Here is a 115,343-nt window from a genome sequence, read left to right on the forward strand (position 1 = left end):
GGTAAAAAGAACAAAATAGCAGTTTAAAAAATAGACAAAATAGCAGTTTAAAAAATAGAAACGGCAAAATTCTGCAGGTCTGTCCATTTTTAGAATGGAGCCACCATATAAGCTTGATCCTTATTGGATCCTGTTGTCTTTACGTCAATTTTCGAATTATGCAAAATGCTCAAATAGATAGTCCCTCCAATCTAGTTGATATTCTAACATATCTCAATATGTTATTAATGCCCTTTTAGGGCCTACTCCAAATCAAACATTAACACTAATTGGTCCTGTATGTTTTTAATACAGATAGTCGCTCTCTTGTAACGGGTGAGGACAAAACTTTTGAATATTTGAATCCGACAATCCGACAATCCGGGGGCGGTTAAATTTTGAAAATGGACGACGTCAGGGATGTTTCGGACGATATTTAATAAAATATAAAGACAGTTGTTCTACTGCTTGAAGTATAATTGTCTTAAATAAGAGGTGACTACTGATGAAAAAAGCAATACTTCGATGGGTTATGGTTCTTTCGGCTTTATACTGTATGGGGCATATCTTATTTGATTTCAAAGAAACACATTTAATGCGGATTTTTACTGGTGCAGTTGAAATATCTTTCTTTGGGAGCATTCTTCTCTATATAAATTTGAAAACGAAAGAGGGAAAAAGCAATCATTCAACGGCGCCAAAGAAATGACCCTTAGGTTAAAAGTATTTTTTTAACGATAGAAAGGGTGTCATTTTCGCAGCATTCCTTAGTATTCAAGAACACCTTACTTAAGTGCTATTCTTGGATTTGGAGATAGAGCAGGGATCAACTCATCACTGTTACTTAGGAACACCAAATTTCGGTAACGCTGCTTTAAGTGGAAAAGTCATTTTAATCTCTGGATCCTGTGGATAAATAGCTGCCGTTAGCAAATGCGTTAGCAAATCAAAGTTCCCTACTTCTTCACCATAGTTTTTCATGCAACTAAACAGCCCTATAAACAGCAAAAAACCCTTGCATCGCAAGGGTTTTCGATAAAGTGGGCCCTGAGGGACTCGAACCCCCGACCAGTCGGTTATGAGCCGACCGCTCTAACCAACTGAGCTAAGGGCCCTGAACATACATGTACACATAAACATAAGGACGTCATACATACATCGTTTAAAAATTGGTTGCGGGGGCAGGATTTGAACCTGCGGCCTTCGGGTTATGAGCCCGACGAGCTACCGAACTGCTCCACCCCGCGTCAATGCTGTATCAAACAGCGACAAGAATAAATATACACCATAACCCTACATCAAGTCAAGTACTGTTTTAATGGAATTTCCTCAAGGCATAAACCGCACGCCATAACGGCCCTTTTTGGAACGGTAAACCTCCACCATCCGCGGATCATGATACCCGAACAGCCAGCCATCCTGCTCCAAACGTTTAGCAAAGCACCCTGCCTGAAATTTGCTTGTATACAGCTTTCCGTAATATACCCAATTCATCCTATGCGACTCCTTACCCGAATGATAATGTAATGCTGTCATATTATGTCCATTCTTCCACAAAAAAAACACAGATCAATAAACTTCTTCACGATCTCCCGATAAAAAAACAATCAGCCATACCCTTACCACATCGTGATACGGATACGATTGATTGTCACCTTAGGTAAACCGCGCCTATTGGCCGTCAGCCTCCGCAAACCGGGCGGCAATGCTCATAAGCTCCTGCTCCATCGAATTCATCATCTGGATGAAATTCATCAGCTGCGCCTTTGTCTCCTCGGCCTCCGTACGAAACCGCTGCTGGGAAACGCCCTCCCATTCGGCATTCAACGTTTCAATGACCTGGGACAATCGGGCGACCAATTCTCCGCCGTAGTCACTCCCGCTTCGAATGTCTGCCGCAGCGCGGCGCAGCTCCTCGGGGGATACCTCTATGCGTCCTGACATGGATCTACCTCACTCCTCCCTTTATAGGTATCTTCTCGTTTGTTATGTAGGCTTCGTCTCAGCCAGTACGATCTGAAACTGTTCTTCCTCTTCGTCCTGGTAACCGGTAAATATAATCTCCTGGATATCCTCATGATTAAAGACGTAGGCAAACTCCGGGCTGACATAACCTTCCGGATATGGACAAGCTAAATAGTCGAACATTTGCGGCTGATCAAGCGCCAGAATTTGCTTTCGACCATAGATCACGAGCTTCTTCTCGCCTTCTTTCAAAATGACAATCGATCCGTTTGGCAGCAGCTGCTGCGTCATAACTACCCTCTCCTTTTCTTGCTCTTCCGGTGCGGTGCCGCAGGCGTACGTCCCTGATTCATTTTATTCAGAAACGCGGCGTTCCGCTGCTCCTTCGGCAATCCCAATACGGGATAATGAGCTTTTAGCTTATCCATGTTGTTCTGGATGAACATATACCGATGAATGAAAACAACGGCCATGTACAGACCGAGAATCAACAACACGGAAAAAGCCGCCATGCCCATTACAAATCCGCCGAGATCGCCGGTTACCTCCACCACGACGTAATAAGCCGTATAACCTATAGCCGCAAACAGTAAGGCCGCTTTGCCCGCTTTACCGACGCTGCCATTGCGCTCCATAGACTGGTAGGTGCCTTGCTGCAGCGCTCTAAAATGCAGCACATAAAACACAAGGAGAAGCAGAAGCATCACCGCTGCCGAACTAAGCCCATATAGAATCGATTCAACTCCGGCCATGTCATACATCATTTTGAGGATAGCGATCTGACAAGTGACCGCCAGAGCCAGTCCGTAAATTCCCAAATACAGCACAAAACCGACCTCAGACCGGTACGGATTTGCACTCAGGCCAATTCCCCATAGCAGCATAACCACCCACACCGCCGCAGCCACATACATATATACCGACATCACCGGCGCTGCCAGCGTGACCAGCGCAGGGATCAGCATAATGAATAAAAAACAAACGATGCCGCCCCGTATCTGCTCGGCGGGGATCAGCCGGAAATGAAACTGTTCTTCCTCTGAAATCTTTGCGCTCATCCATGACACTCCCTTTATTTGAACCATCCGGCAATCGTTGAACCTATCTTCTCCGCCCCCATTTTCAATCCTTCGGTTACGGTATCTTTCTTCCCGTCCCCGTCAAAATCCGTAAACTTGATGCCGTCCATAACATAGGAAGCACCCACCGATACGCCGAAACCGATGGCCGCACCCGCAAGGGTGCCAATCGGACCGCCCACTGCTGTCCCAATCAGCGCGCCTGCCTTAGCGCCAGCCGCAGCGGATGCCACGACGGTACCCACACCGACACCCACATCAACTACAGCATCTCCGGCTATCTTTGCCCCGCTCTTGTTCTCGTTGATATTCGTCACCAGATTTCCCACCGTTTGCATGGCGATGCCTGCATAACCAAGTTTACCGCCCTTCCAGCTTAGCGAGTCTTTAACAGCCGCGCCGGGTAGGACGTATTTCGGGATTCGGGGGTGATTCCGCCAGTTGTATTCGGCATAGGATTTTTTGCGGATATTAGCCAGCATCCCGTTCGTCACATTGGCTCGCATATTGCCGAGCTTGTCTTTCTCAAGCCACACGCCAAAGCCGTTCCGGTACATATCCCAGTATTTGTACATCGTACCCGATGCCGTTGCCGTTCCGAACAATACCCCTGCGGCCGCTAGCGGATTACTCTTCCATTGATCCGCCGTTCCGCCGAAAGGCGCAAGCGCATTGAATTCAACCCCCGCTGCCGTCACGGGCGGGTGCGTGTTCTTGTTCCCGTTCTGTGCCAGACTCGCCTGAAGCAGCAGATGCGGACTAACCTGGGCAACCGATTGCTTGCCGAAGTTGAGATTGCTGCCGAGCGATTGATCCGTCTGCGAAAAATCACCCGCCTTTTTCACCAGCTGCCCTCGATTTTGCTCCAGACGGCTAACCACCGACTGGCAAGCGGCCCTGCATTGGGCCAGGCGCTGTTCGACCTGGGCACGATGACGCGTCTCCCAGGACATGCTCTGGATACGCTGCTGCATGCGCTCCTGAAGCTGCTGAACTTCTCGTGCAATATCAGATAACGCTGCTCCTTGCTGGTTCAGCATGTCAGGTACCACACGTATTTTAGTCATAACTAATCCTCCATATCGTTGATCGAGAAGGTATAACTTGAAAGTACAGGATCATGATGCAGCCCTTTCTCACTTAATGCGCTCAATGACCGCGCCAAGCTCCCGAAAAATTTCCGTTACCGTGGCGCCCCAAATTTGATCCTCTTCGCCTTCATTGCGAATCAGCCAGTTGGAATGCTGTCCTCTCAACAGTTCGATTCCCTGTATTCTACAGTTCAGATCCGGGCAATAGTACGCTGTGAAGGTTGCATATCTCTCTGGATGGCTGACGCTTTCGGCCAAGGCGGAAACGACCGATTCCGGGTAGCCTTGTGCAAGCAAATACTTCCGAGGCTCCTGCTCCCCTTGCTCGGCACTCATCCATTGCTGGAACCAGCCTTTAGGCATAGCCAATGGAGCTGTATCCCGGTTCTTCCTATCCTCCAGCTGCAGGTGACTGATGATTTTAAGCCAAGCCTCCGAAGGGGTTCCCAGCGCTTCCAGCACATAGACTCTCGCTCCGTCAGGCCCGCTTTCAATATCGGCCCTTACAACCAGACTTGAGCTGTAATAAATGAAACACTCCTTCTGCGCTTCGTCGGAACCGGACACCCTCATATGTATCGTTAACAGGGTCCGGCTGCATACTTCTATGTATTCCAGCAGTTCCTGCACAAGAACCGGCTCGTTACCCGCCGTATCGATCAATCCTTTCTCCTGCAGCTCCTGCTCAATCTTGGCCACCTCTACAGGCATCTCCTCGGCCAGCGTTCCGCGAAAAGGGTCCTCTAACCCAATGACAGCCCGCGCACCGACGATGCCGGTTAGTACAAAGAATTGTTTGCCGGTCAGTTTGATCCTGGATGAAACTTCCAAAGATCTCTCCTCCTTACGGTCAGTCCCGCCTATTTTGTGTTTAAATCTGAGGTTATCATTACTATTATAGGTGAGACGTCTCCTTCCCCTCTACCAAGTCGTGGCCCTAAATTTATAGGAACATATACCCAAATCAGCCGATCTTCAAACGATTCATCAATAAAATTATAAAAAAAACATTCCCGGATCGAAATCACCTCTGGAATGTTCTTATACTCATATTAGATTAGTCGGATCTTCCTGCTGGATAATTCCGTGATATAGAATCGTCATCAGCTGTTCACTGACCGCGTTCAAGCTTCCCAAACCATGGTACCATTCGGTCCGTGCCGTAAATTCCTTGATGAAAGTCAGGAAGGCGACCAGTACCTGGGGAGAGATATCTTTCCGTATCTGTCCAAGCTGCTGGCCTTTAAAGATCAGCATTTCGAATTCCGGAACAACGAATTTCTGGTTGAATTGAAGCAGCTTGTCCATCTGCTCCGGGAATTTGGCCAGATCCGCCACAAATTTCTGGGATACCAACGCCGAAAATTTGTCCTGATCCCTGTAAAAGACCTTTAACGCCTCAAGCGGATCTTTTGCCTGATCCATAATATCACGGTATAGCGCCATGAGCTCCTCGACCATCCGGTCCACCACATGCTCCAATAAGCCCTCTTTGCTCTGATAGTAGTTATAAATCGTCATTTTGGAAACGGGGACCGCTTCGGCAATCTGCTCCATGCTCGTCTGCAAAATCCCCTGCTCCATGAACAACCGCTTCCCGGCTTCAAGCACTGCTTCTTTCTTTGCATTCATCTGTTAGACTAAATCCCTTCTATATAAGCATAAGGACACCGATAGCTGGCTGCAGCCGCGTACAGTCCTAATGTAACGATCCAGCCATCCGCTGTCAACCCGGCATCCTCCGGGGATTATCTTTGGCTTTGGAATATAAAAAAGCTGCCGCTCTGCGATAACTCACAAAGGCGACAGCCGGATTATCCTAGCTTGTATACGTTGTTTACACACCAAAGGAAGCAGGATTCGATCTCCAGGATTGAAGAAGCTCCACATCCTGTTCCTGAATCCGATTCTCGGATAGCGCAACTTCAATCAGCGCTCCGTAGTTGGACAAGCTCTGCAGCGGAATCCCAGCTTCGGCGAAGGCTTGCACTGCTTTATCCAGCTGGTAGCTGAAAATAGCCAATACCGCCAGCGGCTCCGCACCTGCATCCTTGACCGCTTGCGCCGCTTTTAGCGAGCTGCCGCCCGTGGAGATCAGATCCTCGATCACAACCACCTTTTGACCGGGCTTGATCAAGCCTTCGATCAGGTTTTCCTTGCCATGGCCCTTTGCTTTGTCCCGAATATAAGACATTGGCAGATTCATCTTCTGGGATACAAAGGCCGCATGCGGAATCCCGGCTGTGGCCGTACCGGCAATGGCCTCGGCCTCCGGATATTGCTCCCGGATGACGGCTGCGAACGATTCAGCAATGTAGTCGCGAATCTCGGGAAAAGACATCGTCAAGCGATTATCACAGTAGATCGGGGACTTAATTCCCGACGTCCATGTAAACGGCTGATGGGGCCTAAGGGAAACGGCCTCAATCTTCAGCAAGTAAGATGCGATCTGATGTGGAATATTCGCGAGTGTACTCATGCTTGAATCATCTCCTCAATAATCTGTTCTGCTGCTTGTCTCGGGTTCGGGGATTCCGTAATCGGGCGGCCGACAACCAGATAATGACTGCCCTTGCGGATGGCTTCCCCTGGTGTAAGAACCCGTGCCTGGTCTCCGATATCCGCACCGGCCGGACGAATACCTGGTATAACGGTCTTAAACGCTTGTCCGCATGCGGATGTTATGGCCTCCACTTCAAGCGATGAAGCGACGACGCCATGCAGCCCGGCTTGCTGAGCCAGCTTCGCATATCGTACGACCGCATCTTCTACCGAGCCCGGGATACCGATTTCGTTATTCATGACATCCTGACTCGTACTAGTCAACTGGGTTACCGCAATGATGGTAGGCATGGCAAGACCCGGGGTGTCCGCCACTGCGGCCTCCGCCCCGGCTTTTGCCGCCTGCATCATGAGAGCCCCGCCGCCGGCATGGACATTAAACATGTCCACACCCAGCCGCGTTACGCTGTTCGCCCCGCCTTTTACCGTGTTCGGAATATCATGCATCTTCACATCCAAAAATACAGAATAACCTTTTGCTTTCAATTCCTTGACAAAATCCGGACCGGCTGCGTAGAACAGCTGCATGCCGACCTTCATATAACACGGGATGCCCTCCAGCTGCTGCACCAATGCTTTTGCGCGCTGGGCATCCGGGTAATCCAGGGCCACCATCAGGCGGCCCGCCATTTCATTGTAGCTGGCGCTCATCTATACCCCTCCTTCTCGATTAAACAACCGGCATTGCTTCAGAGGAGAAGTTGATGGTCTCCAGCATCGTCAGAAGCTCACGAACCGTATCGAGCGAGGTCATACATACCACACCGTTTTCAACCGCTTCACGGCGAATTCGGAATCCGTCACGCTGCGGCGTTTTACCTTTGGTCAATGTGTTAAAGACGAAGTTGGCTTCACCTGTGCGGATCATATCCAGAATGTTCGGCGTTCCCTCGGACAGCTTATGAATGGTGGTCACATCAAGGCCCGCTTCCTTCAATGCTGCTGCCGTGCCGCCTGTTGCGATGATTTTATAGCCAAGCTTATGGAAGCCTTTCAGCAGTGCTGCAGCTTCGGCTTTATCCTTATCTGCGATGGTAGCGATGATCGCTCCTGTTGAAGGAATTTTCATGCCTGCACCGATCAGACCTTTGTACAGCGCTTTGGCATACTTCACGTCTCGGCCCATAACCTCACCGGTAGACTTCATTTCCGGTCCAAGGGTAGGCTCAACGCGGCGAAGTTTAGCAAAGGAGAACACCGGTACTTTAACCGATACATGTTCGCTTTCCGGCCACATGCCTTCCTCGTATCCAAGCTCCTTCAGCTTGCCGCCCATGATCGCCTGTGTTGCCAGGTTGGCCATCGGGATGCCTGTGACCTTGCTCAGGAACGGAACCGTCCGGGAAGAACGCGGATTTACTTCGATTACGTACACTTCATTTTTATAGATAACGAACTGGATGTTAACAAGTCCGCGTGTATTCAGCTCTTTGGCAATCTTGATCGTAATTTCCGCAATCTTGTCCTTCAGATCCTGGGACAAGTACTGAGGAGGATATACCGCAATCGAGTCGCCGGAGTGAACGCCTGCGCGTTCTACATGCTCCATGATGCCTGGAATCAGCACCGTCTCGCCATCACAGATCGCGTCTACTTCCACTTCTTTACCCATCATGTAACGGTCGATCAGAACCGGATGATCCGGGTTGATCTTAACCGCCTCTTTCATGTAACTCAGCAGTTCGCTGTCGGAGTATACAATCTCCATGGCGCGTCCACCGAGTACATAAGATGGTCTTACCAAAACAGGATATCCCAGCGATTGCGCGGTTTCTACAGCATCATCAACCGAAGTTACCGTTTTTCCTTTCGGTTGAGCAATCTCCAGTCTGGACAGAAGCGCTTCGAATTTTTTACGGTCCTCGGCTTCGTCAATGCTTTCCAAGCTGGTACCCAGAATCTTCACGCCCGCCTTGCTCAGCGGCTCAGCGAGGTTAATAGCTGTCTGCCCGCCAAACTGTACGATGACACCGATCGGTTTCTCCTGCTCAATGACGTTCATGACATCTTCGAGGAAAAGCGGTTCGAAGTAGAGTCGGTCCGACGTATTAAAGTCAGTGGAGACGGTCTCCGGGTTGTTGTTAATGATAACTGCTTCGTATCCCGCCTTCTGGATCGCCCATACAGCGTGCACCGTGGAGTAGTCGAACTCGATTCCCTGACCGATCCGGATCGGTCCGGAGCCCAGTACGATGACCTTCTCCTTGGCGGATTCGATCACTTCATTCTCGGTTTCGTACGTCGAGTAGTAGTACGGTGTCGTTGCTTCAAACTCCGCCGCGCAAGTATCGACCATTTTGTAAACCGGGCGCAATCCATGCTCGCGACGCAGGAATCCGATCGACTCCTCGGTTGTGTGCGTGCTGGCATTGCCTTCCGCGCGCAGCTCAGCTATAGCGCGATCCGTAAAACCGAGCCGCTTCGCTTCGTACAGCGTTTCGTATGTCAGTGCCGCTTCGCTGCGAATGTGCTCTTCATACTTAATCAGGCGTTCGATTTTGTCCAGGAACCACCAGTCGATCTTCGTCAGGTCCTGAATCTGCTGAAGTCCATACCCCCGGCGGAATGCTTCCGCGATCAAGAACATCCGCTCATCGTCGGCTTTAATCAGACGCTGCTGGAGCACTTCATCACTCAGCTCGTTCGCGCCTTTCAAGTAGAGTCGGTGCACGCCGATCTCCAGAGAGCGAACCGCTTTATGGATCGATTCTTCGAAAGTACGGCCAATCGCCATCACCTCGCCTGTGGCCTTCATCTGAGTTCCCAGCTTCCGGTTAGCATGGATGAACTTGTCGAATGGCCAGCGTGGAATTTTGCTGACGATATAGTCCAGCGTAGGCTCAAAACAAGCATAGGTCTGTCCCGTTACCGGGTTGACGATCTCGTCCAGGGTGTAACCCATCGCGATTTTTGCTGCCATCTTCGCGATCGGGTAACCCGTTGCCTTGGAAGCAAGGGCAGAAGAGCGGCTGACGCGAGGGTTTACCTCGATGACATAATATTGATAGCTGTTTGGATCCAGCGCGAATTGCACGTTACATCCGCCCTCGATGTTCAGGGCACGGATGATTTTCAGCGATGCCGATCTGAGCATTTGATACTCGCGATCGGACAGCGTTTGGCTTGGCGCCACGACGATGCTGTCGCCGGTATGAACGCCGACCGGATCAAAGTTCTCCATGTTACATACCACGATGCAGTTATCGTTTGCGTCGCGCATAACCTCATACTCGACTTCTTTCATTCCCGCGATGCTCTTCTCGATCAAACATTGTGTGATCGGGCTGTAGCGAAGTCCGGAGCTCACCGTTTCGCGCAGTTCCTCTTCGGTTGCGCAAATACCGCCGCCGGTGCCTCCGAGCGTGTATGCCGGACGCACGATCACCGGATAACCGATCTCATTCGCGAAATCAAGCGCTTCTTCCAGAGTCGTTACGATGGTGCTTTCCGGTACGGGCTGATCGAGTTCGCGCATCAGATCACGGAACAGATCGCGGTCTTCGGCTTTCTCGATGGACTCCAGCTGCGTTCCGAGCAGCTTCACATTCTCCTGCTCCAGAATACCGGCGCGTGCAAGCTCAACTGCCATGTTCAGGCCCGTTTGCCCTCCAAGCGTCGGGAGCAAACCGTCCGGACGCTCTTGACGGATGATCTGTGTAACAAAGTCGAGCGTAATCGGCTCGATATATACTTTATCCGCCATGTTTGTGTCGGTCATGATGGTCGCCGGGTTGCTGTTGATCAGCACAACCTCGATACCTTCTTCTTTTAATGCTTGGCAAGCCTGTGTTCCAGCGTAGTCGAATTCCGCTGCTTGCCCGATGACAATCGGACCGGAGCCGATGACGAGAATTTTTTTCAATGTATCATTTTTAGGCATATTAATGAGCTCCTTTCACGGCTGCGGCCAGAACCGCCTGGCGCGGTTTCCGGATTTCATTCTGTTTATGGTCTCTTATCATCTCAAGGAATTGATCGAACAGATAGCTGCTGTCGTGCGGACCAGGCGCAGCTTCAGGATGATATTGCACGGAGAAGGCCGGGAATTTCGTGTGCTTCAAGCCTTCGATCGTTTTATCGTTATTGTTAATATGCGTAACTTCCAGATCCGTCCCTTTGATGGATTCTTCGTTTACGGTATATCCATGATTTTGGGAAGTGATGTAGCAGCGTCCGCTGGCAAGCTCTTTTACCGGATGGTTCCCGCCGCGGTGGCCGAATTTCAGCTTCTCGGTATCGGCGCCCGCAGCCAGTGCAAACAATTGGTGGCCAAGGCAGATGCCGAAGATCGGATATTCGCCAAGCAGTTCTTTAACCATGTCGACCGCGTACGGAACGTCTTTCGGGTCCCCAGGGCCGTTGGACAACTGAATGCCGTCCGGGTGAAGTCTGCGGATTTCATCAGCCGTCGTGTCATGCGGAACCACCATCACATCGCAGCCGCGGGAAGTCAGTTCGCGCAGAATTCCGCTTTTTGCACCGAAGTCAACCAGAACGATCCGCTCCTTGGAGCCCGGACTTGTAAACATTTGCGGCGTAGAGGTTTTTGCCACCTGGTTGCGGAGTTCAGCGATCGTCGTATCGCCGAGCATTTCCTTGAGCTCTTCCACCGGTTTGTTTGAAGTGGTCAGAATCCCTTTCATCGTACCGTAGTGACGAATAATTCGGGTCAGCATCCGCGTATCAATCTCGCTGATCCCTGGGATACCGTATTCCTTTAATAAACTGTCAACACTGTACTCTGCACGCCAGTTGCTAGGAACAGGCTCATGACGACGAACAACGAATCCGTGGACAAATGGTCGAATGGATTCAAAGTCATCCCGCGTGATGCCGTAGTTCCCGATCAAAGGGTACGTCATGGTCACGATCTGTCCACAGTAAGACGGGTCGCTCAGCACCTCTTGATATCCTGTAATCCCTGTATTGAAAACAACCTCTCCGGTCATTTCAGCATCCGCGCCGAAGGATTTTCCGCTGAACAGCGTTCCGTCCTCCAGTAACAATCTTGCCTGCATCCCGATCACTCCTGTCATCTATGTGTAATTTATTTTATTAGTCAATTGCCTAAGTGTTACTTAGAACCCGCTCTTTTCAGACCATTTCACTTCGCCATCCACCCAAGTCATCACGGGCCAGCCTTTCAGCTTCCAGCCAGTAAACGGCGTGTTGCGGCCTTTCGTTGCGAACTCTTCCGGGTTCACTTCTTTCTCGGCTTCGAGATCAATCATCGTCAGGTCCGCGGCTTTACCGGCTTCCAGCACGCCAGATTCAAGACCGAATACTCTTGCCGGATCGCTTGTCATCCGCTTCACCAGCAAGCTAAGATCCCATTTTCCTGTGACAACGAACTGGGTATACAGCAGCGGGAATGCTGTTTCGAATCCCACGATACCGAATGGTGCAAGCTCCATGCCTTTCGCTTTCTCTTCCGCGCTGTGCGGCGCATGATCCGTTACGATCATATCGAGCGTTCCATCCAGCAGACCTTCTATACAAGCCTCCACATCACGCGGGGTGCGCAGCGGCGGGTTCATCTTCCAGTTGGCATCCAGGCCGGGAATATCCTCGTCAGAGAGAACCAGATGGTGCGGACATACCTCGGCCGTTACCGAGATGCCAATCGCTTTTGCCTGGCGGATCAAGCGTACGGACTGCTCTGTGCTCACATGGCATACATGGTAATGTACGCCGGTGGCTTCTGTCAGCAGTATGTCCCGTCCGACATGGATTGCTTCCGACTCGTTGGGTATTCCTTTCAGGCCGTGCTTCTGAGCGAACTTGCCTTCAGTCACGCAAGCCCCTTTGACCAGCGAGTCATCCTCGCAATGTGCAATGACCGGCATGCCCAGCTCTTTTGCTTGGTTCATGGCATCTTTCATCATCTGTGCGTTCTGCACACCAACGCCGTCATCCGTAAACCCGATCGCACCTGCTGCCTTCAAGGCCTCAAAATCCGTCAGTTCTCGGCCCAGCTCGTTTTTCGTAATGGCAGCGTAAGGCAGCACCTTGGCCAGCCCCGCTTCGCTAGCCTTATCCAGCACAAGCTTCACGGTTTCCGGCGAATCGGTCACCGGTCTTGTGTTCGGCATGCAGGCGATGGTTGTAAATCCGCCTTTCACTGCCGAGCGGCTGCCGCTCTCGATCGTTTCCTTGTGCTCATAACCCGGCTCTCTCAAGTGCACATGCATATCGATGAATCCCGGTGTGACCAGTTTGCCCTCGGCATCGATGATCTGAACGTTCTCGCCAAGTTCCGGCAAAGCTGCGAGATCACTCGTAACCGACTGAATCAATCCGTCTGCAATGACGATATGTTTATCTTCGAGCTGTCCTTGTTCATTGATCACTTTGGCATTCTTTATCACTTGCATTTGCATCTTGGTCCCCTCCGCAGTAGAAGCACCGTTCGCTTCTTTGTATATTGTATAATAAAAATTCATATTTGTGTATAAATATTAATATTCATTCATCCTGTACACCGTATTTCGCATTTCGAATCAGCCCATCGCCCGTTCCATAACCGCCATGCGAATCGGCACACCGTTTGCCATCTGCTTGAATATCATCGATTTGGGACTTTCCACGACCGCATCGTCGATTTCAACGTTCCGGTTCACCGGTGCCGGGTGCATAATCATCGTATGCCCGGGCAGCTTGGCCGCCCGTTCTTCCGTCAAACCATACTGCTGCCGGTATTCCGCGCTGGATTTGAATACACCTTCGTTATGGCGTTCCAGCTGAACCCTCAGCATCATCACCACATCTGCCTTCAGTGCCTTCTCCATCGAGACATAGGGTGCATACTGGGCTAGCTCTGGTGCCTGCATCGATTCAGGTGCGCAGAATTGCACATGAGCTCCGAACTTCTGCAGTGCCCACAGGTCTGATCGTGCAACCCGACTATGCTTGATGTCCCCGATAATGGATACCGTCAATCCTTTAAGCTCTCCGAAGCATTTCTTCATCGTGTACAGATCCAGCAGCGCCTGGGTAGGATGTTCGTTGTTGCCGTCCCCCGCATTGACCAGCGGGATCGAGATCCGCTTGGCCAGCTCCTGCAGTACTCCGGAGGGTTTCAGCCGGATGACGCCCGCATCGATCCCCATGGATTCCAGTGTCCTCACGGTATCGTAGATGGACTCGCCCTTCTCAACGCTGGAGGCTGCCGCTGCAAAGTTCATCACCTCGGCGCCGAGTCTTTTCTCAGCCATTTCAAACGAAAATCTCGTTCTGGTGCTGTTCTCGAAGAACATATTAACCGCAAATTTCGATTTAAGTACCGGCACCACTTTCTCGGACTGTGCTTCCCAATATGACGCCCGACTCAGGATCGATCCAATCTCTTCTCTGCTAATATCCTTCAAACCTAAGAGGCTACGTTCTTTCAATGAAATGGCTGTCGTCATGGTTATCGTTCCTCTCTTTGGCTAATGGTCACTTCATCCTTGCCGTCGATTTCGGTTAGTGCAACCGTAATTTCCTCATGTTTGGAGGTAGGAACGTTCTTGCCGATATAATCCGGCCGGATCGGCAGTTCGCGATGTCCGCGGTCTGCCAGAACCGCCAGCTGTATCATTCTAGGCCGTCCACAGTCCATCAGGGCATCCATCGCAGCCCGAATCGTCCGTCCGGTGTACAGCACGTCATCGAACAAAATAACCTTCTTGTCATGAATGTTCAGATGTTCCAGGCTGAGCTTCGCTCCTGCTCCCCGTTCTGCAGCGGCTTCTTTGCTGTCTCGGTCATCGCGGTAGGAAGTCACATCGATCTCTCCCCATGGAATCGGCGTGCCTTCAATCTCATTCATTCGCTCAGCGATTCTCTGAGCCAGGAACACGCCGCGTGTGCGAATGCCGACCAGGACGCAGTCCTCAATCCCCTTATTCTTTTCCAATATTTCATGGGCAATTCTCGTTAGGGCGCGGCGGATGGCCGTCTCGTCCATAATCACATGCTGTTCGTTGCTCATCCTTAAGTCCTCCTTCTAAACGTTTGATTAGCCCTTTGTAGTTCAGACGATCCGTGAGTTCATTACACACAAAAAAACTCCTTGCCCGGCTGGACAAGGAGTTGATCTCATAGAGATAGTGTGGAAAGCGCAGTTTCTATCCGCAGACAGAGCTATGCCTTCTGTTAATGAACCTCGGTTCACGTTACCTTGCCAGCCTCACGGGACTGATTTAAAGGTGCTATTCGATTGAATTCATTATGACAGACCCTACAGGAGATGTCAACAGTATTCAAGTCGTATGATGTCGCGTACCAAGCGGAGTTATAACATATCACTAAAATTCAAATTCAACATCGCTAAGTCTTCTGCGAATTTCGGAAATGACGCGTTTCTCTTCTTCCTCACCGTCAGCAATAAAGGTAACGGAGAAGCGCACGAAATGTCCCGCATCATCCCAAGGTACGGTGGAGATCAATTTCTCGCGTATCAGATACTGGGAGAAATCCTCGCCGGACTCAAAACGGCGCCCGCCTTTAACGCCTTTTGGAGCTTCAACGTAGAGGAAGAAGGAGCCCTTCGGCTTCTCGGCTGTAAAACCAAGCCCGTTCAACACGTCCACCAGCATATTGTGGCGGCGGGAATACTTCTCAGCGATCTTCTCCGTAATTTGCGGATTGTCCAGACCGTATGCGGCAGCCTTTTGAATGGCGATGAATTGTCCTGAATCGTTGTTGTCCTTCACATCGCCAAACGCTTTAACCACTAGCGGATTACCGGCGATGAAACCAATGCGCCATCCCGTCATGTTGTAAGATTTGGACAGAGAATGAAGCTCCACGCCAACATCCTTCGCGCCGGGGACGGAGAGAAAGCTGAGCGGCTTCAAGCCGTCGTAAGTCAGCGCCGCATAAGGAGCGTCATGGACAACTACAACACCATACTTGCGGGCCCACTCAACGACCTCGGTGAAAAACTCGACCGTTGCGCTGGCACCCGTCGGGTTGTTCGGATAGTTCAGGTAGAGCAGTTTGGCACGACGGGCAATGTCCTCAGGGATCGAGCTGAGATCCGGCAAAAATCCGTTCTCTTTTTTCAGTTCCACATTGTAAACTTCACCGCCCAAATACTTGGTATGCGTACCGAGTACAGGATATCCGGGAACCGTCATGATAGTGATGTCCCCAGGATTAATGAAGCAGGATGGCAGCATCGCCAATGCAGGCTTGGAACCGATGGAATGAAGAACCTCTGTAGCGGCATCAATGCCTTCTACGCCAAATACATTCTTCAAGTAGCGAACGGCTGCTTCCTTGAACTCGGGAATTCCGTTATCCGCATAGCCGCGATTTTCCCGCTTCCCTGCTTCTTCTGCCAGCTTCGCCACGATGCCTGCATCCGCCATCTCATCCGGCTCGCCAACCCCCATATCGATCAGCTCCGTGCCAGGATGCTCCTGCTTCGCCGCTGCCTTGGCTCTTTTGATCTTCTCGAATTTATAAATGGCTGTATCTTTGCCATAATTAGCACCACCGATCCGGATGGCAAAGTTCTGTTGAATGTACGTTTCCTGATATTTATCCATGCTCATGATTTGTATTCATCTCCTACTCTAGCTTTCATACTCATCCTAAATATGCAGGAAAATCATAACTGGAGCCATGCATTATATATCAAATGATTTGTACTTTTCCGGCTGGTCGGAGCTGGTAAATCATATGGTGTTCATATTCGAATTCGTACTTTAAGTCAGATCCAGCCATTCCGCAAGGAGCTCGTCACGACTCGCGGATAACAGCTCTCGGTCGTTCCAGCGCTGCTCGAGCAGCGACAGATCCGTATCCTCGTGTAAATCGCCGCCTTCACTCTCAAGCCAGACGTCAAGCTGCCGAATGCGGGTCTCAATACGTGCAATTTCCTCCTCCAACCATTTGGCCCTTTCGGCGGAAGAACGATCCGCATTTACGTTCTTGGCAAGCAGAGCAGGGCTATCCTTCGCTTGGGGCTGCGGCTCCGCCTTCTGTTTCGAGACACCCTCTCTCCCTGCTGATAAATCCTTTGCCTGTAGTTCAGCTTCAAGCCGTTCTTTCTTATCCCGGAAATCATCATAATTTCCATGATAGACCGTCAGCTTCCCTTGATTTAAATCCCACACTTTGCGAGACACTTGATTCACGAAATAACGGTCATGGGAAATGGCAAGAATGGTCCCCGTATAACCCTGCAATGCATCCTCCAACGCTTCACGGGAGGCAATATCCAGATGGTTCGTGGGTTCATCCAGAAGCAGCAGGTTCGGCTTCTGATGGATGAGCAGCGCGAGTCTCAATCGTGTCCATTCCCCTCCGGACAGCTGCCCCACCGATCTGAATACGGACGCGCCATAGAACAGATACCTTGCCAATATCCCTCGGGCTTCTCCCTCTTCGACTCCGGCCTTCTCCCGGAAATATTGGAGCACCGTTGCCTTCGGATTGTCCGGTTCCTCCTGCTGAGCCAAGTAACCGACATCGACACGCGAACCCCGTTCAAGCGAACCGGAATCGGGTGTCAGCTCGCCCAACAGCACTTTAAAAAGCGTTGTTTTCCCGCTGCCGTTCGAGCCCATCAGCGCGATTTTCTCGCCGAATTCGATTAGACCGGATGCCCCCCTCAGCACCGCCTGATTCCCATAGGAAACCTCAACTTGTTCAAAGTATGCCACGCGGCGGCCGGAACGATCCTGAGGATTCAGGTCAAACTCAGCCTGTCTTCGTTCCAGCACGGGGCGCTTGACCCGCTCCATCCGCTCTAATGCCCGTCTCATGGAGGCCGCGCGCTTGAAAAACTTCTCATTGCCGCCAATCCGGCCGAATTCTTCAAGCTGCTTGATGGATTCCTTCATCTTCTTGATAACTTTCTGCTGCTCTTGATATTCGGCGAACTGCTGCAGCAATCGCTCTTCCTTATCTTTCATGAACGCAGTATAGCCGCCATGAGCAGTGAAAACCTCGCCATCTTCAATCTCTATCGTTTTGGACACCACCCGGTCCAGAAAATATCGGTCGTGAGAGATAATGACGCAAGTTCCCGAATATTCGCGCAAGAATTCCTCCAACCATTCCGTGCGTGCTAAATCCAGATGGTTGGTTGGTTCATCGAGCAGGAGCAAATCCGGCTGTACAATCAGCTGCGATGCCAGCACGACACGTGTCTGTTCTCCACCCGACAACGAACCAAAAGCCGATCCGTACTCACTCTTGGGTATTTGCAGCCCGGTAGCGATTTTATCGATGCTTGCTTCCAGCTCATAGCCGCCCTCTGTTTCAAACCGTTCCTGAAGCGCTGAGTATTTCCGCAGCACTCGATCGAGCAGCTCAGAATCTCCGGCGATGTCCGGGTCACTCATTTTTTCCTCAAGCTCCGTCATTTCCGCTCGGTAATCCTTTAAGTGACGCAACCCCTGTGCCAGTACATCCTGCACCGTCCAGGTATCCATATGGCTCGGGATTTGCTCCAAATATCCGATTTTTGCCCCCTTCTTGATGGCCAGCAGCCCTTCGTTGGGCTGATCCAGACCCGCTAGCAGGCGCATCAGCGTCGACTTTCCGCTGCCGTTCCTTCCGATAAGCGCGACCTTCTCGCCTTCCTGTATTTCAAACGAGATCTGGTCCAGTACCAGATGAGCACCGTGGTATTGCGTCAGTTTCTGTACATTGATCATATTCATTCTAGGTTTCCTCCTGTTTGCTGCAAACAATTCAACTCGTTCGCAAAGCGTATAAATTAAGGAGAAGACCGGACTGCAAACGCAAAAAGGGCCCACAGAGCAAGCTCCGCAGACCCTTAAGAATAGTAAGCCTTAAATAGGCTTAATCCGTGTAGGCAGGCAGGTGACTTCTCGCGATGGTACAAACCGTATCATTAAAATTGGACAGACCTCTCCCGTTGTAGAGAAATGCATGAACAATGCCAGCCATAGCTATAGGCAGCTGGCTAATACGGTTGTTAACCATCACGATATTCATCCTGCTCACCTCCTTCATTAAAGTTATCGTCACTATAACATATCCATGGTTTGGATGGCAAGAGAAATAGCCCCACAAAGTGGAGCCTATGCTTCGATGCTTATTCCAAATGCTTTGCGGGGACCCCAAAACCTATAAATGCAAAAAGGGACCGCTAGCGGCCCCTTAAAATCGTCAACAGTTCTTCCATATCATCCGGCATCGGTGCCGAAAACTCCATGTACTCCCCCGTAGAGGGATGGACAAAACCCAAAATGGCGGCGTGAAGCGCCTGACCGTTTAATTTAATCCCCTTGCTCTTGCCGTATACAGGATCACCTACGAGAGGATGGCCGATATACTTCATATGCACGCGGATTTGATGCGTACGTCCCGTCTCCAGCTTCAGCTCGAGAAGACTGTAATCCCCGAACCGTTCCACTACGGTAAAATGAGTCACCGCATGTTTGCTGTTCCGGTCTGTGACGGTATACAGTTTACGATCCTGCGCGTCGCGGCCGATCGGAGCGTCAATAGTGCCTTGATCATGACTGATGTTGCCGTGCACCAAGGCCAAGTAACGGCGGTTCACGCTGTGATCCTTCAGCTGGGCGGCAAGAGAAGCATGAGCTTTATCATTCTTCGCTGCCATAATCAGACCGGTCGTATCCTTGTCAATCCGATGGACGATGCCGGGGCGAAGCTCCCCATTAATGCCCGATAAGTCGTTGCAGTGAAACATCAACGCATTCACAAGCGTCCCTGACGAATGTCCCGGAGCCGGATGGACCACCATCCCTCGAGGTTTATTCACAACAATGACATCCGCATCTTCATACGCGATCTCAAGCGGGATATCTTCCGGAATAATCTCTACTGCCGATGGCTCAGGAATTTTCAGCAGGATGCGGTCACCCTGACTCACCTTGTAATTGGACTTAACCGGACCTTCATTCACGAAAACATGTCCATCCGTAATCCATAACTGTACCTGGGAGCGCGAAACATCCTCACCGAGGCTCTCCGTTATGTATTTATCGATACGGGTTTTGGCAGATTCGGCATCCACTAACCATTCGAAAGCTTCCGATTCGTGCCCCGTTTCACCTGTCCATTCCGAACCTGTATCCATACCGTCTTGCAACATTATTCATTCCCTTCTGTGCCAGAAACTTCACTTGTTGTCTTTATCTTCTCGCGTCTTCCTTCCAGAAGCGTGTCCAATATGATCAATCCCACACCGATGACGATACAAGAATCGGCAATATTAAAAATCGGGAATGTGTAGCTGCCAAAATTAAATTGCAGGAAATCGACAACCTCCCCCGTCAACAAGCGATCGATGAAGTTTCCGAGTGCCCCGCCAAGCACGAGCGCAAGAGCGGTAGGCAGCAGCTTCCGTCCTTCCTTCGATACCTTCCGCAGATACCAGACAATTCCGCCCACAACGATTAGCGTCACAATAATGAAGAACCATAATTGATCCTGCAGTATGCCAAACGCGGCTCCCCGGTTTCGGCTGGACGTAATCAGGAAGAAGTCCCCAATCACAGGGATCTGTTCATACATCTCAAGGTTCGAAGCAATCAAGTACTTGGTTCCCTGATCGATAAGAAATAAAACAAATGCAATCAAATAATACACCACTTGTTTATGTCACTCCGTTCTTGTCTTCTCCAATCAGACGATCACCTCGCTGATCGGTCCGTAACTCGTCTTATTGTAGCACAGCGGCTCAGAAATCGTCCATTCCTGTCCAATCACGAGAACATTTTCCGTCAGTAAAACCATCTCAATGGGTGCACTCTATACACATGAACCAGAAGGTCAACTTCGGACCATGAAAGGAGCCTGACATGTCGCATCTAACTCAGGAGCAACTCAATAATTTACAACAAAAGCTGATGGATCGAAAGGTTGAGCTTGAACGGCGCATGGTATATAACGACCAGCATGGGCTGGGGGAATCAGAGCGAGATATGACCGGCGAGCTGTCCCATATTGATAACCATCCCGGGGACTTGGCAAGTGAGATGTTTGAACGAGAAAAAGATCTTGCACTCCAGGATAGGGTGGATCAGGAGCTGCAGCGGGTTATTTTTTCACTTGAAGCGATTCATCACGGCCGTTACGGCGTGTGTCTTACCTGCGGCCAGCCAATTCCATACGAACGGTTGGAGGTTCTCCCGGACACACAATATTGTGTAAAGGACACGCCTCGCGAACGAGTCTCCCGCGATCGTCCGGTTGAGGAGGAAGTCCTTGCCCCCGCTTTTGGAAAATCCAGTATGGATGAGCACGATTATGCTGCGTTTGATGGCGAGGACGCCTGGCAGATCGTTGAAAGCTGGGGGAACTCCAACTCCCCTGCGCTGGCGGAAGGCAACGAAATTGACAGTTATAACGAGATGGATATCGAGAATGGCGATGATCAAGGCGGATTTGTTGAAGTGTATGAAAATTTCGTTGCAACCAATATCGATGGCTCCGAGGTGTTTATCGTACGAAGCCCGCAATATGTCGATTACCTAAACCGGGGCGAAGGAAGCTACCTGCTTGATCCCCATGGCGATCCTGATGATGATAATGAATCCTTCAGTTAAATAAGCGTTTACGACCGGCAGCGTATTATGAAATCTCAGCGGCTGCCGGGCATTACATATTCATATAGATCACTCACGTCAGCTCAAGCTGACGCTGAACGATCCGGACAATATCTGCAATGTAGTCGCCGATAATAGGCAAATTCAATGCACCAAGTGCCTGAAGGACATAGATAATGGTCGCCGCAAAAAAGGTAAAGCCAATCGCGATTCCCACACCGCGGGCCGACCCGGCCAGCAAATTGGTCCAAATCAACTTCCATGGGCGGTTCAGCAGCTGGGTATACTCCGCGATCCGAGCCTTCTCCAGCTGCTGTGCTATGTCCGTGGTCATGCGGTGTATGGCGCTCAATTGGTCCCGCTCTTCCTCAAGTGATTTTTTTTGTTGAGTTGGCACCCCAGCATCCGGCTTCTCCGCCATTTCTACCGCCCCTTTGCCTAAACTAATCGACTTCAAATTATAGACCCAGAGCAGCTACATTACCTTGTATGCTCGTAATCTGCTTACCATTACATATCAATTCGCTGATTATTATGCATCTATGGGAAGCATCTCATTCGTTTGTGAGAACACCCTTAAGTATTCGATATTTTTTATGAATACAAAAAAACACTGCCCCTGTAGATAAGGGCAGTGTTTTATAACCAATTTATAACTTAGGCGATGTGGATGCCGATGGTTTTGCCGCCAAGCTCAACCCGCTCCATGTCTTCGCTTTGTCCAAATTGCAAATCGTTCACTAGGACATTCTCGCGCAGCACATCTTCAAATGCGGCGATCGCAACTTGAAGCTCTTCATCCGTATCGAGGGTCAAGTTCACCCGCTTCTCGATCGGCAGGTCCAGCTTCTTCCGCGTATCCTGTACGGCACGCACCACTTCGCGAACCCAGCCTTCCTGCTCGAGCTCCGGCGTGATATCCGTATTAAGCGCAACGGTTAAACCATAACCTGAAGCGGATGCGAAGCCTTCCTTCGCCTTCTTCTCCACCAGCAGCTCTTCAGATGTGATCTGTAATTCTTCACCTTCCGGCGATGTCACGTTCACGCCGCCCGTTTGGACCACCTTGCGGGTCTCGTCACTGCTCATGCCTTTCAGGAACCCTTGCAGGAAGCCGATATTTTTGCCGTATTTCTTGCCTGCAATCTTTAGGTTCATTTTCAGCGTGAAATCAACGAAACCACTGTCGCTGGTCTCCACCTCAATCGCTTTGACGTTGATCTCATCCTTGATGATGTCTTCATATCCCGCAAGGTCAAACTCGCGATCCATGGATACGATGAGCTCAGACAGCGGCTGGCGCGTTTTGATCCCGGTCTCGTTGCGGACATTGCGCGCAAGCTCTACGATCTGTCTAGCCGTCTCCATGTCCTGCTCGAGCGCCTTGTCGATCAACGCCTCGTCGGCTTGCGGGAAGTCGGCCAGATGCACGCTCTCACCGCCGCCCAAGTTGACGAAGATATCTTCGGACAGCATCGGCGTGAATGGTGCCATCAGCTTGGAGAGAGTCAGCAGCACGTGTGTAAGCGTCCCGTATGCGGCCAGCTTATCTTCCCCGAGTCCGCTGCCCCAGAAACGGTCGCGCGAGCGGCGGATATACCAGTTGCTCAGCTCATCCACGTAAGCTTCGATTGCTTTGGCCGCATTCAGGAAATCATTCACGGCCAGTCCCTTGTCAACCACTTGAATCAAGCTGTTCAGTCGGGACAGAATCCAGCGGTCCAGCTTGTGGTTCGATCCCTTGAAGTCATGCTCCTTCGGATCATAGCCATCGATGCCGGCATACAATGTCAGGAACGCATGGGTGTTCACCAGCGTATCGACAACCTTGGATTTGGCTTCGCCGACGATTCCTTTCGAAAAGCGTTTGCTGTTCCATGGTGCACTGTCAGCGAGCAGCGCCCAACGGAACGCATCCGTACCGTACTCTTCGATGATTTCCCAAGGATCGATGACGTTGCCCTTGGATTTGGACATCTTCTGTCCGTTTTCATCAAGAATATGTCCTGTGGCCATAACTGCTTTATAAGGCGCTTTACCCGTGAAGAGGGTCGATACGGCAAGCAAGCTGTAGAACCATCCACGCGTCTGGTCGATCCCTTCGCAGATCATATCGGCAGGATACTGCTGTTCGAATTTCTCCTTGTCCTCGAATGGATAATGGTATTGTGCATACGGCATCGATCCGCTGTCAAACCATACGTCGATGACTTCCGAGGTCCGTTCCATGACGCCGCCTTCACAGTGAGAGCATTTCACTTTCACTTCATCCACATACGGCTTATGCAGCTCCAGATCCTCCGCTACCTCGCCTACGGCGTTAGCCCGAAGCTCCGCAATGCTGTGCGGCGAGAATTGCCCTTCACAAGAATCGCAGACCCATACGTTAAGCGGTGTTCCCCAATAACGGTTCCGGCTAATATTCCAATCGACCAGATCTTCAAGGAACTTGCCGAAGCGGCCTTCGCGCACATGGCCCGGATACCAGGTGACCTCATTGTTGTTCGCGATCAACTGATCCTTAACCGCTGTCGTTTCGATAAACCAGCTCTCCATCGCATAATAGAGCAGCGGGGATTTACAGCGCCAGCAGAATGGATAGCTGTGCTCGTATTTCTCCTTGCTGTACAGAAGTCCTTTTTCAGACAAAGCCTTCACGATGTCCAGATCGCAATCCTTCACGAAGCGTCCGGCAAAATCCGTCACTTCATCGGTATAACGGCCTTGGCCGTTCACGACACTCACGAAGCTGATGCCATTCTCACGGCATACGCGATAGTCGTCTTCACCGTGCGCAGGAGCCATATGCACAATCCCCGTACCGCTTGCATCGGTAACAAAGGAAGCGCCGACGATGAGATTCGTTTTTTCCGCTTTTACATACGGGAACGGAGGATCGTAAGTCTTGCCGACCAGCTCGGAACCTTTCAGCGTGGACAGAACGGTAAAGTCGCCCTTCATGACATCCTCTACCAGATTCTTAGCCACGATATAGATGCCGTCCTCCTGCTCGACGCGGGCGTAATCCATATCCGGATTCACAGCCAGTGCCACGTGGGATGGAAGCGTCCAAGGCGTCGTTGTCCATGCCAGTACATACTCTCCGCTGTCATGCAGCTTAAATTTAGCCGTTGCGCTAAGGTCTTTAACATCCTCATAACCTTGCGCCACCTCGTGGGAGCTGAGCGTGGTCTGACAGCAAGGACAGTATGGGCTCACGCGATGACCGCGGTACAGAAGGCCTTTATCATGAATCGTCGCCAAAATGTTCCATACACTCTCGATATAGTTGTTCTCAAGTGTGATGTACGGATGATCCAGATCGGTCCAATAAGCAATCGCCTCAGTCAGCTCGCGCCACTTGTGCTCATATTCAAATACGCTGGCTCTGCATTTTTTGATAAAAGCTTCAACGCCATAATTCTCGATCTCCTGCTTGCCGGAGATGCCAAGCTGCTTCTCTACGCCAAGCTCAACCGGAAGCCCGTGCGTATCCCAGCCCGCTTTCCGAACGACATGGTAGCCCTTCATCGTCTGATAACGGCCCACAAAATCCTTGATGACGCGGCCAAGCACGTGACCGATGTGCGGTGCACCGTTAGCGGTCGGCGGACCTTCGTAGAATACATAATTCGGCTTGCCGGCCCGCAGCTCGATTGATTTCTTGAACGTGTTCTCCTCGTTCCATTTGTTCAAGATGCGCAGCTCTCTGGCCCGCGCCTTCTCCTTGACGTCTACTCTGTTCATACAGATCTCCCTTTCACTTCGTAAAAATTCTGTGAAAATAAAAAAAGGCCTCATCCCCCAAGGGACGAGAACCTGTTCTCGCGATACCACCCTAATTTCGCACGGCCGACTCCAAATGGAAGTCTGCCCAAGCGACACCTCAATGTCCATGCCTGTTCGTAATAGGCAAGGTCCGATATAACGTTCGGCTGACGGTTCAGCTTACACACGCGGTTAAACGCTTCAGCTTCACTTCTCCGGGATGATCTTCTGCTTGGTCTGAACGCCGGGCTTTCAGCAACTGCCGGCTCTCTGAGGGACAGATCCTTCGCGTACTATTCCCATCAACGAATGGTTGTATGAATCAACAATATGTTATTAGTTATAGACTCTTTCGCGGAAAAAGTCAACCGGATACCCGCCTAGTATACTTCTTTTGGTTCAAGACTCGGTTCCCGGTTCTCGAGCGTCTCCCAGCCTTCTTGTTTCAACAGCTCCAGCTGCGCCTCAACCAGGGAGCGGAAACGGGTGCGGTAGATGGAAGCCTGCTTCTTCAGTTCTTCAACCTCAAGCGCGATTTTGCGGGATTTACCGAGCGCATCATTAATGATCCGATCCGCATTCTTCTCGGATTCCTTAATGATCAGCTGGGCTTCCTTCTTCGCGTTGTTCTTCAGCTCATCCGCCGCCTCCTGAGCGACAATGATGGTCTTAGACAAGGTTTCCTCAATATTCGAAAAATGATCCAGTCTTTCTTGCATCGCAATAAGCTGGTTGCCCAACTCTTTGTTCTCCCGGATCACACTTTCATAATCCTTAATAATCTGATCCAAAAACTCGTTGACCTCGTCCTCATCATAACCCCGAATTCGACGAGCAAATTCCTTGTTATGTATATCAAGCGGCGTCAATGGCATGGTGTGCACCTCCTAAATATATGGGCCTTACAGGACGGTTCATCCGCTGTGTAAGCCAAACCACCCGTCCGTGAAGACAATAGCGGTCATTTACGATTTATCGGTAAATCCATTGTTATTTTGAATGACACTTTGTACTCATTCGACAAAAAAACGGCAATTCCTTCAAAGGTCAGGCATATTTCCCAACCTTGATACGGTACCGCCCTTTTTTCGTCAGGCTTCCTGTCTCCAAAACTTTAAACCGTCCAAAGCCTTGGATGGAAACGACATCGCCTTCTTTTAAATTCGTTGAGGGGTCCTCTTCCACTTTCCAGTTCACGCGGCATCGGCCAGCCTTGATCGGCACCACGATTTTCGTACGGCTGATTCGATATGCATCGCTGGCGATTCCGTCCAGTCTCATGGAAGATACCGTAATATCCATCGTTTCGAAATTCGTGCGGGCAACCTCAAGCTTGTCCATTGGCAGCAGTTCCGTCATCACATGCACCCGGTGGACCTGGCTGAGATTCAGATGGAGAAACGCGCTGATATCGTCGGCTACGACCGCATGGCAGCCGTCCGCGAGCACATGGATGTCACCAATCTTCGATCTCTTAATGCCAAGACCCAGAATCGAACCCATGTAGTCGCCATGCTCCAGCTCCAGAAACTTCTGATCTCCGGAAGAAATGCTGAGCACCTTCATCTTGAAATCCTCGCCTTCAAGCGCTCGGTAATCCGGAGCGATCCACGCCCGAACGCGTTCTGCATCAGCATGTCCACCATCAAACATGGCATGCACATCCGGATGACGATTCACGAGCGATTCCAGAATGAACCGCTGGCGAGGATCCAGAAAATCCGTCAGTTTCGCTTCATGATATTGTCCGGCATTGACAACCCACTCCCAAGCCCGGTCCACAAACTCCCGTTCATCCTTGTGAAAATGATCGTAGATGTCCAGTTTCATCGCTCATTCACCTGCTATAGGAAATATCCGAGAATTGCGTACACACCACGCTGTGCCAGCTGCAGCACGAACAATGCGACAATGGGGGAAATATCGATCATGCCCATGATCGGCGGAATAAACCGGCGAAATGGTGCAAGATAGGGCTCTACAAGCTTGCCAAGCAGCTCGCCGATAAAGCTTTCTCGTACATTAGGAAGCCATGACATTAAGACGTAGACCAAGATCATGTAAAAATAAATTTGGAACAGCGTTCCAACGATACTGTAAATTTCGTAGGTCAAAGCCTAAATCACCTCATTCTGTTATATTCATGCTCGTCTGCTAGAATCTCCGAGATCGAACCTTGGATCTCCACGGTATCCGGCGTGCATAGGAAGATGTTCCCGCCCACCTTCGAGATTCCGCCGCTAAGCGCATACACGGTTCCGCTGAGAAAATCGATAATGCGCAGCGCCTGATCATTCCTCACACGCTGCAGGTTGACCACAACCGTTCGGAATGACCGCAGATGATCTGCAATCTCCTGTGCTTCATCATATGAACGAGGCTCCACTAATACAACCTTCACGTTCTTCTGTGAATGAATGCTTACGATATTGCCGCTTTTTTGGTTCTTCCGATGATCAAACGGCGTTGCCTCCACCGGCTCTTCCTGCGAGGCCAGTACCTCGCGTTCCACAACTTCTTCTTCCTCTTGCAGTCCCAAGAAATTCATAAACCGGTTCATCACGCCCATCGTCAATCCTCCTCTTTCCCTACTAAAGTCGAGCCGAGACGCACCCAGGTCGCCCCTTCCTCTATGGCTACTTCAAAGTCATTGGACATGCCCATGGACAATTCGGTCAATGGCTCCGCCGTAAGCGCCTGCTTGTTCAGCTCATCTCTTAGTTGTCTTAAACCACGAAATACAGGACGCGTCTGCTCCGCCGACGATTCATATGGAGCCATGGTCATGAGTCCGGTCACCTTTACGTGTGAAAGACTGTTGATTTCCTTCAAAAACTCGGCTGCTTTCTCAGGAGGCAAACCATACTTGGATTCCTCGCCCGAGATATTGACCTGCATAAAGGCGGATACCTGCAGATCCAGCGCAGCAGCCCTCTTCTCCAGCTCATGGGCCAGAGACAAGCGGTCAAGCGAATGAATATATTGAAATTTATCAATGACATCCCGAACCTTATTGGTCTGAAGATGGCCGATGAAATGCCATGTGCCGCGGCTTCCAAGAGCGTTCCATTTCGCCTGGGCATCCTGCCAGCGGTTCTCGCCGATATGCTGCAGTCCCTGATCCAGTACCGAAGCTGTCATATCCAAGGAGACATATTTAGTAACCGCAATGATATTTACATCATTCCGGTTCCTGCCGCTTCTTGCGCAAGCCTCCGTGATTCGCTGTTCCACTCGATCGATACGTTCCTTCAAACTCAAGGGACGACTCACCTCTTTCTCATCCCGATCCAACTTGCCATACGACCCGTTGTCCCCCCATCTTTACGATAAGAGAAGAACAGATCATGATTGCAGCTTGTACACCATGATGTACATTCGATATGTTCCGCCAATATTCCTGCTTTAATCATAATGTGTCTGTTTATTTCTTTCAAGTTCAGCATGTATTTCCCTTGTCCCTTGTCGATATAAAAAGCTGAATTTGTAACTTTCTCGGATGTGTTTCCCTCGATTCCGATATCGCGGACACGATCCATGACCCGATCATCCACCTCGTAACAGCACTCGCTTATGGATGGACCAATCGCAGCGTGAATGTGCTGAGGCAGGCTTCCGTATTCCACAACCATCCTGTCGACAAATAAAGCGGCACGCAGTCCGCGTAGAAGGACGTCAATAAAACGCCGGGAACATCGGTTACAAGTCCATCCGTATTTTGAAAAGCCGAGGCTCGGTCCAAACTCCCTCTGCCCCTGTCCTTATCATGAACCACGCCAATCTGAACATCATGGACCTGTTCACCGCAAGTCCAGTCTTCCAGAGAAAAACCCAATGCCGCAGCGGTTCGTTTCCGGTTCTCTACAATGTCACCCGGCTCGTCTCCGACATGAAAGGCCAAATTCAAACTATCATAGGGGGCTCGGCTTACGCCGCCATGCCGGCCTGTGAAGCCGGCCGTGAGTGCGGCGCTTCCTGATCCCCCACTCCATTTTTCAAGCACAAACAGACTCGGTGTCTGCTGATCTTGTCTAACAAACGGTTCCATGCGCATCCCACCTCTATGACCAGTGTAACAGAAAACCCACGCCGGAGACACATTAACCGGATCCTCTGTTTAGAAGGATCGCCGGTCCGGCCGGTCCAGGTATTCCACCGATTCCTGATCATCGGGCGTTCTTCGCAATTCCTCCATTTTGACAAGGACGACATCCGAACCAATCTTGACGATATTCCGCCACGGAATGATCAGGTCGCTCCCGCCGCCGAACAGCCCCATAAATTTACCGTAACTTGGCACCACAATCGCTTCAATCCGGCCCTGCCGCAAGTCCAGCTCCAGATCGCTGATCTGTCCGAGCCGTTTGCCATCAATGATATTAATAACGTCCTTCGTTTGAAAATCGGAAATTTTCATCTTTTTCCCCACCATTTGATTATCAGGTATCATGAGCATCACACCTTAGATGTATTTGAAGGTCAGCCGTCCGTCCATCCATCTTCAATCCATATCCCTCTGTTCAATATATGAGCCGCTTAGATAAAATAGCTTATCTAAAATTAAAAAAACGATCCCATAAACGGGATCGTTATCTGTTCGTTTGATTGCTGGTCTTCTTACGTTTTGACGTGCTTCTGCATCTGCTTGATCGCTGACTTCTCCAGGCGGGACACTTGAGCTTGGGAGATGCCGATTTCATCCGCAACCTCCATCTGGGTCTTGCCTTCATAAAACCGCATGGATAAAATCATTTTCTCGCGTTGTCCGAGCTTGTGCATCGCTTCCCGAAGCGCAATTTCCTCAATCCAGGACACATCTTTGTTCTTATCATCACTGATTTGATCCATCACATAAATCGGATCGCCACCGTCATGATAAATCGGCTCAAACAGCGAAACGGGATCTTGAATAGCATCTAGTGCAAAAACAACGTCTTCCTTGGGCACGTTCAGCGCTTCGGAAATTTCAAAAATCGTCGGTTCACGCGAGTTCGCATTTGTCAGCTGATCCCTGACCTGAAGTGCTTTGTAAGCAATATCACGCAGTGATCGGGAGACGCGAATCGGGTTATTGTCCCTTAAGTATCGACGTATTTCTCCGATAATCATCGGTACGGCATAAGTGGAAAATTTAACATTTTGCGATAAATCAAAATTGTCGATGGCTTTCATCAATCCGATGCAGCCCACCTGAAACAGATCATCAACAAACTCTCCCCGATTGTTAAACCTTTGGATGACGCTGAGCACCAGTCTCAGGTTGCCGTTCACCAGTTTTTCTCGAGCCGATCGTTCATTGTTCTGCTGCAGATTATGAAACAGTTCCCTCATTTCCACATTCGTCAGAACAGGCAGTTTTGACGTATCCACACCACAAATTTCAACTTTGTTTCGCGTCATGATGACTAACCTCCCAAGGAGAAACATTACTGTACATTATCTCCGAGGGGGGCTATTTTATTCCTTGCGATTTCCAGTTACACCATCTTGTTGAATTCTTTGCGGAGCCTCTTTATAATTCTCTTCTCCAATCGGGAAATGTAGGATTGTGAGATTCCAAGCAGATCTGCCACGTCTTTTTGCGTCTTTTCCTCACCGTCCTGAAGACCAAAACGAAGCTCCATAATCATGCGTTCCCGGTCGCTTAATTTATCCAGCGCTTTTTGCAGCAGCTTCCGGTCGACCTGCTCCTCGATATTACGGTAGATGGTGTCATTCTCAGTACCCAATACGTCGGACAAGAGCAATTCATTGCCGTCCCAATCGATATTCAGCGGTTCGTCAAAAGAAACCTCGCTGCGGGTTTTGTTATTCCGACGCAAATACATCAAAATTTCGTTCTCAATACAGCGCGAGGCGTATGTAGCCAGCTTGATTTTTTTCTCCGGGTCAAACGTATTCACCGCCTTAATCAAACCGATGGCACCAATCGATACCAAATCCTCGATGTTAATGCCGGTGTTCTCGAATTTGCGGGCAATGTAAACCACCAGACGCAGGTTACGTTCGATAAGCATGGCACGGGTGGCTGCATCCCCGGTAGGCAGCTTCTTGAGCAAGAACTCCTCTTCCTCTTTCGTAAGCGGCGGCGGGAGCGCCTCGCTTCCTCCGATATAGTAGATTTCCTGACTCTTCAGGCCTAGCAAAAAAAGTACGCGATAATACTGCAGCTGCAATGCTAATCTCCATTTAACGGGCATCTCTTATCCTCCTAAACGTTTTCCCGTAGGGATAACTGGCTTCATAAACGTAATTTCAATTCTTCTAGTCCGGCATGCTCTGGAAATGTCATAAAGGTTTTCAAAGACTTATTCATGAGTCCGCCGTATTAATGGCAAACTCGAACACTATGAAAATGGCTTCATGGTTATCATCCTGCGTTCTTGGCTGCACCTGATTCCGGTCCGGTTCCCCCATTGAGGGATGAAGCGTCCATCTCGGATTTGCAGCTTCCATCGGATACCGGCTTGTTTGAATTGGCATTCATCTTCGGCGTACCTTCTCCTTCCGTTAATGCCGGATGGATAATGGCCCTGTATGCCCTGTCACCCGAGAGCGTCCCGCCATCAAGACCAATCAACACCTTGGATGCCGAATATTCAAATCCTCCCAGTTCGATCCGTACCATGTCGGGCTTTAACGCAAGCATGAAAGCAGCCCCCCGGTTGACACCGCGATAGGGAACAAGCCGCAGACGGTCTTGCCATTCAAATTCCTCTGCCGCGAGCCCCATGATTAATTTGTCCGGTTCCCCCTCCATCAACTGTTTGCTCCATCCCTGAGGCAGGTGGGCTTCCCACAGTGCTGCTTCCATCACCATAACCGGCGTGCGGGTTAAGGGATCACTCAATTGGTTACCTGTATCGAGCAGCCCCACACAGGATATTTTGGCGCTGCCGATCCATACCGACACCTCTCCCAATAAGGCCTCCCGGTTCTCGGTTTTACGTTTCGTGGTCTGAACGGCTTTAAATCCGAATACAACTACAAAAAAGGTAATGCACGCAAACCAGAATCCCACCTTCAATTCAAACGATAGCCCTCCCGATGACGTATACCATATCCCGCTAAACAGTTCTCCCGAATTTTGGACCAGGTAATGAACACCGATAATGCCTCCGGCTGCCGCAAAATTCACCATATAAAATGCTCCCAAATTTCGCAGATAACTCTGTAAGCTTGCAAAGCCGAATGCAATCCATAACATGATCAACGAAAGTCCAAATTTGATGAGAAAAGTAAACAAAAATGAGAGTTGCGGGACAAACATCATGACGACATACAGTGCGCCTACCACAGAGGATAATACAAGTCTCCACCACCTTGGCTTGACCCTGCGCATCCAGGCGGTCAAAGCCAGCAACATGCCGTCAATGACGAGGTTTGCCAAAAATATGAGATCAATATAAACAACCAGGTTGTTCACCTGCCTAGTCGAAGAATCACTTCGGTTATCCTTCTGTTGTTTTCTGGGCAACGGGAGATGTTACTAGTATAAGAAGAATAGAATTCAAAGTCTGTCTAAACCTGTGGGCGGATTACAGACTTTTTTTGTCGATGAAGGGCAGTTTTTAGAGACCTGTACCAGGAGCAGCCTCTTAGCGTTATCGGCGATCTCTATCTTGGCAGGAAGGCTCGGGGAATATCCTTAATTTCCACAGTAATTGCTGATTGGACTTTCATTCGTGAAAGTGTGACAGCATCAGCTGTTGGCCTTGTAAATGAAATAAAAGGAAGATGACGAGGCGTGGATATAAAAATAAGCCTGTCTTCATCATGATGACGAAGCACAGGCTTACCGTTATTAATCATTATTGCGGGAACGATTGCGAAGGAAAGTAGGAATATCAAGCTGATCATTGCTGTTCTGATTGCCAAACGGCTTCAGATTCACATTACTCTTGTCCGTTGCCGACTGCTGTTGTTGTTGCTGCTGTTCCCCTTGAGGCACAGGACGACGTCCAGGAGGGATTGGAGCAGGCTTGCCTTCAAAGCCGGTAGCGATAACCGTTACTTTGATTTCATCCTTCATGTTTTCCTCAATAATCGCACCGAAAATCATGTTCACTTCCGGATCGGAAGCTGAAGTTACGATCTCGGCCGCTTCATTCACTTCATACAAGGAGAGATTGGTTCCTCCCGTAATGTTCATGATCACACCGCGCGCACCTTCGATAGAGGTTTCAAGCAGCGGGCTCATGATCGCCTTGCGGGCAGCCTCGGAGGCACGATTCTCACCCGTTGCCAGTCCAATACCCATCAGGGCCGAACCGCGTTCTGTCATGATCGTTTTCACGTCGGCAAAGTCAAGGTTGATCAGACCCGGTACAGCAATCAGATCAGAGATGCCTTGGACTGCCTGGCGAAGAACATTATCCGCTTCACGGAAAGCTTCCAGCATTGGTGTCTTCTTGTCGACAATTTCGAGAAGTCGATCATTCGGGATGACGATCAGCGTATCGACCTTTTCCTTCAGAGCTTCAATGCCCAGCTCTGCTTGAGAAGAGCGCTTGCGTCCCTCAAAGGTAAATGGCCGAGTCACCACGCCTACGGTCAGTGCGCCGCATTCCTTGGCGATTTCAGCAATGACAGGAGCAGCACCCGTTCCGGTTCCGCCACCCATACCGGCCGTAACGAATACCATATCGGCACCCTTCAGGGTGTTCATGATCAAATCGCGGGATTCTTCCGCAGCCTTCTTGCCTACGTCAGGATTGGCGCCGGCACCAAGACCGCGAGTCAGCTTGTCCCCGATTTGCAGTTTATGTTCGGATTTGGCAAGGTGGAGTGCCTGAGCATCCGTATTGACTGTAATAAATTCAACACCCTGCACACCATTCTCAATCATTCGGTTAACGGCGTTGCTTCCGCCGCCACCTACTCCGATTACTTTTATTTGAGCTAAGCTCTCCATTTCAAAATCAAATTCCAACATCTAATCCATCTCCCCCTCAATGTGCGTGGATGGCACGTCCACAGTCGAATGAATCCGCTATATAAACTCGCTGAACATCTTTTTCAAGCGTTCAATAAATCCCGGCTTCTGGCTGGTCTCCTGAGTTGCTGCGACAGGACTTTGCTGCTTAGCGCGGTTCACCGGTTTCTTGCTATTTCCGCTGCTGTTGTTGCTTCCTCCTGTATTGCGTACACGTACGTTCCGGATTGCATTATGGAGGATGCCGACTCCGCTGCAGTATCCCGGATCACGAACACCGATGAAATCGGGAACCGCAATCCGTACGGAAGTCGCCAGCTCATTTTGTGCCACCTGCAGCACACCAGGCATGGACATAGTGCCCCCAGCAAGTATATAACCACCAGGAAGCTCGCTGTAACCCAAGCGCTTAATTTCTTGGCGCACCAATTGGAAAATTTCCTGAACGCGAGGTTCTATGATAGCTGCCAGATCTTCCTGAGTGAACTCCTTGTCCACATTGCTTCCAATTCTTGTTACCTTAAACGTTACTTCGTGTGCGGCACTCTCGATCAGCGCGCATCCGTACTTCAGTTTAACCTTCTCTGCTTGATCCGTCAGCGTTCGCAGGCCATATGCAATGTCATTCGTCACGAAATCTCCACCAACCGGAAGCGTCGAAGTTGCGGCAATGCTACCTCCCTCGAACACAGCCAACGTGGTTGAGCCCGCCCCGACGTCAACCAGCACCGAACCCATCGTTTTCTCATCCTTGGACAAGGCCAGCTGTCCGGCACCAAGCGGAATCAGCACCAGATCCTTCACTTTCAGACCTGATTTCTCCACACAACGTAACAGGTTATGTATTGCCGTTTTGGCGCCAGTAATAATCGTCGCTTCAACTTCTAGTCTTACGCCGATCATTCCTCGCGGATCAGAGATTCCTTCCAAACCGTCAACTACAAACTGTTTAGCAACCACATCGATAATTTCACGATCCGGAGGAAGCGCCACGACTTCCGCTGCTTTCAGCACGCGGTCGATGTCCTCTTCACCAATTTCGCGATCCTCGTTCGATACTGCCACAACTCCATGGCTGGATTGAAGTCCGATATGATTTCCAGAAATGCCGACATATACTTCGGATATTTGAATACCGACCATACGCTCCGCATGATCAACAGCGCTGCGAATGGATTGTACGGTCTGGTCGATATCTACAATTGCACCTTTGCGAATTCCCTCCGAGTCGGCAGATCCAACTCCAATAATATTAAAGGTTCCATTATTAACTTCCCCAATAATAGCACGAACTTTGGATGTACCGATGTCCAAACTAACAATGATGTCATTGTTGCTCAAGCCCTGGCACCTCCTGTTTTTAGCAAATTAATTTTGATTATAAAGAATACATTTCTACTTATTCAACACTCGCGGGTCTTTCCCTCTTTTTTCAACATTTTTTTTACTGCCAACATTTGCTATAACAGGCCGTAAAAGTCATTCAAAAAAGAAGAGCCGAAACAAGTTGTCAATACTTTCAATTGTACCATTTATTCCAATCCCTGAGTAGGGGGTTATTGCCCTTCTTCCGCGTCTTCTCCAACTTCTTCTACAAACGGCACGTAAGAATCTGCTTCCAGCATCGTAATCACACCCGGCCGCTCCATTTCGGTAACCTGATTCAGATATTCTACTTTGTCACGGAGCAAGGAGACCGAAGTGATGACTTCGAATTTGGAACGTGTATACATCTTGATCCGATCCGGAAAAGATAGCGTCGGCGACGGCATGATTTCCGAGATATCGGAGGTCAGGCTGCCCGAAATCTCCGCAAGCACTTCGCTAAGGACAGCCTTGTTGGGGTCGTTCGGATCCCAATTGGTCAAAATTGGCTTCTCAACGGCAATACCGCTCGCTGTAACGGGAACCGAGGTACCGCTGGCCAGTATGGCTTGAAGTTCCCCGCTGTCGGACAGCTCGTAGGCCACCGTAGGATGTTCCGTCACCACGATGCTGACTTCGCCCGGAAAGTTCTTGACCACTTCAGCCGACTCAATCGTTCCCAGCTTCATCAGGCGTTCCTGCACATCTTTCGGCTCAACGCCAAAGTACTGGTCTCCGATGTGGAGTCCGCTTTGCTTGATAAGCTGCTCATTGGTATTAAACGTATTGCCTGTAAAATGAATCTCGGTAACTTGGCTGACTGACGACCGGAAAAACAGAATCGTCAGCAGGGCTACGAACAGCAGCAAAAGTATCCATATGATTTTTTTGGCTGTTTTCGGTTTAGGCTTGTCCTGCTTCAGGACAGGCATATGTGTCTTGGACATATCCACTCTCTCCATAAAGACCTGTTATCCCCTCCTTGTTCGGAGGGGAAGCCCAGGACCTCAATTGGCTAAATCAAGCGGTTTTGGCACCGGAGATTGACGATAGATCCGGGCGCCTAAACCTTGGAACATGTTTTCAATACGATCATAACCGCGATCAATATGGTGAACTTGCTCCACCACGGTCGTTCCCTGCGCGGCCAAACCGGCAATGACGAGCGCCGCTCCAGCCCGAAGATCGGTTGCCTCCACCGTAGCTCCATAAATTCTCTGAACACCGCGTATAAACGCGTAGTTCAGATCCGTGGAAATGTCCGCCCCCATACGGGAGAGTTCCTCCACATGTTTGAACCGTCCTTCGAATACCGTCTCTTTCATCACGCTAAATCCGTCCGCCAAGGACAGCAGGACCATAACCTGAGATTGCAAATCAGTCGGGAACGAAGGATACGGTGAAGTCACGATACGTTCCACCGCTTTAGGACGGCTCATACAGCTTATGTTTATTATATCATTGCATATACTGGTTTGAACACCGGCGCGCTTTAGCACATGTATAAGGGAAGTTAAATGAGATGGATTGGTCTTTGTAAGCGTTACACTACCGCGGGTGACGGCTGCTGCGATCATGACGGTGCCGGCTACGATCCGGTCCGGTATAATTTCGTACTCGCAAGGCTCCAGACGCTCCACGCCATGGATCGTGATGGTATCCGTTCCTGCGCCGATAATGTTCGCTCCCATCTTGTTCAGGAAATGCTGAAGGTCCTGAATTTCAGGCTCTCTGGCGGCATTGGTGAGCACCGTTGTGCCAAGCGCCGTTGCTGCTGCCATCATGATATTCTCCGTTGCCCCTACGCTGGCAAAATCCAGATGAATATCCGTTCCGACCAGCCGGCTTGCCCTGCAATGGATCTTATCGTTACTCTCCTCGATTTCCGCACCAAGCGCCTGCAATCCCTGAAGATGGAGGTCGATCTTGCGTTCTCCGATCGCGCAGCCCCCTGGCTGATAGATCGTCACTTCACCAAAACGGGCCAGCAGAGGTCCCATCAAAAAGATGGAGGATCGCATCTGCTTCATTAAATCTTCCGGGACATGAAACGAATTGGCAGACGAGGTATCCACGGTTACCGTCTCCAGCTCATGCTTGCATTTGGAGCCAAGACGGCTGAGAATGCTGAGCATCACTTCAATATCCAGCAGGTGCGGGACATTGCTTAATCTTACAGTCCCTTCTGCCAGAAGACTAGCTGCTAGAATAGGTAAAGCTGCATTTTTTGCTCCATGGATACGAATGGTTCCAGATAGGGGCCTTCCACCCTCAATCACCAATTTGTCCAATGTATCACCTCCGAGTTTACCGCTCGCCCAGAACGTACACCTCAGGCACCATATGAATTCCGTTCTTTTCCGAGATGGTTTCCTTAATACGTTCCATCAAAGCGAGCACGTCCTCTGCTGTCGCTTGACCGGTATTCTCAATGAAATTGGCATGCTGTAAAGAAACTTCTGCGCCCCCGATCCGTAGGCCCTTAAGACCGGCAGCCTCGATCAACCTCGCGGCATGATCACCGGGCGGGTTGCGAAAAACACTGCCTGCCGTTGCGGATTGGAGCGGCTGTGTACGCCGGCGACGGTCCTTGTAGGAGGCCATAACAGCTGAAATTTCTTTGCGGTCTCCTTGACGGAGCCCAAATACCGCTTCAGTCACAATCCCTTTTTGTTCATGCAGAATGGAGTGTCGGTAATCAAACGCCATATCTTTCGCAGCATACGTAACCAATTCCCCTGTTTCCAGTACAATGTCAGCGGACTTGAATATGCGTGACACATCAGACCCATGGGCACCTGCATTCATGTAGACGGCCCCTCCGACCGATCCAGGAATGCCTCCGGCAAATTCAAGACCGGATAATCCTTCTTTTCCGGCCAGAACACTGAGCTTGACAAAAGACAGACTGCCGCCTGCAGTTATCGTCTCTCCGTCAAAATGAAGCCCCTCAAATCCCTGGCCCAGCTTGATGACCGCTCCCCGAATGCCTTTATCGGCAACCAACATGTTTGAACCGCGGCCCAATTGTGTCCAAGGTATGTGATGGGCATGGAGAAGGGTGACCAGTTCCCTGAGCTGTTCCTTGTTCTCAGGTATAATCAGGCAATCGGCTGGTCCGCCTATTTTCCACGTCGTATATTTTGCCAGCGGTTCATTCCATAACACTGTTCCGATATTGGCCTCTGATAGTAGCGATTTCCACTGCTGCATTTTAAATAAACCTCCCCTTGACTTTCAAAACCAAAAGGCCATTCCTTCAACTGGATGAAGAGATGGCCGCTGTCAGTAATGCCGGCCTCATGGGTGTGTCACGATTATAGAGTATCTTATGTCAGGCTCCATAGGTGTGTGACAATCGCCCAGCCGATTTAGCGTTTGCCGGTTAACCGGCGGATTTCTTGAACCATGACGGATGCCGAATCCGGTTTGCCGAGCTTTTTCGCAGCCGCGGACATCGCCTCTCTGGAATTATGACTGGTCATGATCTCCTCAAGCTTTGCGAACAGCGATTCCGCCGTCAAATCCTTTTCAAGAATCATGCTGGACGCACCCGCTTCCTCCAATTGCCTCGCATTCGCCTCCTGATGGTTATTGGTGACGTTAGGTGAAGGGATAAGTACGGATGGAATGCCAAGCGATGTAATTTCCGCCAGGAATGAAGCTCCCGCACGGTTTACAATCAGCGAAGTAGCCGCAAGCACTTCCGGCATATTATGAACGTATGGCACGATATGAAGTTGATTCGGCATGGTACCGAGCTGGGACAGAATGGATTCCCGCGTGTTCTCAAAATAAGTTTCGCCCGTAACAAACACGAAATGTACGCCCGGCAGTTTCTGTATGAACGGCGCCATCCCGATCATCGCGTTATTGATCGCCTTGGCACCCCGGCTTCCGCCGACGATCAGTACGACCTGGCTGTCCACCGGAATGCCGAGCGTAGCAAATCCACGTTCACGATTGGCGGATAATACCGTTGTCGCACGTGGATTTCCTGTATATACCGTTCTTTTGGCTTTAGGAAAGGAAGACTCCGATCCCTCAAAGCTGACCGCCACCGTATCCGCATAGCGGCTGAGGAACTGGTTGGTTAGGCCGGGAATCGCATTCTGCTCATGAATCATGGTTGGTATCCCGAGCTTGGCCGCTGCATAAACCACCGGACCGCACACATAACCTCCGGTACCGATCACGACATCGGGTTTAAATTCCTTCAGAAGGGCCTTCGATCGCTTCACGCCTTTGAAAAAACGCATGATCGTCTTCACGTTATCCAGCGACAGCTTGCGCCGGAACCCCGTGATATCGATGCTCTCAAACGGCAGCTTCTCCTGGGGCACCAGCTTGCTTTCGAGACCCCGCGTACCTCCGATATATAAAAACTCCGTTTTCGGATCTTCCTTCTCACATTGTCTTGCAATGGCAACGGCGGGGTAAATATGCCCCCCCGTTCCGCCGCCGGTCAATACGACACGCATACCCTTCACCTCGCATAACGGGAAATATTTAATAGAATGCCCAGCGCCGTCAGCATCAGCGTCAATGAGCTGCCTCCGTAACTGATGAGCGGCAGCGTAATCCCTGTCACCGGCATTAAACCGATAACGACACCGATATTGATAACGACCTGTATGGCGACCATGCCCACGATCCCAACAGCCAGCAGACTTCCAAAGCCGTCGGATACCGTCATGGCCACTCTCATGCCCCGCCACACCAAGGCAGCGAACAAGAGCAGTACAATCAAACCGCCAATGAATCCAAGCTCTTCGGCCAAGATCGAAAAAATAAAATCAGTCTGCGGCTCAGGTACATAGGCGTACTTCTGGCGACTCATGCCAAGCCCGAGCCCGCCGAGTCCACCCGGCCCTATGGCATAGAGGGATTGGATGATCTGATAGCCTGCGCCAAGCGGATCGGACCATGGATCGAGAAACCCGGTTATCCGCTTCAGCCGGTAGGGGGCTGTCAGAATCAAGCCAATGAAACCGGCAACCCCGCCTAATGCGAGAAAGCCCAGATGCTTCATCTGTGCCCCTGCGGTAAAAACAATCATCATCGCAGCTCCAAGCATAACGGCACCCGTACCCAAATCAGGCTGCAGCATAATCAATCCGAATGCCAGTCCGATTAAACCAAGCGGCGGCAAAAGCCCCCTAGTAAAAGACGTAATATCATAATCTTGCTTACTGAGCCAGCGTGATAGAAACAGAATCATGCCCAGCTTCATAAACTCGGAGGGTTGAATTCCGAACGAGCTAATGCCGAGCCAGCTTCTGGCTCCACCGCGAACAACGCCGACCCCTGGAATAAGTACGATAATCAGCATAAAAAAGCAGACCAGCAATGCAAGCTTGCTGTATTTCTTCCAAACCCGATAGTCGGTCCTCGATGTGAAGTACATGGCAGCAAGCCCCAAACAGGCAAAAAACAGCTGACGCTTCACAAAATAAAACTTATCGCCATAGTCATGAAATGCGAGGACGGATCCTGCGCTGTATACCATGACGATTCCGATGGCCAGCAGGGCCAAAATACAGATAAGCAGCCACAGATCGGGCGCCTGGCGGTTCTTGTTCATGGAAAGGCCACCTCGTACATCCTTAGTAGGGGCTTATCCACCCCCCTACTTAAAGGTTATGCACCGCCTCTTTAAAAATGCGTCCTCGATCCTCGAAGGAAGGAAACATGTCCCAGCTCGCACATGCGGGAGATAGTAGAACAATATCCCCGCTCTCTGCGAGCCCGGCAGCCTTCTGGACAGCCGAGGTCAAAGTCGCGGCGGCGTCCTTCCCATTATCGACGAGGAAGATGTCCTTTAATCCGGCTTTGGCAGCAGCCTTCGCGATTTTCTCCTTCGTTTCGCCAAGAAGCACGACGGCTTTCACCCTTCCTTGCAAGGAAGGAATCAATTCCTCATAATCCGACCCGCGGTCAAGCCCGCCCGCGATTAATATGATAGGCTCCTTGAACGAAGTCAATGCCATGTGCGTCGCCTTGGAGTTCGTTGCCTTCGAGTTATTGTAATAGGATACGCCCTGAAGCTCGGCAACGTATTCCAGGCGATGCTCAACACCGCGGAAGCTGGATAAAGCTTCTTCCAGCTTATCGGGAGCAACGCCGGCCGCTATGGCGATCGCACAGGCAGCCAATGCATTCCCTACATTAAATCTTCCGGGCAGTCCGATGTTCTCCACACGGATGATCTCATGCGTAAACCCTTCGCCATCTGTATAAATCAGCGTACGCCCCTGATCGTCGTCGTCCGAGTCCGGGGTACCGGCAACATATGGCGGCATTACGTGAACCCCTTCACGAAGGCTCTCACTCATCGAAAAAGGCACAATGCGCGCCTTGATATACGGAACAAGGTTTCTGCACACGGGATCATCCCAATTGAGCACAGCGGTATCATCTGCAGTCTGGTTGGCGAACAGCTTGGCTTTGGATGCAACATAATCATCCATTCCGCCATGGTAATCAAGATGCGTTTCCGCAATGTTGAGAAGGCAGGCAATACGCGGCCTGAACTCCTCTGTTCCTTTTAATTGAAAGCTGCTCAGCTCAACGACCATCCAATTGTTTTCAGTTGCTTCTGCTGCAGCCTCGGATAGTGGCGTGCCGATATTACCGGCTACAATCGGGGAAAGACCCGCGTTTTCCAGCAGCTTGCCTACCCAGGTTGTCGTCGTTGTTTTGCCATTCGAGCCTGTGATGCCGATGATCGGTGCTTCACACAGGTGATAGGCGATTTCAACTTCGGTCACGACAGGAATCTTAAGCTCCAGCGCCTTTTGAACAGGCGGGGCGGAATACGGAATTCCGGGATTTTTGACAAGAAGCGTTACACCGGGATGAATAAGATCATCGGGATGTCCACCGCAAATAACAGAAATACCCAAAGCCTCGAGCTCCGAAGCTTCAGGACACTGTTCTCTTTCCTTTCTGTCGTTCACAATGACGGAGGCTCCGGCTTGATGCAGCACTTTAGCTACCTGTACTCCGCTTTTGGCCAGTCCCAGTACGACGATATGCTTATCCCGATAATCTTCTAGCTGCTTCATATGTTACAACCCCTTGTTGATATAAAGTCCGAGTCCCGCAAGTATCAGTCCCACGGCCCAAAATGTAAAGACGACGCGCCACTCCGACCACCCGGATAATTCATAATGGTGATGGATCGGGCTCATTTTGAATATTCGCTTGCCTCTGGTTTTGAAGGAAACCACCTGAAGCACAACGGATAACATTTCTATGACGAATACCCCGCCAATAATGAGGAACAGCAGCTCGCTCTTGGTTACGATCGCTATGGCGCCAATAGCGCCCCCGATTCCTAAAGACCCTGTATCTCCCATGAACACTTTAGCAGGGTGAGCGTTAAATACCAGAAAACCGAGTACCGCACCGATCATCGCCGCTGCGCAGAATGCCGCCGCAAACGACGTAGACTGGATCGCCACAATGGCATAAGCGCCAAAGGCAATCGCACTGACACCGGACAGAAGACCATCCACTCCATCGGTGAAATTCACCGCGTTGCTGATGGCAAGCATCATGACCACGATGAACGGATAATAGAACCACGGCCCCCAATCAAAGGACCAATCCATTCCTGGAACGCTTATCGCCGTGCTATGGCCGTTGGAGATCAACAGCCAGCACATAATGCCGGAAAACAGAAGCTGTCCAAACAGCTTCTGCCTGGCCGTGAGTCCTAATGATCTGCGAAATACGATCTTAATATAGTCGTCAAGAAAGCCGATCAAACCGAAGCCGAGCGTCGCTACGATCATCACATAGAAATCAGTATCGACTGGAGAAAATTTAATATAAGTCAGTGTAAAAGCAAGCAGAATCACAACGCCGCCCATCGTTGGCGTTCCGGCTTTTTTCAAGTGGCTCTGCGGACCGTCGTTCCTAACCTGCTGGCCGAACTTCATCCGCCGCAGCAGCGGAATGAGCAGCGGAGCCGATATCACCGCAAGCACAAACGCTACACCGATTGTTAATAACAGCAATTGAAAGTCCATCAGCTCACCCCCTCACTCCGTTGTTGCCGCCAGGCAGCGCCTTTAACGCGTCAACTACGTGTTCCAGCCTCATGCCGCGCGAGGCTTTCACCAATACGATATCCTTCTCCGTTACCCGCTCCAGCAAGGCTTCGATCAGTTTTTCTTTATCCGTAAACGGAAGCACTGCTCCTTCAGGAAAGCGGTCTTTCGCTTTCATAGCCGTGTGAAGAGACAATGGGCCGAAGGTGAACACAAGATCCGTGTTGTCCGGAGATAAGTAATCTCCAATCTCGGCATGGAATTCCTCTTCACGCTGACCAAGTTCCAGCATGTCCCCGAGAACGGCAATTCGCCGGTGGTAGCCTTTCATATCACCAAGCACGTCCAATGCCGCCTTGACCGCGGTAGGACTCGAATTATAAGCATCGTTCAGCACGGTGACCCCGAAAGCAGTCTCCACGGCTTCGATCCGCATGCTCGACAGTTTCAGATTGGCAAACCCGCTGCGAATAGCTTCATCGCCGATTCCCAAATGGGCTGCTACAGCCATCGCCGCAAGCGCGTTGACTACGTTATGACGCCCGAGAAGCGGCAAGCTAAAGCCTTCGCCCGCATGCCGGTTCGAAGTGAAGATGATTCCTCTTGCATGGAACATAAGTCCCGTCGGATAATCGTCATTGGTTTCTTGATTGCCAAACGTAAATGTTCGAAGCCCTTCTGGCTTCACCGTAGTTTCTTCAGCAAGCACCTGGCGGATCAACGGTTCGTCCCCATGGTAGATCAGCAAGCCGCCCGGCTTCATGCCGCTAATAATTTCAAGCTTGGCGCGGGCGATTTCTTCGCGCGAACCGAGCTGAAGCAGATGCGCTTCCCCCACGTTGGTAATCACCGTCATATCCGGATGAGCAATGTTCGAAAGGAGTTCAATCTCGTGACGTCCGCTCATGCCCATCTCAAGCACGATAATATCGGTGTCTTCCTTCATCGCGAGGACGGTTAACGGAAGACCGATATGATTGTTGTAATTGCCTTGCGTCTTGTGAACGTTAAACGTGGTTTCAAGCAGTGCGGACACCATGTCCTTCACGGTGGTTTTCCCGTTGCTGCCGGTTATGCCCACCACCTTGGCGCTGCTCTCGGACAAATAGGCCGCCGCAAGCGTCTGGAGCGCCGTTAACGTATCCTCCACGAGAATGAGCGGCAGGTCGGGAATCGGTTGATGATCTCTCTGCCAGAGCACTGCGCCGGCTCCGCTGGCGAGCACACTCTCCACGAACGCATGCCCGTCAAATTTCTCGCCAACAATCGGAACAAACAAATTTCCCGGCTGTATGGTTCGGGAGTCGGTACCGACCCCTTGAATGATAATATTGTCATCTTGGTTACGTGAGAGCGTCCCGCCGCACATGTCGGCGATGCTCTTTAATGATTTATGGATCACTATTGTCTGCCCCTTATCGCGTCTTTGGCTACGATGCGGTCGTCAAAATCTAGCACTTCGCCCGCAATCAGCTGGTAGGTCTCGTGACCTTTCCCCGCAATCAATACTACATCGCCCGGGCTTGCCATTTCAATAGCCTTTTCAATCGCTTTCCGGCGATCAACGATGAGTTTGTAGCTTTCTGTTGACACCCCGTCCTCAATCAAGCCGGCTTCGATATCCTTCAGGATCAAATCCGGATCTTCCGTGCGGGGATTATCGGAAGTCACCAATACAACATCGCTATATTTCGCAGCAATTTTACCCATGATCGGCCGTTTGGTCCGATCCCGGTCGCCGCCGCAGCCGAATACCGTAAGCACTCGGCCCTCAGCGAATTCATTAACGGTACGCAGTACATTTTCGAGTCCGTCCGGCGTGTGCGCATAATCAACGATCACGGCGTACGGCTGACCTTCATCCACGACCTCAACGCGGCCGTCAACGCCGGGCACGGACTCCAGGCTGTTCTTGATATCCTCGAGAGGGATTCCCTCAAGAAGCGCGGCAGCGATCGCGGCCATGGCATTATACACGTTGAATTTCCCTACCATTCGAATCGCAATATCCGCACTGCCGCGGAAGGTATCCACATGGAACGAGGTGCCTTGAGCGGTGATTGAGATGTTGCTTGCCCGTATATCCGCATCTTCTCCCAAACCATAGGTAATCACTTCCGCCGCCGTCTGCTTGGCAAAATAAGCCGAAGCCTCATCATCCGCATTCAGGACGGCATATTTGCGTGATGGTTCATCCTTGGCAAAAGCGTTGCCCAGCCGGGAGAAAAATAACCCTTTTGCCCCGCGGTATTCTTCCATCGTATGATGGTAGTCCAGATGATCCTGCGTCAGGTTTGTGAATATAGCCGTTCGGAAGTCCGTTCCCTTTACCCGCCCCTGTTCGAGCGCATGCGAGGATACCTCCATCACGCAGCACTCGGTGCCTGCGTTCGCCATATCGTTCAAGTAACGCTGGAGCTCCAGCGCCTCTGGCGTCGTTCTTGGCATCGGGAAGGACTGACCATCGTATTTCATCTGAATCGTGCCGATCAATCCGGTCTTCAAACCGTAATCATTCATGATCGTCTCGATCAAATACGTTGTCGTAGTCTTGCCGTTCGTTCCGGTTACGCCAATCATCTTCATGCGGGAGCTCGGCTGATTATAAAAGGCGTTCGCCAAACCCGCCATCGCAAAGCGGCTGTCCCTCACGATGACTTGCGGAAGGTCGACCTCAAGCTTTCGCTCAACAACCAATGCCGCAGCGCCTTGGTCAGCGGCCTGGGCAGCAAACTGGTGTCCATCTACCGTATGGCCCGGCAGACAAATGAACAAATCCCCCGCTTTCACTTGTCTTGAGTCTGTTTCAATCCCCGTGATTTCAACTTCTCCGGATCCTTCGATAACAGCAGCCGCCAATACGGATGATAATTGCTTCAATTTCATTGTTATCCCTCTCTCTATATATCTGCATCATCCGCCCTCGCTCCCGAATCGGATGATGCCTTAATGTTCGTGCTTGGTTCCCTCGGGGTCTTCACCCATATAGATCCGAATGGTAGACCCTCGCTCTACCCGACTTCCCGGCTTCGGCGCCTGGGAAATCACTGTGTTGCCGGTCCCGGACTTGGCCAGCATGAAATTCATATTCAGATCCTCATACAGATCCTGAACCGTAGCTCCGACCAGGTTCGGTACAGTCACGGTTGGTGTCTCACCATACTTGTATTCACGGGCAAGCTGGTCTTTACGCGGCGGAACATTCATATAATGCAGCGCATCCTCCAGGATATTCTGCACGATCGGAGCAGCCACGACGCCACCGAATTGAATGCCCTTCGGATTATCTACCGCCGTGTACACCACAATTTCAGGATCATCGGCAGGCGCGAATCCGATGAACGATACGATATGCTCGGTCGATGAGTACCGGCCGTTAATAACCTTCTGGGCGGTTCCCGTCTTCCCTCCGACTCGATAGCCGTCGATGAAGGCAGGGCGCCCGGTCCCCTTAGCAACGACGCTCTCGAGTGCCTCGCGGACTTGCTTGGATGTTTCCTCCGAGATCACTTGTCTGACAAGCTCCGGCTTGATTTCCTCGACCGTCTCTCCCGTTTCTGGATTGACCCACGCCTTGGCCACATGCGGCTTAAACAATTTGCCGCCGTTAATGGCGGCAGACACTGCAGCAACCTGCTGGATCGGCGTAACCGATACTCCTTGCCCAAATGCCGTTGTCGCCAGCTCAACAGGACCGACATTGTCGAGTTTGAACAGGATCCCATTCTCTTCCCCATTCAAATCGATGCCCGTCTTTGCCCCGAAGCCAAAATCGCGGATATACTGAAACAGGCTTTCCTTGCCCAGCTTCTGACCTAACGCGACGAAGCCCGGGTTGCAGGAGTTCTGGACAACCTCCATGAAGGTCTGACTGCCATGGCCGCCTTTTTTCCAGCAGCGCAGTCTCGCTCCACCGACCTCTACCGCCCCACTGTCAAAGAAGTGGTCGTTCTTCAGGTCAACCTTGTCCTCTTCAAGGGCAGCGGCAAGCGTTATAATCTTGAATGTCGAGCCTGGTTCATAGGTCATCCAGATCGGCAGGTTACGGTTGTACGTCTCGGCTGAAAACTCCTGGTAATTGGCAGGAGAATACCCTGGCCTGCTGGCCATTGCCAAAATCTCACCCGTCTTGGGATTCATGGCGATCGACCAAGCCCCATTCGCCTGATACTTCACCATGGCTTGATCAAGCTCCCGCTCCATTATGGACTGAATCGATTTATCGATCGTCAGCTCCAGATTCAGACCGTCGCGGGGCTCTACGTATTTCTCCGAGGAGCCCGGCATGATTCTTCCGCCCGCATCGGACAGATAGGATATTCCGCCTTCGAATCCCTTCAGCTTGTCGTCATGCATGGCTTCCAGCCCGGTGAGTCCCTGGCTGTAGGCTCCCGTGAACCCCAAAATATGGGCTGCGAGATCGCCATAGGGATAATACCGTTTGTTATCCTCAGCAACAACGATACCCGGCAGCTTCAAATCACGAATTTCCTGAGCCAGCTCCATCGTAATTTTTCGTCCACCGGGATTTATCCGTTCCAACCTCGAACGTTTCGTAATGATTTTCTTGATATCGGCTTTGTCCATGTTGATAAGCCCGGCCAAGGTTTCGGCCGTATGGTCCGGATCTTTGATTTGTACAGGAATCGCCCAAATGGTCGGTGTCGTTATATTCGTAACCAATGCGGTTCCGTTGCGATCCAAAATTTCACCACGCTGTGCCGCAAACGGAATGTCGCGGCGCCAGAGATCCTCCGCCTTCGCCGACAGCTCCGCGCCTTTCCCAATCTGTACATAAGCCAGTCTGATAATCAGTGCTGAGAACAGCAGGAGCAGCAGCAGCAGGCTCCAGAGCAGCCTTCTCCGCTGCGATACCTTGGATACTTTCACCTAAGCTTCCCTCCCTGTTTGAACCCGAAAGCTCATGATATGCGTTCTTCACATGAGTATTCGGGACAAACCCGGGTTAGAACAAGCTATTCCCCTTCTGTCTTGCCTGTTGCTTCTGTTTCTTCATCGGTGGATTCTTTATCGCTGGATTCCTCGCTGCCATCGGACGATGTTTCATCAGAGCTGCTGCTTCCCGTGATCAACTCTTGAGCCGACTTCAGCGTTAACTGCACGATTCGCTGGCCGTTCTCCTTGGCTTCCAACTGCGAAACAACGTAGCCTTCACCCTGAACATTAACCTTTACTTTCATCAAGGTGAGCACTTCCATGGCGTCCCTAAGCGATTCACCCTCTAAATTCGGGATTTTCATCGTTGGACTATCCTCTGTAAGAAGATAAATCCGTTGTCCTGCACTAATGATCGCATTGGCGGGCGGGTATTGCTCCTTCACCGTGTTTCCGTTGCCCAAGGTCTCAAATGCCACTCCATCCTTCAACAGCTTGGCTTTTACGTCACTCAGCTTCAACCCCGTAAAATCCGGTGCTTTCAGGGAATCCTTCAGCGATGTTCCTGAATTCGTTTTTTCTTTATCCTGCTTTACATTCGATTTGGGAACGCCCCAATAATTCAATGTCTTGGATACGATCTCTTTAAATATAGGCGCTGCCAGCTTACCGCCGCCTTGTTCATCGTTCGCTTCGTCAATGATGACCAATACGGCTATCTTTGGATTCTCAACTGGTGCATAGCCAATAAACGAAACGATTTGTTTGGAACGATCCGCATATCCTCCATTGGATTTAATCGCCGTACCAGTTTTTCCCGCAACACGGTAGCCGTCGATATATGCAAGCCTTCCTGTACCATTTACTTGGTCAGCTACAACTTGCTCAAGGTAAGTCCCTGTCTCTCTTGCAGCCTCAGGAGATATGACCTGGCGCACGACTTTCGGCTCGATTTTCTCAACCTTGCCCGTGTTAGGGTCCTCGATCTGCTTAACCATATGAGGCTGCATGAGCTTGCCTCCGTTGGCAACGGCTGAAATGGCAGCAATCTGCTGAATAGGCGTTACGGATACGGCGTAACCATAAGTCATGGTAGAAATATCGGAATCATAAGTCATGTTCAAGGTACCGAGAATTTCGCCCGGAAGATCGATTTTCGTTTTCTCCGTAAACCCAAACTCCCGAATATAGTTAGTAAATCGCTCCTTGCCGAGCATTTCGTATCCCAACTTTACAAATGCCACGTTACTCGACCTTTTCACGCCTTCCAGGTAGGTAATGGGGCCCCAACCTACGCTGTTAATGTCCCGGTGGGTTCTTCCACCCGCTCTTATGGATCCGGATTGATAAATAGCACCCGGGTTAAACAGCTTCTCATGAACTGCACTGGCCAGCGTCACGATTTTAAAGGTGGATCCAGGCTCATATCTTGAACTTACTGCATGATTGATAAAATTCTTTTGATTCCATTCCGAATATGTATTGGGATCAAAAGTCGGCATATTGGCCATCCCCAGTATTTCCATCGTGTTCGGATCCGCTGCGATTACCGTCATACTGATTGGTTTATATTGGTTATACGTGTCGCGCATCGCTTCCTCGATATAATACTGGATTGTGTCGTCAGTCGTCAGTACTAAATTTTTCCCATTTATTGCGGGCTGGTATAAATCGTCTTCACTCGGGAGCTTGACCCCTTTTTTATCACTTTTGTACGAAGCGAATCCGTCGGTTCCCTTAAGGAACTCGTCATATCGCTGCTCAATGCCTCCGATACCCTTACCCTGGCGATCAGTATACCCTAGTATATGTGCAGCCCTTGTTTCTTTTGTATAGAAGCGTTTTTGCTCTCTCTGAAAGCCGATGCCCGAATCGGGGACTTTGCCGGCAGCCTTTAATTTTTGATTTAAGCTTTCACTATATTCTTCAACCTCGTCCTTCTTCTCCTTGTCAATCTTCCATCCTTCGCTGCGGACTTCCACACCTTTGAGGTATTCCCCATCCTTGTTTTTAGCTCTGACCAGTTCACGTAGCTCGTCCTCATCCTTGTCAAGAATTTCGTGCAGTCCTTTAACGACCTCATTCTCCATGCCGTTCGCCTGAATGACCGCAGGATTCACAATGACCGTAAAGGCTGGAGCGTCCATGGCTAGGATATTGCCATTCCGATCCATAATAGTCCCTCGAGAAGAAGGCAGTGGTTGAGTACGAGACCACTTCTTTAAAGCTTCGGCCTTCCAGAAGTCGTTATCGATCACCTGCAGCCAAAATACCCGACCAATCAATAAAGCAAAAAAGAGGGTTATACATCCCCCTATTAGCACGGTACGCAGTTTGATTTTTTTTATCATCGGTCAAAACCTCACACTTCAATCATTTTGTCCCGAGTCCGAATTCTGTGTCTCGGATGACCCCGAGACCGGTGATAGATGGATCGTATTATTGTTATCAATAGGGACATAGCCCAGCTCTTTCGCCTTGTCCAATATTTGCGTCTCCAGTGTTTGCTTCTCAACCTGTAGCTGATTAATATCTCGTTTCGCTTGGAGTATGTCGTTCTCCGTCGACTGGATCTGCCGGTTCAAGTCATAGGAATGAACATGACTCATGCCAATGACGCCCATGACGGCAACCACAAATACCACGGATAACAAATACAGCAGCTTTTCTTTTTGCGGAAGCTGGGAACGGCGTTTGACGACTTTTGTCTTCTCGAGATAAGCGGACTGCTGCGTTTCCTTCTGTCTCTCCTGTACGGCTAAATTGCCGCGCGTGTAAGCCATGGCTGATTCTCCTTCTTCAGGGATTTTATGTTTCTACAGTTTCTCCGCAATCCGCAGCTTCGCCGAACGCGCCCTTGGATTACTCTCAATCTCTTCCGCAGAGGGGATAAGCGGTTTGCGGTTCACCAACTTCAGCTCACCTTGGCCGCCTCCGCATACACACATCGGAAAATCTGGAGGGCATGTGCACTTGGGAATGTAACTGTTAAAAATCTGTTTGCATATCCGGTCTTCGAGCGAGTGAAACGTGATGACCGACACTCTTCCTCCCGGTGCAAGACATCGCACGGCTTGGTGAAGCGCGTCTTTGAATGCGCCAAGCTCATCATTTACCGCTATACGAAACGCTTGAAAGCTTCGTTTGGCCGGGTGGCCGCCCGTTCTCCGAGCTGCGGCCGGAATCCCTTCCTTAATCATCTCGACAAGCTCGCCGGTTGTCTGAATAGGGCTCTGTGCCCTTCTTTCAACAATGACCTTGGCAATCCGCCTTGAAAATTTCTCTTCGCCGTATTCATACAATATTCGCGCGATTTCCTGTTCCGGCCATTCGTTTACAATCTTGGCTGCGGTAAGCTCGGCGGATTGATCCATCCGCATATCCAGCGGGGCATCATGATTGTAACTAAACCCTCTCTCCCCTTCATCGAACTGCGGAGAAGATACGCCCAAATCGAACAGTATACCGTCAACTTGCGGCTGCCCGTTCTCGTCAACCTCCACTTCGTTACGGAGCACTTCCTCCAAATCACGAAAATTGGTTTTGACGAGCGTGATCCGGTCCACATACGGCTTCATGACTTCCCGGGCGTTATTCAAAGCCCAATCGTCCTGATCCAATGCGATTAACCGACCATTCGAACTTAGTTGGGAAGCAATCAGCGAGCTGTGCCCTGCTCCCCCGAGCGTACAGTCAACATATATACCGTCTGGTTTGATGCGCAGCCCTTCTGTCGCTTCTTGCTTAAGCACTGTGATGTGATGGAACAAAGCTGCAGCCCTCCATTGTGTCTCATTCATGATTTTAAGTGTAAATTGTCCATTTCAATACGATGTTCCTAGCTGGTTATAAATCAAAATCAAAATCTACCAGCTTCTCAGCAATGTCATTGAATGCTTCCTCCGACTGCTGATAGTAATTCTGCCACTGCTCCTTGCTCCAGATCTCCACTCGGCTCGATACGCCGATGACGACGCATTCCTTCTCGAGCTTGGCGAACTCGCGCAAATTGCCCGGCAAATTTACCCTTCCCTGTTTATCCCATTCACATTCCGTCGCCCCGGAGAAAAAAAACCGGGTGAATGCGCGTGCATCCGACTTCATGAGCGGCAGGGATTTGAGCTTCTGTTCCATGATGGCCCATTCATCTTTGGGGTATACAAAGAGGCAATTGTCCAATCCGCGGGTTACGATAAACGAGGTGCCCAGGAGGTCGCGAAACTTAGCAGGGATAATGATTCTCCCCTTATCGTCGATGCTATGTTGAAACTCCCCCATGAACATCAGGCACTCCACCCCTTAACCCCGATTCCCCACTTTGCACCACTTTCCACCACTTTAGGATAATAGATTCGGCGTCAAGAATCAAATACCTTCTATCGAGCATTTGTTTTTTTGGAACTTTCTCTCAGAACATTCGCACAAAAAACCTCCTTTCATCCCGCATGGGGATGGAAAGGAGGTTTGCAAATGATCTAAAGCTGCTGCTGTTTAGTGCTKAGCCCAGCTGTCCAAGTAAGACTTCTGCTCAGCGCTCAGGCTGTCGATTGTAATACCTAGACTTTCCAGTTTATACAAGGCAACCTGTTTATCCAATTCGTAAGGAACATTTACAACGCGGTTACCGATGTTCTTGTAGTGATCATTCACATGTTTGAGCGACAGTGCCTGGAGCGCAAACGTCATATCCATAATTTCCGCCGGATGTCCGTCACCTGCCGCCAGATTCACCAAACGGCCTTCGGCAAGCAAATAAATCTTACGGCCATCTTTCAGGTGATATTCTTCGATATTGCGCCGAACCGTCCGAACCGATTGAGACCGTTCTGACAAATCCGGTTTATTGACTTCCACATCGAAGTGACCGGCATTGGATAAAATGGCACCGTCCTTCATGACATCAAAGTCTTCCCCGCTGATGACATCGCGGTTACCCGTGACGGTTACAAAGAAGTCTCCCAATTTGGCCGCTTCGCGCATTGGCATGACGCGGAAGCCGTCCATATAAGCCTCAACGGCCTTAATCGCATCAATCTCGGTCACAATAACGTTGGCACCAAGACCTTTGGCACGCATGGCCACGCCCTTGCCGCACCAGCCATATCCTACGACAACAACCGTCTTGCCTGCAACCACCAGGTTGGTCGTCCGGTTAATTCCGTCCCAAACCGATTGTCCGGTACCGTAACGGTTATCAAACAAGTATTTGCAGTATGCATCATTCACGGCAACCATCGGAAATTTCAGAGAGCCTTCTTTCTCCAAAGACTTCAGCCGCAGGATGCCTGTCGTTGTCTCTTCCGCTCCGCCCCGAATTCCTTCAAGCAGATCGGTACGCTCGGAGTGCAGGATCGTAACGAGATCCCCGCCATCGTCGATGATCAGATCCGGTCTGGTCTCCAGTGTTGAAATGAGATGCTGCTTGTATTCCTTAGGATCCGGGTTATACTTGGCAAACACCGTGATCCCGTCTTCTACCAATGCGGCACATACATCATCTTGAGTTGACAGCGGATTACTGCCCGTAATCGTCACTTCAGCGCCGCCGGCCTGAATGACTTTCGCCAGATAAGCGGTCTTGGCTTCCAGATGCAAGGAGATAGCGACTTTCAACCCTTTGAATGGCTGTTCTTTCTCGAATTGTTCACGCACCCGGTTCAATACCGGCATATGCGCCTTCACCCAATCGATTTTCAAATGACCTTCCGGTGCCAGTTTCAAGTCGGTAATATTGCTGGTTTGTATGGATGATGAGCTCATTTAACGGCCTCCTATGATCTGATGTTTGAATTCCTGATCGTTATACGTAAACGACCCTGTGAATGCCCGAAGCAGCGTATGGGATTTCCATCAGGCGATCCACCAGATTCAATCCATAACGATTCATGTATTCCAGGATGTTGTATACCCTTTCCTGAGGTTTCCCTTCCGGCAACAACGTCTGTTCAATGCGCCTCCATTGTGCCAGCGCGGCCTCATGCTGCTGTTCCAAGGCATTCCGGGATTTACTTAACAGGTAATCCATCTGCTCCAATATTTTATCTTTATTGGTTAGACCTAATTTTAACAGTCCACTTTGCATTTTGCCAAGATCTTCTATTAGAGGCCGATATAATGCTTCAAATTGTTCCCGGGTTTGTCTGAATCGTGCTTCCAAATTCAGCTCGTCCTTACTGGCAAGCCAAGCCTCACGCTTCTCGGACAATCGAAGCTGGACATCCTCGAAGGACAATCCGTATTTCTCCATCAGCTTATGGACAGTTCCATCTACGATGGAGAATGACATTCTTGGGATAATCAGCGGCATCTGCAAACCCAAGTCGGAGAATGCATAACGCGTAATCGCCCAATAGGAAATCTCGCCTGGACCGAGTATCGTCCCGAGCACGGGCAGCAGTGAATCCTGCATGATTGGACGGGTCAACACATTGTTGCTGAAGCGTTCAGGGTGCTGATGCAAATCCCGAAGCAGTTCATCTTCCGTCAGCGAAACGATGCCTTTCCGGTCTGAGAATACACGTCCTTCTCGGTAAAGCAACAAGCGTCTGCCTTCATGCAAGTAGAACAAGTTAGCCCCATTCTCGGATACATCAGCCTGGACTTCATAACCCTGACCCGCGATATCCCTCGCAGCCTGCTGGTACGAAAGTCCCATTTGTTCGTTGCGGGTAATCAATGATTCGAATATGGGTACTTCCAACGCCCGAAGTCCCGGGTCTGCCGAATCCAGGAGGATCAGCCCATATTTGCCGAACAGATAGCTGATCAGTTTAGCGAATGCCTCGCTGAGCCCGGCCGAACCGTTCAGCGATTCCCTCGCCATCTTCAGCAGATCTGCCTTATATTCGCTGTCTGCCAATTGAGTCTGAAGCTCTGCCAGCATCGAATTCCAATCTTCCTCAGCAACGTCAGTATAACTAACTGACGTCCTGAGTCCGTCCTTGGCATCAAGCTTGATCTTGGAAAGCTGCAGATCCTGATTCAGGAAGTACGTATGATTCACTTCATCCCAATCATGATCCTCCCCGGCGATCCAAAATACAGGCACGACAGGACGTTTCAAGCGCTCTTCCGCCTCGCGGGCCGCTTGAATAACGGTAATTGCTTTATATATGACAAGCAGAGGTCCAGTGAACAAACCGCTTTGTTGTCCACCAACCATCGTAACCGTTCCTGGCCGCTCCAGAAGTTGGAGTGATTTATGTACAGCGGGATGATCATTGTGTTTCTTATTGTACGTCCGAAGACAATCCACCAGCGCTTTACGCTGAATTCGCTTGTCTTCAGAAAGATCCAGCCATTGTACCCGCTCTGCAAAGCTGTGCTCGCCGCGGTAATCTTCACCGTAGAACCCGCTTACCCGGTCGAAATGATGAATATAATCCTGAGCGAGACGCGAAGCGAGGGATAATGGTTCCGGAACGATATTCATGAGGTATGCCTCCTATTCTACGTCGTAACCAAATCTAGATTGTGCTTAAATTTAATTTCTTCTATATTATTTTGCCTTTCTTGATTGTACCGAATGTTGGCATTCTGCGTCAAAGGAAAAGAATAAGCCGCCGGCACGATGCCAGCGGCTATTCTTGAAGCTGCTTCCTCATACTGAGGTCCGTTTATTCAAGCGTAGGCTTTTGCAACCCAGTGTCCTTTGGACACTTCAACCAATTCCGAATCCTTCACGTCCAGTTGAACCGTTCCGTCTTCGCCTTTGGCAGCTGAAATCGGCCCCTGCATATCGTCTTCCAGCTTGAGCCGCTTTTTGTTTGCCTCAATTTCCGGATCCGGAATCGGAATCGCGGACAACAAGGTTTTGGTATATGGATGGATCGGATTTGCATACAGCTCTTCACTGTCTGCCAGCTCCACCATTTTACCCAAATACATAACCGCTACCCGGTCACTGATATGCTTAACCATGGACAGGTCATGCGCAATGAAGAGATAGGTCAGGCCAAGTCGGTCCTGCAAATCTTTAAGCAGGTTAACAACCTGCGCCTGAATCGAAACGTCGAGCGCCGAGATCGGCTCATCACAGATGATAAATTTAGGGTTCACCGCGAGAGCACGGGCAATCCCGATCCGTTGACGCTGACCGCCCGAGAATTCATGAGGGTAGCGCGTCGAGTGGTCACTATTCAAGCCGACCATATCCAGCAGCTCCTCAATCCGCTTCTTGCGTTCGGCGCGGCTGCCGGCCATACCGTGAATATCCAGAGCTTCCCCGATAATATCCGACACTGTGAATCTTGGGTTCAGCGAGGCATACGGATCCTGGAAGATCATCTGCATATCGCGGCGCATCGCCTTCATTTTGCCCGGAGACAGCTTGTAAATATCCGTTCCGTTAAAATTAACGCTGCCGGCCGTAGGCTCATAAAGGCGGAGAATCGTCCGTCCTGCAGTGGATTTACCGCAACCCGACTCTCCCACCATACCAAGCGTTTCGCCTTCACGAATAAAGAAATTCAGATCGTCAACCGCTTTAAGAACCTGGCCTTTGCCCACGTTAAAATACTTCTTCAGGCCTTTTACCTCAATCAAGTGGTTATCCTTCATGAACCTTGGGCCTCCTTCGCCATCGGATGCAGATTCCAGCAGCGCGCCGTGTGCGTGTCGCTGAATTCCGTTGCGCCTGGATCCACCCGTTCACAAATTCGCATAGCTTCGTCACAGCGAGCAGCGAACGGACAGCCTACAGGTGGTTTAATCAGATCCGGCGGTGTTCCGATAATCGGAATGAGCGGTTCGTCTTTCTTCTGATCCAGACGCGGCATGGAACGAAGCAACCCTTTGGTGTAAGGATGCTGCGGATTTTTGAAAATCTCCCATTTCGTTCCCGTTTCCACCACTTCACCTGCATACATGACGATGACACGGTCACACATACCGGCAACAACGCCGAGGTCATGCGTGATCAGAATGATCGATGTGCCCAAACGTTCCTGCATTTCCTTCATAACGTCCATAATCTGTGCCTGAATGGTCACGTCAAGTGCCGTTGTCGGTTCGTCCGCAATCAGCAGGGTCGGCTTACATGCAAGCGCAATGGCGATCATTGCACGCTGACGCATACCGCCGGAGAACTCATGCGGATACTGATTGAAGCGCTCCTCCGCATTTTTGATGCCCACCAGCTTCAGCATTTCTATAGCGTGTTTTTTGGCTTCGGCGAAAGACATTCCCTGGTGCTTGATCAGCACCTCTGTGATTTGTTTGCCTATTCTAATGGTCGGATTCAGCGATGTCATCGGATCCTGAAAGATCATTCCAATATCCTTGCCGCGAATCGCTTCCATTTGTTTATTCGTTTTTTTGAGAAGGTCCTGTCCTTGGAAAATGACCTCACCCTTTTTTATTTCTGAGGGCGGGGACGGAATCAATCGCATAATGGTCTGGGCGGTAACACTTTTACCGCTTCCGGACTCACCGACGATGGCAACCGTCTCCCCCTTGCCGACTTCAAAATTCATGCCGCGGACTGCCTTTACTTCACCGCCGCGAACACGAAACGATACGTTGAGGTCCTTTACCTGCAAGATCGGTTCCATACCTTCCCACCTCCTATTTTTTCAATTTCGGATCAAGCGCATCACGCAATCCATCACCGAAAATGTTAAATGCTAACATCGTCAAGCTGATAAATAGAGCAGGGAACAACATCCGCCATGGATAGTACATCCATCCGGACAGGGCATCATTAATCATGGAGCCCCATGAAGCAACCGGTGCTTGAACGCCAAGACCCAGGAAGCTCAGGAATGCCTCGGCAAAGATCGCGCTTGGAACCGACAGGGTCAAGGTAACGATAATCGGACCCATCGCATTCGGAATCAAATGCCGGAACAACAGGCGCGCGGTTCCAGCTCCCATCGAACGTGAGGCGAGGACATATTCTCTGCTCTTAAGCTGCATAATCTCGCCCCGCACAATCCAGGACATGTTAATCCACCCGGTGATGGTTAAGGCGAGTATGATCGTTCCTAAACTTGGTTCGAATACAACCAGCAGCAAAATCGTAACGAGCAGATACGGAATGGAATACAAAATTTCTGCAAACTTATTCATGAACTCATCGACACGGCCACCGAAATAACCCATGATGCCGCCATATATTACACCAATCATCAAGTCAATCGCAGCAGCTGCAAGACCAACGGTCAAGGATATCCGAGCTCCCATCCAGGTACGAACAAAAACGTCGCGGCCCAGATCGTCGGTTCCAAACCAATGTTCTGATGAAGGCGGCATATTCGTATTCATCAAATCATTCGTTTCATAATCATAGTTCGAGATCATCGGGCCGATAATGGCCATGATGACAATCAAGATCATAATAACCAAGCCCGTCATAGCAAGCTTGTTCTTGCGCAATCTTTCCCAGGAATCTCTCCAGGAGGACAAACTTTCACGCTGTATTACCTCGGATTGTTTCTCATCAGGACCAATTTTCTGAAAATCTTCAGGCTTTAAGTTTAGTGCCGCAGGATGAGGCATACTTTGTTCTTTCTCCATGTCTACCTCTCCTTTCCGCCGGTCAATTTAATGCGTGGATCCACAAATACATATACGATATCTGTAACGAAACGCGCCAGCATCAGCAAGATGCCGTAGAATATGGTAATCCCCATAATGACTGTATAATCGCGGTTTGTGATACTTTCAACAAACTGTTTGCCAATGCCGCCAATGCCGAAGATCTGTTCAATAACGACCGAACCGGTAATGATGTTCGCTGTCATTGGCCCGACGTACGTTACGACTGGCAAGATGCCGTTACGGATGACGTGACGGAACATAATGACTAACCAGTTGAGACCCTTGGCCTTCGCCGTCTTGATATAATCCGAATGCAGCACTTCCAGCATGCTGGATCGCGTTAATCGTGCGATAAACGCAATCGGTTGAGCTGACAGGGCCATAACAGGGAGCACGTAGTCGAGCGGACCTTCAAAGCCCATAACATTGAAAATGCCCGCTTTCTCTGCGAGAACGTATTGCAACAATGACGCAAGCACGAAACTCGGTACTGCGATGCCGAGAACCGAGATGATCATGGCGATGTTGTCAATCAGCTTGCGGTGATACAGAGCTGCAAGCATCCCTAGCAGGACACCCACGATAACGGATACTACGATCGCGATAAGACCCAACCGGAGTGAAGGGCCAAATGTGTCAACAATAATATCCGTGACGGACTGTCCCTGTTTCTTCATAGACAAACCAAAGTCACCTTGAACGATATTGCCCAAGTATTTCGTATATTGCTGAAATACCGGTTTATCTAAATCATACTGCTCCATCAGCCTCGCCAAAATTTCAGGCGATGGCTTTTTCTCTCCCATAAACGGATCGCCCGGTATGGCTTTCATAAGAAAAAAAGTGGCTGAGATCAGTATGAACAACGATACAAGCATATAAAAAAACTTACTCGCCACATACCTCAGCATTTCGCTAGCCTCCTGATCAGTTGTTCTAAACCAAGCCGTCTATATAATTGTATTATTCTAGAACGGAACTGGCATCCCTTAACTTTCACCAACGGACACAAGATTTGGAAACCTTGCGCTCATACAAAAAAATCGGGATATATATGAGGTTTAAATGCCCCACATATATATCCCGAACGGTAACCTTTTATAAATGGTTTTACAAAAGACTACTCAATATATGCACGTGTGAAATCGATATCACCCTTATAATCCAGATGCAGATTCTTCACCCATGGTTTAACCAGGGACACGCTGGAGTAATAGTAGATCGGCATTACAACTTGGTTTTCTTCAACGAGAATTTTCTCAGCTTTGGACATCAGCTCCATGCGTTTAGCGTTATCGCTAGTTGCATAAGCATCCTTCACAAGTTTGTCATATTCTTCGTTCTTGAAGCCCGTATCGTTGTTACCACCGTTGGATGTCCACATATCGATATAAGTCATCGGGTCGTTATAATCTGCTCCCCAACCGGAACGGGCAACTTGATAGTTCAAATCCGTACGGTTCTTCAGGAATACGCCCCACTCTTGGTTTTGTACCTTCACAGTAACACCGAGGTTATTCTTCCACATATCTGCGATAGCAAGCGCAATTTTCTTGTGGTTGTCATCGGAGTTATGGATCAGAGTAACTTCCGGCAATGTGGTATAGCCTTTTTCCTTCATACCTTGCTCGAGCAGTTTCTTAGCTTCTTCAAGATTTTCATCGAAGTAAGTATCCGGCACCTCTTTACGGTACTCGTCGGACTCACCTTTGATACCAGGAGGAACAAAACCGTGTGCAGGAAGTTGTCCACCTTGCGTGATTTTCTCTACGATCGCCTGACGATCAATCGCCATGGCAAATGCTTTCCGGATGTTCACGTTGTCAAATGGTTCTTCTGTTGTGTTAAAGATATAGAAATACGTTGATGAAATCCCTTTGATCATCAGTTCATCGCCCAATTCCTTCTTGATCGCATTGAGCTGATCCGTCGGAATATTTCCTGTTGGATGTCCTGCATAATCCAATTCATCGTTACGATAGCTTGAAAGTTCAGTTGCCGAGCTGTTCACGATACTCATTTGAACTTTTTCAAGTTTGATTCCATCCTTGTCCCAATATTGGTCGTTCTTCACAAGCTCGATCTTTTGACCTTTGGTCATTTGTGAAACTTTGAACGGACCATTACCGATCAATGTTTCCGGTTTCGTTGCCCAAGAAGCATTACCTTCAACAGAGCTGTGAATCGGGAAGTAGGTTTGGAATGACATCAAGCTGAGGAAGTATGGCGTTGGGTTTGCCAGCGTAACTTCGAGCGTATAGTCATCGGTTGCTTTTACGCCGACTTCATTGGCGTCTTTGATCTCTCCAAGATTGTAAGCTTCAGCGTTTTTGATGTAATAGAGCTGATACGCATATGGTGATGCAGGAGTAAAGTTCGGATCAAGTACGCGTTTCCATGCATACTCAAAATCTTTAGCTGTTACTGAATCGCCGTTACTCCATTTGGCATCTTTGCGAAGGGTGAAGACATATTTCAATCCATCTTCAGAAATATCCCATTTTTCGGCTACGCCAGGCTCTTCAGAGCCATCTGCACCCTTCCGAACCAAACCTTCAAATACAGCACTGATTACCGTATTCGACGTGTTATCCTGAGCCAAGCCCGGATCCAATGTAGGAGGGTCGGAAGCAAGGTTCATACGGAAGACTTGCTCTTTAGGCTTGTCCGCCGTTCCGCCGTTATTAGCGCCTTCGTTCTTGTCAGCTCCACACGCTGCCAAAACCGAGCTGAAAGCAAGAATTAGCGTCATGAGAAGCAGTAATTTCTTTTGTTTCTTCATCTTGCGGTATCCCCCTCATAGATTTTAGGTATATGCTTATCGATTATACAACCAGTGGTCAAAAAAATCCAGAAATCAATAAATTGAAAAATCTGCCTGACCCAGAGATCAAACAGATTTATCATATAATACTAGTTATTAGATTGTACTTACATCATCTTAATTATGTAGGAGAGGAGACCAAAAAATGTAAAAACTATATAACCAAAACTCATGCTGACAAAACCCAGACGCCACACGGCGCGCAGCAGCCTCTTACCGTTAACCTTGCCTTTCCAGCGGTTCTGCGCACTGCCGATCAGCCCCGCTGCAATGAGCAGCATGAGGAGAATGAGATAGAACCCGAATTTGGACTGGAATGTATTATTAAACAAGGCGGAGACGGAAAATAGCATGAAAAATGTGGTTACATCCATGGCCAGCTCCAGCGCTTGCTTTCGATTTTTATTTCTTTGCAAGACAATGAAATACACCAGTAAAAACGGAATGAACGGAAAAAGACTTAATGTGTGAAACAGCCCCTGCAAAAAACCCATGCTAAAGACCCCCTATGTATTCATCCCCTCGATGAGCTGTGTGATCAGCTCGTGTTTTGGCACAGAAATGCCATATTTTTGACCCAAACGGACAATGCTACCGTTAATCCAGGCAACCTCCGTCGTTCTGCCGTCCATTACATCCTTAAGCATGGAAGACGTGTTACCTGAAGTCGATTGGCAGACGGATAGGATCCATTCCCAAAGCCCGCTTCCATAAGGAATTCCAGCCGCTTCATATACGGCGATCCCTTCATTATATAACTGCTCCATAAGCCTGACTCGTTCTGGGGAAGTTAACAGCTCTCCATTAGGAATCCGCCACAATGCTGTCAAAGGATTAATGACCGCGTTGATCAGCAGTTTACGATTAATCATCTCATCCATTTCATTCGACAAAAAAGCTTCAAATCCTGCTCTATTCAGCTGTTTAACAAGCTTAATTTCATGATCATCCTGAGAGAAGGCATCTAATGAGCTCCCGGCAGATTTCATTTTGCCGATTGTCGTCGTTCCGTGACCGGCGTGCAAAACGGAGAGGCTGCTTGTACGCTTGGCCCCTTCCGTCGTAATGGCGGCGTAGAGCGTCCACATCGGCAGCAGGTCCTGAAGCCGCTCCAAATGGCCTGTACCGTTTTGAAAACATAGGAGTCTGCGGTGATCTTGCCCAAATAGAGCCAGCATCTCCGTTGCCATCTCTTCGATCCCTTGCTGCTTCAGCATGAGGAAAAGATAATCCGCATCGGCCCCGCCACCCGACTCGGCAAAGGATGACCATGAGCTGACCGAGAAAGCATGGGCGTCAACGACCTGGTGCCGGCCCGGCTCCTCGATGGTTATGCCGGAAGCCCGAAGCTTGTCCGCCTGCTCCTCGCTTCGACACCATAGCGTGACACGGCAGCCTGAATCCGCAAGTTTTCCCGCATATAACAGCCCCAATGAGCCGGCTCCGATAATATGGATATTCATGATAATCCCCCATTATTGTAATCAACCACAAAGTACTAGTCCTAGTATATATCAGAATAATCTCCTATACGCACAAATAACCCGCCAAGCGCATGAAATGCACTAATGCGGGTTACGGCTGGAGCAAGCTAATCTTTACCTATTCAATTCGTTCTAGGTTACCATTTGCGTCCATTTTAAAGCGTGTCTTAAGTTCCTCGTCTTCTTCATTTAAGAAAGCAAGTCTGCGTGCCCGATCCATAATCTGAATCAGTGCCTTATAATCGTCATTGACCACATGATAGTCCGTTTTCACTTCGCTGACTTCCTTCAATAACCTTTGATTCTCACTGCGGAGTCTTGAAAGCTCTTCCTCTTTTTCACGCAAGTTCTTCTCAAGCAATTTATACTGACGTGAACTTTCCTGAAGCCCGCCCTTCCACTGACGAAGGAAACGGATAACGGCATCGATGGACAGTGTTTCTTCGCTTGCACCATCATTCTTATAGACATCGTGCTCCAGTTCCGGAGCAGCCAAACCGGCAACCTGCGGTCCGCTTACCGAAGGCTGTTTTTTATAATAACTTCTCTTTTGACGCTGAGATTTCGCCAAGCTGATAGCATCCTCATATTTCTTGCGAACGCAGCTGTTCCAACGAAATCCACAAGCCGCCGATGTCCGGCCGATTCTTTCTCCCACTTCCTCAAAGGCAGCCAATTGGGTGCTGCCCTCACGAATATGACGAAGGGTCACCTCCGCCAATATTAGGTCGTCCTCTGCACTCCATGCATCCTGTCTCACTGCTGACATACCATAAAACCCTCCTAACGACATCCTAAAATAACCGTCTTCAATACCGTAAATCGGCTGCTGAATAGGGTATAAAAACTGCTTAATTCATTTCTATGCCTCTCATAGAGTTCATAGAATCTATTTGATACTAAAATGTATTTCCATTTTGATTACAGATCATACTCTTACGAAGGCAAAAGGGAAGATTCGTCCAAATTATTCACGAATTCAACGTCCTGCTTCTGGTTAATAATAAAAAATAAAGGGTTTTCTTGAGTTAGGCGTTTACACGTTTTTCCCATAACGCTATAATGTTCATAGCAGCATTATGTGCGTACATACGAGAGGAGGATATAATCGTGGCACGGATGTTTCGAGTCCTTGGCTTTTTCACCCTGACTATCGGGTTGATGGCCTTTGCCGGAGATCATATTGAAATGGCACTGCTTTTCTTCCTGCAGACTGCATTTTTCGTGATCCTGGGATATTTGAAATTCACGGAGAGAACCTATATTCTTCTCTTCTGGGCTTATATGATCGTGACCTTCACAGGCTTTAGCTATTGGACGGTCTTCATTATGGGCAAACCACTCTAATAGGTAAACCATGCAAGCGATGTTTGTAATCCGCCGGCGCTCAACCTGGACAAACTGGGGCACGCTGGTGGATTTTCCTTGCGATTAGAGAATGAGAGTACTTAAAAGAGCGATCAGGTGCTTTAGCTGCCGGATCGCTTTTTTAATGCCCAAAGGTTGATAATTGAGTCGTATACGTCATATATTGGTTAAAATGAAGGGACAAACAGCGGTTGGATTCCTTTCGACTAACAACCATTCAAGGAGGACTCCCGTTTGAATGTACGAATAAAACAACCTCTCCTCCCGGTCATGCTGTGTATAACCCTGTTGTTCTGCTTCATAGGAGCTCCCGCTTCCGTATATTCCGAGCAGGATGCAAGCCCGGTTATGCCTGATTCGGAAGAGGCGCGCAAACTTCTGGAGGACAGCCTCTCCATTGTGGAGATCGATCATGAAATCGAACGGATAACCAAACGTATTGCCGAATTGCAGCAGCTCCAGAGCGAACTGCAAATTAAAATTCAGGATATGGGCTTGCGAATCGAAAACCGGCGAGATCGGGCGGCTGCCATCCTTCGGTCATATTACATGGGTGAGCGGGATAACTTATTCTTCATGCTGTTGTCTGCAAAAGACTTAGCCGGTTTTTTCCGGATCATGGACTTTTACGATATGATTATTCAAAATGATCGGGATACACTTGCGGAATATAACCTTCAGTACCGCTCCCTTGCCTCCGCCCAGGCTGAAGCCGCACGCAATGCTTCTCAGCTCGTCGATGTAAAGGACAGCCTTGTCAAGCAGCGTGAACGGGTGGTGGCGCTTGAACAGCAGGTTGACGGAGCACTGACAGCCAGCGGCAACCCGGATGCCATGAAGAAATTGATTGAGGAGTTCACCCTTTATTGGGAGAACGTGGGCCTGTATGAGGTAAAGCGTCACTTCCAGGCTTTAGCCAGCGCCATGGAGAATTTGCCCCAATTTGTTCAGGGAAGCAAGAATATGTTGAAAACAAACGGCAAGGAGTACACCATCGATATCCATGAGGATGATCTCAACGCATTTTTAAGATCCGAAGATGAAATCTTTAACAGCTTTGCTTTCCATTTTGACGATGGAAAAGTAATTGCTTCGGGTGAGAGCGGAAATCTCTCGCTTCTGATTGAAGGAAAATACACCGTGATTAACAAACCGGAGAATGCCATCATGTTCCAAGTCGACAAACTTGTGTTCAATCGGCTGGAATTGCCTGACACCACGCGCAAAGCGCTGCAGGAAGAATTCGACATGAACTTTTATCCCAAGCAGCTGGTGTCTTTCTTAAAAGCAACGCAGGTATCCAGCCAAGATCAAAGATTAGTGGTCACAATGGAGCTGGATTTATAGAAAAAAGCTGCCCTTCGCTGAACTGCACCTCCAACTGTTAGATATGTCTAACAATGGGGGTGCAGTTCACGCTTGGGCAGCTTTTTCTTTTATGGTTGAGCAGGCGTGTACATTTTCATATATTCTTCTATCGTGATTTCGCCAAGCAGCAGTCGATTGGCTGCTTCGCTATACGTTTGGAAATCTTCCGACTCCCCAAAATCCAAAGCAGCCGGCTCATTCCTGGAGAGCAGCACCTGGGCTGGAACGGCCGCCTTTTGCCAAATGCCCCGATCACTTAGGTTTGTACCCGTGACATACAGCTCCGAAATAACGGGGAGCGTTCCCGCCGCTTTGCTCCATTCACGCTGCATCTCTTTGCCGGTCATATACGTAATCCATTTCATGGCAAGTGCCGATGATTCCGTGTGTGCGGCTACAGCAAAACTTCGGGTTCGGACAACCGGCGTATCCAGACGGGCCTTCCCCATTGCCAATGCATGCGACATTCCGTTGTCATCTTGATCTGATAAGCTCGAATACGGCCTGATGACCACGGCTGCTTCCGTCATAGCGGTGGTGGTCAACGCTTGGTCATTAACCTCTGCTTCCAAGGCGCCTTGCTCTGATTCTGCCCATCTTCCCTGATTGCGAATCAGCATATGAAGAACCTCTTGATCCGGCATGGAGGGATCACCTTCGAGCAAATGAACCGCCGCACCGAAAGCGTAAGGATCATTCGAATCAAATAAGAGGATAGGACTTACTTTATGCAGCTCCGAATATTCCTGCCATGCCTGACGGCTCTGTGGCATTTTAAAAGGTTCTCCGTCCTTCCCCTTGGTCTGCCAGGTCATAATATAGGGGTCTATATCAAACGGCATTCCCCATTGATACCCGTTCCACTGCAGCGGTGGCAGAAGGCCATTCAAGATGTCTTCACCCGGCAGCGTGCCCTGAGAAGCATCAACAGGCAGTAGGCATCCACTCATTGCAAGCGCTTTAATAAAGTGTGAATCCGTTAATACAATATCAGGTCCTTCACCAAGGGACATCTCGAGCAGAAACGACTCTTTGCTTGTTTCACTCGTTTCCAAGGGCAAGATTTCAACCTCAGCACCGGTCTCTTCCATAAAACGCTCATTAAGAGCTTTTAGTTGTCTCAGTTCATCCGGCTTTACCTGAACACCGACCTTGATCGGACCCATATCGGTCTCCGGTACTTCCGGTCTTTGCTGCGGAGGATTAGGCTCATCCCCCGGGGGCTCCCGTCTAGTGTGATGAGTGAAGTCAAAGCTGGGAGATAAACTGGATAAAGACAACAGTAAAATGGCAAATAAGAACCAATATTTCTTCCGCTTCATATCCCATCTTCACTCCTTCAATAGTCGCATGCCCTTATTTTACCAAACTTCTAGTACTCTTGTCCTATCTTTTTTGTTAATTATTCAGTCCAGATTTTACTAGTTACGATGGAAAGGAAAAAAGACTGTCCTATGAATCTGGAACAGTCTTAAACCTACAAGTTATTTTAAGGAATCATTTCTCGGGAAATATAAGGTTATAACAAGTCGGCAGCCAGCTGAGCCAGCTTGGAGCGTTCCCCTTTAGTCAGCGTAATATGCCCGCTCAGATTTTCTTGCTTGAATCGTTCAACCACATAGGTCAACCCATTACTCACAGCATCCAAGTAGGGATGATCAATCTGCTCCGGATCTCCCATGAGGATCACCTTACTTCCTTCTCCCGCCCGGGAAACAATCGTTTTGACTTCATGACGGGATAAGTTTTGGGCTTCATCCACAATGATGAACTGGCCTGGTATCGAGCGACCCCGGATATAAGTCAGTGCTTCCACCTGGATGCTGCCGAGCCCCATCAATATTTTATCGATATCACCCGATTTCTTGGTGTCGAACAAATATTCCAGATTGTCATATATCGGCTGCATCCATGGTCTTAGTTTCTCTTCTTTTTCGCCAGGCAAATAACCGATATCCTTCCCCATCGGAACGACCGGACGCGCAATGAGCAGTTTTTTGTATTTATGCTCATCCTCCACCTTGGATAGGCCTGCTGCCAATGCCAACAAGGTTTTTCCCGTTCCGGCTTTCCCGGTAATGGTGACTAGCGGAATATCGTCGTTTAGAAGAAGCTCAATCGCCATACGCTGTTGGGCGTTGCGGGCGCTGATGCCCCATACAGGTTCGTTGCTTAAATGGAGCGGCTCCAATCTGGTTCCATCCTCATTCACATGAAGGAGAGCTGACTTTCCAGTCCCCATCTCATCCTTCAGAATAACAAATTCATGAGGATAAAGCGGATAAGACAATTGAAGAGGTTTAATCGGCAAATAACGATAGCTGTAGAATTCATCGATCACCGAAGGATGTACCTTTAAGGTAGAGAATCCAGGATACAATTCACTTGGATCGGCTGTACGGTCCGATAAATAATCCTGGGTCGTGAGTCCGAGGACATCCGCTTTAATTCGAACAAGCACATCCTTGCTGACCAGAACGACGGGTCTTCCGTCCTCCTTCGGCTCCTCCTCCAATTTATAATTTAACGCGACAGCCAAAATTCGGTTGTCGTTGGATGCTTCGCTAAATAACTCCTGTACCTTGACGAAGCTGCGATGATTCAGCTCAACCTTCAACGTCCCGCCGTTCTCCAGAAGAACTCCGTCATGAAGATGACCTTGCTCTCTTAGCCCATCGAGCAATCGGGAGACCGTGCGGGCATTTCGGCCAATTTCATCCGCGTTTCGCTTCTTCGAATCAATCTCTTCAAGAACCACCGCAGGAATGATGACTTCATGCTCCTCGAATGCATAGATCGACTGAGGATCATGCAGCAATACGTTCGTATCCAGCACAAATATTTTTTTCATCTTATCCCTCCACTGCTTCTTCATCAGGTACACACATAAACCTTTCCGTCCCGGACATAATAAGCGTAGCGACTGGTGTAATTTAGCGAACTCTACTACGAAAGGACAGATCAATCCATGAGAGCTGCTCTATCCATCATGCTAGCGGTGTTGTTGCTCGCAGGCTGCGGGACCGCCAATAACAATGCATCACCCTCTCCTCGTAATCAAACCAATGGAACCACTGCTAACAATGTTCAGAATATGAATGAAAACAGAGGTTATACCACTAACAATGTAGACGGCTGGACTCCGGATAACACGAATACGGGACAGGTTGGCAACGCAACTGATAACAACGGACAAGTTGACGCTACAACCGCAAATCACCTCAAATCACTGGCAGAGAGTGTGCCCGGCGTTAAAAACGCAAACTGTGTTGTCATGGGAAATACGGCTGTTGTTGGACTTAATGTAGATGGAAATTTAGATCGGGCAGAAGTCGGAACCATTAAATACACAGTCGCGGAAGCCCTTCAATCCGATCCGGCAGGTGCCAATGCACTTGTTACGGCTGATTTAGACGTTACAAACCGGATTGCCGATCTTGGCCGGCATATTCAGGAGGGAAATCCGGTTTCAGGACTTGCCAGTGAACTCGCTGACATCGTAGGCCGCATCATTCCTCAGCTGCCTAAAGATGTAACACCTCGTGATCGTAATGCACAAGATAACGGTGCACAAACGGTAAATCCGAATAATCGGGGTAATGCACCAGCCAACCCGAACCGTAATAAATAGGCAAGAAGACAAATCCTGTCATAACCCGAGTTTGTCCATCACCTGTCTCCAAATTTCATACAAAAAAGCCCAGTGAAGCTCACTGGGCTTTTTTTAAGGTCATAACAACGCCTTTAGCGAGCATTTCTGCTTCGCCAGAGGCGTCGTGACCCGTATCATATTCAGAGTTTTGCAGCCTGTTCGGTGTGGAATTGACACCCATGTCGAATGAACACGCCTGAGAAGACATGGAATCAGAAGGATGACATTTGAAAGGCTCCCATCCCCACATGGAATCTGCTACCACAAATCCATGGGCAGGGTAATCCGTCTGCCGAGTACAGATCAATGGGTGTGTCGTATGCATCATAAGGTAGGACATGCCTTCGGCCTCCTGTACAATGATCTCCATCTGATACATTGTATTATAGCATACAATAAAACTTGCCTTCAATTGTCACGGAGTTGTTGCAGAATCCGCTTCTGTCCCCTGCTCGCCAGCGTTATGCTTGCCGGCAAGCTCGTCTTGCAGCGCTTGTCTGGCTGCATCCAGCTCGCTTGCATTAATGTAAACGTTCGGACTTCTCCACTCACCCGTAATCGGCATAAATTTAACGTCTTCTTTTCCAATATCATAGTAGGTTTTTAACACATTACGGATCTGTTCCTGTTCAAAGTCAGTTGTCATGTTATCACTTACGGCATCCAGTGCACTACCCACTTTCGTTACGCCGCCAAATGACTTCATTTTATCGAGCAACGAATGTAAAACCTCACTCTGACGTGCATTACGATCAAAATCATTGGACTCCTTGGTCTTCGGACTACAATTCATCGATTTGCGGTAACGTACATAGTCCAACGCCTTCTTGCCATCCAGCTTCTGAGGGCCGGCCGTCAGATTGATGTCGGTTCCATCTACGGAGTCCCGGTGACACATATTATACTGAACGTTAACATCCACTCCGCCGAAGGTGTCCACCACGTCACGGAATCCCTGGAAATCGATAACAGCCACATAGTCGATATCTACGCCAAGATATTTACTCATCATGACTTTCATTTCTTCTTCAGCCGGAATGCCGCTGCCCGGTTCCTTTTTCTCGGCAGCATTGTAAGCCGCTTTAAACCTTGGGTAATAAGCGTTCAGTTTCGTCGCTTTATATCCATCGAGTTCAATGAGCGTGTCCCGCGGCAAAGATACGAGCGTCGACGTATTGGTTTCCGGATGCATGGAGGCGACCATGACCACATCCGTCAGATAAGTCCCCGTCTCCGGGCGATGATCCGTTCCCAAGAGAAGCACCGTAATCGGTTTTTCCTTAGCGGATTGCCCTGGAGCTACAGGTTTGTCGACCCCGCTTTTTTCAATGATCTCATTGCCCTTGATGTACAAATATCCGGCATAACCTGCTGCAGCCAGAACTGCAATTAACAAGACGATAAGAATGAGTTTAAAAAATGATTTCCATGCGCTTTTTTTCTTTTTTGGAACTGGCTGTTTCTTGCCCTTCCCCCCACTTTTGGCTCTCGGAGGGAGATTGGTATGAGTAGGATTCATATCATAACACCTGATTTCATTCAAATTAGATGAATGTCCGATAAACGCTTCAAATTACGAAGCATTTACCGGACCTTGGTTAACTTCTCTCTCTTATAAACGAAGGGGATTGACAAAAAGTTGCCGGATTCAAAATACAGGCACTTTTTTTAAAAATCTACATCAACTTATGATTTTGGTTCGGTCTGAGCCTTCTTCTTCTGACGATCTTCAACAAAATATCGAATACGCACCATCAGCATCAATGCCACTGCTACTAACAAGCACTGGATAATCGGCAGCTTATCAATCTGAAACACAAGCAGTATCGCCGAACCCAAGGCCATCAAGATATACAGGAGAATCTCCTTTAACAGAGGGAGCTTCTGCTTCACCCGGAATACCTTGTTGTAAACGTAGGTGATCAGCACAAAAATCACGATATAAGAGATGAGTGGGTGCGAGGCAAACCATTCTTGCATGATAGGTTCACTCCTTTTGGACAAGTCGATCTCTATCTATTATAGATTTGCTTGCGCCATTTTACGATGTTTTTCTGCACGTTCGCGCTCACTCTTGTTCAAAATCTTCTTGCGAAGACGAACGGACTTCGGCGTAATCTCGCAATACTCGTCGTCGTTCAAGTATTCAAGGGCCTGCTCCAGTGAGAAAATAACCGGTGTTTTCAATTTAACCGTGTCATCCTTCGTTGCCGAACGAACGTTGGTCAATTGCTTCTCTTTACAAATATTAACGACGATATCGTTATCGCGGGTATGCTCCCCGACGATCATACCTTCATAAATCTCAGTCCCCGGTTCCAGGAACAGGGTACCGCGATCTTCGACCGACATCATGCCGTAGAACGTTGAAGATCCGTTCTCCGTGGAAACCAGAACACCTTGGTGACGTCCACCCACTTGACCGCCGATAAGCGGACCGTAGCTGTCGAATGCGTGGTTCATAATGCCATAACCGCGTGTGAGGGTCAGGAAATGGGTACGGTAACCGATAAGTCCGCGAGCAGGAATCAAGAATTCCAGACGCACTTGGCCATTTCCGTTATTCACCATGTTCACCATTTCAGCCTTGCGTGTTCCAAGGCTTTCCATAACGGAACCCATGCTTTCTTCTGGTACATCAATCATCAAACGTTCAATCGGCTCCATTTTGACGCCATCAATTTCTCTAACGATAACTTCAGGCTTGGAAACTTGAAGCTCATAACCTTCACGGCGCATATTCTCAATCAAAATACTGAGGTGAAGCTCACCGCGTCCCGATACGATATATGCATCAGGGCTGTCTGTCTCATCCACTCGCAAACTTACGTCCGTTTCCAGTTCTTTAAAGAGACGGTCACGAAGCTTACGGGATGTTACCCATTTGCCTTCGCGTCCGGCAAAAGGACTGTTGTTAACAAGGAATGTCATTTGCAGGGTTGGTTCATCAATTTTAAGGACAGGCAGTGCCTCCGGATGCTGTGGATCTGCAATGGTCTCTCCGATGTTAATGTCTTTGATCCCTGCAATCGCCACGATATCGCCTGCGCCTGCTTCGGCAACCTCGATCCGCTTCAATCCCTGGAAGCCGAACAGCTTCTCGATACGAGCATTCTTGGTCGAGCCGTCACGAAGCATAACGGTAACCGGTTGGCCTTGCTTAATAACACCGCGGTTCACGCGTCCGACGGCGATACGTCCAAGATATTCATTGTAATCCATCAAGGTAACGAGGAACTGAAGAGGCTCGTCCACTTTCTCTGTAGGGGAAGGGATATGGTCAATAATGGTCTCGTAAAGAGCAAGCATGTTATCATCTTGCTTCTCAGGATCCATACTGGAAGTACCGTTTAAGGCAGATGCATATACAACGGGGAAGTCCAATTGGTCGTCATTCGCACCAAGCTCAATGAACAGATCCAGCACTTCATCGATCACTTCAGCTGGGCGGGCGGCCGGACGGTCAATCTTGTTCACAACGACGATTGGAGTCAAGTTGTGTGCAAGAGCTTTACCTAACACAAACTTGGTCTGAGGCATACATCCTTCATAAGCGTCAACAACGAGCAGAACGCCGTCAACCATTTTCATAATACGCTCAACTTCACCACCGAAATCGGCGTGTCCAGGTGTATCCACGATGTTAATCAAGAAATCTTTATACGTAATAGCCGTATTCTTGGCTAGGATGGTAATTCCGCGTTCGCGCTCCAAATCATTGGAATCCATCGCGCGTTCCTGCAGCGTCTCATGCTCCCGGAAAATACCGGACTGCTGCAGCAGTTGGTCTACAAGTGTTGTTTTGCCATGGTCAACGTGAGCAATAATGGCAATGTTGCGAATCTGATCTCTTGATTGCATAAATATATCTCAAATCCCTTCTGTTCGAATGAGCCACAAAGAAAGCGCCGGACGACATGCCGACGCTTCAACATACATCCTATAATATAGGTAAACGAGCGGGAAAATCAAGTCTTTTCAGAAAACTTCCAGCAACTTTTACCTCTTACCAATTACCAGCCTCTGCTCCATTTATTATTGCGCCCGGAACGATTGCGCCCGAAGATCATCCAAACGCCCGCTGCAATCAGGATCAGGGCAATGATGTAGAACGCTCCAGTCTCAAGCCAGGTGAAGAAGAAAATCAAAACAGAAAGCACCGTCAGTCCAAGCGCAACCGGCAGCGCAGCGCCTGGTCGCGGGCTCTCGTACAGATAATATTCATACAAGCCGACAGCCACGCCGAGAATTAACACAGGCCATAATGAAGCCATCAGTCCCCATCCCCCAATAATACATATGAAGAACAGAAGGCCATATACCGTCAGAATACCGCCCGGAATCAGAACCGCGGCAGTGGCACGGCGACCAAAAAACATGATATGCAAAAAAATACCCGGCAGCAGCAGGACGAGCGGCCATAACGTTCTTCCCAAAAATCCAAATACACCAAGCTTGCCGAGCAAAATAACGACTCCAGCAACAACGATGAAAATACCCAGCGCCAAATCTTTTCTGGAGGACATTTGATCACCCTCTCTTCAATATATGTATCACCAAAAATAGCGGTTTCTAAAAGAAGCAGTTACGTTAATTTTAGCCCAAACCGACAAAAAAAACCATATCCCGAGCTTGTTCCACTTGAAATATCCTTTCCCCGTCCCATATACCTGTATTGACCCAACAAAAAATGGACGACTGCACGAGACAGTCATCCATTTTCCTATGCTTTCCTCTTATGCCGCCAAAGGGTTGTTAAAATAAACTCCCGTTATAAGGGCCGTCTCACCGTCTGTAATCCGCCAATGAGAACGACGGCACCTGCAATGACAATCGGCAGCAGATTGTGGGCATAAGGCATCCAGTAAGCCAGTAGCAGCCCTACGCGGGAATCCTGTATGAGCATTTCGCCTGCTGTAAAAGCTAGAATACCGGCACCTATGTAAAGCAGCACGGGAAACTTGTGAAGCAGGCTTGAGATCATCCCGCTTCCCCATACAACGATGGGAATGCTTAATAATATTCCGATGACAATCAAGGAGAGATCGCCTTTTGCAAGCCCCGCAATGGCCAAGACATTATCCAGGCTCATCACGAAATCGGCAATCAATATCGTATTGACTGCAGCCCATATCGTTGAAGCTTTGGCCAAGTTTGCATGGTCATGCTCCTTTTGCATCATGAGTTTGACTGCGATCCAGATCAACAATAAGGCGCCGCCAGCCTGCAAAAATGGAATTTTCAGCAGCAAAACCGCCAAAAAAGTCAGAATACACCGTAAGAGAACAGCCCCTGCAGTCCCGATCCAGACCGCCCGTCTGCGGTGTATTTCGGGAAGGTCTTTGCTGGCCATCGCGATGACCAGTGCATTGTCGCCACTGAGTACAAGATTGATCATCAATATCTGTCCCAACAAAAAAATCGTCTCCACTAAAACAACACCCCCCACTTTACACATATGTGGAAATTGTCCAGGCTATGCTTGCACATCGGGAAAAATAGGCCTATAATAAATCCACTTTTGTTTAATGGTGGAACCGTATTCTAAGAGGAGTGACATTCATGGAAACCACAGCCGCTGAATTTTTTCTTGCATTAATCAACATCGTATTTTTGGATCTGATCTTGGCCGGGGACAATGCCATTGTGATCGGTCTTGCAGCACGCAATCTTCCGAAGGAAACCCAGAAAAAAGCAATTATCTACGGCACGGCCGGAGCTGTTATTCTTCGTATCATTGCCACCATCCTCGTTGTCTGGCTGCTTAACATCCCTTGGTTACTGCTTGTGGGAGGCGTGCTCCTGATTGGCATTGCCTACAAGCTGATGACCGACGACAATAATGACCATGGCAATATCAAAGCCGGGAAAAGCCTTGGCGCTGCTATTCGTACGATCATTGTAGCGGATGCCGCTATGGGCCTGGACAATGTCATTGCCGTTGCCGGCGCAGCCAAACACAATATGATCCTTGTAACACTGGGCCTGCTCATCAGCGTACCTATCGTGGTATGGGGCAGCACGCTGTTTATCAAACTGATCAACCGTTTCCCATGGATTATCTATGTAGGTTCTGCGGTACTTGCGTACACGGCGTCCTCCATGATTACCGAAGAGAAGCATTTTCTGGGATATTTCGAAGCGCACCAGATTATTAAATATCTCTTCATTGCTGCCATCATTGTCGGTGTGCTGACTGCAGGACATCTGAAAAAAAGATCTGCCGGACGCCGTCAGTCATCCAGCCAGTCATAATTAAAGGTCCATACGCATACAAAAAAACAACACCCCAAGGCTTTCTAAAAAGCTTTGGGGTGTTGTTTATGTTTAAAGCGGCGCACACTCGTCCGGTTTACTAACCCGTTGTTACCTTCGCTTGGTACTCGATTAAAACCAGTCTTCGTTTATCACGGGCTCCGCATGCTTTTCTTCAAGCTCGCCGATGTTACTGTCCGGGGTAATAACCACCGTCTCCGTACCTTCAATGGCTGCTTGAATCCGTGCAGGCAGCTCGGGAATGGAAGCCTCCACCTTCTCGATGATCTTCAAATTCGGATTGGTGGTGGGCGATTTAGGCACAAACAACGTACAGCAATCCTCATACGGCAATATCGATGTCTCGAATGTACCAATGTCCATTGCGATGTTGATGATATCGTTCTTATCCATCATAACGAGCGGCCGCAACAGCGGCAGCTCGGTGGCTCTGCCGATCACATTCATGCTAGGCAGCGTCTGACTGGCAACTTGTCCGAGACTGTCACCCGTCACGATCGCCAATGCCCCTTCCTTCTCAGCAAGCGAGGAAGCAATCCGCAGCATCGCTCTGCGCATAAACGTAATGATCAGATTATCCTGGCCGATGCCGACAAATGAAGTCTGAACATCGGTGAACGGAACGAGGTGCAGCTTGATTTTCCCGGTGTAGCCCGATAACAGCCTTGTTAGCTCCATTACCTTTTCCTTCGCAAGTTGGCTGGTGTAGGGAAAACTGTAGAAGTGTACGCACTCAATTTCAAGTCCTCTGCGCATGGCTGACCAGCCCGCTACAGGACTGTCGATCCCCCCCGAAAGAAGCAGCATGGCCTTCCCATTCGTACCAATCGGATATCCGCCGGCGCCTGGAATCACTTCATAATACAGATACGTCTCGTTCTCCCGAATTTCCACACGAAGCTCCATATCGGGCTGCTTTACCTTTACTTTAAGCTGTGGATAGGTTCGCAGCAAGGGCGATCCGACTAAATGATTCATCTCTTGCGAGGAATGAGGGAATTGTTTCCACACCCTTCTCGCATTGACTTTGAAGGTCGACGGGTCAGCCAGTTCCTTCTGCCCCACAAAATCAATCGCGGTTTCGATAATACGGTCAAGCTCGGAAGGACATACACGAACTGGACTGATGGATACAAGGCCAAATACTTTTTTAAGGACATGGATCAAGGCTTCGGGAGATTCTCCGTTAAGCTCGACGTACAAGCGGCCGTATTCCTTAACGATCTTCGCTCCAGGAAACGGTTTGAGCACGCTTCGAATATGATTCAAGACCGATCTCTCGAATCGGTTGCGGTTTTTGCCTTTTAAAGTAAATTCGCCAAAGCGAAGCAGCAGTTTATCGTAAGTCATCTCCGGTTACCCTCTCTTTCTATAACGGGACGCAGGTCCCCGCAAACTTTTGCCAAGACTTCGACAAGCCGCGCTGCATCGCCGAGCTGATGCTCTTTGCCGAGACTGATACGAATTCCGGAGGAAGCAGCGTCCATGTCCTTCCCCATCGCTAACAGGACCCGGCTGGGCTCGCTTAATTTAGAGGAGCAAGCGGATTTGGTCGAGACGAGCATGCCCATCTCTTCCAGAGCATGGACCATCACCTCGGGTTTTAGTCCCGGATACGAAAAATGAATGATATGAGGCGCATTTTGCTCGTTACTGTTTAACACCAATCCCGGGATTTTGCGGATGCCCTGAAACAGAAGCTCCCTTATTTCCGTCATCCTTGCATAAAACTCAGGCTGGCGTTCTCTGGATAATCGCATGGCCTTCGACATCGCTACCGCTCCGGCAACATTCTCCGTTCCTGCCCGGTGTCCATTCTCCTGCGATCCGCCCGATACCAACGGGAACACTTGCACGCCTTGCTTAATATACAGCACGCCCATTCCTCTCGGACCGTTGAATTTATGGGCAGACAGGCTGTATAAGTCGGCCTGCCACTGGGAAAGTGTCACCGGCAATTTGCCAAATCCCTGTACCCCATCGATATGCAGCAGAGTTCGTGAATTTCGCTCCTTAACGATACGACCCACTTCAGTCAGCGGTTGGACGGCCCCGGTCTCATTATTAACATGCATGATGCTGACGAGCACGGTATCTTTGCGCACAGCTTCCGTCAAGGCAGCCAGATCCACCACGCCGGCGTCATCCACCGGCAGATAAGTCACTTCCCATCCAAGCATTTCCAGCTGCTTGCAGCTTTCATATACGGAAGGATGCTCTGTTCCCGTCGTGATGATATGACGGCCACGGCTGCTGTACTGCATCGCAGTCCCTTTAATCGCCATGTTATTGCCTTCAGTTGCCCCGGAAGTGAATACGATCTCCGTCGGCTGAACGTCCAGCGCGGCTGCACATACCTCTCTTGCCTTTTTCAGCAGTTTAGCGGCAGCCTCGCCAGAACGATGAAGTGCTGACGGATTCGCATAATGCATTTTCATGACTTCTGCCAAAGTCTCCACTACTTCATCATAGGGAGGGGTCGTAGCAGCGTGATCCCAATATATCAAGGTAATTTCCCCTTTCCATCATACGCATCGCACGTTGTAAAACTTATTATTCCAGACCTTTATATTTACACAAAAAGACCAAACGGTAAAGCCGCACTCCATCTTTAGATCGGAAAGCGGCATGTATCGTTTGATCTTCTATCATCTTCCTATTTATCCCCGTGCGGGTTTATAACGTGTATTTTGATTGTGCATTCATGACTTTACCGATGTATGCCTGGGTTTCCTCGGGTAATTCATGAGCAACGGACATCAGCTCTTCATCACTGGATACACCCAAATTCGCGATACGGGTTGGACCTGCATTATACGCTGCAAGTACCATAGCCATTTCTCCGCCAAACCGCTGAATCAGATTGGACAGATATTTAGTACCACCCTCGATATTCTGAGCCGGATCAAAAGGGTTGCTTACCCCAAGTCCCCTTGCTGTGCCATCCATTAGCTGCATCAGCCCCTTGGCGCCTGCAGAGGACACCGCGTTTGGATTAAAGGAAGATTCCGCATCGATGACCGCTTTGATCAGCGATACCGGCACGCCATAGCGTTCCCCGGCCGCCGTAATTAAATCCTCAAAGGTCGTTGGCTTTGTTGCTCCTGTGTCATGCACGACCCCCTCCATTGGTAAAGACGAAGCAGATTCATCTACAGCTCCTAGCTGCTGCCATAACAGCCCATCCTTAAAGGTTACGCCAGGCGCAAGCTGTGTAATCGAACGTTCGACCGGCTTGGAGGTGGAATCTTCGGTAAGCAGGCTGCTTAGCACATTGACAAATCCGGTTGCCGACTCGGTGGAATTCGTATTCATCTGTGGTATATCCGTCATTTGCTTCCATGATATCGGATCTATTTGCATCGTTTAACTCACTTTCTGCAGCAAAATTTCAAACTTGTCCTTTATTTTATCATGGAACTGGAACAATCTGCTATACCTATTCGGCAAAAAAAATAAGCGAATCAACCGTTCTGGTTGATTCGCCCTATGTTCACCATAATAAAATGAATTATCTACTGAAAGGAATCAAGATAAAATAACTGAGCGTTGCCAATATGCCGAGTCCGATCGACCAGGCGCCTGTCGTTTTGCTGCCTTTGCTGTAGGCGTAATATCCAACAACCGCTGCGATGGGTCCCAGGATGACCGACCACATGAACAAGGAGGCGATGCCTAATACCAAGCCCACATATCCGACGGTACGACCGGTAGAGACGTCTGCCTTATCCTCGTCCACTCTTCGTGCCGAAGCATCCACAGGGGGAGCCACCTCGGCTGCATATTCTTCACGGTGATCTTTGCGCGGGAAGTCTACCCTGTTTCGCTTACCTTCAACAACCTTCATTTTATGCTTGCGATGTTTTTTATCCATAAACTAGCTTCCTCCATTTCCATCATCCTAAAGTGCCCGGCACCCGGACTTTATCCGGCTTATTTCCCGTCAGCCCTTCGGCTTAAAGGTTAAACAACAGGTCTCGGAAGACTTGTCAGCAACATCCTGATGGTCGTCTACATAAGGCTCTGCTCCATACTCTTCATTGAGTTTTACATTCGCATGACGGTCAATTTCAATCATGATCATCTCGGCATGACATAGGTTTTGTTCTCCCCAGTAATGGCAATTGCTGACACTGCACTTCACTAATGGTTTGGCTTCGTTGGCCATTTTAGCATCACCTCGTCAACATTTTTTCCTTAGTTTACTGCCGGTATGCATAAGAACGATTGTCAGTTGGTGCCTAAGCAGCGAAACGCAAAAAGAGATGCCAATGGTTGGCATCTCTTGAATGTTCCTTATTATGCTATGCGTGTCTTTTCTCTGATTGCATACGGCGTTCCGTCAAATAGTCGCTTTCGTAGTAAGCAAGATCATCGCGGAGCTCTTCATAAATCTTGGTAATGTTCATAATGACATCACGGGCAGGACGAACCGGCTTCTTCCGGAAACGAATCGCATCCTGTCCGGTATATGCGTAACGACCATCTTCGGAATAACTTTCATTTTTGGGATAGAAGAAGCTGTTGACACAGCGGTGATACAAATTATACAAAGCCTTCTCGGCAAAATCGATATCAAAATTAGGGCGACGCTGTACAACACCCAGCTTCTCATAGGAAACTTCAGAAAACACAAGCAAATGGCGAACATCCGACAGAAATCCTTTGTAAAAATGAACGGTTTCCTCGTCCTGTTCCGTTACCAATTGAGATAAAGCATGTTCATTCAAAAACGTTTCCATAATCGAAATAGCAGATTTCAACTTTTCTCTGGACTCCGAGCATAAATTCTGAAGATTGTCTGCTGGCATTACGATAGATCCCCCTTAAATGGTCGTGACCCTACAGGTCATATAGCCTGGCGGTCGTTATAATATGTACTATCCTAACACAAATTTTGGGATAACGAAATCCCTATCATGAATACACTTACAAGGTTATTTTTAGTACATTTCATTTTGCGCGTTCCCATCCGTTTTACTCATGATATGGAACGCATAAAAAGGATTCACTCTCCCCACGCTAAGACTACTTCAATTATGAATGCGGCGAGGAGGAAAACTTGTGAAATCCCGTACCCTATGGAGCATCCTAGGTGCAGCGTCAGTTATTGGCGCGCTTCTGATCTTACTGTTCATCCCCGGTTCAAAACAGCCGGCTCCCACGGCTGAACCAACACAGCCTTTAAGGCCCCAGCAGGAGAACAAGGCTAAACACTTTACCATGCAAAGCGATCTCCATGCGACGGATCAACTCAACCGTCTTGATGCAAAAGGTCACCTGCGCAAAATGCTGAACAATAACGCTTTGCGCAGTTCGGGTCAAATAAAAGCCTATACGCAAAAAGAACAAAAGCTGCACAAGCATTTTCAGCAAGTACGGTGGTATAACCTCAAGAAAAACAAAATGACGGATGTACAGGGTCTGCTTCCCAAACTGAACAAAAAAGATAAGAATCTGATCACTCATCATTTCCAAATGGCACAGCAAAAGCTGAAACGGGGAGAATCTTACGATTCACCCAAGTTCAATGTCGCGGGGCAGCCTTATTTTGTTGTTGCCGAGCCGTCCAAGGATGGCAAATATGGCGCCGCCGCTTTGGTTAATCAAGGCGTACTGCATGAAGTAAGCAATCACCAGAAGCGGAATCTTCGCTTAATACCTTACCCGAAGGAAGGTAAATTCAAGGTCGAATCCATTCATGCGGATACCCTCTCCGATATTACCGTCAAAACGGGACACGATAATGAAAAGGCCAGTCACTTTTACGAAAATGAAATTGTGGTGTCCTTTGAGAATGAGCCGTCTAAGCAGCAGCTCCTCAACATCTCTAAGGAGATATCATGTGACACTCCGAGGAAACTTGGCTATGCCTATGTTTTTCGTTCCAAAGATAAGGATTACCATAAACTCCGCTCCTATTTCGAGCAGAAGTGGAAAACGAAGTATACTGAGCCTCACTACATCTATTTAACCAATGATCGCCCCCTTCAATCCAGAATAAACTCGGATTTCTTGCCGGATGGAGCGAATGAGCAGGTCAATATCCCGAATGATTTGCTGTTTTCTCAATATCAGTGGAATCTGCCCGTCATTGAAACGAACCGGGGCTGGGATCTGTCCAAAGGCAGTGAAGATGTCATCATCGCCGTAATTGACACTGGTGTGGATCTTCAGCATTCCGATTTGGATGGACAGTTGGTGGAAGGATACAACATCGTCGAGAAGGACAAACAGCCGCTGGATGATGTGGGGCACGGGACGCATGTAGCCGGGATCATCGGTGCCCTGGTCAACAACGGTGAAGGTGTTGCCGGGGTAAGCTGGTATAACAAAATCATGCCGGTCAAAGCACTAGACGGATCCGGCTCAGGAACAACCTATGCCGTCGCAGAAGGCATAATTTGGGCCACGGATCACGGAGCCAAGGTGATCAATATGAGTCTTGGCAACTATGCGGACTCCCAGTTCCTGCACGATGCCGTGAAATATGCTTATGATCGCGACGTTGTTCTTGTTGCTGCCTCAGGCAATGACAACACGGAGCGCCCTGGTTATCCTGCCGCCTATCCGGAAGTGCTGGCTGTCGCCGCAACGGATTCCAATCAGAAGCGGGCAGAATACTCGAACTACGGCGATTATATCGATGTGGCTGCTCCCGGGACCAATATTGCAAGCACGTTTCCAGGGAATCAATATGCGGCTTTATCCGGAACCTCCATGGCCAGCCCTCATGCAGCCGCCATGGCGGGTCTCATTCGTTCCCTTAACCCTGATCTGACCAATCAGGAAGTCATGGACGTCATGATAAACCAAACGGTCGATCTTGGCGATAAAGGAAAAGATAAATATTACGGTCATGGTCAGATTGATATTTTCCAATCCTTGAAAGCAGTTGGCGCACCCGATGTCCCTCTTCAAATGTGGCCGGGTCAAACGCTTCAGAATCTGGAGCAGGAACTTCGCAAATTAAACGGCTCCAACGAATAAAATACACGAAATAAAGCAGCTTCCGCCTCGATCGCGTTAGCTGCTTTATTCCTATCGGAGGCAAGAGCACTTACATTTATTTCTTCCGGCGGGAACGGCTAGTACGTACTGCAGCTTTCTTCGAACGCTTACCGGAGACCGTAACTCCACCATAGCCTGCATTGTCGCTCACGACTTCTTCTTCGCTGTACGTGTATATATGTTTTTCTACAGGTACGCAGTGAATCTTATCCACCACTTTAATCGGATGAATAACGGGTACGATTTGCGGTACATAGTGGTCTCTAACGACAACGATCGGCTCGCACACAATCGGTGACACAGGAGGACATGGATTTTCTTTATGACAAGACATGTTTTTGCATCTCCTTTCCGTTGATGATTATAGCTTATTATCCCAAGGGCTATTTGGTATGGACGATTATCCGTACAGGGCACATGATCTCCCAATATTTTCGCGAAACCTAAAGAAAAACGTCTATCGACGTACTTTCTCAGAAGACAGACCGCGGTTAGAGGAAGTTTTTCTTGCGATATCAGGAAGACCCAAGCTTCGAAGTTTATAACTTCTGATATCATGAAAAAACGCGCATTTCCTGTAGACCCCTCACGAGGAGTCCAAAGAAAATACGCGTTTGTACCATAGCGGTATTAGTAAAGCAATATGTTGTTCAGTTGGGAAAGCTTTCCGTAAGCCGGGTTCTGTGCTCTTCGTGGTCATAACGGGAACTACCCTGCCACCATGAGCGACAATCATCTATCTAGGCCGATCATTACTAATCGACTCAAGCGACCAACCCGGACGCGCCTCGGGCTAAGGCTGTCTCCTCGAAAGAGACTGCGTCCCATTAGGTCTTGCTCCAGGTGGGGTTTACCAGGAACGAAGTCACCAGCGTTCCTCGGGGTCTCTTACACCTCGGTTCCATCCTTGCCTGTGCCACCCTAAGGCGGCCATCGGCGGTCCATTTCTGTGGCACTATCCTTCAACTCGCGCTGACTGGACGTTATCCAGCACCCTGCCCTATGGAGCCCGGACTTTCCTCTCGCGGCTTAGAGCCGCCAGCGATTGTCTGTCAAACTTTCCGGACAACATTCATATTATACAGTGATTTGAAGCGGTACACAACCCATTAAACATTAACAATAGTTGATTAATTTCCCAGCTTGGTCGAAGTACTCTATAGGCCAGGCGGTGTCAGAATGAGGCCTCTTTTCCTTGCCTTACATTTCTGTTCCTTACACGAACTGGAATGGCTCTGTATTGATGCGGGAAGCAACAACTCGGGTTTCATACTTATGTTCCTGCAGTTTCTGTTCCATCCACTCGGCGACCTTGACCTTCATAATCTTCTCGGCATTATGACCCGGATCAATGATGGTAAGTCCTGCTGCGAGCGCATCCTGTGCCGTATGATAATCAACATCTCCGGTTACCAGCACATCCGCTCCACGGAACAGTGCCTTCATCATGTAGCGTCCTCCGGATCCCCCGATGACGGCCGCCTTGCGGATGGTGCGGTCGAGCTCTCCTACAACACGAACATGTGGAACCTCCAGCTTTTCTTTGACCACGTCTACCAGCTCAGCCAACGTCATAGGCTCTTTTAGCTTACCAACCCGGCCAAGACCAAGGGATCTCCCTTTAAGGTCCATGGCATACAGATCATACGCAACCTCTTCATAAGGATGCGCCTTCAGCATCGCCTGGATCACTTTGTTGCGGATGGCATGAGGAACAATTGTCTCGATCCGAACCTCATTAGCACGTTCCATCTTGCCTTCCTGACCTAGAAATGGGTTGCTGCCTTCTCGCGGAACATAGGTGCCAAAACCCTCAATGTTAAAGCTGCAGTGGCTGTAATTTCCGATCCAGCCTGCACCGGCGCCGAGCACAGCATCGAGCACCTCTTGATGATGACTCTTCGGCACAAATACCACCAGCTTGGATAACTGTTCATTATGCATGTCATGGATAGGCGACGTATTCTCGATTCCCAAGGCCTCCGCCATCCAATCGTTCATTCCGCCTTCGGTTACATCGAGATTGGTATGACTTATATATACCGCGATATCGTGTTTGATCAGCTTTTCATACACCTTGCCCATCGGTGTATCCGTCTGCAGCTGCTTCAGCGGACGGTATATAATCGCATGATGCGCGATAATCAGATCAGCCCCAATCTCAATGGCTTCATCCACCACTTCATCATTGACATCCAAAGCAATCAGCACGGTGCGAATGTCCTTTTGCAATGTTCCAAGCTGGAGTCCGATCCGGTCATCGGGTTCGGCCACGTGCTTCGGGGCCAATTGCTCCATATATTGAATTACGGTTTGTCCTTTGGCAAGCATGCCAGCACCTCCTGAATAAACTCGATATCCGAACGAATCTCACTCGCCTTGTCGGCTGCCGTGGTGAGATCTGAACGCGAAAGCGATAGAAGAATATACTCCATCTTCTCTATCTCCGATTTCCATTTATCATAGAAAACCGGATTCGGGGACTGCGTGAGCCAAGGTCCCATACGGAAAAGCCAGTCCGTAGATAATCGGAGACCGCCCCCAATCGCTCTATCCTTGTAAACCTGCTCATTCGTCAGGTCTGTTGTATGCGAAGGCTCGGCGACCAGCACTTCGTAAATTTTGCCGTCTTCCTCCAGGATCCATTCCTCAATCAGCACCCAGCCATGGGAGTACAGCCACTTGCGCAAGATATCTTCTCCCACATTCGGCTGCAGGACCAGCCTGCGGACGCCTGTCAGCTTATCGATGCCGCGGTCCAAAATCGCTGCAATCAAGCTGCCACCCATACCGGCAATCGTAATAACGTCGGCCTCACCGGCTGAGAGTACGTTCAAACCGTCTCCTCTTCGCACGCTGATGACCTCAGTCATCCCTGATTCGATGACCTGCTTGACGGCAGCATCATAAGGGCCGGGATTGACCTCACCGGCGATCGCTTGAATGGCTGCTCCGCTCTCTACGGCAGCCACAGGCAGCAGTGCATGGTCGGAACCGATATCAGCAAGTCGGCTGCCGCGTGGAATCTTCTCCAGTATTTTCGTTAATCTTCTTGATAATTTCACGGTCGATACACCTTACCATTCCATATTTTCGTCCAAATCACGATCTATACCTTACCCTAACAGAGACGATACCAAACTGCAAACCGGTAAATCCGGTTGAAAAACGTCGTGCCTGTTCATTTGCAATGGGTCTGGAAAAGAGCTAAAATAAAGACCAATAAAACAAATGCAGGAAGAAATTCCATAACCAAGAAACTCATACATGCCATGCATAAATTCGAAAAAAAGGACCTGCTGCCGTTACTGCAGAAGGTCCGTGGATTAAGCTATTCGAGGAAATCCTTTAACCGTTTGCTGCGGCTCGGGTGACGAAGCTTACGGAGCGCTTTCGCTTCAATCTGTCGAATCCGTTCGCGGGTAACACCGAACACTTTGCCGACCTCTTCCAGTGTTCTGGTGCGGCCATCATCGAGTCCGAAACGAAGACGAAGCACATTCTCCTCGCGCTCTGTCAGCGTATCCAGCACATCTTCGAGCTGTTCCTTCAGAAGCTCGTAAGCTGCTGCGTCAGCAGGAGCGAGTGCTTCCTGATCCTCGATGAAATCTCCGAGGTGGGAATCATCTTCTTCACCGATCGGCGTTTCCAGCGAAACCGGCTCCTGGGCGATTTTCATAATCTCCCGGACTTTCTCAACACTGAGTTCCATCTCGGCAGCAATTTCCTCCGGCGAAGGCTCACGTCCGAGCTCCTGCAGAAGCTGTCTGGATACACGAATCAGTTTGTTGATGGTCTCGACCATATGCACGGGAATTCGGATGGTACGGGCCTGGTCAGCAATAGCGCGCGTGATCGCTTGGCGAATCCACCAAGTCGCATACGTACTGAATTTGAAACCCTTTTTGTAATCGAACTTCTCCACGGCTTTGATCAAGCCCATGTTGCCCTCCTGAATCAAATCCAGGAACAGCATTCCTCGTCCGACGTAACGCTTCGCGATACTTACAACGAGACGCAGGTTGGCTTCAGCCAGACGGCGCTTGGCTTCCTCATCTCCCTGTTCAATCCGGTTGGCAAGTTCAATCTCATCATCTGCTGACAACAGCGGAACCCGGCCAATTTCCTTCAAGTACATCCGTACCGGGTCGTTAATCTTGATCCCAGGAGGCAGCGAAAGATCGTCGTCAAACCCAAAATCCTCATTATCATGGGATTCGGAATCTCCCGCTTGCCGGTGAGTACCCTCTTCATCATTCTCATTAACTACATCGATACCCAGGTCGGCCAGCTGCTCATAGAACTCTTCCATCTGCTCCGTATCCTGATCAAATGGCGATAATTTCTCCATAATATCTTTATAGCTCAATACGGATCTCTTTTTACCCTGTTCAATCAACTGATCCTTGACTTGATCCAGCGTAAATTCCGTTTCTAGTTCAGTATGCTGATCATTCGCCATCATTCGACTCCCTCCTCCCTAGAAACAGCAATGCGCGGGGCCTCATTGTCTTTCTAGGGCGATAATCTCACTTGCAATTTGTGCGGCTCGCAAAAAATCTCCTGAGCGCTCCGCTTTAATCATCTCTTCTTTTTTCTGGTCGATCTCTCTCTGCTGCGGAAATTTCAGCACCTCACGTATGCAATCATCGAGCACTTGAACATTCCACTCGGCTGGTGCTTCCATCATCATGATCGAGCTGACCGTCATTTCCAAACGATCGTCGTGGAGCGATGACATGAAACGGCTGATATCCGGAGATTTACCCTGTGCGTAAAAAGCATATAGATAAGCAGCAATTGCCGCATGATCCTCAATATTAAACGCTTCTCCCAGGCGATCGCCAACGTATCGCGCGGCCTCCGCATCCTGCAGCATCAGCGACAGCAGCCGCCGCTCTGCAGCATGGTAAGCAGGCAGAAGTACCGGGGCGGGCTGGCGCCCTTTTTTATGCCTACCATTATTCCACCTTTTTTCCTTATTATCCCCATCGCCCATCTTTTTTTGCATCGATTGCCGAAGCAGATTGCAATCCTGCTTAAGACTCTCGTAGGAAAGATGAAGCTCGGAGGACAACTCCCTCAAGTAAACTTCTCGTTCAGTCGAGGAATTCAGTACGGCGATAATGGGCAATGCCTCTTTGGCGTACGCAATCTTACCATCTTCTTCTAGCAGTATATGGTTTTTCTTCAGATATATAAGTTTAAATTTTGTTGTTGAAACAGCTGTTTCTACTACATGCCTGAAACGCTCGGCACCGAATTTGCGGATATAATCATCCGGGTCCATTCCTTCGTTCACCAAAGCGATTCGTACTCTGAGACCAACGCCTTCCAGCATTGGAATGACTTTTAACGCAGCAGCCATGCCGGCTTTATCACCGTCATAGACAACAACAACTTCTTCAGCCACCGATTTCATGATTGCCACTTGGTTTTCCGTTAGAGAGGTTCCCATGGTTGCCACACCATTCTGTAGTCCTGCTTCCCATGACGAAATCACATCGCCGTAACCTTCGAATAACAGAACTTGACGCAATTTGCGTATGGATGTTTTGGCCTGGTGCAGGTTGTACAGTGTGCGGCTCTTATTAAATAGAAGTGTCTCCGGGGAATTCAGGTACTTCGGTTGACCGTCCCCCAGTATTCTGCCAGCAAACGCGATGACCTTGCCGCTGCGGTCATGTATCGGAAACATGATGCGTCCGCGAAAACGGTCGAGATAGCCTTCCTGTTCATTTCTTGCGGATAATAAACCGCCCTTTTCCATCTCTTTCAAGTCAAAGGATCGCTTCGTCAGGAATTGTACAAGCGTGTCCCAACGATCAGGAGCATAACCGATTTGGAACTGGTCAATCATTTTGTCGCTCATTCCGCGGGATCGTAAATACTTCATGGCTTCCGTACCATGCTCCGTGTTCTTAAGCAGGAAATGGTACAGCTTGGCGCTAAGCTCATAGGCTTCAAGCAAACGTTCTTTTTCCGGATTACGAGGAATTACGGGAACTCCTTGACCTTCCGGCAACGAGATATCATTCTCTTCTGCCATTGTCTTTACGGCTTCGGGAAAAGAAAATCCTTCGATTTCCATTCTAAATTTAATGGCGTTTCCGCCCTTACCGCAACCATAGCAGTAAAAGATTTGGCGTTCCGGTGTAACCGTAAAGGAAGGAGTCTTCTCTGAGTGAAACGGGCACAAGCCCTTCAGGTATTTCCCCTGTTTGGTAAGATGCACGTATTTGCTGACCGTGTCCACAATATCGCTCTTGGCCAGTACTTCCTCAATGACATCATCCGGAATATTACCTTGTCCGGTACTCATCCAAACCACCTTCATCTCTTTTGGCACGTAAATAGTATTCGCTACGGGTGGACATTCTCCTGCAATTCATGCAAAAGTTTTGTCAGTTTATGTTGAAAAAAACTCCGGTCTTCGTCAAGCAGCTTTTTGGGCCCTTTGCCATACTTTCCTTGCTTCCTCGCCTTAGCCAGATGGTGACGGGAATCCAGCATGAAATCGATATCCGCATTATGGAAAATACGACCACGAAAGGATATCACATGGCATGATTTGGCAAGCGCAAGTGCAGCCAGTCCATAATCCTGCGTTACCACGATATCCCCCCTGGATATGTGGTTAGCGATGTATAGGTCCGCACTTTGATCACTCCGATCCACCTGGACCGTCGTAACCCCTTCTTCTGCCTGCTGCAGATGATCATAGGAAGAAACAAGCAGTACCGGCACACGAAATGTACGAGCTGTCTCTGCGATTTCCTTCTTGACTGGACATGCATCACCGTCAACCACAATCGAAATGGAGTTGCTTTCGTTCATTCGCATCACCGGCTCTTATCGTTAATCTTGGATTCATCTTTACGCTGTATATTATTATATACGTCTTTGGCAGATTAAAATCCTTCTTCTAAGAAAAACGTCTATCGTCGTACTTTCACAGAAGACAGACCGCGTATAGCGGAAGTTTTTCTTGCGAGATAAGGATGGTAAGCCTCTGAAGCTTATACCTTCTTATCTCTTCAAATAAACAATGACCCAGCACTTGCTTGATTCAGGCCGTTCATAGCGAAAGCGCCATCCCGTGCATAACCGCGGGCTGTCGCTTTCACTGAACAATGCATTATACCATTAGTAAAATCATGCTGTCACTACTACCACACCAATTTCGTGAAATCGGCGTATCGCTTCAAATCTCCATCGATACCGGAGAGCAGTGCGAGACGATTGGCCCGAACCGCTTCATCCTCTGCCATGACCATTACGGAGTCGAAGAATCCGGTAATCGGTTCTTTGAGTCCACCCAGCAAGGACAATGAACGTTCGCCGTCAGCAGCTTGCAGCGCAGCATGATAATCGTCGCGAATCGCGTTCCAAGCTTCGTACAGCTTGCCTTCTTCCGTTTCCGTAAACAATTCAGGATTGACAGCAGCCTTGCCGGCCTTGGCAGCCAAATTGCTAACCCGGTTGAAGGATTCTACCGTCGTTTTGAAGTCTTGGACATGATCGACAGCATCCATCAGCGCATGACCGCGGGATACAACCGACACCACATGATCAAATCCTGCGGTAATTACGGCATCCACCACATCATAACGCTGATCTTCGGACAGAAGCTTCTTCACGCGAAGTCCGAAGAATTCTTTAAGGTCCTTACGGATTTCGTCCGTCGAGCGTTTCAATACGCGAATGTTCTCGTGAACCTCCAGGGCCACACCGAAGACATCCGATAACGTTACCGGGAGTTTGTGCTCCAGGATAATCTGAACGATGCCCGCCGCCTGACGGCGCAGCGCGTAAGGGTCCTGGGAGCCTGTCGGAATGATGCCGATGGAGAAGCAGCCCACGATCGTGTCGATTTTATCCGCAATGCTCACGATGGATCCGACCGAGGTGGAAGGCACCGCGTCACCGGCGAAGCGAGGCTGGTAATGCTCAAACACCGCTTTGGCCACCTGCTCCTTCTCACCGGCTTTTCTTGCGTAATCCTCACCCATTACACCCTGCAGTTCAGGGAATTCGTAAACCATCTGGGTCACCAGATCGAATTTGCAAATATCGGCCGCACGACTCGATGCTCTCCAGCTTCGATAGGGCGTCTTTGATCTGAAGCTTCTGATCTTCCTCATAGAAGAATTTCGCGTCCGACAAACGGGCTCGCAGCACCTTCTCATTTCCTCTAGCGATAACGTCCAGGGAACGGCTGTCCCCGCTGCGCACCGTGACAAAGAACGGAAGCAATTGTCCTTGCTTATCCAGCACAGGGAAATACCGCTGGTGCTCACGCATGGAAGTAATCAATACTTCCTGCGGAATATGGAGGAATGAGGAGTCGAATGATCCGTACAGCACGGTTGGCGTCTCTACAAGGAATAATACCTCTTCAAGCAAATCATCCTTGATGGCGATATTCCAATCTTTCTCTTGGGCCAATGCCTGGATCTGCGACACAATCATCTCTTGGCGTTCATTCACGTCCACGATGACATGCTGCTCGCGCAATACGTCGCGATAAGCCGATGCCTCAGGAATAACGGCCTCTCCGCCAAGGAAACGATGTCCACGGGTCACGTTCCCAGCTTTCACGCCCGTAATTTCCAGATCTATGGTCTCACTGCCGAGCAGAGCGACCATCCACTTAATCGGACGAACGAATTTAAATTCGTGCGCGCCCCAGCGCATATTTTTCGGGAAGGTCATCGAAGTCAAAATGCCAAGTAGTCCTTCAGGCAGGATCGACTTCGTATCCACCCCGACACTGTTTTTCGTCACATAGATATACTCTACCCCGCCGAGCTCCTTAAACGTAAAACTCTCGGGATCAACGCCCTGGCTTTTTGCAAAACCAAGCGCTGCCTTGCTCCACTGTCCGCTATCATCCAACGCGATCTTGCGGGAAGGCCCCTTCACTTCCTCGCTGACGTCTTCTTGTTTATCCGCAACGTTCTGTACCCATACCGCCAAGCGGCGCGGCGTAGCATATGCCGTTACTTCTCCATGCCCGATTCTGGAAGCATCCAGCCATTTGACCAATTTGTCCTGAAGCTGTTCCATCGCGGCGCGCAGAAATCTCGCCGGGACTTCTTCCAGACCGATTTCAAACAATAAATCCTTAGACATGGTCTGCGCCCCCTTTCTTAATCAGCGGGAAGCCCAGCTTCTCGCGCTCTTCCAAATACGTGGCTGCAACCTGACGAGCCAGGTTTCGCACGCGCATAATGTATCCCGTTCTCTCCGTTACGCTGATCGCGCCTCTGGCATCCAGCAGGTTAAACGTGTGGGAGCATTTTAGAACATAGTCGTACGCCGGAAATACCAAATTTTGGTTCATCGCTTTATTCGCTTCTTCTTCATACATGTTAAACAGCGTAAACAGCATTTTAACGTCGGACACTTCAAAAGTGTACTTCGAATGCTCGAATTCCGGCTGATGGAATACGTCTCCATAGGTGATGCCGTCTACCCACTCCAGATCAAACACATTCTCTTTATCCTGGATATAGGATGCAAGACGCTCCATACCATAGGTAATCTCTACAGCGACTGGACTTGCGTCGATGCCGCCAACCTGCTGGAAGTACGTAAACTGCGTAATTTCCATACCATCCAGCCAAACTTCCCAGCCAAGGCCCCATGCACCAAGCGTCGGCGCTTCCCAATTGTCCTCAACAAAACGGATGTCATGATCGAGCGGATTGATGCCAAGACGCTTCAAGCTCTCCAAATACAGCTCTTGAATATTGTCCGGTGAAGGTTTCAAAATGACCTGAAATTGGTGATGCTGATACAGACGGTTCGGATTCTCTCCATAACGGCCGTCAGCCGGGCGACGGGAAGGCTCCACATAAGCCACATTCCAGGGCTCGGGTCCGATCGAACGCAAATACGTCATCGGATTCATTGTACCTGCACCCTTTTCCGTGTCGTACGGCTGCACGATGATACAATTCTGTTCCGCCCAAAATTGCTGCAGCGTCAAAATCATCTGCTGGAAATTCATGATTTTTAGCTCCTTTACATTCTTTTTCAAATTCATTCCACCATGCCTATCGATTCTCTGTACAACAAAAAGCTCTCGCCCTACGCCTGTTGTACAGACATAGGGACGAGAGCTGTAGCTTCCCGCGGTTCCACCCTACTTGGCCCTGCTGCGTCGCAGACATAATCTTAGTCTTCAGCGATCAGCAAAGCCCACTTTATCGTTTCATCATGCTCCCGGGTGCCCTGTTCATGAATATCTCCTACCAGGCTTCCACCACCCCCGGCTCGCTTTCACGGATCGACTATTCACTACTTTCCCGTTCAATGCATGTCAGTATTCAAAAAACTAATAAACTGATAAATATAATACCTCATTCTATATCTTACGTCAAATATCATACTTGTCCATTTGATCCAAAAAATTTTGCGATTTCAAACGCAGCCCAAGCTGCATATCCATCAAAGCTCGCATAACCTTTTTGAGCTCGGCCTTCGTTTCGTCCTTCACATCCACATTGCCCAACCGTCTTAAATCCAGCCGTCCAAACAGGCGCAGCAGCTTCAGCGTTCTGGGCGAGATCGCCATTGCCGGCGGATCCAGATGTTTGCAGTAACGGCACAGGACGCCGCCAAGGCGGGGACTCACCAGCATATCCTCGTCTTTTCTGGATTGATTGCATGAAATGCAAACATCCAGCTCCGGCCCGTACCCTGCCGCTTGCAAAATTTTCATCTCATACAGATTGATGATAATTTGGGGATCCTTATCCTCCTGAAGGGCTTCCAGGCAGGCTTTGAGCTGATGAAACCAAAAAGCGCCCGTCTCCTCATCCTGCAGCACCCGATCCAAGAGCTCGCAGGCATAAGAAGCATAGGCGGCTTTGATAAGATCCTCCCTGAGCCCGTGGTGAGATTCCATAATCTCACCGGCGTTCAAATTGCCGAGCCCGGTACCATTCCGGAAGAACACATATTCTCCATAAGTAAACAGCTGCGTCAGAGCAGCATGACGGCTTTTCACCTTCTTGGCTCCTCTGACCAGCACGCCTACCTTGCCCGATTCTTTGGTGCAAAGTGTAATGATTTTGTTCCCTTCGCCGTAGTCCATGCTGCGGATGACGATCCCTTCCGCCCGATATAGCATGCGCTTTCCCCCAACCATTCCTGGAACAACCAATGATTACTCGTCTTCTTCATGCGGGGCCGCCTCATCTTCAACGGATGCAGCTGTAAGAACCGACTCACCCTCGGTTTCCTTATACAGCAAATACGCATCGACATCTCCAGTCATCGCAAAATACTTCCACGAAAAATCTCGCATTCGTATTCATCCTCTCTTCGGAAATGGCGTTTCGCATCTACGAAAATTAGGATGTGCGCCTAGAGCAGATTTATGAAATGCAATTGTTGGCAGGCGGCTGCCGTGTATGATTTGCCTCGAATTTGCACAGCGGCTCTATTATTCCCCACGGTGAAATCCGAGATCGCGAAGAACGCGTTCTTGGTTACGCCAATCTTTTTTAACTTTAACCCAGAGCTCCAAGAAAATCTTGGACCCAAGCAGTCTTTGAATGTCCTGACGGGCTTGTCTGCCAACCTCTTTTAACAGAGCACCCTGCTTGCCGATAATGATACCCTTTTGGGAGTCGCGTTCCACAAAAATCACGGCTGAAATATATACGGTTCCGTTCTCCTCCACCCGCATATCCTCAATCGTAACCGCAATGGAGTGAGGAACTTCCTCTCTTGTCATGTGCAAAATTTTCTCGCGAATCAGCTCTGCGCACACGAACTGCTCCGGATGATCCGTCACTTGGTCTTCAGGATAATACTGCGGGCCTGGAGGCAAGTACTTCTGAATTTGTTCAAGAAGCGTGTCGACATTGTTGCCGAGCTTGGCGGAAATCGGGACGATCTCTGCAAAATCATGCAGCTTCCGATACTGCTCAATCAGTGGGAGCAGAGCGGGCGGCTCAATCTTATCGATTTTGTTCATGACCAGGATGATCGGAGTCTTGATCTTCTGCAGCTGCTCGGCGATGTAACGGTCTCCCCCGCCGATGCCCTCGGAAGCGTCTACCAGAAACAACGCGGCTTCAACCTCACCCAGCGTGCTTAAAGCGGTCTGGTTCATGTAATCCCCAAGCTTGGATTGACGTTTATGAATGCCCGGTGTATCCAGAAAAACCACTTGGGATTCGTTGGTCGTATAAACGCCATGAATTTTATTTCTTGTTGTTTGCGGTTTGTCCGACATGATGGCAATCTTTTGACCGATCACCTGGTTCATCAGCGTTGATTTCCCTACATTCGGTCTACCGATAATAGCCACAAACCCGGACTTAAATTGTTTTTTTTGCATACCATTCCTCCGCTACTGTCCTGTATCTACATGTTGTTTCTGAAACCTTGGTTCGATCCTGTTCAATTGCAAACTTACTGTTTGTTTAAATCCCAAGGACCAAACGCGCCCGGCAGCAGTTCACTGACGGTCGTTTCCTTGATGTCACCCTTCATATTCCCCATGATCACCTTCATATCGGGTTTACACAGCTCCACCAGCACTTGCCGGCATACCCCACACGGCGTGCACGGGCCATCTGTATCAGCAACGATGGCAATCGCCTGGAAGCTCCCTGCTTCATGACCATCGGCAATCGCACGGAACAATGCCGTGCGTTCAGCGCAATTGGTAGGACCGTATGCGGCATTCTCAACATTACACCCAAGATGTACCTCTCCGCGCGAATCGAGCAGAGCCGCCCCTACACCAAATGTTGAATAGGGTATGTAAGCCCGCGTACGTGCTTTAATCGCTTCCTGCATTAACAATCCTGCATCCATATCCAGTTCCTCCTAATGTTCAACTTGTCATTGATTGTATCCATTCCCATACCGGTTCATAGAAGACCAGAATGCCAATTACGACGGCAAACACCGCTGCAACTAACGCTGCACCGGCTGCTGTGTCCTTAGCCACCCGAGCTAAAACATGTTCTTCTGGCGAGATCAGATCGATAATGGCCTCTACCGCAGTATTCACCAGCTCCGCGATAAATACGAGGGCAATCGCCAATACCAAAAACAACCAGCTCATTCGGTCCAATTGCAGCAAAGCTGCTGCGATGAATACAATCAAGGCAGCAGCAATGTGGATTTTCATATTGCGTTCCGTTTGTACAGCCGTCAAGATGCCGCGGATCGCGCACCCAAATGCCCTGTATAACGATTGTCTGTGCGGCTTCACTATCTTGTCAATCCTACTTCTGCAAGTACAGCCTCCTGCTTGCCCATCATTTCCGCTTCGCTCGCCTCATCCTGATGATCATATCCGAGCAAATGCAGAAATCCGTGAACAAACAGAAAACCGAGTTCCCGTTCCAAGGAATGACCGTATTCTTCGCTTTGCAGCTTCGCCCGAGGGACCGAGATAATGATATCACCCAGAACATCCGGCACGCTCTCCAGTTCTTCTCCTTCTTCAAGCTCATAAATGATCTCGAGCTCATCGTTCGTAAGCTCATTCATCGCAAAGGAGAGGACGTCGGTCGGACGATCGATTCCCCGGTACTCCCGGTTCAATTCATGGATCTGTTTATCATCGACGAAAGTCAGATCAACCTCGCCGTCGGTAACGCCTTCAGCCTCTCCGGCCTTCTGAAGAATCACTTCAAGCAAGGCGATCAAATCCTCGCTAATCTGAAAATCCTCTTGTTCATTATTCCATGCCAGCTGCAGGCTCATTCTTATACGCTCCTTCTCTGTTCCTCACTCGTTGCCGATGTCTCGGAAGCGGTCGGGTTATCACCATTTGGCGCTGTCGGCTTGGGACGCTTCACATCCTCAGGATACTCGATCCGGGAATGGAAAATCCCCATCACCGTTTCCTTTAATGTCCAGTTCCTTCATCGTTAAATCGCAATCATTAAACTGGTGGTCATCCAGGCGGCCTTTGATGATCTTCTCGATCATCGATTCAACCTGTTCCACCGTCGGTTTACGCAATGAACGAACAGCCGCTTCCACGCTGTCGGCTATGCCGACAATCGCGGATTCCTTGGATTGAGCCTTCGGCCCTGGATAACGGAAATCATCTTCGGTGAAATCCAGTTCTATGCTCTGCTCCTCCGCCTGGCGAACCGCTTTATGATAAAAATAGTGTAAAAACGTTGTGCCATGATGCTGCTCTGCGATATCTCGTATCGGTTTAGGCAGCTTGTACTCCTTGAGCATTTCCACGCCATCCCTTGCGTGTGCAACGATAATGGATTTGCTCAGCTTCGGTTCAATGGAGTCATGCGGGTTCTCCATATTGTTCTGATTCTCGATAAAATAGATCGGACGCTTGGTTTTTCCAATATCATGATAGTAGGATCCGACGCGGCACAGCAGTCCGTTGGCGCCAATCGCTTCCGCCGCCGCTTCGGACAAGTTTCCGACCATGACACTGTGATGATAAGTGCCCGGCGTCTCCGTCAACAGTTTACGGAGCAGCGGATGGTTCGGGTTCGATAATTCAACCAGCTTCAGTGCCGACAGAATACCGAAGGTGACTTCGAAGAACGGCATTAATCCGATGACCAGGATGGCCGTCAGCAATCCGCCCGCGATCGCAAAACCGATCGAATACAGCGTTTCACTCGTGGTCCACGTATCGTTATTTAGCAGCAGCATGATAAACACGATCAATGCGCCAAATAGAGAAGCCATAATGCCGCCCTTCAGCATCGTCGACCGCTGGCTCGCGCGGTGAATCGAGAAGATCGCCACGCAGGAAGTCACGGCTGCGAATAACCCGAATTTGAAGTCAAACAATTCGCCCTGGACATTCAATATGACACTTGCCATGATGCTGAAAATGATGACGCTGAAATAGGCCAGCGAGGTTTCCAGCAGCAGGGTAACCAGAATCGCGCCAATCGCAACAGGCGCAAGATATCCAACATACATCTGGGAATCGCTTTGCAGAAATGCGGTCAAATGCATCGGAATCAGCGTGATCACATACACCAGGACCAGCATTAACAGCTGCGAGTTGTTGTATTTAAATTTGCCAGGTTCCGACTGTCTTATGAAAGTCAGTATGCCCAGCGACAGCAGGACAGACAGGAGAAGAACTCCCAGCTCCGGCCAGTAATTAATATCGTCCTTCAGCAGGCCATTTTTACCAAGCAGCTCGTACAGCTCCGGCGTGATAAGCTGACCCTTCGCCACGAGGATATCCCCTTGTTTAATATAGACAGGGTCTGCTTCTTCACGGGCTGCAACCTTGGCTTCCTTCGTCGCCACCTCGTCCAAAAACTTATTAGGCGTAATAGCTAAACGAGCCAATTCTTGAACGACTTCCCTGGCTGTACGATCATCCAGGTTGCTTGTACTTACCATCTCTGGAACCCGTGCTCTACCCGTTTGCGCATCTACCATTTCATTCAAGATCAGCCTGGAAACGATATCACGAGCGGTTGATTTCATTTGAGGAATATCCTCCAAATTCAATCGCGGTATCTTAATAAAAGTTTCCTCTGGAATCTGATAGGTTTGTTCCTCAATGGCTTGACGCATTTCTTCCAGCAGTTCCGGGGAATATGCTTCGTTTGTACTGTTTGCAGACAGGTAATTTCGTACAAATTGCTCTGCTCTCTGCGGAATTTCAACTCGGTAAATACCGATTTTTTCCTGAGTAGATACGTCTACATCCTGATTAAGCTGTTCAATTCTGTCCAGAATCTGGGAAACCAGAACATCACTCCGAAGAGGGATATAGGAGTAAACGGGTTGAACGGCTTCCGCCTTTTGCTCCTGCGCCTGAAGCGTTGCCTTGCTGTCCTCAATTTGCACGGGAGACACAATGTTTTTTTCGCTTTTCGTATTAACCTGGATGTCATAGCGTTCCGGCAAAAGCTTGGATGCTAGACTGATATAAAATAGCAACGCAAGCAGCAAAAACAGAATATAGCGTGTTGCCACGCTATATTTCCATCCGCTGTTTTTACCCCATATGGACTTGTCCGTCGATGGTTCTTTGGAGGCCATTGCGACAATCCCCTTTAATCTTGGTTTTCTGCTGCTTTATCATAAGCGACGATAATTTTTTGTACTAAAGAGTGACGTACAACATCCTGTTCGGCAAAATAGACGAATCCGACTTCCTCAATACCGCTTAATATCGTTTTAGCTTCGATAAGTCCTGATTTCTTGCCCCGCGGCAGGTCAATCTGGGTCACGTCCCCTGTAATGACCATCTTCGAGCCGAATCCAAGCCGTGTCAGAAACATCTTCATCTGTTCCGGCGTGGTGTTCTGTGCTTCGTCCAAAATAATAAATGAATCATCCAGCGTCCGCCCGCGCATGTAAGCAAGCGGCGCAATTTCAATCAACCCACGCTCCAGCGCCTTGGCCGTTTGATCCGGGCCCATAACATCGTATAAGGCATCGTACAGCGGTCTGAGGTAAGGATCAACCTTCTCCTGCAGATCACCCGGCAGGAAGCCTAGACTCTCTCCGGCCTCTACTGCCGGCCTTGTCAGAATGATCCGTTTGACGGATCCTTCCTTCAGCGCGGCAACAGCCAGAACGACGGCCAAGTAGGTTTTCCCTGTTCCGGCAGGACCGATACCGAATACAACATCCCGCTTTTTGATGGTGGTCACATAGTGCTTCTGACCGATGGTTTTTACACGAATAGGCTTGCCCTTGAAGGTTGTCGTGATTTCGCCCTTGTACAGATCCAGCAATTGATCAGCTCTCAGATCCTTGGCGAGTTCTACAGCATAAAGGATATCACGTTCGGTCAAAATGTAGCCGTTGCGCACAAGCTGGAGCAGCACTTCAAACAGCTGCTGAAGACTCTCCACATTTCGATGTTGCCCACGAATCGTGATGACCGCTTCCCGTGAATCTATCGTCGCAGGAATTTCTTTTTCGATTAATTTCAGAAATGTATCTTGTGGTCCGAATAATGACAGACCTTCTGACGCGCTTTGAAGTAAAATTTGAATGCTGGTCGTTTGCTGTGACAAATAGCCTCATTCTCCTTGATCGTATACTATGGGAAGTTCTTTCGCGATGGTCTCTTCCACCTCAAAAAGCACTTTCATATAAACTTTACCATTCTCTTTCTTATCATGCAAAATTTTTTGGCTTACAAATCTCGAATCGGTCCCATATTTCGCCAAAATATCCCGGCGTGCCCCCTCGATTCCCTCTTTTTTCGCTTCATCCTCGCTTATGGTCCGCTGCACCTCGGTAACCTCCATGATTTTTTCCGTCATCCAGCCCAGCGGAAGCACGCGCGTCCTCCACGTAAGCGGATCATAGAAGGTCAAGGTCTCCTGCTGCGAAAACGGAATATCCCCGTATCCCCACAGCTGGACGGCCCGATCGCCAAATACGATATACGAACGCTTCTTTCCTTCCCCCGTATACACCTTATGGGTCTTCACCAATGGGATTTCGATATCGTATTCATGCCATACAAGGCCTTTCACTTCCCCTTTGGCTACAATTCGTTCCGAATTTTCCTCGTCCCCAAGGACACCGGAAATCAGAATGTCGCCTTTCTTCACCCGGCTGTTAATCCCTACTTTAGGGACCCCCTTCTCGGCGTAAATATGGGTGATCACAGCGTCCTGCGTACTGATTAGATGCCTCGGACTCTGGAGCGGCGGTTTCTCCGGTACGGCCGCCTCTACGATCTGTATGCGAATGCGCGCGTCCCGTTGCGTTCCACCCCTACCCATGAAGTCCCCGGGAGGCGGGCGGTCATATTCCCGGACAGCTTGTCCATCGATTGCAGCTTGAATATCCATTGAAACGGATAAATGCCTTCCAACTTGGCCGCATCAAGCACATCCTCCGAAGCGATCGTTTCATTCCCCTCGACTTCCACGTTCCACACCATCGAGGAAAGCGTGAGCAGGATCATAAAAAACGCAACAACGCCGATAACAAACGCTTTGCGTTTCAACACGCGGCGGGCTTTGAAGGGGTATCCGTAACGCCCCTTGATCCGCGTACGGCAGCCTGTCCGTTTTAACAGTGGACGGAGCCCTTTGAAATCCTTCAGCAGCAGCTTAAGCTCTGCTGAGTAGGCCCCTGTCGGTGTTACATCCCAAACCGGAATCCCCGCCTCCGCCAATGAATTGATGAATGCTTCCACATGCTCACCGCGAACAGCGAGCTTCACATATCCTCGAAGATGGATCATCGTCGGAATTTTCACGGTTTCTCCCCCGTTCCTATGTATTGAATATGATGAATGGTGCCAATGATGGTCACTTCATGGCTTTGAATAGCCTGAATCGCAAGTCCGGTCCCCGAAATCTCCAAAGACCCCTGCGTTAAAGACAACACAAGTCGTTCCTCGGAAAAATGCCGGACTCCGCGATGATTTTCGATATGCAGCTCTTTATTGCCAATCAGGGTCAACCGCGGCAAATCAAATAACAGGTCCTGTGGCAAATCAAGCATTTCTTGGGTCCATTTCTGCAGCTTGCGGCTGATGCGGGACATATGGAGACTTTCCCCCTTCCTGTACTGTACACCTTATGCCCCAGAAAGCCGTTTTATGAGATCAAAAGTAAAAAGACCGCCCCGTCAAAAAAATCCGACAAGGCGGTCTCCCGCTTCTATGAATCTATGAATTGTATTTTTACGCATATCTTATTCAAGTAATCGGGTCGAATGTCCCTTAAGAAACCGCCAAATTAACGACGAGGATTCATGGGGCGCTTGGCACGCGGAGTTCCCAGAATTTCGGCCCAAACAATGCCGTTTCGAGCTTGCTCTGCAAGAAACGATCCACTGCCCCTGGACTGTTCATGATCTTCATCCCGGCTTTCGACAACCGTTTCAGGTAATGCGATGGTCATCCGGTTCAAATTCGAGTGAATTCGGTTCAAATCCTTCTCCATCATCTCGAGTCTATGATCTATGCTGTCAGGTCGAGACCTCATCTCTTCCTCACGTCTGGCTCGGTCAATCTCTTGATGTTCAAGAGAGTATCCGTTGCCGGTATCCATTTCTTCTTCATCCATCCGCTCGATCCGGGTGCTTTCCTGAACAGGTGCCGGACGGGAGACTTGCGGAGTCGTCTGTACCCGTCTTGCTTCAGGCCGCTGCTGCCCCGGTCTTGCAGGACGGTCCCCTTCGCCGCCGAAGGACGGCATACGGGGATTCTTCCCCTCCTCAGGGTTCTTCCCGCGTCTTCCGAGGGCGGAGATGATGAAGAAGCCTATAACAGCTACAATGTAAAAATTTTCGATTAACCAGCTCACTATAGGCTCACCTCATCGTTACTTGGTTTTGTTGTCTCCGGAATTGTCATTATTCTCACCCATCTTACCGAAGGAACCCCTCATCTGCGTGTCGGCTTCGATATTCTTCAGGTTCATATAATCCATCACGCCCAATTGGCCGCTGCGAAGCGCTTCAGCCATAGCCAGCGGAACTTGGGATTCCGATTCCACAACGCGTGCTCTCATCTCTACGACGCGAGCCTTCATCTCTTGCTCTTGGGCTACCGCCATCGCGCGGCGTTCTTCCGCCTTCGCCTGGGCAATACGCTTATCGGCTTCCGCCTGTTCGGTCTGCAAGTACGCGCCGATGTTTTTGCCTACATCCACGTCCGCGATATCGATGGACAGAATTTCAAATGCTGTTCCCGCGTCGAGTCCCTTGGACAAAACCGTTCTCGAAATCAGATCCGGATTTTCAAGAACATCTTTATGCGAATTACTGGAACCTACCGTCGTTACGATCCCTTCGCCGACACGAGCAATAATCGTCTCTTCGCCAGCACCCCCGACCAAACGGTCAATGTTGGCACGAACGGTAACACGAGCCTTAACCTTCACTTCAATACCGTCTCTAGCAACAGCTGCTACAACCGGTGTCTCGATAACACGCGGGTTAACGCTCATCTGAACAGCCTGCAGAACATCGCGTCCTGCCAGGTCAATCGCAGCAGCTCTTTCGAATTCGAGCGGAATATTCGCACGCTGGGCTGCAATCAAGGCATTAACCACCCGGTCAACGTTACCGCCAGCGAGATAGTGACTCTCGAGTTGGTTAATATTCAGGCCTAGACCTGCTTTTGTCGCCTTGATGAGCGGATTCACGATCCGGCTCGGCGTTACGCGCCGCAGTCGCATGGCCACCAACGTAATAATCCCGATGCGAACGCCGGAAGCGATCGCCGAGATCCAGAGCATTAACGGAAAGAAACTGAAAAACACGCTTAGCACAATGATCGCGACAACCCCGATTAGTAGTACTGGTATCAAAGAACCATCCATATTTACTTCACCCTCCATTTTTAAAATATTTACGCTTCTCACTTGAACGCTTAAACATTAGCCCTTTTAATACTACACAATTCTGTGACGAGGTTCACCCTTTTTCTTCCTCTACGACAATTCTGGTGCCGTCCGTCTTGATGACACGGACCGGACGACCGGAATCGATAAAACCTCCAAGGGTAACTACATCAAGGCGTCGTCCCTCAAGCTCCATCGTTCCAGCCGGTCGCAGCGGCGTGATCGATGTGCCGACCAGACCGATAAGTACATCCCGGTCTTCATTCGGAACATACCCCTGCTCCTTCGATAAGCTGTCACTGAGTATGAACTTCCGCCATATTCCCCGTTCCTTAAATACGAGAGCGACCACGATGATAGCCACCAGAGCACAAGCCGCCCCAATACCTAGGGACAGAGCCACATGAGACGTGCTGTAGGCCGCCATAACAACGCCGGCAATCAAGCTGGCTGATCCTATGATGCCCAGTATCCCGAAGCTTGGCACAAACAGCTCCATCGCCAGCATCACGATACCGATCACAAACAGCAGCCAGTTCTCCCAACCGGCAAATCCTGCGACCTGGTTACCGAAGAAATACAGCACAAATGCGGTCACCCCTAGAATTCCCGGCACACCAAAACCCGGAACTATCACTTCGATAATGACACCTGCAATACCGATGAAGAGCAGGAGCGCCATGACACCGGGATGCGTGAGGAAGGTAGCCAGCTTCTCTGAGAAGGTCTGCTCCATCCGAAATATGTCCTGCGTGGAGTAGTCCATCCACGTGATGACTTCTTCTGTGCTGTTCGCAATCGTATCCGCATAACCCGTCTTCAGCGCTTCATCATGCGTCAACGATATGATCTCCCCGGGTTGCTTTGTCAATCCGATGTCAGGTAGATCAATCTTCATCTTGAGATCAGCCATCCCCTTGGCAATCTCCGGATTTCGACCTGAAGCTTCAGCGGCACTCGCCATGCTTGTTTTCCACCAGGAAACCATCTTGGCATCCTCGATCGGATTCCCCCTGGCATCCACCATATAAGCCGCGCCAATCATGGTGCCTTCCGCCATGGCAATCTTGTCTGCGTTCAGCGCAATGTAACTCCCAGCAGATGCGGCATCACCCGTGATGTAAGCCACAATCGGAATATCGCTGGCCTTCATCAAGGATGCAATTTTACCCGCTTGGTCGACCAGGCCTCCCGGCGTATCAATTTCCAGGATGATCAGTCCGGCCCCCATCTTCTCGGCTTCCTTAAATCCACGCTCCATGAAGCTGGTTAAGCCGCGCTCGATCTGCTGCTTGACCGGAATGACATACACCGATCCGATGTTAGCAGCCACCGCGGATTTCATCGGACCTACATACATACCGATCGATATCAGCATCATAACGACGGCTGCCGTGAATGTCAGGAATTTGCGGATCCATAACGGTCTGCTCATCTGTTCCCCTCCTTTTCGACGTATTAAGCCATCTGTACCCCTATACTTCGACAAAACGGGTTCAGCGACCTGCCTTTTGCATAAGCATATGTATCTATCTGCCCTCATATGGTAGTTACTACGAATCAGAAACGATTTCGTTTCAAAAAGTATGCCCATCCTTAGAAAAAACCATCGCAAAGAGGCGGTTCATGAATACATCCCCCGGATAAAAAGAAAAAACACCCCTTGAGAAAACAAGGGGTGTTTCACTTATGTTGTTACAGAAATTGTTGAACAACTTGATTGACAAGCTTTCCATCTGCACGCCCTTTAACTTTCGGCATGAGAGCGCTCATTACTTTACCCATCTCGGCTTTTGAAGAAGCACCGGTTTCCTGGATGGTCTGCTGTACAATGACTTTAATTTCTTCTTCAGTAAGCTGTTCCGGGAGGTAGGCGCTTAGGAGCTCAATTTCTGCTTTTGCATCGGCGGCAAGATCGTCGCGTCCCGCTTTTTCAAATTCTTGGAGGGCATCTTTGCGCTGTTTGATTTCACGACTAAAAATATCAAGCACTTCGTTGTCATCCAAACTTCGTTTCAAATCTATTTCAAGATTTTTTATCGTCGAACGAACCATTCGAATCGTTGAGAGTTTGAACTTGTCCTTACTCTTCATCGCTTGCTTCATATCTTCGTTCAATCGTTCGCTAAGATTCATGCTAGTTCAGATCCTCCTAAAACTTTCTCTTACGAGCAGCCTCGGACTTTTTCTTGCGCTTTACGCTTGGCTTTTCATAATGCTTGCGTTTCTTCACTTCAGCCAATACGCCATCTTTAGCAATGGAACGCTTGAAGCGACGAAGTGCAGCATCAATTGTCTCGTTTTTGCGAACTTTAGTTTCAGACACCAGTTTTCCCTCCCTCCGACCAGACCGTCCAAGAGCATTAACACGGTTCATCAAACTTCATTATAGGGCAAACGGAAATAAGGTGTCAACCTTAGGCGTCTATTTTACAATAGTCTCAGGAATTGGAACAACCCCGCAGCGACGTTCCGCTGCGAGGCTGATCTATTTCTTCATTGGCCTGATGTTATGTATGCGCGGGCGAAATGCCTGTTAAAGCGCCTAAACGGCGACCGCCCATCAGATGATAGTGCACATGAAACACCGATTGTTCCCCATCAGGTCCGCAGTTGTTAATTAACCGATAACCGCTCTCCGCAATGCCCAGCTTGGCAGCGGCTTCTTTCGCCGCTTTGTGCATCTCGCCAATCAGCAGCAAATCTTCATCCTGAATATCGTTCATGGATGCGATATGCTTCTTGGGAATAATCAGAACATGAACCGGCGCCTCCGGGTTAATGTTTTGAAATACAAGCACCTTATCATTCTCGAGTACTTTCGTGGAAGGAAGCTCCCCCTCTACGATTTTACAAAAAAGACAATCCATCACGGTTACCCCTTTCATACGTTTACATGCTTTTATCATATAAGAAATTAGGCAGTGCGTCCAATGAGATGACATTAAGGCATACACAAAAAAAGAGAAGCACCACTGGAACGCAGCTGTCCAGTAAGGAGGCGCTTCATCACGAGAGCAAGGGAAAAGATTGGAATCTCTCATGATCAAGCGCCTGCCCGGTGCTTCTTAACTATGTCGGCTTATCTGTACTATAACAGCGCCATGTAGCTGTTTCCGTGATTTAGATCACATCAACCGTGCTACATTGATTCGATCGCAAGCTGCGATCCGGCTCCCGCTTGCTCCGCCGGCCGTACGACCAGCTTCCGCGGCAGACGCGCCCGAAGCTCGGGCACATGACTGATGATGCCAACGGTCAGCTTATCGGTATGGAGCCGCTCAAGCGCGGTGATGACCGTTTCCAGCAGCTCCGGATCCAGCGTGCCGAACCCTTCGTCGAGGAAAAAGAACTGCAGCGGATATTGCCCGCGCAGCTGAATCTGTGCCGAGAGTGCCAAAGCCAAGGCCAATGAGGTCAGAAATGTCTCGCCGCCCGATAACGTGGATACCGGACGCCGGACGCCGCCGTTGGCATCGTCCCGAATGACGAAGCCTCCACCGGAATCCACCTCAAGCGAATAGCGCTGCTTGGTTAAATAACGAAGACGCTGGGAAGCCGACTGACTCACCTGCATCAGCTGTTCTTCCGCAATATATTCAACAAATGCGTTTCCACGCAAGCAGGACTGCAATTTGGACAAGCGCTCGCTCTCTCGTTGAAGGTTAAGACGCTGCTCTTCCAATTCCATAAACCGGATGTGACGTTTGTTCAGGTCCTCCAAGTCACGCTCGGCTCGGGCTCTCGCCTGAAGGGCCTCCTCATCGGCTGTACGGGCCGCCTGAAGCTCGGCTGTGCACCGTTGCCACTCCTCTTCATGAAAAGGGCTCGCACCAAGCTTCTGCTCGACGTCGCGAAGCCTCAGCGTCCATTCCCGCTGTCCTTCCCGATGGGCTTTCACTAACTGTGCGCATCGTTCACTTTCTTCCGCACTTAGACAGGCTTCCAGGACGGCAAGCTCCGTAGCGAACGGTGAGGCTGCCAGCTGGTTCTCCCAGGCAAGCTTGGCAGCTTGGTGCTGCTCCTGCGCAGATCTCTCAGCCTGTTCTGCAAGAGCCGCTTCCTTGGCTGCATGCTGAGCCTTTTCTTCTGCCTTCCTGCACTCGCTTCTGGCTTGTTCAGCAGCTTCCTTCAGCAGGGTCATTCTGGACCGGCATTCTCCGAGCAGCTCTTCAGCCGACCGGTCGCCGATCCATGCCCGGAGACGCTCTTCCTTATCCTTCAGTCCATCCGCCTTTCCCTCACGCTGAGCATCCCATTGAATCAGCTGCTTCTCCAGCTCACGAAGCTGCTGCTCCAAGCGAAGGACGGCCTGCTTCTTCTCCTCAATAAATGGAACGCTGCGCTCCAGCCCTTCCTTTATGGACTCGGCTTCCGCATCCTTCTCTTGCATGAGCTGAAAACGGACGGCTGCCTCCTCCAGAGAAAAGTCCGGCTTGACTTCCTGCCAGGAGGTTAAAATGCCTTCAGCTTCAGCTTCCAGTCCTGCCAGCTGATCCCGAAGTTGGTTCCAAGTCATTTGACCATTCTCAAGCGCAGCGCTCTGTTTCATAAGCTCCTGCTGGCATGTGAAGAGGCTCTGCTGTACCTTGGAGGCTTCCGTACGGCATTGCCCGATGGCTGCAGCCTGGGTTTCGGCTGCTTTTATGAGCCATGCCGTGTCTGAAGCCAGCTTTTCTACATCGTACTGTTGATCAGCGGCTGGTATCGTTGACACTGCTGCCTCCATCCATCCTTGTTGCTCCTGCCCGGCTAGTTTGACGGCAAGCAGCTCGTCATCTGCATACGGCTCAATCTGCGAACGCGTTTGGCTTGCCAGCGCCTCCGCTTCGTTAAGCTGCCCCCGCAGGATTAATCTGGCCTCCTGGATCTGATGAGTGATCTGTGCCAGCTGATTCAGGGTCTCATCAAGATGATCTTCAGGGTGCCCTGATGAGGCAGCAGGATGAGGATGATGTTCACTTCCGCAAACCGGACAAGGAGCTCCTTCCCGAAGCTCGGCGGCGAGCGAAAGGGACAGCGCATGAAGCTGCTTGTTGCGAAGCGAGTCGCTCATCGCCTGGTTTACCTGAGCTGCCGCGGCCGCCATCCGGTCGGCAAACGACGAGGCTTCGGCTGCATCACGCTGCAAGCTGTCAGCTTGCACGGAGAGCTGTATGTAGTGCCGCTGCAATTCTTGCTCCTGCTTCTGCAGGGCAATAAGGCTTGCTTCTTGCTCCTTCAGCTTGCTCTCCTGCGATTTTAACTCGAGCTCAGCCTTTTGCTTCCGTCTGCCGGCCGACTCAAGGGCTTGGACCTTCTGCATCGCCATATGAAGCGCTTGACGCTCACCAGAGCGGATCTCAAGCCCTTTCAGCTTGGTCTGCAGCTCCTCCTGCCGCTTTTGCCCCCGTTCGAGCAGCACCTGCTCCTTCTGCAGTTGGGCAGTTACTCCATCAAGCTCTTTGCGTGCGTCCACTCGCTGTGCATCCAGCCTAATCAGTTCTTCGCGTAATCCATCACGTTCCCGCTGCAATAAAACAGCCTGCTCCAGCTGCTGCTCCCGAAGCACCAGCTTCGGCTCCTCGGCCCGAAGAGCTGCCTGGGCAGCTTCATCCGCCTTGACGGCTTGCTCGGCCGCGTTCTGAGCGGATGCGGCTTGCGCGGTGAGTCCTTCGGCAATCTGCCTCCGATGATCCCAGACCTTGCCGGATTCGCGCCAAGCTTCCAGCGCAGGAAGAACTGCGGCTGCCGCCCCTGTCAGCTCAAGCCGTCGTTCCAACTGCTTCATCTCTTCCTCATGAAGGGCAAGTTCATCCAGCTTCCCTTGGAGCCGCCGTTTTTCCATATCCAACTCACGGATTTTCCCCATAGCTTCATGGGCTTCGATGGCGGCCTGGAGAAGATTCCGTGATGACGCCGCGTGTTTCTTGGCTTCTTCCAGCACCGTAGTCGCTTCCGCCAGAGCTTCTTTGCCTGCACTGCCCAGCCCTTGCTGTTCAGCTTCGACGGATTTCAGCGAACCCTCTGTATCCTTCACGCGGCGGCTGAGCTTGATCGCAAGCTGGTCTCCGTACCGTTCCAAATGAAACAGCCGCTGAAGCATCTGCCGACGCTCACTCCCCTTCAGGGAGAGGAATTCAGCAAACTTACCTTGAGGAAGAACGACTGCACGGGTGAAATCATCCATTTTAAGTCCGATTTTCTCTTCTACGCAGCGGGTGACTTCGGCCAGTTTATCCGCCATCACCTGATCCCCATCGGGGGTAACTTGGATAAACCGACTCACCGTATTGCTGATGGAGAGCTCATTGACCCGTTTGAATCGGCGCTCTACCCGGTATCGCTCCAGTCCGGCAGCGGAGGACAACTCAAACGTAAAAGAGACGGACAAGCTGTCCTCCGAATGGTTCATGATGCCCTGGGTTCCGTTAACCGCACGCTCCACCTTTCCGTACATGGCTAGAGTAATAGCATCCAGCAGTGTGGATTTCCCGCTTCCCGTCGGTCCGAAAATACCGAAGAGTCCGGTTTCGCACAACGTCTCAAAATCAATCTCCTGCGGTTCTCGATAACTCTGCAGTCCGGATAATTTCAACAAGATCGGTTTCATCTACGACTTCACCTCCGTCCCGTCAGGCTCCTCTTCCTCTACAAGCTCCAGAAACAAATCGACCAGATGATCCTCGGGCTCCGCCCCGCCGGTTTGCCGCTGGTAGAACTTTCGGAACAGGTCCGGCAGCGGCAGCCGGGAGCGCTCACTCTCCAGCTCCAGCGCCTCCATCTCCGGGTAAACCGGACGAATGTGAACAATGCCGTCCCTGCTCTTTCGAAGTCGCTGAATGTCGGCAAGCCCCATGGCCTCCGTTAGGGATACCTCCAGATCTATGAATGCTTCAGGATCACGCCCCTCATCCAGCCACCGATACACTTCTTCCAGGCCGCCTTTGGCCTTCCAGCGCACAAGCGGGCGGCCGCTGCTAATAAACAGCTCCTCGATCACGGGGGCTCCTCCTGGCGATACGTCAACCAGGGTCACCGATTTGGCCTGTCCCGCTTCCGAGAAGCTATAGGCCAGCGGTGAACCGCTGTAGCGGATGATCCCCTCCCCTTTTACTGCCTGAGAACGATGCAGGTGGCCAAGGGCCGTGTAGGATGCACCTACAGAAAGTGCCAACGGGTCAACCGTGTACGCTCCACCGACCTGAATCGGTCGCTCGGAATCGCTCTCGACGCCGCCAAGCACATAGATATGGCTCATGGCCAGATTGACCGTCTGCGGAGAAAAATCCCTCGCCATCTTCCTCATCAGTTGTCCGACTCTCTCGCTATAGGCACGGCGGAGCTGATCCTCATCTCCATCGATCGAAAGCAGCTCATTGAGCCTGGCCTCCGACGGATAAGGGAGTGCCGCAATCTTGGCCGTTTCTCCGGTACGTGCCGCTGCAACCGTAACCGCATCGGCAACAGGTGTCCCGATCAGCGTTATGCCTCTGGTTGCAACAAGCGGCGTGACCGATGCAACCCGTTCCGGTTGATCGTGGTTGCCTGCAATGACCACCATGGGGCGCCCCCCCTCCGTAAGCCTGGCGGCCGCATCGTAGAACAACTGCTCTGCTGCCGCAGGCGGATTTACGGAATCGCTCATCCAGAAAGCGCTCCTGCTCGGCAAGCCTGCTCCGGCCTTCGAGCGTGCGTCCCAGATGCCAGTCTCCGGTATGCAAAATACGCATCGCTAATCTCCTCTCCCGCTTCAAACTTCTATATCAAATCAATAGAATTGACTATAGTTGAACGGCATGTCCCCCATCAAAAAAGTACAGCCATTTTTCATGAATGGGCTCGCCTAAAATATCCTCCAAGGCCTTCGCATATAGATCCAGCTGAAAGCGATACTGCTCGGCCAAGGCCGTAACGCCCCCGCGATGCTCCAGCACCCGGTCTGTTTTATAATCCAACAGCACAAGCCTTCCGTTATGCCTGAACAGGCAGTCCACAACCCCTTGGATCAGGACGGTTTCGTCCTGAAGGAGCTGCACATCCGGGGCTGCTTGGCCCGCTTGGTCCGAGATTTGGTCCATGAAAGCGAGCCCTTGATAAGCTTCAGCTGCCGGGAGTGCATATGAAAACGGCATCTCGCGCCAGACATCCTCTGCATTCAGCAGCTGCTTCCCTACCTCGCAATCAAAAAGGCCGCTGATCTCCTGAGCTTCCACCGCGGTTGCCTGCTCACCGGTTATGATTTCTTTTTCTACAAGATAGCGGATCGTGTCTTCGATCTCCGGCGTCGGTTCCGCAGCTCCCTCCAGTCGTTGAAGAGGCACATGCTGCATGATCGTATGATACACGGTTCCCCGTTCCGCGGGTGTCAGCTTCGTTGACTCCATAAATTTCGGCCGCCGCAAGTTCAGTGTGAAGGAAGCGTCTCCCCCGATATTTTCCTTGCTCTGACGTTGTACAGCCTGCTCCTGAAGCAGATCCAGGGAGGGGCTGTCCTGTAAGGCAAGCAGCTTCTTCATCTCCGTTACGGACGTTTTGGCGGAGATTTGACTGACCGTTTCATATCGATAACTCCAAGACAAACGCTCATAGATGCCTGCACGTTGACCGTCTCCACCCTTATCTTCCGCTTCGACGATACCAGTCACCGGAACAATCGGGTCGAGCTTGCGCAGGGCACTCAGCTTATTCATCCGATCGTCGCTATCCGCCCGCGTGTCTTCCTCAATGCCGGTCATGCCCTGCGCCAAGGATTCCGGCGTCTCGATCGAAAATATCCATTGCGATCGATCTTCCCCCAACACGCGTGAGCTTGTCTCCCCGGATAAACCCGCTTTTTCGCGGAGCACACCCGCGGATGGATGGCGAATCACGGCCGGGCCGATCCAATCCAAGTAACTCCGGCCCCGGGCAAGGACGTAATCCGGCAGAAGAAGCTCCGGGTTAAAGTCGGCTTGTGCCCACACAGTTACCTTTTTCGGCAAATCCTTCACCGTGCCGACCAGGATCATTTTCTCTTTAGGCCGGGTAAGGGCAACGTAAAGCACACGCATCTCCTCAGCCAGCAGCTCCAGCTGTGACCTGCGCCGGATCGCCAGATTAGGCAGCGTCGGATAGCTAACGCGCATGCCTTCATCCACAAACTTCGGTCCAAAGCCTAGCTCCTTATGCATCAGGAAAGGGGAATTCAAATCCTGCTGGTTGAAATTTTTGGATAATCCCGCTACAAAAACGACCGGGAACTCCAGCCCCTTACTCTTGTGGATGGTCATCAGGCGCACCGCGTTGCCCTGACTTTCCGTACCGCCGGCCGTGCCGAGATCCCCGCCTCGCTCCCGTAGCCGGGAGATAAAGGTCAGGAAGCGGAAGAGCCCTCTGGAGGCTGTATCCTGTTCATACTGCACGGCCCGGTCATACAAAGCAGTCAGATTGCCCTGACGCTGCTTGCCGCCGGGCAGACCGCCGACCCAATCCAAATAGCCCGTTTCACTGTAAATTCGCCAGATCAGATCGCTCAAACTTCCTTGGCGGGCTTCCTGCCGCCAGCGCTGAAGCCGATCCATAAACAATCCGAGCTTTGAGCCAAGCTCCGGGGATATCTCGATATTCTCACCTTCCGCTGATGGCGGAGCATCCGAAAGAAGGCTGCCAACCACAAGCTCATGACCTGCTGCTGCTTCGGCCAAGCCTTCCAGTTCTACGCCTGGGGTCCATTTGCCATCCACTAAGCCCACAGGGCGCGCCGAATCCATGACCGACGGGACGCTGCTTAACGCGACTGCCGCTTGAAGCGCATCGTAATAAGTCCCTTTGGCACACAGGCGCACCTGTGCCATCTCTTCCTCGGATAATCCGAGGATGGGCGAGCGCAATACGGAAGCCAGGGGAATATCCTGCCGAGGATTATCAATCACCTGCAGCAGCGATAAGATGATCTCCACTTCCGTCGCCTGAAAATATCCTTTGTTCTGCTCGCCAAACGCCGGAATTCCTTCCTGACGCAGCTCCTCTATAATTAACGGTGCCCATACCATGGCTGAGCGCAGCAAAATAACCATGTCCCCGTACCCTGCGGGCCGCATCGATTTCAGTCCCTTATCGTACACCATGAGCGGCTTCCCGCTTTCGCCTGTCATCTCACGGATTCTGCGGGCAATGGCGCGAGCCTCCAACTGGGCGGTTTCCATTTCAAGCGCCTCAACCTCAAGATGAGCCCCGTCTTCCTCGGAAGCCGAGTCTTCGGACTGCTCCTCCCCCCCTTTTCCAAGGCGGTCAATCAGTAGCAATTCAGGGATGTAAGGGTTCGTCCCATCCTGAATCTCCTGCTCCGGAAAGGAAGCGCCGCATACAAGCTCAGCCCGGGCATCATAGGCAATCTCGGCTACGGATTCATTCATGATCTGCCGGAACAGCAAATTGACGGCATCCACCACTTCCATCCGGCTGCGGAAATTACGGGCCAAATCAATCCGAATGCCGGCTTGAGCCGTGCTCGCGTCGGAAGAGAACGTCTTATATTTATCGAGAAACAGTCCCGGCTCCGCCAGGCGGAACCGATAAATACTCTGCTTCACGTCTCCGACCATAAACCGGTTGCCCGGCATTTCCCGGGAGATCAATCGTACAATGTCTTCCTGTACGCTATTCGTATCCTGATATTCGTCGAGCAGCACTTCATCAAACTGCTCGCGATATTCCATCGCCGCATCGGAAGGCATCATATGGCCCGGCACGGAATCGGGGTGGCGAAGAATATGGAGGCAATAATGCTCAAGGTCGTTAAAGTCGACCATGCCTTTGGCTGCCTTGGCCTCCCGGTATCGCTCGCCAAAAGCGATAACCGTCTCGGACAGCTCCATCATCAGCGGCGCTGCCGTATGAAGTTCCTGTAAAAACTCCGATGCCGAACGGCCAAACAATGCACTTTTCAGTTCGTTGACAATTTTCTTCACATTATCGCGCAATTCCTTAACCTGTTCCTGGAGCTCCGGCACCACCTCATCCTTCCGAACGGATTTGAGCTTGCCGAAAGACGCCTCGCGGAAAATGCCGTACAGCGATTCCCATGGCGAAATATCGATGGCCTCGAGCAGGGAGGCGACCAGCCGCAAGTCGTCATCCAGATTGTCCACATACGGCGCAGGACCTCCCGGCTGCATGGCGATCGCCCTGGCTTGCTGCAGCAACCCGGCTGCTCCATTCAAGGCCAACCGCGCATCCGCCAATATGCTTTGAACCCATGGCGTTTGCCCAAGAGCCTCCGTATCTTGCACCTGGAAGCCGGCAGCCGTTCCCCTAAGCCAATGTGCCGGCCACGAATGGCTGCGGGAGAAATCGTAGAGACGCTGCACGAGTCGGTACAGCGCGTCATCTGTTCGCTCGCCGCTAAACCAGTCCGCCAATCTTATAAAACGGCTCTCCGAATCGCCCTCGGCCTCGCCGTATTTCTCTTCGAACAGCTCCTCCAGCAAATCCTGCCGCATTAAATCCGCCTCATGTTCATTCAGAATGCGGAATCCCGGATCCAGAGGTATTAACTGATAATATCGCCGAATGACTTCCATGCAAAAGGAATGCAGCGTTGTAATCGACGCCCTGCCAAGCAAAGCGAGCTGGCGCCGAATATGCTCATTGTCCGGATCCAGGTCCAGCTCACGGTCAAGCGCTTCCCGAATCCGTCCCCGCATTTCGGCAGCCGCTGCCTTGGTAAACGTAGCCACAAGAAGCCGGTCAACGCTGAACCCCGCGGAATCGTCGAGGATTTTGCGAATGATCCGTTCAACCAGCACGGCGGTCTTCCCTGAACCAGCCGCAGCTGCAACCAGCATGTCATCGCCCGAGAGCGCGATGGCTTTCCACTGGTCGTCACTCCACATGCTGCCCTCGGGTTTTGCTATCATCTCTCTCACCGGCTCTCTCCTCCCTTCGGATGTCCAAGCATTTCCCAAACCTGATCTTTACCCGGTTTACCCAGCAGCTGATATTCGCTGCCCTCAATTGCGTCGTCGAACTGGCATACAGGCCGGAAGGAACAGTACGTGCAGGCCGTCTCCTGCTGAATCCGGTACGGCACAATCGCGACATCGCCTCCCGTAATTCTGGAGCCGATATTCAGCATGTTCTCCCGCACAGCGGACAACAAGGTCTTCCACTGGTCAGGCGTTGCCACGGCCGCGCTGCTGTAGAAGCTGCCGTCCGTTTTGACGGCGACGGGCAGAATGGTCGAATGTCCTTTTTCAAGGAACGAGTCCATGAGGGTGACCGCTTCGCGGTCTGCCAGCAGCAGGCCCTTC

102 protein-coding genes, 2 tRNA genes, 1 other RNA gene and 5 pseudogenes (1 of these 110 running past the window's edge) are annotated in these 115,343 nt (G+C 50.0%); 7 read left to right on the plus strand and 103 right to left on the minus strand.

The features are described from left to right. Positions 1-484 precede the first annotated feature (484 nt). Positions 485-688 (plus strand): hypothetical protein, encoded by a 204-nt coding sequence (locus ACPV3A_RS20610; RefSeq protein WP_194541693.1) that lies wholly within the window; start codon positions 485-487, stop codon positions 686-688. Positions 689-819: 131 nt separating this feature from the next. Here the strand turns inward: ACPV3A_RS20610 and ACPV3A_RS20615 are convergent, their stop codons facing one another. From ACPV3A_RS20615 to lspA, 22 genes are all read right to left on the minus strand, one after another. Continuing rightward, the gene (locus tag ACPV3A_RS20615) at positions 820-960 is read right to left on the minus strand and encodes a hypothetical protein (protein ID WP_426200908.1); all 141 of its coding nucleotides are present in this window, start codon (positions 958-960) and stop codon (positions 820-822) included. 60 nt (positions 961-1,020) lie between these two features. After that, positions 1,021-1,094 (minus strand) — tRNA-Ile (locus ACPV3A_RS20620). Between the two features lie 55 nt (positions 1,095-1,149). Beyond that, positions 1,150-1,226, minus strand: a tRNA-Met gene (locus tag ACPV3A_RS20625). Between the two features lie 82 nt (positions 1,227-1,308). Beyond that, positions 1,309-1,473, minus strand: a complete 165-nt coding sequence (locus ACPV3A_RS20630) for a hypothetical protein (protein ID WP_164817394.1) — start codon at positions 1,471-1,473, stop codon at positions 1,309-1,311. A gap of 177 nt (positions 1,474-1,650) precedes the next feature. Then, positions 1,651-1,923, minus strand: coding sequence for a WXG100 family type VII secretion target (locus ACPV3A_RS20635; RefSeq protein ID WP_071223018.1), 273 nt, complete (start codon positions 1,921-1,923; stop codon positions 1,651-1,653). Positions 1,924-1,965: 42 nt separating this feature from the next. Then, positions 1,966-2,235 (minus strand): DUF4176 domain-containing protein, encoded by a 270-nt coding sequence (locus ACPV3A_RS20640; RefSeq protein WP_194541692.1) that lies wholly within the window; start codon positions 2,233-2,235, stop codon positions 1,966-1,968. Between the two features lie 2 nt (positions 2,236-2,237). Further along, positions 2,238-3,002 (minus strand): hypothetical protein, encoded by a 765-nt coding sequence (locus ACPV3A_RS20645; RefSeq protein ID WP_426200911.1) that lies wholly within the window; start codon positions 3,000-3,002, stop codon positions 2,238-2,240. A 14-nt stretch (positions 3,003-3,016) separates the two neighbouring features. Beyond that, positions 3,017-4,090 (minus strand): WXG100 family type VII secretion target, encoded by a 1,074-nt coding sequence (locus ACPV3A_RS20650; protein ID WP_426200913.1) that lies wholly within the window; start codon positions 4,088-4,090, stop codon positions 3,017-3,019. Positions 4,091-4,159: 69 nt separating this feature from the next. Further along, entirely contained in the window at positions 4,160-4,945 is a 786-nt protein-coding gene (locus ACPV3A_RS20655) for a hypothetical protein (RefSeq protein WP_426200915.1), read from the minus strand. A 216-nt stretch (positions 4,946-5,161) separates the two neighbouring features. Then, on the minus strand, positions 5,162-5,746 hold the full coding sequence (locus tag ACPV3A_RS20660) for a TetR/AcrR family transcriptional regulator (RefSeq protein WP_220686024.1): 585 nt from the start codon (positions 5,744-5,746) through the stop codon (positions 5,162-5,164). A 205-nt stretch (positions 5,747-5,951) separates the two neighbouring features. Beyond that, positions 5,952-6,593 carry an orotate phosphoribosyltransferase gene (gene pyrE / locus ACPV3A_RS20665; protein ID WP_194541687.1) on the minus strand — a complete coding sequence of 214 codons (642 nt, stop codon included), beginning with the start codon at positions 6,591-6,593 and terminating at the stop codon, positions 5,952-5,954. Next, complete coding sequence (pyrF, locus tag ACPV3A_RS20670; RefSeq protein WP_220686025.1) at positions 6,590-7,327, minus strand: orotidine-5'-phosphate decarboxylase; 738 nt, start codon at positions 7,325-7,327, stop codon at positions 6,590-6,592. The genes pyrE and pyrF overlap by 4 nt, the downstream gene beginning before the upstream one ends. 19 nt (positions 7,328-7,346) lie before the next feature. After that, positions 7,347-10,556 (minus strand): carbamoyl-phosphate synthase large subunit, encoded by a 3,210-nt coding sequence (gene carB, locus ACPV3A_RS20675; protein WP_194541685.1) that lies wholly within the window; start codon positions 10,554-10,556, stop codon positions 7,347-7,349. A 1-nt stretch (position 10,557) separates the two neighbouring features. After that, a complete protein-coding gene (locus ACPV3A_RS20680; protein ID WP_194541684.1) occupies positions 10,558-11,694 on the minus strand; it encodes a carbamoyl phosphate synthase small subunit in 1,137 nt (378 codons plus the stop codon). A 60-nt stretch (positions 11,695-11,754) separates the two neighbouring features. Next, positions 11,755-13,056: a dihydroorotase gene (locus ACPV3A_RS20685; RefSeq protein ID WP_426200919.1), complete on the minus strand. Its 1,302-nt coding sequence runs from the start codon at positions 13,054-13,056 to the stop codon at positions 11,755-11,757. Positions 13,057-13,176: 120 nt separating this feature from the next. Continuing rightward, positions 13,177-14,085: an aspartate carbamoyltransferase catalytic subunit gene (locus ACPV3A_RS20690; protein ID WP_339222823.1), complete on the minus strand. Its 909-nt coding sequence runs from the start codon at positions 14,083-14,085 to the stop codon at positions 13,177-13,179. A 2-nt stretch (positions 14,086-14,087) separates the two neighbouring features. Further along, on the minus strand, positions 14,088-14,648 hold the full coding sequence (pyrR, locus tag ACPV3A_RS20695) for a bifunctional pyr operon transcriptional regulator/uracil phosphoribosyltransferase PyrR (RefSeq protein ID WP_113057195.1): 561 nt from the start codon (positions 14,646-14,648) through the stop codon (positions 14,088-14,090). Positions 14,649-14,964: 316 nt separating this feature from the next. Next, positions 14,965-16,218, minus strand: a complete 1,254-nt coding sequence (locus ACPV3A_RS20700; RefSeq protein ID WP_220686028.1) for an LL-diaminopimelate aminotransferase — start codon at positions 16,216-16,218, stop codon at positions 14,965-14,967. A 153-nt stretch (positions 16,219-16,371) separates the two neighbouring features. Further along, positions 16,372-18,336: a ribosomal protection-like ABC-F family protein gene (gene abc-f / locus ACPV3A_RS20705; protein WP_426200922.1), complete on the minus strand. Its 1,965-nt coding sequence runs from the start codon at positions 18,334-18,336 to the stop codon at positions 16,372-16,374. Positions 18,337-18,478: 142 nt separating this feature from the next. Beyond that, positions 18,479-18,634 carry a hypothetical protein gene (locus ACPV3A_RS20710; RefSeq protein WP_194541680.1) on the minus strand — a complete coding sequence of 52 codons (156 nt, stop codon included), beginning with the start codon at positions 18,632-18,634 and terminating at the stop codon, positions 18,479-18,481. A 154-nt stretch (positions 18,635-18,788) separates the two neighbouring features. Continuing rightward, a complete protein-coding gene (locus ACPV3A_RS20715) occupies positions 18,789-19,760 on the minus strand; it encodes an RluA family pseudouridine synthase (protein ID WP_194541679.1) in 972 nt (323 codons plus the stop codon). After that, on the minus strand, positions 19,760-20,260 hold the full coding sequence (gene lspA / locus ACPV3A_RS20720) for a signal peptidase II (protein ID WP_194541678.1): 501 nt from the start codon (positions 20,258-20,260) through the stop codon (positions 19,760-19,762). Before lspA ends, ACPV3A_RS20715 begins: the two co-directional genes overlap by 1 nt. A gap of 209 nt (positions 20,261-20,469) precedes the next feature. On the opposite strand from lspA, the gene ACPV3A_RS20725 reads away from it, so the two are divergent. Beyond that, on the plus strand, positions 20,470-21,216 hold the full coding sequence (locus tag ACPV3A_RS20725; protein ID WP_220686031.1) for a TraR/DksA C4-type zinc finger protein: 747 nt from the start codon (positions 20,470-20,472) through the stop codon (positions 21,214-21,216). Between the two features lie 73 nt (positions 21,217-21,289). Here ACPV3A_RS20725 and ACPV3A_RS20730 read toward each other — a convergent pair whose 3' ends face one another. The 38 genes and pseudogenes from ACPV3A_RS20730 to ACPV3A_RS20915 all read right to left on the minus strand — a co-directional run bounded on the left by ACPV3A_RS20730 (position 21,290) and on the right by ACPV3A_RS20915 (position 63,853). Continuing rightward, a complete protein-coding gene (locus tag ACPV3A_RS20730) occupies positions 21,290-21,637 on the minus strand; it encodes a DUF5665 domain-containing protein (RefSeq protein WP_426200925.1) in 348 nt (115 codons plus the stop codon). 236 nt (positions 21,638-21,873) lie between these two features. Beyond that, complete coding sequence (gene ileS / locus ACPV3A_RS20735; protein ID WP_426200927.1) at positions 21,874-24,963, minus strand: isoleucine--tRNA ligase; 3,090 nt, start codon at positions 24,961-24,963, stop codon at positions 21,874-21,876. Between the two features lie 401 nt (positions 24,964-25,364). Beyond that, positions 25,365-25,859, minus strand: coding sequence for a DivIVA domain-containing protein (locus ACPV3A_RS20740; RefSeq protein ID WP_071222998.1), 495 nt, complete (start codon positions 25,857-25,859; stop codon positions 25,365-25,367). Between the two features lie 172 nt (positions 25,860-26,031). After that, a complete protein-coding gene (locus ACPV3A_RS20745) occupies positions 26,032-26,814 on the minus strand; it encodes an RNA-binding protein (RefSeq protein ID WP_194541675.1) in 783 nt (260 codons plus the stop codon). Between the two features lie 14 nt (positions 26,815-26,828). Further along, entirely contained in the window at positions 26,829-27,098 is a 270-nt protein-coding gene (locus ACPV3A_RS20750; protein WP_194541674.1) for a YggT family protein, read from the minus strand. 8 nt (positions 27,099-27,106) lie between these two features. Then, on the minus strand, positions 27,107-27,553 hold the full coding sequence (locus tag ACPV3A_RS20755) for a cell division protein SepF (RefSeq protein WP_009589651.1): 447 nt from the start codon (positions 27,551-27,553) through the stop codon (positions 27,107-27,109). Positions 27,554-27,555: 2 nt separating this feature from the next. Continuing rightward, positions 27,556-28,245: a YggS family pyridoxal phosphate-dependent enzyme gene (locus ACPV3A_RS20760; RefSeq protein WP_194541673.1), complete on the minus strand. Its 690-nt coding sequence runs from the start codon at positions 28,243-28,245 to the stop codon at positions 27,556-27,558. Between the two features lie 8 nt (positions 28,246-28,253). Continuing rightward, positions 28,254-29,032 (minus strand): annotated as a pseudogene (locus ACPV3A_RS20765) (polyphenol oxidase family protein). A 69-nt stretch (positions 29,033-29,101) separates the two neighbouring features. Then, positions 29,102-29,401: a YlmC/YmxH family sporulation protein gene (locus tag ACPV3A_RS20770; RefSeq protein ID WP_233354800.1), complete on the minus strand. Its 300-nt coding sequence runs from the start codon at positions 29,399-29,401 to the stop codon at positions 29,102-29,104. Positions 29,402-29,601: 200 nt separating this feature from the next. Beyond that, positions 29,602-30,384 (minus strand): RNA polymerase sporulation sigma factor SigG, encoded by a 783-nt coding sequence (gene sigG / locus ACPV3A_RS20775; RefSeq protein ID WP_006209087.1) that lies wholly within the window; start codon positions 30,382-30,384, stop codon positions 29,602-29,604. Between the two features lie 77 nt (positions 30,385-30,461). Beyond that, entirely contained in the window at positions 30,462-31,184 is a 723-nt protein-coding gene (gene sigE, locus ACPV3A_RS20780) for an RNA polymerase sporulation sigma factor SigE (protein WP_071222992.1), read from the minus strand. Between the two features lie 170 nt (positions 31,185-31,354). After that, complete coding sequence (gene spoIIGA, locus ACPV3A_RS20785; RefSeq protein ID WP_426201018.1) at positions 31,355-32,401, minus strand: sigma-E processing peptidase SpoIIGA; 1,047 nt, start codon at positions 32,399-32,401, stop codon at positions 31,355-31,357. Positions 32,402-32,788: 387 nt separating this feature from the next. Then, positions 32,789-33,919, minus strand: coding sequence for a cell division protein FtsZ (gene ftsZ / locus ACPV3A_RS20790; RefSeq protein WP_426200931.1), 1,131 nt, complete (start codon positions 33,917-33,919; stop codon positions 32,789-32,791). A gap of 57 nt (positions 33,920-33,976) precedes the next feature. Continuing rightward, positions 33,977-35,260, minus strand: coding sequence for a cell division protein FtsA (gene ftsA, locus ACPV3A_RS20795; RefSeq protein WP_426200933.1), 1,284 nt, complete (start codon positions 35,258-35,260; stop codon positions 33,977-33,979). Between the two features lie 215 nt (positions 35,261-35,475). Next, the gene (locus ACPV3A_RS20800; RefSeq protein ID WP_426200935.1) at positions 35,476-36,231 is read right to left on the minus strand and encodes a cell division protein FtsQ/DivIB; all 756 of its coding nucleotides are present in this window, start codon (positions 36,229-36,231) and stop codon (positions 35,476-35,478) included. A gap of 60 nt (positions 36,232-36,291) precedes the next feature. Further along, positions 36,292-37,575 (minus strand): UDP-N-acetylglucosamine 1-carboxyvinyltransferase, encoded by a 1,284-nt coding sequence (murA, locus tag ACPV3A_RS20805; RefSeq protein ID WP_071222989.1) that lies wholly within the window; start codon positions 37,573-37,575, stop codon positions 36,292-36,294. Between the two features lie 16 nt (positions 37,576-37,591). Further along, the gene (gene murB, locus ACPV3A_RS20810) at positions 37,592-38,497 is read right to left on the minus strand and encodes a UDP-N-acetylmuramate dehydrogenase (protein WP_426200937.1); all 906 of its coding nucleotides are present in this window, start codon (positions 38,495-38,497) and stop codon (positions 37,592-37,594) included. Between the two features lie 158 nt (positions 38,498-38,655). Beyond that, positions 38,656-39,765, minus strand: a complete 1,110-nt coding sequence (murG, locus tag ACPV3A_RS20815) for an undecaprenyldiphospho-muramoylpentapeptide beta-N-acetylglucosaminyltransferase (RefSeq protein ID WP_426200939.1) — start codon at positions 39,763-39,765, stop codon at positions 38,656-38,658. A gap of 5 nt (positions 39,766-39,770) precedes the next feature. Then, a complete protein-coding gene (gene spoVE, locus ACPV3A_RS20820; RefSeq protein WP_339296018.1) occupies positions 39,771-40,868 on the minus strand; it encodes a stage V sporulation protein E in 1,098 nt (365 codons plus the stop codon). 49 nt (positions 40,869-40,917) lie between these two features. Beyond that, positions 40,918-42,351: a UDP-N-acetylmuramoyl-L-alanine--D-glutamate ligase gene (gene murD, locus ACPV3A_RS20825; RefSeq protein WP_194541667.1), complete on the minus strand. Its 1,434-nt coding sequence runs from the start codon at positions 42,349-42,351 to the stop codon at positions 40,918-40,920. 3 nt (positions 42,352-42,354) lie between these two features. Beyond that, entirely contained in the window at positions 42,355-43,320 is a 966-nt protein-coding gene (gene mraY, locus ACPV3A_RS20830) for a phospho-N-acetylmuramoyl-pentapeptide-transferase (RefSeq protein ID WP_216533902.1), read from the minus strand. Positions 43,321-43,324: 4 nt separating this feature from the next. Beyond that, positions 43,325-44,743 carry a UDP-N-acetylmuramoyl-tripeptide--D-alanyl-D-alanine ligase gene (locus ACPV3A_RS20835; protein ID WP_426200943.1) on the minus strand — a complete coding sequence of 473 codons (1,419 nt, stop codon included), beginning with the start codon at positions 44,741-44,743 and terminating at the stop codon, positions 43,325-43,327. Next, positions 44,743-46,227, minus strand: a complete 1,485-nt coding sequence (locus ACPV3A_RS20840) for a UDP-N-acetylmuramoyl-L-alanyl-D-glutamate--2,6-diaminopimelate ligase (RefSeq protein ID WP_220686037.1) — start codon at positions 46,225-46,227, stop codon at positions 44,743-44,745. Before ACPV3A_RS20840 ends, ACPV3A_RS20835 begins: the two co-directional genes overlap by 1 nt. Positions 46,228-46,287: 60 nt before the next feature. Further along, positions 46,288-48,231: a stage V sporulation protein D gene (locus ACPV3A_RS20845; RefSeq protein WP_216533897.1), complete on the minus strand. Its 1,944-nt coding sequence runs from the start codon at positions 48,229-48,231 to the stop codon at positions 46,288-46,290. Between the two features lie 86 nt (positions 48,232-48,317). Beyond that, positions 48,318-50,588, minus strand: a complete 2,271-nt coding sequence (locus tag ACPV3A_RS20850) for a penicillin-binding transpeptidase domain-containing protein (RefSeq protein ID WP_426200946.1) — start codon at positions 50,586-50,588, stop codon at positions 48,318-48,320. Between the two features lie 18 nt (positions 50,589-50,606). Next, the gene (locus ACPV3A_RS20855; RefSeq protein ID WP_220686039.1) at positions 50,607-51,020 is read right to left on the minus strand and encodes a cell division protein FtsL; all 414 of its coding nucleotides are present in this window, start codon (positions 51,018-51,020) and stop codon (positions 50,607-50,609) included. A 33-nt stretch (positions 51,021-51,053) separates the two neighbouring features. Next, positions 51,054-52,007: a 16S rRNA (cytosine(1402)-N(4))-methyltransferase RsmH gene (rsmH, locus tag ACPV3A_RS20860; RefSeq protein ID WP_194545107.1), complete on the minus strand. Its 954-nt coding sequence runs from the start codon at positions 52,005-52,007 to the stop codon at positions 51,054-51,056. Between the two features lie 76 nt (positions 52,008-52,083). Then, positions 52,084-52,521, minus strand: coding sequence for a division/cell wall cluster transcriptional repressor MraZ (gene mraZ / locus ACPV3A_RS20865; protein WP_009590832.1), 438 nt, complete (start codon positions 52,519-52,521; stop codon positions 52,084-52,086). Between the two features lie 207 nt (positions 52,522-52,728). Continuing rightward, complete coding sequence (locus ACPV3A_RS20870; RefSeq protein WP_426200949.1) at positions 52,729-53,997, minus strand: adenosylhomocysteinase; 1,269 nt, start codon at positions 53,995-53,997, stop codon at positions 52,729-52,731. 40 nt (positions 53,998-54,037) lie between these two features. Beyond that, positions 54,038-55,669, minus strand: a complete 1,632-nt coding sequence (gene bshC / locus ACPV3A_RS20875; protein WP_426200951.1) for a bacillithiol biosynthesis cysteine-adding enzyme BshC — start codon at positions 55,667-55,669, stop codon at positions 54,038-54,040. Between the two features lie 188 nt (positions 55,670-55,857). Beyond that, positions 55,858-56,796 carry an ABC transporter ATP-binding protein gene (locus tag ACPV3A_RS20880; protein ID WP_071222975.1) on the minus strand — a complete coding sequence of 313 codons (939 nt, stop codon included), beginning with the start codon at positions 56,794-56,796 and terminating at the stop codon, positions 55,858-55,860. Then, the gene (locus ACPV3A_RS20885) at positions 56,793-57,788 is read right to left on the minus strand and encodes an ABC transporter ATP-binding protein (protein ID WP_194541660.1); all 996 of its coding nucleotides are present in this window, start codon (positions 57,786-57,788) and stop codon (positions 56,793-56,795) included. The genes ACPV3A_RS20880 and ACPV3A_RS20885 overlap by 4 nt, the downstream gene beginning before the upstream one ends. Positions 57,789-57,801: 13 nt before the next feature. Then, complete coding sequence (locus ACPV3A_RS20890; RefSeq protein ID WP_071222973.1) at positions 57,802-58,752, minus strand: ABC transporter permease; 951 nt, start codon at positions 58,750-58,752, stop codon at positions 57,802-57,804. A 2-nt stretch (positions 58,753-58,754) separates the two neighbouring features. Continuing rightward, entirely contained in the window at positions 58,755-59,687 is a 933-nt protein-coding gene (locus ACPV3A_RS20895; protein WP_426200954.1) for an ABC transporter permease, read from the minus strand. A 209-nt stretch (positions 59,688-59,896) separates the two neighbouring features. Beyond that, the gene (locus ACPV3A_RS20900; RefSeq protein WP_194541659.1) at positions 59,897-61,558 is read right to left on the minus strand and encodes a peptide ABC transporter substrate-binding protein; all 1,662 of its coding nucleotides are present in this window, start codon (positions 61,556-61,558) and stop codon (positions 59,897-59,899) included. Positions 61,559-61,707: 149 nt separating this feature from the next. Next, on the minus strand, positions 61,708-62,094 hold the full coding sequence (locus ACPV3A_RS20905; RefSeq protein ID WP_194541658.1) for a DUF3397 domain-containing protein: 387 nt from the start codon (positions 62,092-62,094) through the stop codon (positions 61,708-61,710). 12 nt (positions 62,095-62,106) lie between these two features. Beyond that, a complete protein-coding gene (locus ACPV3A_RS20910) occupies positions 62,107-63,063 on the minus strand; it encodes a ketopantoate reductase family protein (protein WP_426200957.1) in 957 nt (318 codons plus the stop codon). A 139-nt stretch (positions 63,064-63,202) separates the two neighbouring features. Further along, a complete protein-coding gene (locus tag ACPV3A_RS20915) occupies positions 63,203-63,853 on the minus strand; it encodes an RsfA family transcriptional regulator (protein ID WP_071222968.1) in 651 nt (216 codons plus the stop codon). A 341-nt stretch (positions 63,854-64,194) separates the two neighbouring features. Here ACPV3A_RS20915 and ACPV3A_RS20920 point away from each other — a divergent pair, with 341 nt between their 5' ends. After that, positions 64,195-64,431: a DUF2626 domain-containing protein gene (locus ACPV3A_RS20920; RefSeq protein ID WP_006209059.1), complete on the plus strand. Its 237-nt coding sequence runs from the start codon at positions 64,195-64,197 to the stop codon at positions 64,429-64,431. Positions 64,432-64,686: 255 nt separating this feature from the next. Beyond that, the gene (locus ACPV3A_RS20925) at positions 64,687-65,799 is read left to right on the plus strand and encodes a coiled-coil domain-containing protein (RefSeq protein ID WP_426200959.1); all 1,113 of its coding nucleotides are present in this window, start codon (positions 64,687-64,689) and stop codon (positions 65,797-65,799) included. 89 nt (positions 65,800-65,888) lie between these two features. Here the strand turns inward: ACPV3A_RS20925 and ACPV3A_RS20930 are convergent, their stop codons facing one another. Together ACPV3A_RS20930 and ACPV3A_RS20935 are read right to left on the minus strand one after the other, a co-directional pair. Then, a complete protein-coding gene (locus tag ACPV3A_RS20930) occupies positions 65,889-67,142 on the minus strand; it encodes an extracellular solute-binding protein (protein WP_426200961.1) in 1,254 nt (417 codons plus the stop codon). Between the two features lie 197 nt (positions 67,143-67,339). Next, complete coding sequence (locus tag ACPV3A_RS20935) at positions 67,340-68,671, minus strand: PhoH family protein (RefSeq protein ID WP_426200963.1); 1,332 nt, start codon at positions 68,669-68,671, stop codon at positions 67,340-67,342. 117 nt (positions 68,672-68,788) lie between these two features. On the opposite strand from ACPV3A_RS20935, the gene ACPV3A_RS20940 reads away from it, so the two are divergent. Then, complete coding sequence (locus tag ACPV3A_RS20940) at positions 68,789-69,451, plus strand: YhcN/YlaJ family sporulation lipoprotein (RefSeq protein ID WP_426200965.1); 663 nt, start codon at positions 68,789-68,791, stop codon at positions 69,449-69,451. 79 nt (positions 69,452-69,530) lie between these two features. Here the strand turns inward: ACPV3A_RS20940 and ACPV3A_RS20945 are convergent, their stop codons facing one another. The 6 genes from ACPV3A_RS20945 to ACPV3A_RS20970 all read right to left on the minus strand — a co-directional run bounded on the left by ACPV3A_RS20945 (position 69,531) and on the right by ACPV3A_RS20970 (position 74,903). Next, positions 69,531-69,812, minus strand: a complete 282-nt coding sequence (locus ACPV3A_RS20945; protein ID WP_194541652.1) for a hypothetical protein — start codon at positions 69,810-69,812, stop codon at positions 69,531-69,533. A gap of 75 nt (positions 69,813-69,887) precedes the next feature. Next, positions 69,888-70,991 carry an LCP family protein gene (locus tag ACPV3A_RS20950; RefSeq protein ID WP_426200967.1) on the minus strand — a complete coding sequence of 368 codons (1,104 nt, stop codon included), beginning with the start codon at positions 70,989-70,991 and terminating at the stop codon, positions 69,888-69,890. Positions 70,992-71,158: 167 nt separating this feature from the next. After that, positions 71,159-71,452, minus strand: coding sequence for a YlaH-like family protein (locus tag ACPV3A_RS20955; RefSeq protein WP_076320612.1), 294 nt, complete (start codon positions 71,450-71,452; stop codon positions 71,159-71,161). A 39-nt stretch (positions 71,453-71,491) separates the two neighbouring features. Then, complete coding sequence (gene typA / locus ACPV3A_RS20960) at positions 71,492-73,333, minus strand: translational GTPase TypA (RefSeq protein WP_071222960.1); 1,842 nt, start codon at positions 73,331-73,333, stop codon at positions 71,492-71,494. A gap of 152 nt (positions 73,334-73,485) precedes the next feature. Then, on the minus strand, positions 73,486-73,998 hold the full coding sequence (locus ACPV3A_RS20965; protein WP_071222959.1) for a hypothetical protein: 513 nt from the start codon (positions 73,996-73,998) through the stop codon (positions 73,486-73,488). A 245-nt stretch (positions 73,999-74,243) separates the two neighbouring features. Then, positions 74,244-74,903 carry a TerC family protein gene (locus ACPV3A_RS20970; RefSeq protein ID WP_426200970.1) on the minus strand — a complete coding sequence of 220 codons (660 nt, stop codon included), beginning with the start codon at positions 74,901-74,903 and terminating at the stop codon, positions 74,244-74,246. Positions 74,904-75,034: 131 nt separating this feature from the next. Between ACPV3A_RS20970 and ACPV3A_RS20975 the strand changes: the two genes are divergently transcribed. Continuing rightward, positions 75,035-75,727, plus strand: a complete 693-nt coding sequence (locus ACPV3A_RS20975; RefSeq protein ID WP_216533868.1) for a TerC family protein — start codon at positions 75,035-75,037, stop codon at positions 75,725-75,727. Between the two features lie 132 nt (positions 75,728-75,859). Here ACPV3A_RS20975 and thiI read toward each other — a convergent pair whose 3' ends face one another. The 6 genes from thiI to ACPV3A_RS21005 form a co-directional block, all read right to left on the minus strand. Further along, positions 75,860-77,098: a tRNA uracil 4-sulfurtransferase ThiI gene (gene thiI, locus ACPV3A_RS20980; protein WP_426200972.1), complete on the minus strand. Its 1,239-nt coding sequence runs from the start codon at positions 77,096-77,098 to the stop codon at positions 75,860-75,862. Beyond that, the gene (locus ACPV3A_RS20985; protein WP_426200974.1) at positions 77,095-78,255 is read right to left on the minus strand and encodes a cysteine desulfurase family protein; all 1,161 of its coding nucleotides are present in this window, start codon (positions 78,253-78,255) and stop codon (positions 77,095-77,097) included. The genes thiI and ACPV3A_RS20985 overlap by 4 nt, the downstream gene beginning before the upstream one ends. A 169-nt stretch (positions 78,256-78,424) precedes the next feature. After that, on the minus strand, positions 78,425-79,111 hold the full coding sequence (locus tag ACPV3A_RS20990; protein WP_426200976.1) for a lytic transglycosylase domain-containing protein: 687 nt from the start codon (positions 79,109-79,111) through the stop codon (positions 78,425-78,427). Positions 79,112-79,259: 148 nt separating this feature from the next. Continuing rightward, positions 79,260-79,622 carry a hypothetical protein gene (locus ACPV3A_RS20995; protein WP_426200977.1) on the minus strand — a complete coding sequence of 121 codons (363 nt, stop codon included), beginning with the start codon at positions 79,620-79,622 and terminating at the stop codon, positions 79,260-79,262. A 69-nt stretch (positions 79,623-79,691) separates the two neighbouring features. Beyond that, positions 79,692-79,916 carry a DUF1540 domain-containing protein gene (locus ACPV3A_RS21000; RefSeq protein ID WP_006209042.1) on the minus strand — a complete coding sequence of 75 codons (225 nt, stop codon included), beginning with the start codon at positions 79,914-79,916 and terminating at the stop codon, positions 79,692-79,694. Between the two features lie 136 nt (positions 79,917-80,052). Next, on the minus strand, positions 80,053-80,559 hold the full coding sequence (locus ACPV3A_RS21005) for a YpuI family protein (RefSeq protein WP_071222952.1): 507 nt from the start codon (positions 80,557-80,559) through the stop codon (positions 80,053-80,055). A 253-nt stretch (positions 80,560-80,812) separates the two neighbouring features. On the opposite strand from ACPV3A_RS21005, the gene ACPV3A_RS21010 reads away from it, so the two are divergent. Next, positions 80,813-82,738, plus strand: a complete 1,926-nt coding sequence (locus ACPV3A_RS21010) for a S8 family peptidase (protein WP_426200980.1) — start codon at positions 80,813-80,815, stop codon at positions 82,736-82,738. A 76-nt stretch (positions 82,739-82,814) separates the two neighbouring features. On the opposite strand, the gene ACPV3A_RS21015 is transcribed toward ACPV3A_RS21010, so the two are convergent. The 29 genes and pseudogenes from ACPV3A_RS21015 to addB form a co-directional block, all read right to left on the minus strand. Then, positions 82,815-83,093, minus strand: a complete 279-nt coding sequence (locus tag ACPV3A_RS21015; protein WP_194541646.1) for a hypothetical protein — start codon at positions 83,091-83,093, stop codon at positions 82,815-82,817. A 321-nt stretch (positions 83,094-83,414) separates the two neighbouring features. Further along, an RNA gene (rnpB, locus tag ACPV3A_RS21020) (RNase P RNA component class A) lies at positions 83,415-83,820 on the minus strand. A 154-nt stretch (positions 83,821-83,974) separates the two neighbouring features. Continuing rightward, positions 83,975-85,090, minus strand: coding sequence for a Nif3-like dinuclear metal center hexameric protein (locus ACPV3A_RS21025; protein ID WP_194541645.1), 1,116 nt, complete (start codon positions 85,088-85,090; stop codon positions 83,975-83,977). After that, positions 85,066-85,824 (minus strand): tRNA (adenine(22)-N(1))-methyltransferase, encoded by a 759-nt coding sequence (locus ACPV3A_RS21030; protein ID WP_194541644.1) that lies wholly within the window; start codon positions 85,822-85,824, stop codon positions 85,066-85,068. Before ACPV3A_RS21030 ends, ACPV3A_RS21025 begins: the two co-directional genes overlap by 25 nt. A gap of 266 nt (positions 85,825-86,090) precedes the next feature. Beyond that, positions 86,091-87,221, minus strand: a complete 1,131-nt coding sequence (rpoD, locus tag ACPV3A_RS21035) for an RNA polymerase sigma factor RpoD (protein WP_071223068.1) — start codon at positions 87,219-87,221, stop codon at positions 86,091-86,093. 42 nt (positions 87,222-87,263) lie between these two features. Next, positions 87,264-89,081 carry a DNA primase gene (gene dnaG, locus ACPV3A_RS21040; RefSeq protein WP_194541643.1) on the minus strand — a complete coding sequence of 606 codons (1,818 nt, stop codon included), beginning with the start codon at positions 89,079-89,081 and terminating at the stop codon, positions 87,264-87,266. A gap of 41 nt (positions 89,082-89,122) precedes the next feature. Next, complete coding sequence (locus ACPV3A_RS21045; protein ID WP_194545106.1) at positions 89,123-89,602, minus strand: YaiI/YqxD family protein; 480 nt, start codon at positions 89,600-89,602, stop codon at positions 89,123-89,125. 326 nt (positions 89,603-89,928) lie between these two features. Further along, positions 89,929-91,894 (minus strand): annotated as a pseudogene (gene glyS, locus ACPV3A_RS21050) (glycine--tRNA ligase subunit beta). After that, a complete protein-coding gene (gene glyQ / locus ACPV3A_RS21055; protein ID WP_071223067.1) occupies positions 91,887-92,774 on the minus strand; it encodes a glycine--tRNA ligase subunit alpha in 888 nt (295 codons plus the stop codon). Before glyQ ends, glyS begins: the two are co-directional and overlap by 8 nt. A 369-nt stretch (positions 92,775-93,143) precedes the next feature. Then, a complete protein-coding gene (recO, locus tag ACPV3A_RS21060; protein ID WP_194541641.1) occupies positions 93,144-93,899 on the minus strand; it encodes a DNA repair protein RecO in 756 nt (251 codons plus the stop codon). A 36-nt stretch (positions 93,900-93,935) separates the two neighbouring features. Beyond that, positions 93,936-94,076: a YqzL family protein gene (locus ACPV3A_RS21065; protein ID WP_074961956.1), complete on the minus strand. Its 141-nt coding sequence runs from the start codon at positions 94,074-94,076 to the stop codon at positions 93,936-93,938. A gap of 138 nt (positions 94,077-94,214) precedes the next feature. Then, positions 94,215-95,117 carry a GTPase Era gene (era, locus tag ACPV3A_RS21070; RefSeq protein WP_071222943.1) on the minus strand — a complete coding sequence of 301 codons (903 nt, stop codon included), beginning with the start codon at positions 95,115-95,117 and terminating at the stop codon, positions 94,215-94,217. A gap of 74 nt (positions 95,118-95,191) precedes the next feature. Continuing rightward, a complete protein-coding gene (gene cdd, locus ACPV3A_RS21075; RefSeq protein ID WP_071222942.1) occupies positions 95,192-95,599 on the minus strand; it encodes a cytidine deaminase in 408 nt (135 codons plus the stop codon). Between the two features lie 19 nt (positions 95,600-95,618). Further along, a complete protein-coding gene (locus ACPV3A_RS21080) occupies positions 95,619-96,002 on the minus strand; it encodes a diacylglycerol kinase family protein (RefSeq protein ID WP_071222941.1) in 384 nt (127 codons plus the stop codon). After that, positions 96,002-96,499 carry an rRNA maturation RNase YbeY gene (gene ybeY, locus ACPV3A_RS21085; protein ID WP_426200987.1) on the minus strand — a complete coding sequence of 166 codons (498 nt, stop codon included), beginning with the start codon at positions 96,497-96,499 and terminating at the stop codon, positions 96,002-96,004. The genes ACPV3A_RS21080 and ybeY overlap by 1 nt, the downstream gene beginning before the upstream one ends. 2 nt (positions 96,500-96,501) lie before the next feature. Continuing rightward, positions 96,502-98,788, minus strand: a pseudogene (locus tag ACPV3A_RS21090) (HD family phosphohydrolase). 14 nt (positions 98,789-98,802) lie between these two features. Beyond that, a complete protein-coding gene (locus ACPV3A_RS21095; RefSeq protein WP_113060209.1) occupies positions 98,803-99,774 on the minus strand; it encodes a PhoH family protein in 972 nt (323 codons plus the stop codon). A gap of 6 nt (positions 99,775-99,780) precedes the next feature. Then, a pseudogene (gene yqfD, locus ACPV3A_RS21100) lies at positions 99,781-100,976 on the minus strand (sporulation protein YqfD). Beyond that, positions 100,973-101,266: a sporulation protein YqfC gene (gene yqfC / locus ACPV3A_RS21105; RefSeq protein WP_071222936.1), complete on the minus strand. Its 294-nt coding sequence runs from the start codon at positions 101,264-101,266 to the stop codon at positions 100,973-100,975. Before yqfC ends, yqfD begins: the two are co-directional and overlap by 4 nt. Positions 101,267-101,460: 194 nt before the next feature. Continuing rightward, positions 101,461-102,030 carry a hypothetical protein gene (locus ACPV3A_RS21110; protein WP_194541637.1) on the minus strand — a complete coding sequence of 190 codons (570 nt, stop codon included), beginning with the start codon at positions 102,028-102,030 and terminating at the stop codon, positions 101,461-101,463. 18 nt (positions 102,031-102,048) lie between these two features. Further along, positions 102,049-103,050 (minus strand): flotillin-like protein FloA, encoded by a 1,002-nt coding sequence (gene floA, locus ACPV3A_RS21115; RefSeq protein ID WP_071222934.1) that lies wholly within the window; start codon positions 103,048-103,050, stop codon positions 102,049-102,051. A gap of 94 nt (positions 103,051-103,144) precedes the next feature. Then, the gene (locus tag ACPV3A_RS21120; protein WP_194541636.1) at positions 103,145-104,506 is read right to left on the minus strand and encodes an NfeD family protein; all 1,362 of its coding nucleotides are present in this window, start codon (positions 104,504-104,506) and stop codon (positions 103,145-103,147) included. Positions 104,507-104,766: 260 nt separating this feature from the next. Then, the gene (locus ACPV3A_RS21125) at positions 104,767-105,207 is read right to left on the minus strand and encodes a GatB/YqeY domain-containing protein (RefSeq protein ID WP_006209020.1); all 441 of its coding nucleotides are present in this window, start codon (positions 105,205-105,207) and stop codon (positions 104,767-104,769) included. Positions 105,208-105,223: 16 nt separating this feature from the next. Continuing rightward, complete coding sequence (rpsU, locus tag ACPV3A_RS21130) at positions 105,224-105,397, minus strand: 30S ribosomal protein S21 (RefSeq protein WP_005547957.1); 174 nt, start codon at positions 105,395-105,397, stop codon at positions 105,224-105,226. 184 nt (positions 105,398-105,581) lie between these two features. Next, the gene (locus tag ACPV3A_RS21135; RefSeq protein ID WP_071222932.1) at positions 105,582-105,941 is read right to left on the minus strand and encodes a histidine triad nucleotide-binding protein; all 360 of its coding nucleotides are present in this window, start codon (positions 105,939-105,941) and stop codon (positions 105,582-105,584) included. Between the two features lie 272 nt (positions 105,942-106,213). Further along, positions 106,214-109,663: an AAA family ATPase gene (locus ACPV3A_RS21140; protein ID WP_426200996.1), complete on the minus strand. Its 3,450-nt coding sequence runs from the start codon at positions 109,661-109,663 to the stop codon at positions 106,214-106,216. After that, positions 109,664-110,783, minus strand: a pseudogene (locus tag ACPV3A_RS21145) (exonuclease SbcCD subunit D). A 51-nt stretch (positions 110,784-110,834) separates the two neighbouring features. Further along, on the minus strand, positions 110,835-114,950 hold the full coding sequence (gene addA, locus ACPV3A_RS21150; RefSeq protein ID WP_426201021.1) for a helicase-exonuclease AddAB subunit AddA: 4,116 nt from the start codon (positions 114,948-114,950) through the stop codon (positions 110,835-110,837). Between the two features lie 5 nt (positions 114,951-114,955). After that, a protein-coding gene (gene addB, locus ACPV3A_RS21155; RefSeq protein ID WP_426200998.1) for a helicase-exonuclease AddAB subunit AddB crosses the window boundary here: on the minus strand, positions 114,956-115,343 show its 3' end. The gene runs 3,143 nt beyond the window's last position; the window shows 388 of its 3,531 coding nt (coding positions 3,144-3,531); its start codon lies off the right edge, out of view; its stop codon occupies positions 114,956-114,958.

It is taken from the genome of Paenibacillus sp. Dod16 (genome assembly GCF_049893405.1).
Taxonomy (GTDB): domain Bacteria; phylum Bacillota; class Bacilli; order Paenibacillales; family Paenibacillaceae; genus Paenibacillus_AQ.

Bases quoted from the DNA above. Each gene is read 5' to 3' on its own strand.
- ACPV3A_RS20610 (WP_194541693.1), top strand. From the start codon at position 485: ATGAAAAAAGCAATACTTCGATGGGTTATGGTTCTTTCGGCTTTATAC.
- ACPV3A_RS20615 (WP_426200908.1), bottom strand. From the start codon at position 960: ATGAAAAACTATGGTGAAGAAGTAGGGAACTTTGATTTGCTAACGCAT.
- ACPV3A_RS20630 (WP_164817394.1), bottom strand. From the start codon at position 1,473: ATGAATTGGGTATATTACGGAAAGCTGTATACAAGCAAATTTCAGGCA.
- ACPV3A_RS20635 (WP_071223018.1), bottom strand. From the start codon at position 1,923: ATGTCAGGACGCATAGAGGTATCCCCCGAGGAGCTGCGCCGCGCTGCG.
- ACPV3A_RS20640 (WP_194541692.1), bottom strand. From the start codon at position 2,235: ATGACGCAGCAGCTGCTGCCAAACGGATCGATTGTCATTTTGAAAGAA.
- ACPV3A_RS20645 (WP_426200911.1), bottom strand. From the start codon at position 3,002: ATGAGCGCAAAGATTTCAGAGGAAGAACAGTTTCATTTCCGGCTGATC.
- ACPV3A_RS20650 (WP_426200913.1), bottom strand. From the start codon at position 4,090: ATGACTAAAATACGTGTGGTACCTGACATGCTGAACCAGCAAGGAGCA.
- ACPV3A_RS20660 (WP_220686024.1), bottom strand. From the start codon at position 5,746: ATGAATGCAAAGAAAGAAGCAGTGCTTGAAGCCGGGAAGCGGTTGTTC.
- pyrE (WP_194541687.1), bottom strand. From the start codon at position 6,593: ATGAGTACACTCGCGAATATTCCACATCAGATCGCATCTTACTTGCTG.
- pyrF (WP_220686025.1), bottom strand. From the start codon at position 7,327: ATGAGCGCCAGCTACAATGAAATGGCGGGCCGCCTGATGGTGGCCCTG.
- carB (WP_194541685.1), bottom strand. From the start codon at position 10,556: ATGCCTAAAAATGATACATTGAAAAAAATTCTCGTCATCGGCTCCGGT.
- ACPV3A_RS20680 (WP_194541684.1), bottom strand. From the start codon at position 11,694: ATGCAGGCAAGATTGTTACTGGAGGACGGAACGCTGTTCAGCGGAAAA.
- ACPV3A_RS20685 (WP_426200919.1), bottom strand. From the start codon at position 13,056: ATGCAAATGCAAGTGATAAAGAATGCCAAAGTGATCAATGAACAAGGA.
- ACPV3A_RS20690 (WP_339222823.1), bottom strand. From the start codon at position 14,085: ATGACGACAGCCATTTCATTGAAAGAACGTAGCCTCTTAGGTTTGAAG.
- pyrR (WP_113057195.1), bottom strand. From the start codon at position 14,648: ATGAGCAACGAACAGCATGTGATTATGGACGAGACGGCCATCCGCCGC.
- ACPV3A_RS20700 (WP_220686028.1), bottom strand. From the start codon at position 16,218: ATGAGCATGGATAAATATCAGGAAACGTACATTCAACAGAACTTTGCC.
- abc-f (WP_426200922.1), bottom strand. From the start codon at position 18,336: ATGAATATGATCAATGTACAGAAACTGACGCAATACCACGGTGCTCAT.
- ACPV3A_RS20710 (WP_194541680.1), bottom strand. From the start codon at position 18,634: ATGAATATCGTGATGGTTAACAACCGTATTAGCCAGCTGCCTATAGCT.
- ACPV3A_RS20715 (WP_194541679.1), bottom strand. From the start codon at position 19,760: ATGTTGCAAGACGGTATGGATACAGGTTCGGAATGGACAGGTGAAACG.
- ACPV3A_RS20725 (WP_220686031.1), top strand. From the start codon at position 20,470: ATGTCGCATCTAACTCAGGAGCAACTCAATAATTTACAACAAAAGCTG.
- ACPV3A_RS20730 (WP_426200925.1), bottom strand. From the start codon at position 21,637: ATGGCGGAGAAGCCGGATGCTGGGGTGCCAACTCAACAAAAAAAATCA.
- ileS (WP_426200927.1), bottom strand. From the start codon at position 24,963: ATGAACAGAGTAGACGTCAAGGAGAAGGCGCGGGCCAGAGAGCTGCGC.
- ACPV3A_RS20740 (WP_071222998.1), bottom strand. From the start codon at position 25,859: ATGCCATTGACGCCGCTTGATATACATAACAAGGAATTTGCTCGTCGA.
- ACPV3A_RS20745 (WP_194541675.1), bottom strand. From the start codon at position 26,814: ATGAAACTGGACATCTACGATCATTTTCACAAGGATGAACGGGAGTTT.
- ACPV3A_RS20755 (WP_009589651.1), bottom strand. From the start codon at position 27,553: ATGGGCGTGATGAACCGGTTTATGAATTTCTTGGGACTGCAAGAGGAA.
- ACPV3A_RS20770 (WP_233354800.1), bottom strand. From the start codon at position 29,401: ATGAAAATTTCCGATTTTCAAACGAAGGACGTTATTAATATCATTGAT.
- sigG (WP_006209087.1), bottom strand. From the start codon at position 30,384: ATGACGCGAAACAAAGTTGAAATTTGTGGTGTGGATACGTCAAAACTG.
- sigE (WP_071222992.1), bottom strand. From the start codon at position 31,184: ATGCCCGTTAAATGGAGATTAGCATTGCAGCTGCAGTATTATCGCGTA.
- ftsZ (WP_426200931.1), bottom strand. From the start codon at position 33,919: ATGTTGGAATTTGATTTTGAAATGGAGAGCTTAGCTCAAATAAAAGTA.
- ACPV3A_RS20800 (WP_426200935.1), bottom strand. From the start codon at position 36,231: ATGTCCAAGACACATATGCCTGTCCTGAAGCAGGACAAGCCTAAACCG.
- murB (WP_426200937.1), bottom strand. From the start codon at position 38,497: ATGCAGCAGTGGAAATCGCTACTATCAGAGGCCAATATCGGAACAGTG.
- murG (WP_426200939.1), bottom strand. From the start codon at position 39,765: ATGCGTGTCGTATTGACCGGCGGCGGAACGGGGGGGCATATTTACCCC.
- spoVE (WP_339296018.1), bottom strand. From the start codon at position 40,868: ATGAACAAGAACCGCCAGGCGCCCGATCTGTGGCTGCTTATCTGTATT.
- murD (WP_194541667.1), bottom strand. From the start codon at position 42,351: ATGAAGCAGCTAGAAGATTATCGGGATAAGCATATCGTCGTACTGGGA.
- mraY (WP_216533902.1), bottom strand. From the start codon at position 43,320: ATGGACTTTCAATTGCTGTTATTAACAATCGGTGTAGCGTTTGTGCTT.
- ACPV3A_RS20840 (WP_220686037.1), bottom strand. From the start codon at position 46,227: ATGAAATTGAAGCAATTATCATCCGTATTGGCGGCTGCTGTTATCGAA.
- ACPV3A_RS20850 (WP_426200946.1), bottom strand. From the start codon at position 50,588: ATGATAAAAAAAATCAAACTGCGTACCGTGCTAATAGGGGGATGTATA.
- ACPV3A_RS20855 (WP_220686039.1), bottom strand. From the start codon at position 51,020: ATGGCTTACACGCGCGGCAATTTAGCCGTACAGGAGAGACAGAAGGAA.
- mraZ (WP_009590832.1), bottom strand. From the start codon at position 52,521: ATGTTCATGGGGGAGTTTCAACATAGCATCGACGATAAGGGGAGAATC.
- bshC (WP_426200951.1), bottom strand. From the start codon at position 55,669: ATGAATATCGTTCCGGAACCATTATCCCTCGCTTCGCGTCTCGCTCAG.
- ACPV3A_RS20880 (WP_071222975.1), bottom strand. From the start codon at position 56,796: ATGAAGGATAACCACTTGATTGAGGTAAAAGGCCTGAAGAAGTATTTT.
- ACPV3A_RS20885 (WP_194541660.1), bottom strand. From the start codon at position 57,788: ATGGAACCGATCTTGCAGGTAAAGGACCTCAACGTATCGTTTCGTGTT.
- ACPV3A_RS20890 (WP_071222973.1), bottom strand. From the start codon at position 58,752: ATGGAGAAAGAACAAAGTATGCCTCATCCTGCGGCACTAAACTTAAAG.
- ACPV3A_RS20895 (WP_426200954.1), bottom strand. From the start codon at position 59,687: ATGCTGAGGTATGTGGCGAGTAAGTTTTTTTATATGCTTGTATCGTTG.
- ACPV3A_RS20900 (WP_194541659.1), bottom strand. From the start codon at position 61,558: ATGAAGAAACAAAAGAAATTACTGCTTCTCATGACGCTAATTCTTGCT.
- ACPV3A_RS20905 (WP_194541658.1), bottom strand. From the start codon at position 62,094: ATGGGTTTTTTGCAGGGGCTGTTTCACACATTAAGTCTTTTTCCGTTC.
- ACPV3A_RS20910 (WP_426200957.1), bottom strand. From the start codon at position 63,063: ATGAATATCCATATTATCGGAGCCGGCTCATTGGGGCTGTTATATGCG.
- ACPV3A_RS20915 (WP_071222968.1), bottom strand. From the start codon at position 63,853: ATGTCAGCAGTGAGACAGGATGCATGGAGTGCAGAGGACGACCTAATA.
- ACPV3A_RS20930 (WP_426200961.1), bottom strand. From the start codon at position 67,142: ATGAAGCGGAAGAAATATTGGTTCTTATTTGCCATTTTACTGTTGTCT.
- ACPV3A_RS20935 (WP_426200963.1), bottom strand. From the start codon at position 68,671: ATGAAAAAAATATTTGTGCTGGATACGAACGTATTGCTGCATGATCCT.
- ACPV3A_RS20940 (WP_426200965.1), top strand. From the start codon at position 68,789: ATGAGAGCTGCTCTATCCATCATGCTAGCGGTGTTGTTGCTCGCAGGC.
- ACPV3A_RS20945 (WP_194541652.1), bottom strand. From the start codon at position 69,812: ATGTCCTACCTTATGATGCATACGACACACCCATTGATCTGTACTCGG.
- ACPV3A_RS20950 (WP_426200967.1), bottom strand. From the start codon at position 70,991: ATGAATCCTACTCATACCAATCTCCCTCCGAGAGCCAAAAGTGGGGGG.
- ACPV3A_RS20955 (WP_076320612.1), bottom strand. From the start codon at position 71,452: ATGCAAGAATGGTTTGCCTCGCACCCACTCATCTCTTATATCGTGATT.
- typA (WP_071222960.1), bottom strand. From the start codon at position 73,333: ATGCAATCAAGAGATCAGATTCGCAACATTGCCATTATTGCTCACGTT.
- ACPV3A_RS20965 (WP_071222959.1), bottom strand. From the start codon at position 73,998: ATGTCCTCCAGAAAAGATTTGGCGCTGGGTATTTTCATCGTTGTTGCT.
- ACPV3A_RS20975 (WP_216533868.1), top strand. From the start codon at position 75,035: ATGGAAACCACAGCCGCTGAATTTTTTCTTGCATTAATCAACATCGTA.
- thiI (WP_426200972.1), bottom strand. From the start codon at position 77,098: ATGACTTACGATAAACTGCTGCTTCGCTTTGGCGAATTTACTTTAAAA.
- ACPV3A_RS20990 (WP_426200976.1), bottom strand. From the start codon at position 79,111: ATGCAAATAGATCCGATATCATGGAAGCAAATGACGGATATACCACAG.
- ACPV3A_RS20995 (WP_426200977.1), bottom strand. From the start codon at position 79,622: ATGGATAAAAAACATCGCAAGCATAAAATGAAGGTTGTTGAAGGTAAG.
- ACPV3A_RS21000 (WP_006209042.1), bottom strand. From the start codon at position 79,916: ATGGCCAACGAAGCCAAACCATTAGTGAAGTGCAGTGTCAGCAATTGC.
- ACPV3A_RS21005 (WP_071222952.1), bottom strand. From the start codon at position 80,559: ATGCCAGCAGACAATCTTCAGAATTTATGCTCGGAGTCCAGAGAAAAG.
- ACPV3A_RS21015 (WP_194541646.1), bottom strand. From the start codon at position 83,093: ATGTCTTGTCATAAAGAAAATCCATGTCCTCCTGTGTCACCGATTGTG.
- ACPV3A_RS21025 (WP_194541645.1), bottom strand. From the start codon at position 85,090: ATGCTTGCCAAAGGACAAACCGTAATTCAATATATGGAGCAATTGGCC.
- rpoD (WP_071223068.1), bottom strand. From the start codon at position 87,221: ATGGCGAATGATCAGCATACTGAACTAGAAACGGAATTTACGCTGGAT.
- dnaG (WP_194541643.1), bottom strand. From the start codon at position 89,081: ATGAGTACCGGACAAGGTAATATTCCGGATGATGTCATTGAGGAAGTA.
- ACPV3A_RS21045 (WP_194545106.1), bottom strand. From the start codon at position 89,602: ATGCGAATGAACGAAAGCAACTCCATTTCGATTGTGGTTGACGGTGAT.
- glyQ (WP_071223067.1), bottom strand. From the start codon at position 92,774: ATGAATTTCCAGCAGATGATTTTGACGCTGCAGCAATTTTGGGCGGAA.
- recO (WP_194541641.1), bottom strand. From the start codon at position 93,899: ATGCTATATCGGGCGGAAGGGATCGTCATCCGCAGCATGGACTACGGC.
- ACPV3A_RS21065 (WP_074961956.1), bottom strand. From the start codon at position 94,076: ATGCGAGATTTTTCGTGGAAGTATTTTGCGATGACTGGAGATGTCGAT.
- era (WP_071222943.1), bottom strand. From the start codon at position 95,117: ATGCAAAAAAAACAATTTAAGTCCGGGTTTGTGGCTATTATCGGTAGA.
- cdd (WP_071222942.1), bottom strand. From the start codon at position 95,599: ATGGATGCAGGATTGTTAATGCAGGAAGCGATTAAAGCACGTACGCGG.
- ybeY (WP_426200987.1), bottom strand. From the start codon at position 96,499: ATGAGCCTGCAGCTGGCATGGAATAATGAACAAGAGGATTTTCAGATT.
- yqfC (WP_071222936.1), bottom strand. From the start codon at position 101,266: ATGTCCCGCATCAGCCGCAAGCTGCAGAAATGGACCCAAGAAATGCTT.
- floA (WP_071222934.1), bottom strand. From the start codon at position 103,050: ATGGATGGTTCTTTGATACCAGTACTACTAATCGGGGTTGTCGCGATC.
- ACPV3A_RS21120 (WP_194541636.1), bottom strand. From the start codon at position 104,506: ATGAGCAGACCGTTATGGATCCGCAAATTCCTGACATTCACGGCAGCC.
- ACPV3A_RS21125 (WP_006209020.1), bottom strand. From the start codon at position 105,207: ATGAATCTTAGCGAACGATTGAACGAAGATATGAAGCAAGCGATGAAG.
- ACPV3A_RS21135 (WP_071222932.1), bottom strand. From the start codon at position 105,941: ATGGATTGTCTTTTTTGTAAAATCGTAGAGGGGGAGCTTCCTTCCACG.
- ACPV3A_RS21140 (WP_426200996.1), bottom strand. From the start codon at position 109,663: ATGAAACCGATCTTGTTGAAATTATCCGGACTGCAGAGTTATCGAGAA.
- addA (WP_426201021.1), bottom strand. From the start codon at position 114,950: ATGATAGCAAAACCCGAGGGCAGCATGTGGAGTGACGACCAGTGGAAA.